Annotated in this window: 75 protein-coding genes and 1 tRNA gene; 53 read left to right on the top strand and 23 right to left on the bottom strand. The window is 50.1% G+C overall.

Annotated elements, in window-relative coordinates; genetic code table 11:
* The coding region (locus JSQ97_RS03420; RefSeq protein WP_239446908.1) for an Ig-like domain-containing domain at positions 1–750 on the top strand (750 nt) is incomplete at its 5' end.
* 187 nt (positions 751–937) lie between these two features.
* Complete coding sequence (locus JSQ97_RS03425; RefSeq protein WP_205074758.1) at positions 938–1,978, top strand: hypothetical protein; 1,041 nt, start codon at positions 938–940, stop codon at positions 1,976–1,978.
* Positions 1,979–2,209: 231 nt separating this feature from the next.
* Here the strand turns inward: JSQ97_RS03425 and JSQ97_RS03430 are convergent, their stop codons facing one another.
* The 3 genes from JSQ97_RS03430 to JSQ97_RS03440 all read right to left on the bottom strand — a co-directional run bounded on the left by JSQ97_RS03430 (position 2,210) and on the right by JSQ97_RS03440 (position 5,738).
* Positions 2,210–2,845, bottom strand: a complete 636-nt coding sequence (locus tag JSQ97_RS03430; RefSeq protein ID WP_205074759.1) for a site-2 protease family protein — start codon at positions 2,843–2,845, stop codon at positions 2,210–2,212.
* 83 nt (positions 2,846–2,928) lie between these two features.
* Positions 2,929–4,122: a TraB/GumN family protein gene (locus tag JSQ97_RS03435; RefSeq protein WP_370590023.1), complete on the bottom strand. Its 1,194-nt coding sequence runs from the start codon at positions 4,120–4,122 to the stop codon at positions 2,929–2,931.
* Positions 4,119–5,738 (bottom strand): tetratricopeptide repeat protein, encoded by a 1,620-nt coding sequence (locus JSQ97_RS03440; RefSeq protein WP_205074761.1) that lies wholly within the window; start codon positions 5,736–5,738, stop codon positions 4,119–4,121. The genes JSQ97_RS03435 and JSQ97_RS03440 overlap by 4 nt, the downstream gene beginning before the upstream one ends.
* A 97-nt stretch (positions 5,739–5,835) precedes the next feature.
* Between JSQ97_RS03440 and JSQ97_RS03445 the strand changes: the two genes are divergently transcribed.
* The 13 genes from JSQ97_RS03445 to JSQ97_RS03505 all read left to right on the top strand — a co-directional run bounded on the left by JSQ97_RS03445 (position 5,836) and on the right by JSQ97_RS03505 (position 22,086).
* A complete protein-coding gene (locus JSQ97_RS03445) occupies positions 5,836–7,698 on the top strand; it encodes a hypothetical protein (RefSeq protein ID WP_205074762.1) in 1,863 nt (620 codons plus the stop codon).
* A 306-nt stretch (positions 7,699–8,004) separates the two neighbouring features.
* Positions 8,005–9,312, top strand: a complete 1,308-nt coding sequence (locus tag JSQ97_RS03450; protein ID WP_205074763.1) for an ABC transporter substrate-binding protein — start codon at positions 8,005–8,007, stop codon at positions 9,310–9,312.
* A gap of 62 nt (positions 9,313–9,374) precedes the next feature.
* On the top strand, positions 9,375–10,256 hold the full coding sequence (locus JSQ97_RS03455) for a carbohydrate ABC transporter permease (protein WP_205074764.1): 882 nt from the start codon (positions 9,375–9,377) through the stop codon (positions 10,254–10,256).
* A gap of 1 nt (position 10,257) precedes the next feature.
* Positions 10,258–11,118, top strand: coding sequence for a carbohydrate ABC transporter permease (locus JSQ97_RS03460; protein WP_205074765.1), 861 nt, complete (start codon positions 10,258–10,260; stop codon positions 11,116–11,118).
* Between the two features lie 12 nt (positions 11,119–11,130).
* Entirely contained in the window at positions 11,131–12,102 is a 972-nt protein-coding gene (locus JSQ97_RS03465; protein WP_205074766.1) for a LacI family DNA-binding transcriptional regulator, read from the top strand.
* Between the two features lie 66 nt (positions 12,103–12,168).
* Positions 12,169–13,632: a sucrose phosphorylase gene (gene gtfA / locus JSQ97_RS03470; protein WP_205074767.1), complete on the top strand. Its 1,464-nt coding sequence runs from the start codon at positions 12,169–12,171 to the stop codon at positions 13,630–13,632.
* Positions 13,633–13,841: 209 nt separating this feature from the next.
* Positions 13,842–15,272 carry an MGH1-like glycoside hydrolase domain-containing protein gene (locus tag JSQ97_RS03475; RefSeq protein WP_205074768.1) on the top strand — a complete coding sequence of 477 codons (1,431 nt, stop codon included), beginning with the start codon at positions 13,842–13,844 and terminating at the stop codon, positions 15,270–15,272.
* A 30-nt stretch (positions 15,273–15,302) separates the two neighbouring features.
* Positions 15,303–15,743 (top strand): D-aminoacyl-tRNA deacylase, encoded by a 441-nt coding sequence (gene dtd / locus JSQ97_RS03480; RefSeq protein ID WP_205074769.1) that lies wholly within the window; start codon positions 15,303–15,305, stop codon positions 15,741–15,743.
* Positions 15,744–15,842: 99 nt separating this feature from the next.
* On the top strand, positions 15,843–16,361 hold the full coding sequence (locus JSQ97_RS03485; protein ID WP_205074770.1) for a PadR family transcriptional regulator: 519 nt from the start codon (positions 15,843–15,845) through the stop codon (positions 16,359–16,361).
* On the top strand, positions 16,358–17,332 hold the full coding sequence (locus JSQ97_RS03490) for a BtrH N-terminal domain-containing protein (protein WP_205074771.1): 975 nt from the start codon (positions 16,358–16,360) through the stop codon (positions 17,330–17,332). Before JSQ97_RS03485 ends, JSQ97_RS03490 begins: the two co-directional genes overlap by 4 nt.
* 228 nt (positions 17,333–17,560) lie before the next feature.
* A complete protein-coding gene (locus tag JSQ97_RS03495) occupies positions 17,561–20,287 on the top strand; it encodes an AAA and adenylate/guanylate cyclase domain-containing protein (RefSeq protein ID WP_205074772.1) in 2,727 nt (908 codons plus the stop codon).
* A gap of 4 nt (positions 20,288–20,291) precedes the next feature.
* Positions 20,292–21,224, top strand: coding sequence for a type I phosphomannose isomerase catalytic subunit (locus JSQ97_RS03500; protein WP_205074773.1), 933 nt, complete (start codon positions 20,292–20,294; stop codon positions 21,222–21,224).
* A gap of 55 nt (positions 21,225–21,279) precedes the next feature.
* The gene (locus tag JSQ97_RS03505; RefSeq protein WP_486389577.1) at positions 21,280–22,086 is read left to right on the top strand and encodes a tRNA threonylcarbamoyladenosine dehydratase; all 807 of its coding nucleotides are present in this window, start codon (positions 21,280–21,282) and stop codon (positions 22,084–22,086) included.
* Positions 22,087–22,365: 279 nt separating this feature from the next.
* Here JSQ97_RS03505 and JSQ97_RS03510 read toward each other — a convergent pair whose 3' ends face one another.
* Positions 22,366–23,448 carry a BMP family lipoprotein gene (locus JSQ97_RS03510; RefSeq protein ID WP_205074774.1) on the bottom strand — a complete coding sequence of 361 codons (1,083 nt, stop codon included), beginning with the start codon at positions 23,446–23,448 and terminating at the stop codon, positions 22,366–22,368.
* A gap of 263 nt (positions 23,449–23,711) precedes the next feature.
* Between JSQ97_RS03510 and JSQ97_RS03515 the strand changes: the two genes are divergently transcribed.
* Positions 23,712–24,299: a flavin reductase family protein gene (locus tag JSQ97_RS03515; protein ID WP_205074775.1), complete on the top strand. Its 588-nt coding sequence runs from the start codon at positions 23,712–23,714 to the stop codon at positions 24,297–24,299.
* Positions 24,300–24,396: 97 nt separating this feature from the next.
* Here the strand turns inward: JSQ97_RS03515 and JSQ97_RS03520 are convergent, their stop codons facing one another.
* The 4 genes from JSQ97_RS03520 to JSQ97_RS03535 are packed head-to-tail and all read right to left on the bottom strand — an operon-like array spanning position 24,397 to position 27,479.
* Positions 24,397–25,083 (bottom strand): MBL fold metallo-hydrolase, encoded by a 687-nt coding sequence (locus tag JSQ97_RS03520; RefSeq protein WP_205074776.1) that lies wholly within the window; start codon positions 25,081–25,083, stop codon positions 24,397–24,399.
* A gap of 30 nt (positions 25,084–25,113) precedes the next feature.
* Positions 25,114–25,917, bottom strand: coding sequence for a DbpA RNA binding domain-containing protein (locus tag JSQ97_RS03525; RefSeq protein WP_205074777.1), 804 nt, complete (start codon positions 25,915–25,917; stop codon positions 25,114–25,116).
* 29 nt (positions 25,918–25,946) lie between these two features.
* On the bottom strand, positions 25,947–26,852 hold the full coding sequence (locus JSQ97_RS03530) for a GNAT family N-acetyltransferase (RefSeq protein WP_205074778.1): 906 nt from the start codon (positions 26,850–26,852) through the stop codon (positions 25,947–25,949).
* A gap of 6 nt (positions 26,853–26,858) precedes the next feature.
* Entirely contained in the window at positions 26,859–27,479 is a 621-nt protein-coding gene (locus JSQ97_RS03535; RefSeq protein WP_205074826.1) for an ATP-dependent Clp protease proteolytic subunit, read from the bottom strand.
* Between the two features lie 628 nt (positions 27,480–28,107).
* Between JSQ97_RS03535 and mntR the strand changes: the two genes are divergently transcribed.
* Positions 28,108–28,524 carry a manganese-binding transcriptional regulator MntR gene (gene mntR / locus JSQ97_RS03540; RefSeq protein WP_205074779.1) on the top strand — a complete coding sequence of 139 codons (417 nt, stop codon included), beginning with the start codon at positions 28,108–28,110 and terminating at the stop codon, positions 28,522–28,524.
* Positions 28,525–28,709: 185 nt separating this feature from the next.
* Here mntR and JSQ97_RS03545 read toward each other — a convergent pair whose 3' ends face one another.
* Positions 28,710–28,895 carry a hypothetical protein gene (locus tag JSQ97_RS03545; protein ID WP_205074780.1) on the bottom strand — a complete coding sequence of 62 codons (186 nt, stop codon included), beginning with the start codon at positions 28,893–28,895 and terminating at the stop codon, positions 28,710–28,712.
* Positions 28,896–29,392: 497 nt separating this feature from the next.
* On the opposite strand from JSQ97_RS03545, the gene JSQ97_RS03550 reads away from it, so the two are divergent.
* The 8 genes from JSQ97_RS03550 to JSQ97_RS03585 all read left to right on the top strand — a co-directional run bounded on the left by JSQ97_RS03550 (position 29,393) and on the right by JSQ97_RS03585 (position 38,324).
* Positions 29,393–30,346 carry a metal ABC transporter substrate-binding protein gene (locus tag JSQ97_RS03550; RefSeq protein ID WP_205074781.1) on the top strand — a complete coding sequence of 318 codons (954 nt, stop codon included), beginning with the start codon at positions 29,393–29,395 and terminating at the stop codon, positions 30,344–30,346.
* A gap of 13 nt (positions 30,347–30,359) precedes the next feature.
* Entirely contained in the window at positions 30,360–31,250 is an 891-nt protein-coding gene (locus tag JSQ97_RS03555; protein WP_205074782.1) for a manganese/iron ABC transporter ATP-binding protein, read from the top strand.
* Positions 31,251–31,280: 30 nt separating this feature from the next.
* Positions 31,281–32,162 (top strand): metal ABC transporter permease, encoded by an 882-nt coding sequence (locus JSQ97_RS03560; protein ID WP_205074783.1) that lies wholly within the window; start codon positions 31,281–31,283, stop codon positions 32,160–32,162.
* A 185-nt stretch (positions 32,163–32,347) separates the two neighbouring features.
* Positions 32,348–33,202 (top strand): metal ABC transporter permease, encoded by an 855-nt coding sequence (locus tag JSQ97_RS03565; protein ID WP_205074784.1) that lies wholly within the window; start codon positions 32,348–32,350, stop codon positions 33,200–33,202.
* 123 nt (positions 33,203–33,325) lie between these two features.
* Positions 33,326–34,852, top strand: coding sequence for a glycerol kinase GlpK (gene glpK / locus JSQ97_RS03570; RefSeq protein WP_205074785.1), 1,527 nt, complete (start codon positions 33,326–33,328; stop codon positions 34,850–34,852).
* Positions 34,853–34,953: 101 nt separating this feature from the next.
* Positions 34,954–36,477, top strand: coding sequence for an NAD(P)/FAD-dependent oxidoreductase (locus JSQ97_RS03575; RefSeq protein ID WP_205074786.1), 1,524 nt, complete (start codon positions 34,954–34,956; stop codon positions 36,475–36,477).
* Positions 36,474–37,871: an NAD(P)/FAD-dependent oxidoreductase gene (locus JSQ97_RS03580; RefSeq protein ID WP_205074787.1), complete on the top strand. Its 1,398-nt coding sequence runs from the start codon at positions 36,474–36,476 to the stop codon at positions 37,869–37,871. Before JSQ97_RS03575 ends, JSQ97_RS03580 begins: the two co-directional genes overlap by 4 nt.
* 66 nt (positions 37,872–37,937) lie before the next feature.
* Positions 37,938–38,324, top strand: coding sequence for a DUF1667 domain-containing protein (locus JSQ97_RS03585; RefSeq protein ID WP_205074788.1), 387 nt, complete (start codon positions 37,938–37,940; stop codon positions 38,322–38,324).
* A gap of 279 nt (positions 38,325–38,603) precedes the next feature.
* On the opposite strand, the gene pheS is transcribed toward JSQ97_RS03585, so the two are convergent.
* From pheS to JSQ97_RS03605, 4 genes are all read right to left on the bottom strand, one after another.
* Positions 38,604–40,163 carry a phenylalanine--tRNA ligase subunit alpha gene (pheS, locus tag JSQ97_RS03590; RefSeq protein WP_187383436.1) on the bottom strand — a complete coding sequence of 520 codons (1,560 nt, stop codon included), beginning with the start codon at positions 40,161–40,163 and terminating at the stop codon, positions 38,604–38,606.
* A gap of 12 nt (positions 40,164–40,175) precedes the next feature.
* Complete coding sequence (locus JSQ97_RS03595; protein WP_205074789.1) at positions 40,176–40,583, bottom strand: hypothetical protein; 408 nt, start codon at positions 40,581–40,583, stop codon at positions 40,176–40,178.
* Positions 40,584–40,621: 38 nt separating this feature from the next.
* On the bottom strand, positions 40,622–41,389 hold the full coding sequence (locus tag JSQ97_RS03600) for a hypothetical protein (RefSeq protein WP_239446912.1): 768 nt from the start codon (positions 41,387–41,389) through the stop codon (positions 40,622–40,624).
* A gap of 141 nt (positions 41,390–41,530) precedes the next feature.
* Entirely contained in the window at positions 41,531–43,111 is a 1,581-nt protein-coding gene (locus JSQ97_RS03605; protein ID WP_205074790.1) for a DUF5312 family protein, read from the bottom strand.
* A 925-nt stretch (positions 43,112–44,036) separates the two neighbouring features.
* Between JSQ97_RS03605 and JSQ97_RS03610 the strand changes: the two genes are divergently transcribed.
* The 5 genes from JSQ97_RS03610 (at position 44,037) to dusB (ending at position 47,570) form a co-directional block, all read left to right on the top strand.
* The gene (locus JSQ97_RS03610) at positions 44,037–44,537 is read left to right on the top strand and encodes a hypothetical protein (RefSeq protein WP_205074791.1); all 501 of its coding nucleotides are present in this window, start codon (positions 44,037–44,039) and stop codon (positions 44,535–44,537) included.
* A gap of 117 nt (positions 44,538–44,654) precedes the next feature.
* Positions 44,655–45,263 carry a hypothetical protein gene (locus JSQ97_RS03615; protein ID WP_205074792.1) on the top strand — a complete coding sequence of 203 codons (609 nt, stop codon included), beginning with the start codon at positions 44,655–44,657 and terminating at the stop codon, positions 45,261–45,263.
* On the top strand, positions 45,250–45,567 hold the full coding sequence (locus JSQ97_RS03620) for a winged helix-turn-helix domain-containing protein (RefSeq protein ID WP_205074793.1): 318 nt from the start codon (positions 45,250–45,252) through the stop codon (positions 45,565–45,567). The genes JSQ97_RS03615 and JSQ97_RS03620 overlap by 14 nt, the downstream gene beginning before the upstream one ends.
* A 228-nt stretch (positions 45,568–45,795) precedes the next feature.
* Positions 45,796–46,578: a TatD family hydrolase gene (locus JSQ97_RS03625; protein WP_205074794.1), complete on the top strand. Its 783-nt coding sequence runs from the start codon at positions 45,796–45,798 to the stop codon at positions 46,576–46,578.
* Complete coding sequence (gene dusB / locus JSQ97_RS03630; protein WP_205074795.1) at positions 46,578–47,570, top strand: tRNA dihydrouridine synthase DusB; 993 nt, start codon at positions 46,578–46,580, stop codon at positions 47,568–47,570. The genes JSQ97_RS03625 and dusB overlap by 1 nt, the downstream gene beginning before the upstream one ends.
* 86 nt (positions 47,571–47,656) lie before the next feature.
* Here the strand turns inward: dusB and JSQ97_RS03635 are convergent, their stop codons facing one another.
* Positions 47,657–50,032: a formylglycine-generating enzyme family protein gene (locus JSQ97_RS03635; RefSeq protein ID WP_205074796.1), complete on the bottom strand. Its 2,376-nt coding sequence runs from the start codon at positions 50,030–50,032 to the stop codon at positions 47,657–47,659.
* A gap of 805 nt (positions 50,033–50,837) precedes the next feature.
* On the opposite strand from JSQ97_RS03635, the gene hisD reads away from it, so the two are divergent.
* The 7 genes from hisD to mnmE all read left to right on the top strand — a co-directional run bounded on the left by hisD (position 50,838) and on the right by mnmE (position 61,483).
* Positions 50,838–52,205, top strand: a complete 1,368-nt coding sequence (gene hisD, locus JSQ97_RS03640; RefSeq protein WP_205074797.1) for a histidinol dehydrogenase — start codon at positions 50,838–50,840, stop codon at positions 52,203–52,205.
* A 93-nt stretch (positions 52,206–52,298) separates the two neighbouring features.
* The gene (def, locus tag JSQ97_RS03645; protein ID WP_205074828.1) at positions 52,299–52,874 is read left to right on the top strand and encodes a peptide deformylase; all 576 of its coding nucleotides are present in this window, start codon (positions 52,299–52,301) and stop codon (positions 52,872–52,874) included.
* A 184-nt stretch (positions 52,875–53,058) separates the two neighbouring features.
* Complete coding sequence (fmt, locus tag JSQ97_RS03650) at positions 53,059–54,027, top strand: methionyl-tRNA formyltransferase (RefSeq protein WP_205074798.1); 969 nt, start codon at positions 53,059–53,061, stop codon at positions 54,025–54,027.
* A gap of 173 nt (positions 54,028–54,200) precedes the next feature.
* Complete coding sequence (locus JSQ97_RS03655) at positions 54,201–55,208, top strand: leucine-rich repeat protein (protein WP_205074799.1); 1,008 nt, start codon at positions 54,201–54,203, stop codon at positions 55,206–55,208.
* Positions 55,209–55,522: 314 nt separating this feature from the next.
* On the top strand, positions 55,523–57,613 hold the full coding sequence (locus tag JSQ97_RS03660) for a methyl-accepting chemotaxis protein (RefSeq protein ID WP_205074800.1): 2,091 nt from the start codon (positions 55,523–55,525) through the stop codon (positions 57,611–57,613).
* A 147-nt stretch (positions 57,614–57,760) separates the two neighbouring features.
* Positions 57,761–60,088, top strand: a complete 2,328-nt coding sequence (locus JSQ97_RS03665) for a putative glycoside hydrolase (protein ID WP_205074801.1) — start codon at positions 57,761–57,763, stop codon at positions 60,086–60,088.
* A 9-nt stretch (positions 60,089–60,097) separates the two neighbouring features.
* A complete protein-coding gene (mnmE, locus tag JSQ97_RS03670; RefSeq protein ID WP_205074802.1) occupies positions 60,098–61,483 on the top strand; it encodes a tRNA uridine-5-carboxymethylaminomethyl(34) synthesis GTPase MnmE in 1,386 nt (461 codons plus the stop codon).
* Positions 61,484–61,658: 175 nt separating this feature from the next.
* Here the strand turns inward: mnmE and JSQ97_RS03675 are convergent, their stop codons facing one another.
* On the bottom strand, positions 61,659–62,336 hold the full coding sequence (locus tag JSQ97_RS03675; protein ID WP_205074803.1) for a DUF2715 domain-containing protein: 678 nt from the start codon (positions 62,334–62,336) through the stop codon (positions 61,659–61,661).
* Between the two features lie 127 nt (positions 62,337–62,463).
* Entirely contained in the window at positions 62,464–63,228 is a 765-nt protein-coding gene (locus JSQ97_RS03680) for a transglycosylase SLT domain-containing protein (protein ID WP_205074804.1), read from the bottom strand.
* A gap of 285 nt (positions 63,229–63,513) precedes the next feature.
* On the opposite strand from JSQ97_RS03680, the gene JSQ97_RS03685 reads away from it, so the two are divergent.
* The 11 genes from JSQ97_RS03685 (at position 63,514) to JSQ97_RS03735 (ending at position 77,426) form a co-directional block, all read left to right on the top strand.
* The gene (locus JSQ97_RS03685) at positions 63,514–65,607 is read left to right on the top strand and encodes a methyl-accepting chemotaxis protein (RefSeq protein WP_239446914.1); all 2,094 of its coding nucleotides are present in this window, start codon (positions 63,514–63,516) and stop codon (positions 65,605–65,607) included.
* 186 nt (positions 65,608–65,793) lie between these two features.
* A complete protein-coding gene (locus tag JSQ97_RS03690) occupies positions 65,794–66,288 on the top strand; it encodes an Lrp/AsnC family transcriptional regulator (protein ID WP_205074805.1) in 495 nt (164 codons plus the stop codon).
* Positions 66,288–67,475 carry a pyridoxal phosphate-dependent aminotransferase gene (locus JSQ97_RS03695; protein ID WP_205074806.1) on the top strand — a complete coding sequence of 396 codons (1,188 nt, stop codon included), beginning with the start codon at positions 66,288–66,290 and terminating at the stop codon, positions 67,473–67,475. The genes JSQ97_RS03690 and JSQ97_RS03695 overlap by 1 nt, the downstream gene beginning before the upstream one ends.
* Positions 67,476–67,478: 3 nt before the next feature.
* Positions 67,479–68,831: a tetratricopeptide repeat protein gene (locus JSQ97_RS03700; RefSeq protein WP_205074807.1), complete on the top strand. Its 1,353-nt coding sequence runs from the start codon at positions 67,479–67,481 to the stop codon at positions 68,829–68,831.
* Positions 68,832–69,013: 182 nt separating this feature from the next.
* Positions 69,014–70,618: a citramalate synthase gene (gene cimA, locus JSQ97_RS03705; protein WP_205074808.1), complete on the top strand. Its 1,605-nt coding sequence runs from the start codon at positions 69,014–69,016 to the stop codon at positions 70,616–70,618.
* Between the two features lie 63 nt (positions 70,619–70,681).
* Positions 70,682–71,767, top strand: coding sequence for a 3-isopropylmalate dehydrogenase (leuB, locus tag JSQ97_RS03710; protein ID WP_205074809.1), 1,086 nt, complete (start codon positions 70,682–70,684; stop codon positions 71,765–71,767).
* 41 nt (positions 71,768–71,808) lie between these two features.
* A complete protein-coding gene (locus tag JSQ97_RS03715; protein WP_205074810.1) occupies positions 71,809–73,119 on the top strand; it encodes a sn-glycerol-1-phosphate dehydrogenase in 1,311 nt (436 codons plus the stop codon).
* 83 nt (positions 73,120–73,202) lie between these two features.
* The gene (locus JSQ97_RS03720) at positions 73,203–74,525 is read left to right on the top strand and encodes a sn-glycerol-1-phosphate dehydrogenase (RefSeq protein WP_205074811.1); all 1,323 of its coding nucleotides are present in this window, start codon (positions 73,203–73,205) and stop codon (positions 74,523–74,525) included.
* A gap of 130 nt (positions 74,526–74,655) precedes the next feature.
* Positions 74,656–74,727 (top strand) — tRNA-Cys (locus JSQ97_RS03725).
* 48 nt (positions 74,728–74,775) lie between these two features.
* Positions 74,776–75,717 (top strand): thioredoxin-disulfide reductase, encoded by a 942-nt coding sequence (gene trxB / locus JSQ97_RS03730; protein ID WP_205074812.1) that lies wholly within the window; start codon positions 74,776–74,778, stop codon positions 75,715–75,717.
* Positions 75,714–77,426, top strand: coding sequence for a glycoside hydrolase family 3 protein (locus JSQ97_RS03735; protein ID WP_205074813.1), 1,713 nt, complete (start codon positions 75,714–75,716; stop codon positions 77,424–77,426). The genes trxB and JSQ97_RS03735 overlap by 4 nt, the downstream gene beginning before the upstream one ends.
* Before the next feature lie 114 nt (positions 77,427–77,540).
* On the opposite strand, the gene JSQ97_RS03740 is transcribed toward JSQ97_RS03735, so the two are convergent.
* Together JSQ97_RS03740 and trxA are read right to left on the bottom strand one after the other, a co-directional pair.
* A complete protein-coding gene (locus JSQ97_RS03740) occupies positions 77,541–78,221 on the bottom strand; it encodes a tRNA-uridine aminocarboxypropyltransferase (protein WP_205074814.1) in 681 nt (226 codons plus the stop codon).
* The gene (trxA, locus tag JSQ97_RS03745) at positions 78,218–78,529 is read right to left on the bottom strand and encodes a thioredoxin (protein ID WP_021331264.1); all 312 of its coding nucleotides are present in this window, start codon (positions 78,527–78,529) and stop codon (positions 78,218–78,220) included. The genes JSQ97_RS03740 and trxA overlap by 4 nt, the downstream gene beginning before the upstream one ends.
* A gap of 156 nt (positions 78,530–78,685) precedes the next feature.
* Here trxA and JSQ97_RS03750 point away from each other — a divergent pair, with 156 nt between their 5' ends.
* The 5 genes from JSQ97_RS03750 to JSQ97_RS03770 all read left to right on the top strand — a co-directional run bounded on the left by JSQ97_RS03750 (position 78,686) and on the right by JSQ97_RS03770 (position 84,897).
* Positions 78,686–80,029 (top strand): MATE family efflux transporter, encoded by a 1,344-nt coding sequence (locus JSQ97_RS03750; protein WP_205074815.1) that lies wholly within the window; start codon positions 78,686–78,688, stop codon positions 80,027–80,029.
* 193 nt (positions 80,030–80,222) lie between these two features.
* Positions 80,223–81,521, top strand: coding sequence for a bifunctional phosphoribosyl-AMP cyclohydrolase/phosphoribosyl-ATP diphosphatase HisIE (hisIE, locus tag JSQ97_RS03755; protein WP_205074816.1), 1,299 nt, complete (start codon positions 80,223–80,225; stop codon positions 81,519–81,521).
* 607 nt (positions 81,522–82,128) lie between these two features.
* On the top strand, positions 82,129–83,064 hold the full coding sequence (locus tag JSQ97_RS03760; RefSeq protein WP_205074817.1) for an ABC transporter substrate-binding protein: 936 nt from the start codon (positions 82,129–82,131) through the stop codon (positions 83,062–83,064).
* 78 nt (positions 83,065–83,142) lie between these two features.
* Entirely contained in the window at positions 83,143–84,105 is a 963-nt protein-coding gene (locus JSQ97_RS03765) for an ABC transporter permease (RefSeq protein ID WP_205074818.1), read from the top strand.
* Positions 84,106–84,108: 3 nt separating this feature from the next.
* Positions 84,109–84,897 (top strand): ABC transporter ATP-binding protein, encoded by a 789-nt coding sequence (locus tag JSQ97_RS03770; protein WP_205074819.1) that lies wholly within the window; start codon positions 84,109–84,111, stop codon positions 84,895–84,897.
* A gap of 100 nt (positions 84,898–84,997) precedes the next feature.
* On the opposite strand, the gene JSQ97_RS03775 is transcribed toward JSQ97_RS03770, so the two are convergent.
* The 5 genes from JSQ97_RS03775 to JSQ97_RS03795 all read right to left on the bottom strand — a co-directional run.
* Complete coding sequence (locus JSQ97_RS03775; protein WP_205074820.1) at positions 84,998–86,080, bottom strand: ABC transporter ATP-binding protein; 1,083 nt, start codon at positions 86,078–86,080, stop codon at positions 84,998–85,000.
* A gap of 1 nt (position 86,081) precedes the next feature.
* Entirely contained in the window at positions 86,082–87,791 is a 1,710-nt protein-coding gene (locus JSQ97_RS03780; protein WP_205074821.1) for an ABC transporter permease, read from the bottom strand.
* A gap of 112 nt (positions 87,792–87,903) precedes the next feature.
* A complete protein-coding gene (locus JSQ97_RS03785; RefSeq protein WP_205074822.1) occupies positions 87,904–88,890 on the bottom strand; it encodes an ABC transporter substrate-binding protein in 987 nt (328 codons plus the stop codon).
* 311 nt (positions 88,891–89,201) lie between these two features.
* Positions 89,202–90,047 (bottom strand): carbohydrate ABC transporter permease, encoded by an 846-nt coding sequence (locus JSQ97_RS03790; protein WP_205074823.1) that lies wholly within the window; start codon positions 90,045–90,047, stop codon positions 89,202–89,204.
* Positions 90,048–90,049: 2 nt separating this feature from the next.
* On the bottom strand, positions 90,050–90,607 hold a 558-nt coding region (locus tag JSQ97_RS03795), incomplete at its 5' end, for a carbohydrate ABC transporter permease (protein WP_205074824.1).

Consider the following 90,607-nt stretch of genomic DNA (forward strand, 5'->3'; position numbering starts at 1 on the left):
ATACAATGGGATGAGCAGGACTGTTTTTCTACTTTTTGCATTATAAAAGATTTATATCGTGACCAAGATAATCTATGCGTAACTTGGGGGAAAGAATTAGATTTATTATCATTCTACATGGATGAGATCAACTATGAAAACGGATGTTTTTATATAAATGTTGTAAAAACATTCAACTGCAAAAAAAATGAAAATAAATCACCTTTTTCAAGTTGGCCGATACAGGAAGACGAATGTACGATAATTTTACGGTTTGACGGAGATTATCTTGAAGTTTATCTCAATAATTTAACTGACTATTATGATACCTTTTGCAAAGTGGATAATGAAACATTGAATCAATACAATAATCTAATCCAAACGAATAAATGCGACCTCTCCCGCGTCACTTGGCCCCGCCACGCCGACGGCTCTTGCGACTACGGCGGAAGTAAAAAAGCAGACACGACAACTAAGCCGGCAGCAATTTCATCTACTCAAACTACCAATGTCGCCCCAAACAAAACTATGATTGTCAAAGAAAACCTCAAACTTCGAAGCGGGGAAGCAACAACAACTTCCGTCCTCGCCGTGATGTTTACCGGTACAAAGGTAAAAATTCTAACACTTGGAAAGCAGGCAACCATCGACGGTATTACAAGCAACTGGGTACAAGTGGAAGTGCAGGCAGGCGCAAAAGACAGGGACGGAAAGCCTATTGTCGCAGGAACAACGGGCTGGTGTTTTGGAGGATATTTGACTGAGCGATAGAAGAGGGTGAAAATTATCTTGCCGTCGGAAACTATTTGAAAACACGGTATCAATTTTACCATGAGGGGTTAGCTCTGAGGGGAGACAAAGGAACAGCAATATACTATTAGACAATCAGCGGAATCAAATAATGGAAGATTGAAATATTTAAGAAATCCATTGAACTACAAAGGAGAAAAGGATAAAAATGTACGGATTTAAAATAAAACTTTTTTCATCTTTACTATTATTAATAAGTTTAACGGAGTTGTATGGTTTCGATATTTGGCAAAATTTAAATGGGAAAGCATGGGTGTTGGAAGAGTATTTTTCTGTAATACGTTTGCATGATCGAGACACTTTAATTGTAAAACTTCCTTTGATAGAAACTAATTATTATTGGATAGATGAGCATGCTGAAGATTTGATAGAATATTATTGGAGAGATTTATACTATATTGATTTTGAAATTAAGTTTTTTGAAGATAAAATATATGAAAACTACCAAGAAATTAAAAGAAGCAGATGTATCCACATTGGAGACCTTGCTCAAGGTTTTTTTACCATACAAAATCTTAAATCTTATGACAATATCATATTACTGGACGTGATTTGCGATGATATAGATGACTTGAATAGATTTATTATTAAGTTGCCGAAAATTGAGAAAAACAAAGATTATGTATTTATGTTAAAATTTGACGGGGATTATCTTGATTTTTATATCGATGACGTATTTATCCATACATTCTGCAGGATAAATGAAGCAACCCTTAAAGAATATGAAAACTTAATAAAAAATAATACTTGCGATCTTTCAAAAGTCACTTGGCCCCGCCACGCCGACGGCTCTTCGGATTACGATGACAAAATCATAATGCCGGAACCGTTAATTCTTACAGGAAATACGGATATCGATAAAGCAACCGCCGGTAAAGACAAGGTACAAGAGAATATCGGCGGGTCTGAAAAAATAAAAAAAGTTCAGGTAAAATCTAAAAATCAAATAATGGCTGTAAAAATTCCGGCCGTATTACGTGCCGATCCGTCGATGGAAAAAGGAACTCCGATGCTGAAAGCTGCTGCCGGCTCGCGTGTACAAATAATAAAAGTCGGTAAAAAGCAAACAATCGATAACATAGAAAGTAATTGGGTAAAAGTAAAGTTTTTAGACGGAGCTAAAAAAGTAACGGGAAAAGATATCAGCCCCGATACCGTCGGTTGGCTATTCGGGGGATATTTAGAGTAGGTGCCGAAAATACCGGTAGATCAAAGAAACTGTCCGAAAGCTGAAGTTTTTGGACGGTTTCTAACGCGCTGTCGTACCCGTTTATAGGCAAGCTAAAAGAAAACGTATCGCACGATGTACGTACAGGATAAAATGAAAAATAACACACTTGTATTATTACTGTGTTTTACAGGGCAAAATATCCGCGTTGCAGCGCAAAAGCGTTCCGTCGGATAGTTTGCAATATACGGCTCACAACACCAACGACACGACTTTATTGACAAAGGCGCCGATAGGAATAAAGTCGATGCCTGTCGCCCGCTCGGCTGCGATGAGGGCGAACAAAGCGAAAGTGCCCCATTGCATAAAGCGCGCTTCTTTTTCTTTGCTGAGGTTCATCCCCGAAAAAAATACGTGACTGCCGTCGAGCGGCGGGATGGGCAAAATATTGAAAATAAACAATCCGAGGTTGATCGTCGCCGTATACAGGATCACGTAAAAAACGGTTCGATACACGGCGAACAGCGGCAGCGATGAAAAACTTATGCCGGCGGCTCTGAACAATTTTACAATAAAAAGAGAGACGATGCCGAGTACGAGATTCGACAGCGGGCCTGCAAGCGCGATGACGACTCTGTCCCGTCTCGGATGCGCCAAATTCCGCGGGTCGAACGAAACGGGTTTTGCCCAGCCGAAGCCCGCGATGACGATAAACAAAAAACCGATCGGGTCGATGTGTTTGATCGGATCGAAGGTGAGCCTTCCGTCCGCTTTCGCCGTCCCGTCTCCGAGCTTGTACGCGGCGAGTGCGTGGCAGTATTCGTGCAGCGTAAGCCCGATGACGATCCCGGGCAGGGAATACAATGTATCGATGATGTCGAAATGCATACGAAGCATTGTATTGCATTTTTACGGCGCTGGCAATGTGCGCACAACGCGTATGTGCGCACAACGCGTATTTTCGTCGGCGCTCAGTGCGCGGCAAAAAACGCGCCGAACGATTTTACGATATCGGCTCCCGCGATAAAAGTGCCGGTCGAACTTCCGAGTGTCGAAAGCAAAAACACGAGGAGCACGCGGAGGAGGCGGTTTCGGTACCAACCTTTTATGCTTCCGGCATCGATTTGCAGGCTTTCCATATCGGACACTTTCGGTTTGCAAAAGTAGGTCTGCATGACGCCGGTGATGAGTCCGACGCCGATGACCGGCGTGAGAGACGTGATCGGAGCTCCTACGGCTGCAGCCGCAATCGTGATCGGGTGTCCTCCCGCCGCGAGTGCTCCGATCGCCGCAAGACAAGCGTTCCACAGTATCCAGCTCCCGAGCATTTCACTTCCGACGTGTTTTCCTCCGAGCGCAAAGCCGAGGGCGACGAGGGCGATTATCGCGATCGGGATTATCCATGGGGCGTATTTTGCAATCCCCCTTTTCGGCGGCACCCGGTCGATGTCGCTTGTATCGGTAGTCTCCTCTCCGACTGCAATTTTTTTAAGATGCGCTTCCACGCCGGGAAGGTGCCCCGCGCCGAGGACTGCGAGCACTTTGTCGCCGTCCGCTTCCCAAATGCGAGAAGCGAGATAGCGGTCGCGCTCGTTTATGAGTACTTCCTTTACCGCAGGTAAATACTCTGCAAGTTCGGTCATCATCGAATCCATTTCATTAGATTTTTTCAAAGCTTCGATCTGTTCGCTCGATATCTTTTCTTTGTCGAATGCGCTTGCGATGAGCGCGGAAATCAATTTGCTTTTTCCCCACAGCGAATTTTTTGCCCACGCACGGCGGAGCGTTACGGCGATCGGGCGGTCGACCATGACCGACGGAATGCCGAGTTCGGAAGCGGTGTTTATCGCGGCGAGCATTTCATCTCCGGGTTTTACACCGACGTTTTCACCGAGCCGCTTTTGAAAAGACGCGAGCACCAAATTCGCCAAAAGCAAAAATCCCTCTTTGCGCTTCAATACCGCAATGATGTCGAGTTTGCTGTAGCTTTCGGGATCGGTCATGGAACGGCGCCGCTTTTCGTCGAGTTCGATCGCGACGCAGTCGGGCTTTTGTTCTCTGATCGCGTCCGTCACTTCTTCGATGCTTTCGTTAGACACGTGCGCCGTTCCGAGCAGCGTGATCGTCCGTCCGTTCAGTGAAATCGTTTTTTGCGTGTTGCTCACTTTCCCAGGCTCCATTCGGCAAGCCGGTATTCGAAGAACATCGGTGCCTGCATTTTAATAATTTTCGAATAATATTCGTTTGCGAGCTTTGCCGAACCTTTGAGCTCGTAGAACAATCCCATGTAGTACCACATCTTACCGCGCTCGGACGGTTTGTCGATTTTATCGATTTTCAGCCTGAGCGAATTTTCCGCGTTGAATCCTCCCTGGTCGTGATAGAGGCGCATCATTTCGTAGGCGAGCGACGTGCGATCAAAGCCGCGCATCGCCTGTGCTAAAAATTTTTTGCAGTCGACGATGTTTTTTTCTTTAAGATACGCTGCCGCCGTCATGAGTACGTAGGAAAAATCGCTCTTGTTATACGAGTACGCTTTTTGAAACGCCGCTCGCGCGTTCGCCCAGTTTCCTTCGTGCCATTCGAGCAGCCCGATATCTTTGTATGCGTAAAAATAGTCGGGATTCGTTTCGGCAACTTTATTAAAATCGGCGAGCGCTTCTTTGTATTTTTTTTGTTCGTCGTAGAGTCCTGCGCGGTACACGTATGCGAGAAAGTACGACGGATCGAGCGCTATCGCTTTCGTCCACGCCGCTTCCGCTTTTTCGAATTTGCCGCGGTAGCGGAGGTAGGTTCCCAAGTCGAGATAAAAGTCGTAATTCGAATCGTCGGCTGCAATCGCCCTTTCTATATATTCCGATGCACGCAAATAATTACTGTCGTCCGCTTCGATTTTCCCCAAATACGAGAGGGCGAGCGCGTGAGAAGGATCCTTTGCGAGGATCGCTTCGAACGATTTTTTCGCTTCGTCTATGTCGCCGATATAAAACGCCGTTTGTCCGAAGCCGAAGAGCGCGTCGATGTTGCCGTTCTCTCTTTGCAGCGCTTTTTTATATGCGGCGTTTGCAAGTTTGAATCGATGTTTGAGCGCATATTGTTCGGCGAGCGCGATGTTCGCCGCCGCATTGTTCGGATCGAAAGCGAGAAGGCGTTTCATAAACACGTCCGCTTTTTTGTTGTCGCCGGAAGCAAGCGCCGTTTGCATATTGAGTTCGAGTACGTCGATATTGTCCGTGTCCCGTGCGAGCAGCGCTTCCCCGGCTCTTTTCGCTTCTTCGGTACGCCCTGCCGAAAGGAGGAGCGATGCGCGGAGAATTTCGATCTCCGTGTTTTCTTTGAGCGCATCGGGCAGATTTTCAAACGATGCGAGCGCTCCGGCCGTATCGTTTGCCGAAAGAAGCGCATGCAGTTCTCTGACGAATACGACGTCAGCCGGAACGGTCGGCGTTTCCTGTACCGTGTCGATCGGTTCCTCGCTCTGTACTGCGGGCGGTTCTTCTGCAGCCGACGGGGAGGACGGTTCCTTCGCTTCGGCTCTTTCCGCTTTGCTTTCCGTACCGCCCGTTTGCCCTCCTGCCGTATCGGACGACTTTTCTAACGGCTGTTCCGGCCTTTCGGCGGGAAGGGCAGGCGCACTTTGCGGGAAAGGAAGCGACTCTGTGCTTTCCTGCACGCGGTTTGCATTCTGCCCGCTTTTCGGCGTACTTGCGCACGATATGAACGATATGACGAGTACGGCTGCGAATACGCCGCTTATAGGGCGGCTGAGGGATTTTTTCATCGTATGTTCCTCATTGTTTCCTTGTAGTTATAATACATAAAAAGGCGCAAAATTACACCGGTTGCAATTCCTTGTACCATTGAGTACACTGTCGTCAATGTACACGAATATCGTCCGAAAGTTTCTGGGACTCCTTTTTGCATATATTGTTATAATTGTCGGCATTTTTATCCTGCAATTTAGAAGCGATTCCGTTATATCCGAAAAGATCGGAAATCTCCGAATATCGCTCGCCGAAACGCGCGGAGAGGACGGTACGACCGTTTTGCGGAATCGGATGATTGCGTCGTTTAACGGTATTACGTTTACGGCCGACGATACGCATCCTTTGACACTTGCCGTGCGCGGAGAGCGGACACCCCGAAATCTTGCGCTCGTATCGTGGAAAAAGCCGACCCCGCGTTCCTGCGAATTCGCGTTCGACGGCGGCGTTTCGCTTTCATTTGCGGTGAGCGGCAGCGGAGACGCGGAGCGTTTGACCGTACACGCGGCCATTCCTGAAAATGCCGACGACGTGCGGCTGCACTATGAAATCGTTCCGGGAGCGGCCGTCGTTTCGGAGACGGATACGCACGTACAGCTCGACATCAGAAACAGCCGATGGGAATTCGAAGCTGCCGAAATTTCGGACGGGGCGGTTGCGTTTACTTCCCATGCTTCCGTCGCGTCATATTCGTATTACGATGCGACGAAAAAATTCTCGTTTGAAAATACGGCACGTTTTGCGTCTGCCGAGCGGAGCGCGTATTCGGTTACGGTCGCCGCTTTTAAGCAGAATTTAATAACGGCTTTTGCCGGCCAGCAGGATATCACCGAGCAGGAAGCCGTTTCGTTCGTCGCCGCGATGTCCGAGCGCGGTCGCTACAACGAAGCGATCAACGCGGTGCCTTCCTCGTTCAGGCGCGGAGTGCAACGCACCTATTTTTCATCTCCGTATTTCGATTCACTTGCGACGATGAACCGTTCGCTCGAACAGCAGATCGCACGCTGCCGCGATATCGTTGCGCAGAACACGATCGATGCGTTTGCCATTTCCGACATCGTCGACTATATGTGTATGCATCCGAGATCTTCTGCTGTCAGAACGCTGCTCGCGACCGCGGCCGCCGTCAAGGAGAACTCGCTTACCGTTTCGCAGGCTGCATCGATCCTCGCGGCTTACGATTCGCTCCTTGCCAAAAACGGCGATTTGGCTGCAATAGTGCAGGATGCCGCCCAAGTCTGCATCGATAAAATTACCGAGTCCTGTTCCGTCGAAAACGAAAGGATTACGATTTCCGAAAACGGTGTTTTCGTATCGGTCGTTCAGGCCGCGGAAATCGGAGATGCCCTTGTGCGTTACGGGCGCGCATCGGGGAACGTTGCGCTCGAGCGGGGCGGCTACGTGATATTGAATTCGTATCTCGCCGAAAGCGCTTCGTTCGATCTCCGTACGCTCGCCGCTTTGTATCCGATCGTCGTACACGATAATCCGTACTATCCGCACTTCGCGCTCCTCGGTTTTGACAACGGGAATCCGGTGTGGGCGTGGACATGTGCGGCGAATATGACGTACCGAAACGACGGCAGCGGTACGGTTACGGTGACGATCGATTTTCCCCAGTCCTATACGCATTACGTTATCATAAACGGCATACAGCACTTCAAAACGATTTACATTTACGATATGGCATTCCGCACTGACCCGCGCTTCGAAACGTATAATTCGTCGGGCTATGTGTACCGCACGGATACGAATACGCTGCTTTTAAAGTCGCGCCACAAATCGCAGATAGAGACGATACGCTTTATCTATTCCGACGCGGCGAGAGAAGCGGCCGAACGCAGGACGATCACCGAAACTGATGCGGCCGGCAATGTCATAGCGCCTCCGCCCGAACCGCGCTCTCCTTCAAGCGCGCTTCCCGAAGGCAATATCCCGATGTCCACGGGCAATGCGTCTCCCGAATCCGCCGAATGACAAAACCGGCGGCGGACGCCGTGTTGCGTGCGCATTTTGAAAGGCCGCATATATGGCGGGGTTGCGAAGCAAATGCGATAGTGTATGCAGCGAACTGAGTTTTCACCTCCGCATTATTTTATTTGGTTTCAAATCTCGTCATTCAAATTGCTATTATTTTGAATAGTGGTTTGGTGTAAATTTGCGGAAAAAAGTCGGTTTATGTAAAATGTAAACGTTGACATTTCGAAAAACTGCCCTTACCATAACGATAAAGTGGATTCGTCCGTATGAAATGCGGTAAAGCAAAACTTTTAGGAGATCGCGATGAAAAAACTCGGTATCGCTTGTATGTCGATTTTGATGTGTGTTGCCCCTGCATTTATGCAGGCCGGTAAAAATTCTTCCGCCGCACAGGATGCCGTCGGAGCGCCGTTTGCAAAGCGAGTGACGATCAGCATCATGAATTCGAAGCCGGAAATCACGGAAGCGCTGGAAGCGGGCGCCGCCAAATTCGGACGCGAGTTCAATGTCAAAGTGCAGGTGTATGAAACGTCGTCTCCCGGCGACACGCTTGCGCAAAAATACGCGGCAGGTGATGCGCCGACGATCGGTATTATGGATATTGCGAACGTCCGCGATCTCTATGCCGAAAAGCTTTCCGATCTTTCCGATCAAAAATGGGTCGCAACCGGAGGCCGTGCGCTCGGTGCGGTCATGAACGGTAAAGTGTACGGTATGCCGCTGACGATCGAGGGCATGTGCCTTTTGTACAATAAAACTGCGATCGAAAAAATCATCAAGCGGAAATTCAATGCAGCCGATTATACGTCGCTGAAAAAATTTACGGCGCTCTTGAACGAACTCAAAGCCGGCGGTATGAAATATCCTGTGGTGCTGAACAAAGAAGACTGGTCTATCGGGCAAAAAGGCTACCAGTGGATATACGATTATCAGGACGGAACGGCGGCAGGAGCGGTCGCATTTTTAAAAGACGTCAATTCCGGAAAAACGTCATTCGGAAAAAATGCCGTTTTCCAAAAAGTATACGATGCGTTCGACCTGTTTATCGAAAACAATATCAATCGCGCAGATCCGCTTGCGGCCGACTACGATTTGAACGCAAGCTATGTCGCCGAAGGTGAAGCGGCGTTCTGGCTCAACGGAACGTGGGCATGGCCTGATTTTGCGCCCTATGCGGTCAAAGGCAGCGAATACGGCGTGTGTGCATTCCCGTTCGACGACGAGCCGAAGACACAGGGCAAAGTCGTCGTCGCCGCTACGAAGTTTATGACGGTCGATAAAGTCAACGCTTCCGCCGATCAGCAAAAAGCCGCGAAGATGTTTTTGAATTGGCTCGTCTTTACAAAAGACGGACAGGATTGTTTAATCAATAAGTGCGGTATCGTAACGGCGTTTACGAATATATCGCTTGCGCCGAATAATCCTTTTAATGTGAGTTTGAAAAAATTTATAGACGCGGGTCTTGTCGTGGACGGGGCGACCTATATGCCTTCCGATCACAGAAGCAAACTTGCGGCGAATATGCAGGCCTATCTCGCGGGAAAAATGACGCGGGCGCAGATCGCCGAAAAGCTTGACGCATATTGGCGCGAGCATTTGCCGAAACAATAAACACAAGAGAACCTCTAAAAACTCCGGTTTTAAGAGGTAACTTTAAAAACGCGGGGGTAAGCATGAAATTTGCGGATAAGAAAAAGAACGCTCGGCTGTATGCGTCGTTTGTCGGGCCGTCGGTGCTTTTTTTCATACTCGTTTTTATCGTCCCGCTCCTCTACGGATTTTATCTTACCCTTACCGATTGGGACGGCATCGCAAGCTCGATCGGTTTTACGGGATTTTCGAATTATGTCGAAGTCTTTACCGACCTCTCGTTCTGGCAATCGATGCGGCGGACTATCCTGTATTCGGCCGCTTCGGTTATCGCCATCAACGTCATCGCGTTTTTGCTTGCGTATCTGCTGACCGGCGGCGTAAAGGCCGAAAGTTTTTTACGCGCGGGATTTTTTACACCGAATTTGATAGGAGGACTCATTCTCGGCTATATATGGCAGTTCGTGTTCAGCAGGGTTTTTGTCAATATATATAAAATCATCCCCGTTGCGCTTTTCGAAAAGTCGTGGCTTTCTTCACCGGGTACCGCTATGGCTTCTCTCATCATCGTTGCGACGTGGCAGTATTCGGGGTATATGCTGCTCATCTATATCGCGGGCTTCGTCGGTATTCCGCACGATTTGATCGAAGCGGCGCGCATCGACGGGGCGGGCGAAGGGCTTATTACGCGGAAAATCCGTATACCGCTCATGGTACCGTCTATCGTCATCAGTTTGTTTTTATCAATAACGCGGACGTTCAAAGTGTACGACGTCAACTTATCGCTGACAGCCGGCGGTCCTTATGATTCGACGAAACTCGCCGCAATGCATATCTATTCGAAAGCGTTCGAAGAGCAGAGGTACGGCGTAGGGCAAGCCGAAGCGCTCGTTATGTTTGTCTGTATGGCGGCCATTGCACTGACGCAAACCTATATCGGGAAAAAACGGGAATTGGAGATGTAGTATGCAAAACAGTATAGAACTAAAACCCTCGTCGAAGGGTATCGCGCTGAGGACTGCGGCTGCCGTATTTCTTTTGTGTTTGTATTTCTTTCCGTTTTTTTTAGTTCTTATCAATTCTCTCAAACGCAAAGTGCAGATCGTAAAATATCCGCTGCGCCTCATCGATGAAAGCGGTCTGCAATGGGGCAATTATAAAGCAGCCGTCGTCAAGATGGATTTCGCCCGCTCGTTTTTTAACAGTCTTTCGATCACCGTTTTCAGCGTGTGTATATTGCTCGTCTTTTCTTCGATGGCGGCGTACTTTCTCGTGCGGCATTCGAATTGGAAATCTTCGAAAGTGACGTTTGCGCTTATGATGGCATCTATGGCGGTGCCGTTTCAAGTCGTCATGATACCGCTCATTTCCATTTACGGCGGCATGTTCCACATACTCAATTCGCGTACGGTACTCGTTTTGATGAACTTCGGTTTCGGAACGGCGATGTGCATCTTTATGTGTCACGGATTTATTAAATCGAATATCCCGATCGCATTGGAAGAAGCCGCCGTGATCGACGGCTGCAATCCCCACACGATTTTTTTCCTCATCGTCTTTCCGCTTTTAAAACCGATCCTTTCGACGATCGCGATCCTGGAGACGCTCGGTTTTTGGAACGATTATCTTTTGCCCTCTCTCGTACTCGGTAAAAAAGAACTGTATACGCTCCCGCTTGCGATCAGAACGTTTTACGGTACTTTTTCAAACGATTACGGCAATATCATGGCGGCTCTCGTGCTTTCGATGCTGCCTGTCATCGTTCTGTATATTTTCCTGCAAAAGTATATCGTCGGCGGTATCGTTTCCGGGGCGGTAAAATCATAAGCGGAGAAGACTGTGTCGACAATCATCGATGTTGCAAAAGAAGCGGGCGTGTCTACGGCGACGGTTTCCCGTGTTTTAAACGACAGCACGAAGCTGCGCGGAACTACGAAAAAAAACGTTCTCGATGCGATGAAGCGCCTCCATTACCGGCCGAATGCGGTTGCCCGCTCACTTGTGTGCGGCACGAACAGCTGTATCGGCATTATGCTGCCGGATTTGAATATGCCGTTTTGGGCGCAGACCGCGCACGAACTCGAGCGTGCGGCTTCATTTCACGGCTATTCGATCATGGTGACATCTTCTCCTCTCGAATGTGAAGATTATATAAAGGAATACCGCTCGCTCGGACGCAAGATGTCGAACGGCATTATAACGTCGTATATAAACGATACGGAAGATTTTATACGGCAGTCGCTCGTGCCGACGGTCGTCATTGCCAATGCGGACTGCGCTCCGTCCGTTTCGTCGGATGACAAGCAGGGAGGAACGCTCGCTGCCCGGCATTTGATTGCCAAAGGCTGCAAGCATATCATCCACATAAGCGGGGAGTTGAAATATCACCGCTCATCGAATGAGAGGACCTATGCGTTTATACGCGAGTGTGAAAAGAGCGGTACTGCGTACAAACTCTACGAAGCGCCCCTTGCTTTGCAAAAAGAAAACGATTATTCGGCAATCGTCGATACCGTTTTTCGGGAAAACGAGGATTTCGACGGGATTTTCGCAAGCAACGATATCATCGCAAGCGTCTGCATTTCAGCAGCTCTTTCGCGCGGCAGGCGGATCCCGAACGACATAAAGATTGTCGGATACGACGATACGAATATCAGTTCCATGATATTCCCTCCGTTGACAACGATCCGCCAAGACTATAGACTGCTTGCCGACACGGCGATTTCCACGCTCATCGATTTGATGGACGGACGCCGCGTTCCCGACAAACAGGTTTTTCCCGTAACGCTCATTGAACGAAAGACGACATAAGGCGCTCTGAAAACCCGCTTACATTTTTAGAGGTTCACATAATTATTTCGAATACGGAGGGCTCTTATGCCGCAGAAAATTACAAATAAAATCATGCTCATTACCTATGCCGACTGCATGGGAAACGACCTGAAAGATCTCGCTCATGTGCTCGACCGCTATTTGGACGGAGCCGTCGGAGGACTTCACATTCTGCCCTTTTTTCCGTCGTCGGCCGACCGCGGTTTTGCACCCTTGACATACAAAGAGGTCGATCCGCAATTCGGTACATGGGACGATATCGCTTTACTCGGGAAAAAATATTATCTCATGTACGATTACATGATAAATCATCTTTCGTCGGCGAGTGCCGTGTATAAAGATTTTTTAGCAAAAAAAGAGGCATCGCGCTACCGTGATTTTTTTATACGCTGGAAAGATTTTTGGACAAACGGAGAACCGACTGCCGAAGATTTCGACAAGCTGTATAAGCGAAAAAAGATTCCGTATATCGAAGCCGAATTTGCCGACGGTTCGAAAGAAAAACTGTGGACGACGTTCAGCGATCATCAAATCGATATAAATCAATATTCGGAAGAAGCGAAAAATTTTTTAAAAGACAATCTCACCTTTCTCTCCGAACACGGCGCTTCGATCGTGAGGCTCGATGCCGTAGCCTATGCGTCAAAGCGCGAAGGTACGAATTGCTTTTTCGTCGAACCCGAGATTTGGCAGCTGCTCGACGGATGTAATGAGATCCTTTTTCCGCGAGGCGTCGCCGTTCTTCCGGAAATTCACGAACAGTATTTTATGCAAAAAAAAGTTGAAGCGCACGGCTATTATACCTACGACTTTCAGCTTCCCATGCTCACGCTCAATGCGTTGTATTTCGGAAGCTCGCTGTATTTGAAAAATTGGCTCCTCGTCTGCCCGCGAAAACAGTTTACGACGCTCGATACGCACGACGGTATCGGTGTCATCGATGCGCGTTATTTGATGAGCGATGAAGATCTCCTTGCGACGCGGCGGAAATGTTTCGAAACGAATCCGGGAACGTATGAGCTCTATGAAAAATTCGGCGTGCACATGGATCTCGATCGTTTCGATACGTATCAAATCAACTGCACGTATTATTCGGCGTGCGGCAACGACGATAAAAAATATTTTATCGCACGTGCGTTGCAGTTTTTCGCACCCGGCATTCCGCAAGTGTACTACGTCGGCCTGTGGGGCGGCAAAAACGATTTCGAGCTTTGCAATAAAACCGGCGTGCATCGCGATATAAACCGTCATTATTATCCGCTCAGTGAAATCGATTCCGTTTCAGCTTCTCCGCTTGTGAAAAAAATTCTTGCGCTCATGAGATTCCGCAATACGCATCCCGCGTTCGACGGCGAATTTCATCTTTTGCCGTCGGATGAACACAGTTTGCGCATCTTGAGAAAAAACGGCGCCGAGTATGCATACCTTTTTGTCGATTTCACATCCTTTTCGTGCGCTATCGCATATTCGGAGGACGGCGGCGAACGGCATTTTCCGTGTTCATTCTGAAAGATCTCATACAGGCTCGACATACTGCGCATTTGGTCGACAAGAATCGCGTGCAGTTTTGATTTCCTCTTGCGGTTCCGCCTTGTAAAATCGCGGAACGATGCCGTGCGGTAAAAAAATCTCTATTTTTCTAAAAAATATTTTGCGTTTTTATAAAAATGTGGTATACTGATAAGGACTACTTTCGTACAGCAATTGCAGGAGCACAAGTGAATAAGCACGATTTTCCGAAAATTCATTTTTACGATCAGGATTTTGTAGACATCTATAATAAAACGTGGTCGATGCTTGCAGCTTTTTGGATCGATCCTGAGACGTCAAAGGAATCGCCTTCCGGCTGTTTTTTATATCCCGAAAGCGGAAAATGCGTCATCGATCAATTCGAATCGATTTTTTCTTCTTTCTTTCTTGTGTATTCGAACCGCAATTTCAATGCGAGTCAGAACATCGATTACTTTTACAACAAGCAGGAAAAAAACGGTGCGATCCGCTGGCGCTACGACGCGAAGACCGGAAAGCCCCTTCTGCCGAAAACGAATCCCGAAGGCGCGGGTATGCCGCTCTTTGCGTGGGCGGAATTCAATCTCTATCACAAATCCGCGAACAAGCGGCGCATCAAAGAGATCATGCCCAAGCTGCAAAAGTACATGACGTGGCTCGATGAAACATTTAAACAGGAAAACGGTTTGTATGCCGTTCCGTTTACCGCGACGACTATGTTCAATGCTCCTCGCGAAAAAAGTGTCTATCCCGTCGATTTCAATGCGGCTATGGCGATCAACGCGTCTCACATGTCGGCTCTCGGCGACATCCTCAACGATAAAGATTTGAGTTTTCAATACCGCCGCATGTACTTTTCGATCAAAACACGGATCAATTCGCTCATGTGGGACGACGCGACGCGTTTTTACCACGACCTCGACAAAGACGGAAACCGATTGAACGAAAAAACGATCGCGGGATTTTGGCCGCTGCTCGCCGAAATTCCGAATGCCGATAAAGCGGAGCTGCTCATCTCACACTTGAACAACCCCGAAACCTTCGGTACCGATCATCCGTTTCCGACGCTTTCGGCGGACAGTAAATCCTTTAAAAAAACGGGTGAAGGTTTTTGCGGCAGCGTGTTTCCCGCATTCAATTTTATGGTCGTCAAAGGACTCGAAAAATACCGTCACTACGAACTCGCGCGCGAGTGCTCCATACGTCACCTCTACTACATACTCGAAGGACTCATGCCGAACGATCCCAAAGAAAAGGGCGATGTGTACGAAGCGTATCTGCCGACAAAAGAAGGCAAAGCGTCCATGTCGAAAGACGCAAGTTTTCCGCGTCCGCACTATCTCATCACCGTCGGTCTTTCGACGATCGCGCTGATGATAGAAAACGTCATCGGTCTTTCGATAAGTCTTCCGCGCAAAACGGTCGACTGGATCATACCGAACCTCGAAATCATGGGTATCGAAAACCTGTCGCTCAAGCGCAACCTCATAACCATATTGAGCAATAAAAGCAGCCGCGGCTGGGAAATCCAAATGGAAAGCGAAAAGCTCTACTACTTTACGATCAATATCCTCGATCAAAAGAAAAAGACGCTGCCGATCCCGTCCGGCAAGTGCTCCATGCTTATAGATAAATTATAAGGCGGAATCGGCAAAGGGAATGATCTCACAATGAAAGCACTGATTCAACGCGTAAGCTCCGCATCGGTATCGGTTGACGGTGAATGCTGCGCTTCCGTTTCTCGCGGCTTTCTCGTCTTTTTAGGTGTGACGCACGGAGACACGGAAGCGGTTGCCGAAAAGTTGGCGGAAAAAATCCGTAAATTGCGCATCTTTGAAGACGAAAACGGAAAGACGAATTTATCGATCGAAGACGTTGCGGGCGAACTTTTGGTCGTGTCGCAGTTTACGCTGTATGCGGACTGCAGGGGCGGCAATCGTCCCGGTTTTGAAAACGCCGCGAAGGGCGATCATGCGGAGCGCATGTACGAGTATTTTTTGTCGTGCTGCAAAAGCCGATTCCGCTCTGTCGGTCACGGTATTTTCGGTGCCGATATGAAAGTTTCGCTCGTAAACGACGGTCCCTTTACGATCATGCTTGAAACCGTTTGAAACTATCCGACATATTGTTCCGACTCATCATTTTGATAATTTTATCGGATGTTTTATACGCGATTGACTTTTCTCTATTCCAGTACTAGAATACTAAGTATGGATATATCATTGACGGAGCTGCTGCTGCTCGGCATTTTAGCCGAAAAACCGCAGCACGGTTATCACATCGAACATCTCATCGAAGAGCGGGGCATGCGGAAGTGGACTGAAGTCGGCTTTTCTTCAATTTATTACGTTTTGGCTCGACTTGAAAAAAAAGGTTTGGCGGCCGGCGCTCATACGGCGGGCAAAGCGCAAAAGCGTTATTCCATAACCGATAAAGGTATGGCGATTCTGAAAGAAGAAACGAAAAACCGAATCGAAAAGCGGCGGCCTTCGAATATGCACTTTATGACGGGATTAGCCGGAAGCTGGCTGTTAGAATCTTCGGAACTCATCGACGCTTTTAAAAATCGGCGGAACGAAATAAAAAAAGATTTGCAAGCGTTGCAAAAAAAGATTACGGAAAATGAAAATGCGCCGCGCTCTGCACGCGAGCTGTTCTCTTTGAGCGAAACATTGTTGAAAACCGAAGCGGATTGGATAAGCGCGGAATTGAGGAGGATAAAAAAATGAACGTATCGGTAAAACCTTTTATCGGACAGCACTGCGAAACTACGGCGACGGGAACTTTGCTGCATCAGTTGGGGATCGAGCTTTCAGAACCGATGCTGTTCGGGATCGGCGAAGGTTTAAACTTTATTATATGGAACATGAAAACGATGGCGTTTCCGTTTATGGGCGGCCGCGTCAAGCCCGACGTGCTCACTGCGAATATCGCAAAAAATCTCGGATTGAAACTTACGGTACGGGAAACGAGTTCGCATAAAAAAGCGTGGGAAGGAGTTAAAGCGCTGTTGGATGCCGGCAAAGCGGTCGGCTTAAAGCTCGATTGCTATCACCTTGAATATTTTTCGCATCCGATACATTTTGCGGGACACTACGTCGCCATTATCGGTTATGACGATAAAAATGCGTTTTTAATCGATACGAAACAGCAGGGTACTTCTTTGGTGACGTCGCTGGAAAGTTTGGAAGCGGCTCGGAGCGAAAAAGGAGCGATGTCGTCGAAAAATCTGTATTATACGATCGAAAAAGAAAAATGCATTCCGCTCGAAAAAGCCGTCGTCAAAGCGATCCGCGGTAATGCGGCGGCGTATCTTTCTCCTCCGATTAAAAATCTTTCGTACAAGGGCATTGAAAAAGCGAGCGGCGAAATTATACGATGGTTCGACGGCGCCGGAGATGTTAAAACGGAATTCGCCGCGAGCGCGATGTTGATGGAAAAAGCGGGGACCGGCGGAGCGCTGTTTCGAAATCTTTACCGCGATTTTTTAGACGAAGCTTATCGCTTGACGAAACACGATGCGATCGAAAAAGCACACAAAGCGTTTACGGATATTGCGAAAGACTGGTCGCGCGTCATCGCGCTTTTTGAAAACGTCGGAAAAACCGGTGAAAGACGGTACGTGCTGCAAGCGTCGGAACTCCTGCGAAGTCTCGCCGAAAAGGAAAAAGGAGCGATGCAGCTGCTCGAAAATATCTGACAGTAAAAGGAGATGCCGTAAGCGGATGCGGGAAATTGTACTGCAGCTGATCGAAACCGTCCGGCCGATGAAAATCGTGCGATTAAAAATTGATTTCCGCAGCGAATGCAATACGGGCAATGCGTGCGAGTCCACACACCCTTGAAGTTACGCGCTAAATTCTATTATACTTATATATACTCGCAAAAAATACCGAAAGTTCACTTTTATTTTTGAGGTTTTTTGTTAATGAAAGAAAATTGCATCGACTGCATTTTACGCACGGATACCGACATAACGCCCGAACAGCTTTTTTTTATGACGCGTTATGTTCCGTATCGCGTCGTAAAAATGATGGGTGAATCCGCCTGTTGCTTTTTTGAAAGGACGATAGAAAAGTTTCAAGGCGTCATGGTGTACCTCGATATCATCGGTTTTACGAAAATCGTCGACGGCTATATGAAAACCGGGCGCGATGTTGCCGATTTGACGAATACGTTGTCCGATTACTATTCAGTCGTCATAGAAACCGTCCGCGGGTTCGGCGGCTCCGTATTCCAATTTGCAGGCGATTCGATCCTCATCTGCTTCGACAGATTAAAAGACGAAAGCGACGAAAACAATTTGCGCCGTGCGCTCGCGGCGATGATGCTCATCATCGATCTGAGTAACAACTACAATACGGTTTCCGAAGAATTTGTTAATTTTACGCTGAAGCCGAAAATCGGTATGGGGCAGGGGGAAATCTTTCAGATATTTCTCGGCGATACGGAATATTCGATGACGCCGGTGCTTACCGGAGCTGCCGTCATTCAAGCGATCAAAATGGAAGAAGCGTGCACGACGCAGGAGATCGTCGTGAGTATTCCCGTGTGGAATCTCGCATGTAAAATGGGACTCGAACGCTACTTTGCCGAGCAGGAAGGGTTTTATCACCTGACCGATATCCCCGAAGATTTCGCCTCGTCGGTCGAACGCCCCGAATACATCGACGTGGAAACGTGGTTCACAAATCCGCGTTTTTACAACCGCCTCTATTCGTTTATAAATCCGATCATCTTCAGTCAGATAAAAAACAACGTACAGGGCTTCGACGGCGAATACCGCAACGTAACGTGCTGCATGGTTCGCTTCGACGGCGTCTTTCAACAGGCTGTCAGCGAAGCGTCGATCGCGGAAGGTTATGCGAGTCTTAATAAAATTTATAAAGATCTGCAGGACATCGCAAGCCGTTTCAGCGGCTATTGCGGTAAGCCCGATTTAAGCGACAAGGGCATCGTGTTTCCCGTCTTTTTCGGTATGCCCGTTGCGATCGAATACAAAGAGCGCATGGCGATGCTGTTCGCCAATAAACTGATCGAAGAAGAACAAAAAGAGGGCGGTAAGATCATCGTCAACGTCGGCATTGCGACGGGCGTCGTCTACGCCGGAGAATTCGGCGCGAACATGCGCAAAGATTTTACGATCGTCGGCAACGCGATCAATTTTGCCGCACGCCTCATGATGAACGCGACGAACCACGGCGCTTTTACCGTCTTTATCGATGAAGCGACAAAGTCGAAAACCGCAGCGATAAGCGAAACGGAAACGATGCCCGGCATCATGCTCAAAGGTTTTTCCGAAATGCAAACCGTGTATCATCTTTTGATGATCAAAAAGGATACGGGAAAAGTAAACCATAAGACAGAGCTTCTCGGACGGAGCGGAGAACTTGCGGCGCTCGCATCGCTGTATGAAAAGAGCAGAAGGGGAGAGTTGTGTTTCGCTCCGATCATCGGCGATATCGGTATCGGAAAATCCTATCTCGTCGAACAATGTACATCGGACATTATGGCGAAATATGCCGACACCGTCGTCATGTACGGCAGGGCGTATTCGTATGAATCGGGCACTCCGTTTTTTTTGTGGCGCGATATCATAAAGCGCGTCGTCGGCATAACCGATTCGATGCAGGGCGAAATGCTTTTGCTGCACGTTCTGAACAAATTTGCGCGTGATCTTCCGTCCGATAAAAATTGGGTATCGTATTTTTTGACGACGCTCGGTTACAGCTTTGCGGAAAACCCTGTGACGGCGCGTCTCGATGCGGCGACAAAGCAGCAGCACTTTTTCAGCCTCGTGTATACGCTGCTCGTAAACTATGCGGAAAATCATCCGCTCGTCATCGTGCTTGAAAATCTGCAGTGGAGCGATAATCTTTCGCTGCACTTGCTTTCGTATTTGTTCCGCAAGCCGAAGACCGCGCCGATCCTCATCATACCCGTTTCGCGCGAATCGAAAACGATCAAACGCCTCTATTCTTTAAACAATATGAAAGTGCTGCGCCTTGCACATTTGCGCGATGCGACTGCCGCTCAGCTTGCGGCAAAATTGCTCGGTTTCGAAGCACCCGACAAATTGCTTATTGCGAAGATAGTCGCGGCGGCCGGCGGCAACCCGATGTACATCGAAGTTATCGTCGAAAGCCTCATATCGGGCAAAAAAATCGATAAAACCGAAGACGGGCATTATTACCTTGTCGGTCCCGTGAACGATATAAAGATCCCCTATACGATCGAAAATGTGATCCTCGTGCAGCTGAACGCACTGCCCTACGAAGCGCAGGTCATCTGCAAAAACGCTTCCGTTATCGGCAGGACGTTTTCACTCGATGTGCTGGAAGCCCTTGTCGGCGAAACGATTTCTCACAGCGTCGTCGAACATTCGCTTGCCGAACTCGAAGCGCACGGCTTTATACTCTGCAACAACGCGAAGCGCACGCTCTTTACGTTTAAGGACGCGACGATGCGCGACGTCATCTATAAGACGATCATCGAATCGACGCGGAAGAGTTTGAACACCGCGATCATGAATTATCTCGAAGAAAAATACAAAGACAATATTCGGCCGGCTGTCGGTAAGCTGCTCTACTATGCGAAGGAAGCGAAAGACGACGATGCGATCGCAAAATATACGAAACTTGCTGCGGAGAACTGACGCGATGCGTGAAATTATTTTATTAAATCCCGTTCTAAAAGAGACGGTGTGGGGCGGAAAGCGTCTTTCAGAATACGGTTATGAGCTTCCGAGCGATCGTGTCGGAGAAGCGTGGGCTATCGGCGCGCACCCGAACGGTGACTGTACGATTTCAGGCGGCGCTTTCGGCGGTATGCACCTTTCGGAGCTTTGGAAAAATCATCGCGAGCTTTTCGGCGGAGATGCAGGGGAGCGTTTTCCGCTTTTGACGAAGATCATCGATGCGGAGCGCGACTTGTCGATCCAAGTGCATCCCGACGATGCGTATGCGAAGCTGCATGAAAACGGTTCCCTCGGCAAAACGGAATGCTGGTATATCCTTGACGCCGCACCCGGCGCGAAGATCGTCATCGGGCACAATGCGAAAAACCGCGACGAAGTGCGGGAGATGATCGAACAAAAGCGCTGGAACGAATTTATCCGCGAAGTGCCGGTGCGTAAAGGCGATTTTTTCTTTATTGCGCCGGGAACGGTTCACGCGATAAAAGGCGGCACTCTTTTGCTCGAAACTCAGCAAAGCAGCGACGTTACCTACCGAGTCTACGATTACGATAGGCCGGGAAGCGACGGAAAGCCCCGCGCCCTTCACATCGCCGAGAGCATCGATGTCATAACGGCGCCCTTTGAAGAGCGGGAAGTGCAAAAAGATCCGCATAAAACGATCAATAAAAATCTCGACGAACTCGTGAGCTGTCCGTATTTTTCCGTATGGACGCTCGACGTGCACGGGAGGGCGGAGATCGCACAGGATCAAAAGTTTATGCTCGTCTCCGTCGTCGAAGGCGCAGGGACTGTTGACGGAAAAGCGATCCGGAAGGGGAGTCACTTTATCCTTCCGTACGAGTACGGGCGGGCGATCTTCGAAGGCGATATGCAGCTCGTCATATCCGCAGTGTAAACGCGGGGCGCATGGATTGACGGCGCACGATACGAAAAGTGCTGTAGAGGAGGCGGTGTCCGCGGCGGATGCCGCCGTCGGAACAGGGAGCACAGAAGGCGCTGCGGGAGAAGCGGCGGTCGGCACGGATGCTGCGCTTAACGTCGGGAAAACCGGAGATGCCGAATGCGCTCGATGCGAAGAGGATCGCTTTTCGCGCACGAGGATGCTCGTCGGGGAAGAGGGCATCGAAACGCTGAAAAAAAGCCGCGTCGCCGTGTTCGGTATCGGAGGAGTCGGAGGCTTTGTCGTCGAAGCGCTCGCCCGTGCGGGTATCGGTTCTCTCGATATCGTCGATAACGATACCGTTTCCCTTTCAAACATAAACCGGCAGATATTCGCGCTTTGCAGTACGGTCGGCGCGTATAAAGTCGATGTCGCCGCCGCACGCATCCGCGACATCAATCCCGAATGCGAAGTGACGGCTCATCGCTGTTTTTTTCTTCCCGACACGGCCGGCTTCTTTGACTTTTCCCGCTGGGATTACGTCGTCGATGCCGTCGATACTGTTGCGGCAAAGATCGAAATAATTAAAAGGGCCAAAGATGCGGGTACGCGCGTCATAAGCGCCATGGGTACCGGAAATAAATTCGACGCGTCGCGTTTTCGCATTGGGGACATAGCGGAGACGAGCGTGTGTCCGCTTGCGCGCGTCGTGCGGAGGGAATTGAAAAAGAGAGGCATAGAAAAAGTTCCGGTGCTGTATTCGACGGAGATGCCTGCCGTCCGGGAAAAACCGCCTGCGAGCATTTCATTCGTGCCCGCCGCTGCGGGGCTTTTGATTGCGCAAAAAGTCGTGTGCGATTTGCTTGAAAAAGCGTAAGTTCGCTGATGATATTAATAATCGGTTTGGGTGCGGAGCTTGGCGGGACTCGAAATTGAATCTAATAATTAATAAATTGTGAAAGAAATCCCAAGCCGACGAAAACGGCGACCGCCGCTGTTTTTAAACGTCTGCTTTCGACGATGCTTTTACACCGTCAACCTACGCCCGCGCGGAGCGGTGCCGAAGGCAGACGCCGGAGCGAGCGTAAGCGAGGGAAGCGGCCGAGCGTGAGCGAGCCGCGGAGGGCGGGTTCTTCCGACCGTTTCGTCCCGATTTTTATTTTATTAATCCTGCAGGATTATCCGCAACGATAACTTTTCCCGATTTGATAGCTTCGAATGCTTCGGTTGCGCGTTTTTGGGCTTCCGCCGAGAGGTTCGGGTTTTTGAGGGGGATGCCGACGCCGTCGTTATTCGCCGTGAACTCGAGTTCTTTGCCGCCGGGGAATTGGCCCGCGAGTTCGGCTTTGATCATGTCGTACGAAGCGCGGTCGAGGAATTTCATAGCTGATGTGAGTACGGCGCTCTTTTTGTTCGGCATCATGCCTTCGTTGTATTGATCGACATCGACGCCGACGACCCATACGTCTTTGCCGGTAGAGCGCCTCGTTTTCGCTTCGTTGATGACGCCGACGCCGACTCCGCCTGCGGCAGCGTGGATGACTTTGACTCCTTTGTCGAACATGGAAGCTGCGAGCTGCTGACCTGCCGCGATGTCGCTGAAGGTTCCCTGATAGATGACGTTTTCGGATTTGATCGTTATCTTCGTGCCGAAGTTCGCGTTTGCGTATTTGATGCCCTGCTGCCATCCCCAGTTGAATTTTTGAACGGCGGGGATTTCCATGCCGCCGATAAAGCCGAAGCTGCCTTCTTTGACCTGTACCGCCGCCGCGACGCCTGCGATAAAGGCCGACTGCTGTTCAAGCCACGAAATGGCCGCGACGTTCGACGCCGTTTTGAATACCGAATAATCGGCGTTGTGCGGTTTTCCGTCGAGGATGACGAATTTGACTTTCGGGTATTTGTCTTGCGCTGCGAAAACGGCGGTTTCGAATTTGAAGCCAGGGCAGATAATCATCTGATAGCCCGCATCCGCGAGGTTTCCGATTTCTTTGAGATAGTCGGCTTCCGTCGTTCCTGCAGGTTTCAGATATTTGCATTCGATGCCCATATCTTTTTTCGCGCGGAGGATGCCTTCCCATGTACCTTGATTGAATGATTTGTCGTCGATGGTTCCGGCATCGGTTACCATACCGACGCGGAGCGATTTTTTTCCGGATGCCGAAGAATCGGCGCCTCCTGTTGCGAAGACCGCACCCGCTGCGAGCAGCGCGCACAGAATGGCGATCGTTTTTTTCATAGTGTTCTCCTTGATCATGTGATTTTATTGAGGATAAGCAAGCATCGTGAAAATAGTATACCGACGATCGGTATTAGTCAAGCATTCGTTTGCTGTATGCTTTCACTTTGCTTCCTTATTTGTGCTTTTTTCCTCTTCGTTGACAAAGCCGCGCTTCGGTGCTAGGGTTTTTATGCGGTAAGATAGGGGGATCGGCGGAGTCGGAGAGGTTGCCGTCGTTTTATCAAAGCTTGCGATTTTTCGCAAAAATTACAGAGGTTGTTATGAAAAAAGATTTAGGCGTTCATCCCTATGTGTTTCCCATGCCGGTGCTGATGATTGCGACGTACAACGAAGACGACAGTGTCGACGTTATGAATATGGCATGGGGCGGAATCTGTGCGGAAAATATGATCGCGCTCAATCTCGACGAAACGCACAAGACGTCCGAAAATATTAAAAAGCGCAGCGCCTTTACGCTGAGCGTGGCGGATATAGACAATATCGAAGCGGCGGATTTTTTCGGCATTGCATCGAGCAATACGATGCCCGATAAATTCGAACGCACGGGGCTTCACGCGTATAAAAGCAGAAAAGTCGACGCTCCCGTTGTCGAAGAATTTCCGCTCACGCTCGAATGCAAAGTCGCGGCGATCGAACACGGCGCGTGCGGTTTCCGCGTCGTCGGAGAAATCGTCAATGTCATCGCGGATGAAAAAATCCTCGACGTAAAAGGCAAAATCGATCCCGAAAAAATCAACGCCTTCGTGTTCGACCAATTTCAAAACGGCTATTACCGCATCGGAGAAAAAGTCGGACAGGCGTGGAAGAGCGGCGCCGCGCTGATGGGTACCTCGAAAAATTCGCTTTGAGCAATTTTTTTCAAGCCACCATCTTTGGTGGTGGTAGTTGATTCGCTGTATTATTGCGAATTACAACATCGCATTTTCAAATTCGACATTCGACCTATTAATAATTTTCCCGAATCGGGAAACCGCAGTAGTCGTGTCCGGGGTATACGATCGTTTCAGGCGGAATTGCTTTTTTAATCGACGCGAGACTTGTAAGCATTGCGCCCTCATCTCCTCCGGGTAAATCGGTGCGCCCTGAGCTTCGGTAAAATATCGTGTCGCCCGAGATGAGTTCGTTGCGCGCGGCGCTGTAAAGGCAAACCGAACCCTGCGTATGACCCGGCGTGTGTATTATCTTCCACTGTGAAAGAGCAGTGCGTATGTCGTCTCCGCACGGAATGACATCTCCGAGCGTCTCTCCGCCTGAAAACGTTATGTCGGGAGGCGGCATATCGCGAAGGGCGGAGGCGACGGCTTCAAGTCCCATGAGACGGAGCGATTCGATCTGCGACGAAGGCGAGGAGCCGCCGAGACAGGATGCGTCGGCTTTGTGAATTGCGATAGGGCAGGCGGGATACGCGCGTTTTAGAACCCGAAGCCCCAAAATATGATCGAAGTGTCCGTGCGTTAAGATAATTGCGCGCGGCTCTTTTTTATGCTCTTTAAGCCATGCGGTGATTTCCGTTTCGTCACCGGTAAGGGCGCAGGCGGCGGGGTCGACGACGTATACCGCGTCGCCTGCGAGCGGTACGATATACGTGTTTACACCGAGCGGTCCCGTCCGTAAAATCGTTAATTTTTCCATACGGAAACGGTTTTTACGAAAGCGGCGCGCTCAGACGAGGTAGCCGCCGCTTCTTTCCGAAGCTTCGTTTTCGCTCTTGTACGAAGGAGACGTAAAAGGCTCTTTGTCGTAAGCCGCCTTTTCAGCCGCGGCATAGGCTTTTTCATCTTCAGCCGTTTGTGCCGTATCGTGCGCATCGGAGGCATAGGCGCTTGTGCCTTCGTCCGTATCGTCTTTTTGGCGGGAAAAGCTCACTGCGAGTTTTCGTCCGCGGTAATCGTAGCCGTTGAGCGCGGCGATCGCTTTGTCCGTATCGTCTTTGAACAGCTGCACGAACGAATAATTTGCGAGTACGCGGATATCGCCGATCCTGTCGCGGTCGAGACCGGCAACGCTTACGAGCAGACCGACGAGGTCGCGCGGATATACGCGCCTGTTCCGCCCGATGCTGATAAATATCGTTGCGGCAAGCGCTTCGTCGATCTGCACGCGCGGATGCGGAGTATGCGTTTCGTCGCGGAGTTCATCGAAGGATTCGGCGCTTCCTCTGCGTTCGTCATACGAGGATCTGCCGTAGGGGGCGTCTTTGAAATTTCTTCCGGAACGTCCCCCCGCACCGTGGAGCGAAGTACCGTTCCGTCTCGCGTTCGGGCTTCCGTGAAATCTTCCCTGCATTTCTTTTGTCAGATATGCGGCGACGTACATGCGTTTCGAAAACGGAATCGTCCGTTTGAATATTTTTTTCAAGTCGTTGAGCAGATCCGGATTTTCTTCGGTCATCACTTTGTTCAGCGCGTTTTTCAAAAAAGACGCTACGCGCTCTTTGTCGATTTCAATCTCCCGTTGGAATGCCATATCATTACCTCTTCAAATCAAAATAAAAATTACTGAATCTTCGCTGCAAAACCCGAGCCTGTTTTTCGGAAACCGTTGCGCTCGAACAGAGCGACGAGGCTGTCGGGTATGATCGTGTTTGCAGTCACTACATAACGCTTGCCCCGCTTTTGAAGATCGGCGAGGCAAAGTGAAAAAAGTTCGCTTCCGATGCCCAATCCGCGATAGCTTTCGGGCACGAAAAAACTTGTTAAGACGGCCGTCGTTTCCGTTCGGGACGAAAGGTCCGCCGCCGTAATGCATCCGGCAAAATCACCGTCCGGCGTGCGGCATATAAAACCCGTCTGCCGCACGGACTCTCCGAATGCAAAAAGATGCCGCCATAATTCGCCTGCGGCGTTTTCGATTTCATTACAATCCGTATCATCCGGCAAGGCGGAACAAAAACCGCACACGCATACCGAATGAAGGATGCAATCCGCGTCCCGTGCGGAATCGTATGCCTGAAATGTGAAGTCGTTTCGAAGCAAATCGTCGTATTCTTCGACGATATGATCGAGCTTTTCCAAACCCCATATTTCACGCAAATCGTTGTACCATCCGCCGATGTATTCACGGAGCTTTTTGTTTTTGAATCGATGCCACCGTTTTTCGACTTCAGGAAATCTTTTTAGAACAGTCTTGAAATTTCTGAACACCCCCCTTCCCGAATGCAAAACTTCGATCAGTTCGCTTTTGACAAGCGGCGCATACACGGAAGCAACGAACGCTTCCCGCAATTTAAAACCCGCCGCGGAATCCCATTCGGGCAATGCATAGTAGCGGACTTCGTCCGCTTCGACCGAAGCCGCATCCGAAAGCGCTTCTTTTTCAGCGTCCACAACGAAACGCCGTTCCTGATTTTCGAGCGCAGATGCGATCGCGTCCGCAAGCTCTTCGGTCAAAAGGAACGTCATATCGATTTATTTTGCACCCGAATCGCCTTTGACAATTTCCGCCCGCGTTTTGACGACGCGGCTGATAAGGCCGTATTGCTTTGCTTCGTCGGCGTCGAGCCAGTGATCGCGGTCGGTATCTTTTGCGACCTGTTCTTCACTCGTACCCGTTTCTTCGGCGATGATGCGGTTGAGTTTCGCATGCGTTTTTGCAAGCTCTTTCGCGTGGATCTCGATATCCGTCGCGACGCCTTTCATGCCGCTCATCGGCTGATGGATGAGATAGTGGCTGTTCGGAAGTCCCACGCGTCTGTCTTTCGGAACGGCAAGCAGCACGAGAGCGGCCGCGCTTGCGACCAGTCCCATACCGATGAGGACTACCGGAGATTTGATAAAGCGGATCATATCGAAAATCGCAAAACCCGCATCGACATCCCCTCCGGGTGAATCGATATACATATAAATCGTCTTTTCGTCGCCGGCCGCTTCGAGTACGAGCAGCTGCCGCACGACTTTGTCCGCCAACTCTTTATTGATTTCGCCCGACAGGATGATTTGCCGCGTCTTTAAGAATTTTTCCGTAAGCGGATCGGGCATCTCCGGCATCTTTTTCTTTTCATCGTCGTCTTCATCGCACCGAGGCGACATCGTCACATACTTATACACGATTGCTCCTAACAATTCCAACTTTCCGTCAGCGCATCAGCTGAAGGTCGAGTTTTGAAAATAAATAAAATCGTGCGGAGGCGAGATTCCGGCACACAGGCGAGTTTGCAGAGCAAACTCGGGAGTGAGGCAAAGCTGAACGAAGTTCTCGCCGAAAGCATATTTTATTATTATATACTTTCAAAACTCGATATTCAATTCGCTATAATAAGTTTAATTTCGAGTTTTTTAAACTCGAAATTTTCCATCCGTTTCGCTCACCGACTGAATGGCGAGTTTGGAAATCAAATCAAATTATGCTTACGGCGAGGTTCCGGCACACAGGCGAGTTTGCAGAGCAAACTCGGTAGTGAGGCAAAGCCGAACGAAGTTCTTGCCGTAAGCACAGCTTTATCGGTTAACATTTTCCAAACTTGCCATTCAATCTAATAATATACTGAAATAATGCGTTGTGAGCAAGGCGGGATTTTAGCGGCAGAGCAAGGGCTGCATCTACAGCGTCTGCAACCGGCCTTTTGAAAAAAAACGGTTTATAGTGTATAATGAAAAATCCTTTTTACGATGCAGTATGCCGTAAAATATTCGAACGATACCGGAGACGGAGCGTACAATGCCGGAAGAAAAAACGGAAGCATCACTTGCTTTTTTACGTACCCGCGCCGATCACGCGGCGGAAATACTCGAAGATTACACCGAAGTTATCGCAAAAATAATAAAAGAGGCCGGCGAGTGCCGCGTTATGGATCTCGCACGGTATTTCGGCGTGAGCCACGTATCCGTCATCCAAGTGTTGCAGCGTTTAAAAGCCAACGGTTTTATAGAAAACGAAGCTCGCAAACCGATACTTCTCACAGCTGACGGCTATGCGCTCGCGCGAAAATGTACGAAGCGTCACGGCATTGTCCGAAGCTTTTTATTGAAAATCGGTGTGAGCGAAAAAACCGCCGTCATCGATTCCGAGGGTTTGGAACATCACATCAGCGCCGAGACGCTCGAGTGTATGAAAAACTTTATAGCGGAACGGTAGGCGAAGTATCGGCGGTTTGCGGGGTACGTGATGAAAGCGTCGCACGGAAAAGCGGAGTCGAAACAGGAAGCGGAACTGCGCGCTATTCTATCATCAGTTTTATATTGGCGACAACCGCATCGACTTCAAACTTGGATGCCTTTTATCCCACTTCGTTTCCAAAGTATTTACAAAAACAAGAGTAATTATCCTACTCCGAGTAAAATACAACAAACACCGATTAGTAAGAGTATCCAACTCCCAATTGCCACTATTTTATTTAAGATTATCCATCCCATGGCTTTTGCTGTTGAATCTGTGATATGATGTACAGAAGCAAAAACCCTGCCTAAAATTCCAAGAATTACTAAGACGATACCTAATCCTAACATTTTATTTCCTCGTATATTGTTTTTGAAAATATGTTGGAAACTCTACACCCAGCTAAAGTATTATATAGTACTCCCCACATATCTTCATCCACTTTCTAATTATAATAATATATATTATAATTTTTTTCAATATGAATTTTGTAGGGTATAAACAAAAAAATCGATTTTCCCGTAAGGCGAATTGTATAGTGACGGTAGTATGCTGCAAAATTAAACTACTCCTTCGTTTTAGAAGCGTACGAATTTATATTTAAATATTGTAACTTTACTATTATTTTAAGCCCTGGATTATTTTTAAGTCTTTCATCAATTTTTTATTATCTTTTTTCTTTCCCCCTCTTGACAATATTAGGTAGTGTATACTACATTAGTATTGTCTATATGTAGTATATACTACTTTAAGACTGAAGGATATCCGCTCAACGAGAAAAAACGGTCCCTGCGATTTCGTATGTAGTTTATACTACATATAATTGTAAATATATTCAGGAGTTATTATGAAAAAAAACATAGGGTTTACCGCCGCTTCGATTGCCGCGGCGGCAGTGTTGTGCGCCGTCTGTATTACCGGATGCGCAAAGAAAAGCGCTGCGGCGTCTGCAGGCACGCAGGATTCGGCACGGCCGAAGCGCGTCGTAACGACTTTTACGATCTTGCAGGACATAGCGCAAAATATTGCGGGCGATAAGATTCTCGTCGAATCGATTACAAAGCCCGGTGCGGAAATTCACGAATACGAACCGACGCCGCTCGACGTCGTAAAGGCGCAGTCTGCGGATTTGGTTTTGCGCAACGGCTTCGGTCTTGAGCGCTGGTTCGAAAAATTTATGGGAAGCGTTAAAAACGTGCCGAGCGCAACGCTGAGCGACGGTATCGAACCGCTGGGTATCGGCGAAGGCCCGTACAACGGCATGCCCAATCCTCACTCGTGGATGTCACCGAAAAACGCCCTCGTCTATGTCGAAAATATCCGAAAAGCCTTTGTCGCCTTGGATCCCGCTAATGCCGAAACGTTCAACGCAAACGCGGCATCCTACAGCGAAAGCATTAAAAAAATCGACGGTTTTTTGGCCGACAAGCTTTCGGAAATCCCCGAAGAGCAGCGCTGGCTCGTAACCTGCGAAGGCGCCTTTTCATACCTTATCCGCGACTGCAATATGAAGGAATTGTACCTGTGGCCGGTAAACGCCGATGAAGAAGGCACACCGCAGCAAATTCAAAAAGTCGTGGACACGATACGGAAAAATCACATTCCCGTCGCGTTTTCCGAAAGTACGATCAGCAATAAGCCGCAGCTGCAAGTGTGCAAAGAAACCGGCGCGCGTTACGGCGGCGTTTTGTATGTCGACTCTTTAACCTATGAAGACGGGGATGCGCCGACCTATTTGAAAATGCTCGAATACAATGCGGATACGATTGTAAGGGGATTTCAAGACAGTTTGTCAAAATAATGCGAGGCAAAATATGAATACCGATAGGGAAGTTCCCGTTGAACTTGCGGTACAAAACGTAAGCGTCGCGTACAATAACGGCCACGTTGCGCTCTACGATGCGTCGTTCCGTTTGCAAAAAGGAACGATTACGGCGCTCGTCGGCGTAAACGGCAGCGGTAAGTCCACGCTTTTTAAAACGATAATGGGTTTTATTAAACCGATGAACGGTTCGGTAACGATTTGCGGCGAACCGGTGAGGCAGGCGCAAAAGCACCGGCTGCTTGCCTACGTGCCGCAGTCGGAAGAAGTTGACTGGTCGTTTCCGGTAAGCGTGTGGGATGTCGTTATGATGGGGCGCTACGGTTATATGAATTTTTTACGCATACCGAATAGGGAAGATAAAGAGATTGCCGAACGCAGCCTTGAGCGCGTGCAAATGCTCGAGTTTAAAGACCGGCAAATCGGAGAACTTTCCGGCGGGCAAAAAAAGCGGGTCTTCCTTGCGCGCGCTTTGGCGCAGCGGGGAAAAATCATCCTGCTCGACGAGCCCTTTACGGGAGTCGACGTTAAAACCGAAACGGCGATAATCGATCTTTTGCGCGAGCTTAAAAACGACGGACACTTGATTTTCGTGTCGACGCACGATTTGGGTTCGGTTCCCGAATTCTGCGATCACGTCGTGATTATCAACAAAACGGTGCTTGCCGCAGGCCCGACGGAAACGACTTTTACGGCCGACAATCTTATAAAAGCGTTCGGCGGCGCACTGCGCAGCATTAAACTCGATCACACCGACAATCCCGAAGACAGTACGCACGAGTTCAGAGTGTTTACCGACGATGAAGGCGCCCTGATTACAAAGCGGGAAGGCAAGCCCTATCGGCGCGGCATTAGAAATACCGAAGTCGTTTCGCCGAAATAATCGGCATAAGGGATTTACGGAGGAATACGAATGCTTTCGAATTTATTGATTCCGTTTCACTATGAATACATGGTAAAGGCGATCCTCGTCAGCGGCTTTATCGGCGGTGTGTGCGCGCTGCTTTCGTGCTTTGTCGTACTCAAAGGCTGGTCGCTGCTCGGCGATGCCTTATCGCATGCGGTAGTTCCGGGGGTTGCCGTTGCGTACATAATCGGCATACCGTTTTCGGTCGGCGCGTTTATAAGCGGTATGCTCGCCGCTCTTGCGATGGGCTTTATAAAAAAGCGCACGAGGATCCGCGAAGACGCCGTTATCGGAATCGTGTATACGACTTTTTTTGCGCTGGGCGTTTTGCTTATTTCGCTGTTTCCGAGCAACATAACGCTTTCGACGATCGTTATGGGAAACATTCTCGGTATTGCCGACCGCGACATCGTTCAAACGCTGATCATTGCCGGGAGCAGTCTTGCGATTATTTTGCTTAAGTGGAAGGACTTGCGCCTTTTTTCGTTCGACCCGGCGCAGGCGCGCGCGATAGGCCTCAACACGAATGTCTTGTACCTCTTGCTGCTTACGCTGCTCGCCGTTACGGCGATCGCCGCGCTGCAGACGGTCGGCAGTATTTTGGTCGTCGCAATGCTTGTAACGCCGGGAGCAGCCGCCTATTTGCTTACGGATACATTTTCTTCGATGATGCGCCTCGCGTCGATTATCGGCGTGCTGACGTCTTCCGCCGGCGCGTATATCAGTTATTTTTTGAACGGGTCGGCAGGCGGCTGCATTGTTGCGCTGCAGTTTTTGTTTTTTTTAGCCGTCCTCTTTTTTGCGCCGCGTCACGGAATACTTGCGGCAAAGCTGAATGCGGCAAAGGCTGTAAGGGATTTTTTTGCAAAAAGAGCGGCCGAAAGCTGAAAGCGTTTTTTGCGGCAGGGATTGGAGCACCGCCGGAGGCGTTCGCCGGATTGCAAAGCTGTGAACCGGCGAATGAAGCGAAAGCGGAAGTGCGGAAAGCCCGGCGGTTTTCGCAGGCGCGAAAACCGAGCCGCCCGAAAAAAATTAATAAAAATTAATAAGATGAGGGCAGTGGGGAGTAAGGTATGTTGTGGACAAAACTTATCGAACCGTTTATGTACGGCTTTATGGTAAAGGCGCTCGTGATTGCGGCTTTGGTCGGCTGCGTGTGCGCAGTCGTTTCGTGCTACCTTATTTTAAAGGGATGGTCGCTCATGGGAGATGCGATTTCACACGCCGTACTGCCGGGAATCGTCGTCGCTTACCTCGTTCATATTCCGCTGGGAGCCGGCGCCTTTGCGGCGGGCTTGCTCAACGCGGCCGCCACGGGCTGGATAAAAGCGCGGAGCCGCATCCGAGAAGATTCGGTTATGGGTGCGGTTTTTACCGGCATGATGGCGCTGGGTTTGATCCTCGTTACGAAGGTGAGTTCGAACATCCATTTTATGCACATTTTGTTCGGGAGCCTTTTGGGAATTGAAAAGCGCGATATGATACAGGCCCTCGTCTGTTCGTTGATAACGCTTGTGCTGGTCGTCGCCAAGCGCAAGGATATTCTTTTGTATTTGTTCGATCAAAATCATGCGAGAGCGATCGGACTCAACATAAGGTTTATACATTATCTTTTTCTTGCGCTTACGGCGCTGACGATCGTCGCTTCGCTGCAAGCGGTCGGGATTTTGCTTACGGTTGCAATGCTGATTATACCGGGCTGTATCGCCTATCTTTTAACGGACATACTTGACCGCATGCTTTGTATTTCCGCGCTGTCGGCCGCATCGAGCGCGCTCATCGGTACTTACGCAAGCTATTTTTTGAACGGAGCGACCGGCGCGTGCATTATTTTAACCGAAGCGCTGTTTTTCGTTTTGACGATGATGTTTGCGCCGAAGTACGGCATGATCGTGCGCTTTGTGCGGCAAGGGCAGAAGGTGCGGTGAAACCTTTTAGGAAAAACGGAGGAGAATTGCGGAACGCGAAGCAGCGGAACTGAAGCCTGTCTTTTAATGTACATTCTCTTTTTTTGTATTATTTTCTGGCTATGCGGCGGATTTCGTGGTATAATGACTGTTATATCGCGGAGGTGCGCTGTGTCCGAAAAAAAGTATATCGTTGCACTCGATCAGGGGACGACGTCGTCGCGGGCTGTCGTATTCGATCACGAAGCGAATAAGGTTGCAAGCGCGCAGCAGGAATTCAATCAATACTATCCGAAGCCCGGCTGGGTCGAGCACGACGCCGAAGAGCTGTTTTTGTGTCAGCTTTCGGTGCTCCAGGAAGTCGTGCGAAGTGTCCGCATCGAAGCGGCGGAAATCGCGGCGATCGGTATAACGAATCAGCGGGAAACGGTCGTGCTGTGGGATAAGGCGACGGGAAAGCCCGTGTACCGCGCGATCGTGTGGCAATGCCGCAGAACGGCGGAACTCGCCGACGAATTGGTGCTGTCGGGTCAGGGGGATGTGATCCGTGAAAAGACGGGGCTGCTTCCCGACGCGTATTTTTCCGGTACGAAAATCAAATGGATTTTGGATAACGTCGAAGGCGTGCGTGAACGTGCGCAAAACGGCGAGCTCCTGGCAGGTACGATCGACACGTGGCTCGTGTGGAAGCTGAGCGGCGGAAAATGCCACGTGACGGATTATACGAATGCTTCCCGCACGATGCTTTTCAATATTCACACACTGCAGTGGGACGACGATCTCTTACAGCTGCTCGGCATACCGCGCTGTATCCTTCCCGACGTGAAAGATTCTTCGTATGTGTATACGACGACCGACAAAAACGTGTGCGGTTTCGAAGTTCCGATCGCATCCGTCATTGGCGATCAGCAGGCGGCACTTTTCGGACAGGGTTGTTTCAATGCGGGCGAAACGAAATCGACGTACGGTACCGGCTGTTTTTTGCTCATGCACACGGGAACAAAGCCGGTCGCTTCTTCTCACAAACTGCTGACGACGATCGCGCTCGGCATAAACGGCTCCGTGACATACGCGCTCGAAGGCAGCGTGTTTATCGGCGGGGCGCTCATCAAATGGCTGCGCGACGAACTCGGTCTTATTGCGACGGCGCACGAATGCGATACGCTTGCCGAAACCGTTCCCGATTCGAATGATGTCATCATCGTGCCGGCTTTTACGGGACTTGGTGCGCCGTATTGGGATCCCTATGCGCGCGGTACGATCGCGGGGCTTACGCGCGGTGCGAATAAAGCGCATATCTGCCGCGCGGCGCTCGAAGCGATCGCGTTTCAGGTAAAGGACGAACTCGAGTGCATGAAGGAAGACGCCGGCTGCGCGATCCCGACGCTGAAAGCGGACGGAGGAGCCTGCGTGAGCAATCCGATGATGCAGTTCCAATCCGATATCCTCGACACGCCGGTGTACAGACCGAAAAACGTCGAAACGACGGTGACCGGTGCCGCCTTTCTTGCGGGGCTTGCCGTCGGCTTTTGGCATGACAAAGACGAATTGCTCGGCTTTTGGAAAATGGATAAAATCTTTGCGCCGGAGATGGAGAGTAAAAAGCGCGATGCGCTCTATGCGTCGTGGAAGCGTGCGGTCGAACGCGCAAAATGCTGGGCGGCTCATTAATAATTTTTCAACTCATTGATAATTTTTTCCCGGTTGCCTGAAAACTTCGGTTTTTAGAGGCGGCCGATAATCGATATGTAACTATGTTTGTTGGAGGCATCATGAATAGCAGGATTACGTATGACGTTGCGATAATCGGCGCGGGGATCACCGGCGCCTGCATCGCGCGGGAGCTCGCAAAAACTTCCGCAAAGATCGCGCTCATCGAAAAAGAAAACGATGTCGCGTGCGGCAGTTCGAAGGCGAACTCCGCGATCGTTCACGGAGGATTCGATCCCGTGCCGGGTACGCTTATGGCGCGCCTCAACGTGCGCGGAAGCGAACTGTATCCGGAACTTGCAAAAAAATTGAATTTCGATTACGAAAATAACGGTTCGCTCGTTATCGCCTTCGACGAGCAGGGTAGGGCGCTTCTAAATACGCTGCTCGACCGCGGCAGGAAAAACGGCGTAAAGGATTTGCGCATCGTCGAAAGCGAAGAACTGCACGATATGGAACCGAATCTCGGCGACAATTCGCTTGCGGCGCTGTATTCTCCGACTGCGGGGATCATGTGTCCGTACAAAGCGACGTGGGCGTTTGCCGAAAGCGCGGTCATAAACGGCGCGGAATTTTTCAGAAATACGGCGGTTCACGCGATCGAAAAAACGGACGGCGTCTTCGTGCTACGTACGGGGCACGGAGAGATCCGCGCGAAGTACGTCGTAAACGCCGCGGGCATCTTTGCAGATAAAGTGAGCGCGATGGCGGGCGCTCGAAAATTCGTCATCAAGCAGCGGCGCGGCGAATACTGTCTTCTCGACAACAACTGTAAATCCCTCGTCAATCATACGCTTTTTCAAACGCCGACCGCGCTCGGAAAAGGCGTACTCGTAACGCAGACCGTCGACGGCAATATTTTGATCGGGCCGAGCGCCGACGACCAAAGCGGCAATATGGACGGCTATACCGGTACGACCGCCGTATCGCAGGCGGACGTGCTTGCAAAAGCATCGCTGACGATCCCCGATATCCCCCGCGGCAATATTATCAATTCCTTTGCCGGTATCCGCGCGATCGCCTGTGAAACAGATGAAAACGGAAATGCGGGCGAAAGCATCGAAGATTTTATCATCGAAGAAGATGCGAACGTAAAAGGTTTTATCAATGTGAGCGGTATCTGTTCGCCCGGTCTTTCCGCCGCTCCGGCAACCGCCGGATACGTCGCGGAACTGCTTAAAAGCGCGGGTCTCGATGTAAAAAAGCGGGACGATTTTATCGAAGAGCGCAAGGGGATCACCGCCTTTCACACGGCGGATATTGCGATGCGCTTAAAACTTATTAAAGAAGATCCTCTGTACGGACAGATCATCTGCCGCTGCGAAACGGTAACGGAAGCGGAAATCGTGCAGGCGATCCGTTCTCCGCTCGGCGCACTCGATGTGGACGGCATCAAGCGGAGGACGAGGGCGGGCATGGGCAGGTGCCAAAGCGGTTTTTGCTCGCCGCGCGTTACGGAAATCCTTTCGCGCGAAGCGCATATTCCGATGACGTCGGTGACGAAAAAGGGCGGGGCGTCGTTCATGCTTGCAGGCAAAACGCGCGACTTTTCCGACGATGAATCGATGCAGGGGGCAAAACGATGAGCAATACGATATACGATGCGGTCATTGTCGGCGGCGGGCCGGCCGGTCTTGCCGCAGCCGTTTCGGCACGCGACAACGGTGCTGAAAAATTATTGATTTTGGAACGCGATTCGAAGCTCGGCGGAATTCTTTTGCAGTGCATTCATAACGGATTCGGTCTTCACTATTTCGGAGAGGAGCTGACGGGTCCCGAATACGCAGGCCGCTTTGTATCTCAGGTTCGCGAGCGGGGCATCGAATACAAAACGGATACGATGGTCATTTCGATCGACCGTGCGGAAGATTTTGAAGGCGCGGGACTGACCGAAACATCGTTCGATAAAACGAGCGGAGAGCACGTCGTCACGGCGATGAATGCAAAAGACGGACTTATGTTTTTGCACACGAAGACGGTTATTCTCGCGATGGGCTGCAGAGAGCGGACGCGGGGCGCCCTCGTCATTCCGGGGACGCGTCCGGCGGGTATCTTTACGGCCGGAAGCGCGCAGCGTTTCGTCAATATCGACGGGTATTTGCCCGGCAAAAAAATCGTTATTTTGGGAAGCGGCGACATCGGGCTTATCATGGCGAGGCGGCTCACGCTCGAAGGGTGCGACGTAAAAGTCGTATGCGAAGTGATGCCGTATTCGGCGGGCTTGAGCCGCAATATGACACAGTGTCTCGAAAACTTCAACATACCGCTGAAATTGAGTACGACGGTTATCGAAATCCACGGGAGAGAGCGCGTGACGGGCGTTACGATCGCTGCAGTCGATGCAAACCGCCGTCCGATAAAAGGTTCGGAAGAATACGTCGCGTGCGATACGCTTCTCCTTTCGGTCGGACTCATTCCCGAAAACGAAGTGAGTACGGGCGCGGGCGTTCACATGGATCCGGTGACGAAGGGGCCGTCGGTCAATCAGCTTATGGAAACGAGCGTACCCGGCATCTTTGCGTGCGGCAATACCGTACACGTTCACGACTTGGTCGATTTTGTGACGACCGAAAGCGTACTCGCCGGAAAGTGCGCGGCCGAATACGCGCGTCATGCGGAAAGTGCGAGACAAAATGCAGCGAATGCCGCTTTACATGCGCTTCCGATACGGCCGGGAAACCGCGTGCGCTACACCGTGCCGCAGCATATAGATCGGGACGACGCTTTTAAAGAAAGTGCCTCGCAGCAGTATGCGGATAAAAAAGACGAACCGAAAGTGCAGATCATGTTCCGCAGTACCGACGTGTACCGCGGCGTTACCGTCGCCGTCTACAGCGGCAACGAGCGGCTCTATTCGAAAAAAGCGCGGATCGTGCGTCCGGGCGAAATGCAGATCGCGGACGTGCCGGCTTCTTCGCTTGCAAAGGCTGAAGCGCCGCTCACCGTTTCGATCGAAACGCCGGAAGATACGATAGACTGACCGAGAGGCGCGGCATTGTGCAGACGCGATTTTAAAATTTTGTAAATTCGGAATACGAGGTTTCTTATGGAGATAAACGAAAAAAAGACGATGACGTGCATCATCTGTCCGATGGGCTGTCAGCTTGAAGTGACGAAACTGTCGGGAGCGGGGGAAGCACCTGCATATTCGGTTACAGGGAACGCGTGTAAGCGCGGCGAAGCGTACGCGTACAAAGAACTTACGAATCCCGAGCGGACGCTCACGTGTACGGTGCAGGTTTTAGGCGGCGCTTCGAGGCTCGTGCCTGCAAAGTCGAAAACGGAAGTGCCGCGCGATATGCAGCTCGAATGCATGGAAGTGATAAAGCGCCTGTGCGTTCCGGCTCCCGTTCGTGCGGGAGACGTACTCTGTGAAGACATCCTCAATACGGGTGCCGATATCGTCGCGTGCGACGACGTCGCGGCTGTGTGATTTTATGACCCCTGCGATTTGCCGTGCGGTCGATCGCAGTTTTCAGCGGCTCGTTTGAATCTGCGGTTTACAGATGCGGCGTTAGAGTATCCGATACGGTTCGCAACCTTGCGGGGTATAAGCGCAGAGGGGGTAGTGGAAAAGACCGGAGCGCCTGAGCGCGAGGACTTTGGAACGAGGGGGAGACTTCCCCCTTTGTCCCATGTTAATTAAAAAAAATGAATAGTAAATTTACTAATTATTCTGTTTGAGCGATAATTTATTAATTGTTAATTATTGTTAAAACTTCGCTTTTCTGAGGCGCACCTGTTCGATGTCATCGCTGAAGAGTTCGCGCAAATCGTTGAGTCCGAGCGCCATAAGCGCCATGCGGTCTATGCCGATACCCCACGCCAAAACGGGTACGTCGACGCCCATCGCTTTCGTCACTTCGGGGCGGAATATGCCCGAGCCGCCGAGTTCGAACCAGCCGAGCACCGGATGCTTTATGTGCACTTCGATCGACGGTTCGGTAAACGGAAAATAACCGGGTACGTATTTGACGTCGGTTGCGCCTGCGATTTCCGTCGCGAACATTTTTAAAAAGCCCAGCAGCGTTTTTAAGTTGACGTCGTTTCCGAGCACGATGCCTTCGGTTTGATAAAAATCGCTCAAGTGCGTCGCGTCGACTTTATCGTAGCGGAAGCAGCGTACGATGCCGAAATATTTTCCGGGCACTTCGGCTTTGTGGAGCCGGTGCGCGGAGAGGACGGTACCCTGACTTCGCAAAATGAGGCGCCGCGTAAACTCGGTGTCGAAGCGGTAATTCCATCCGCGACTTCCCGAATCTCCTCCGTTTTCGTGGATACGCTTGACGTTCGACAGGTAGGGCTCTTCGATCGATTTTGCGTGCGTCGGATTTTTGATGCGGTACACGTCGTGGATGTCGCGCGCCGCGTGAAACTGCGGCATAAAGAGCGCGTCTCCGTTCCAGAATTCGGTTTCGACGAGCGGGCCGTCGAACTCCTGAAAACCGAGCGACGAAAGTTTGTCTTTTACCGATTCGAGAAACTGCACGTAGGGATTCGTTCTGCCGGGGATGATGCGCGCGGGCGGAATCGCGATGTTGTACGCGCGGAAAGTTCCGCGTTTCCAGTCGCCCGAAGAGAGCAGCTGCGGCGTCACTTCTCCGATTTCGTTTCCGGTGATGCCGGCTTTTTTGAGCGCTTCGACGACTTTTTCGTATGCGTCGGTGAGTTTATACGTAACCGTTTCGCGTTCGATGATTTTGAACGGGCTGTCCGCAGCGCCTCGCTTTTTTGCGAGGCTCGCGATGACATCCTTTTCTTCGGCGGAAAGAGATTCTCTGTCGAGCTGTCCGTTTTCGGCAGCTGCGGCTTTTTTTAATAATTCTTTGACGATCGAAATGCGTTTCGGAAGGGGCTTATCGGTTATGACGACCTGCTTTTCGTCGTTCATTTTCAAAACGCCGTCTTTTGCAAGCTGACCGAATGCGCTTCCGATATCTTTGCTTTCGATGTTCAGCGCCGCGGCGATCTTCGGAAGTACTTGGGCGCCGTGTTCTTTTATAAAATTGATAAAGCGCTCTTCGATCGTGCTGCCGACTTTTACGATGGAACGGCCGAGCTCGGTGATTTCGTAATACGTGTGCGGCGTTCTGCCGGCTTCTTTGACGAGCTCTTTGCCGGAAAGCCACGAAAACGCCTGGTTCGCGTGACCTTCTTTATAGTCCAAATCTTTTTGCAGTTTTTCGGACGTTAAATCGTCTTTTTGCGAATAGCGCAAAAGCACTTTCGTTTCGAGGGGATGCAGATTTTTAATAATATTTGAAACGTCCATTTCGTGCCTGATTTACCGAGTGAATTTTACGTACGACATATACTGTGCGCAGCTGTAGCCGCGTTCGTTTTTAAAATATTTTTCTTTGTCGCGCGTGAGATATTTATAGTGATAATATTGATTAGCTTTCATAAAATCTTCGAGGCACGCGAGTACGGTGTTCATCGCCTGAGCTTTGTCGTAGGTGACGTACATGCACGTGTAGTAGATGCGCACTTCGTCATAGCGCGGCGTATATTCGATGCGAACTTCGGCCGTGTCGTCGGTCGTGTGCTGATTTTCCGGTATGATGATGCGCGTCGTCTTTTCGTCGTAGCCTCTGTTGTCGGCGGATGTTTCGGGCGTAAACGACCCCGATTTCTGCGCAAACATCATCGCTCCTGCAAAGAGCATGCAGCATGCGAGCAAATTTTTTTTCATAACGCGGTACCTCCATAGTGCCCTTCGTGTTTCGATTGTCAAAATTGAGTATACGGTAGTATTTTATCAGTTTCAAGAAAAAAATCAAGCTGGACTTTATAGCGCCCGGCATCGATGCCGATGAGCGGTTCCCGTCTGAGAAGAACTCTGCCGCGTATCTCTTTCGGTTTATTTTTGATTTTTGTCCGAAAGTAGGCGCGCACTGCGTCTTTGATCGCGTCGCGCACGGCGTCTCTTATGCCGTCGAAGCCGTCGGAAATTTTTCCGTAGCCTATACCGTGTACCGTATCGTTTGTGATCGACGCCCAAAGATAATAATTTCCGATCATCGAGGTACTCCGCGTAAATTCCGCCCAGCAGTATACTTTGCCGTTTTCAATCCACGGCTTTGCGTACGTGATGTTTTGCTCCGCTTCACCCAAATCCTGCACCGGAGAAAAATCGATGTACTCTTCGACGCCGCGCAATTTGTCTGACGGCGTATAGCTGAAATTCCAGCCGTGTACCATCCCTCCGATGATAAACGGTGCGAGCGTTTTCAGCCGGGCACTCGAATAATCGAATATGCCCGCGGAAGTATCCTGCGCTTCGGCGAGTCCCGGATATGCGTCGAGCTCCGCCCACAGCGGTATGCGGATATGTTCGATAACGTCGGGCGTTTGCGAAAACGCGGCTCCCGCTTTTGCATGCGGACATATGCACGCGGCGAAGAGAAAAAAAACCGTCAATACGAAACGCTCCGCGAATACAAGTGCATGCTTATAGGAGGGGATCATGTCGTGCATTATTATTAATATTTTTTTCATCTGTCAATTTTCACTTTATCATGTTTTACGCGCATTGCACGGGTTTCTTGCAGCTCCGCCGTTCCGTGCACCGGCGCGGTGCGGCTTATTTTCGGCGGGAGGGCGCGTATTTCCGAATAGATTCGTCGCAGCAAAGCAATCTTAATTTGCCTTTACATTTATTATCGTATAATTTTTCATAATCTCAAAAAAAATCGTCCAGTTCGGAAGTTGGCGTTCGAGGAGATCGACGTTGTCTCTGTTGCGCGACGACATTATCAATACTTTAAGATTTGAAATGATTTCGCTGTTCGCTTTTTTTGCATCGGCGAGCAATTCGTTTATTTGGATGTATACATTTTGCAGATGATATATTTCTTCCTGCAGCAGTTTTTGCGCATTTGTATTGGCGGTGGAGACCATCGTTTCAAGCTTCGTATAAAAATCGCTGTCTTTGTGACTGTCCACGATATAGCCTTCGAGAACGGCAGTGTCGAACATTTTGCCGCGCGAAAAAAGATTTTCGAAAGTTTTGATCCTGCCTGGGCATTCGCAGGATGCATACACATTGCTTGAAAATTCTGATTTGTACGTTTGATTATTAAAAAAACCTTCGATGATGATATTGTTCAAAAGCGCTTGTATCGGTTCGGTGAGGTATTGCTGTAAAAATGTTTTAAGGATCTGCATGGGCGTGATCCAAACAAATGCGAACGACGTATTCGCTTGCAGCTTTTCATTCGTGCTCGCATCGTATCCGCTAAGCGTCGCAAGCGGAGAACCGTTAAAGAGTTTTGAAAGTTCGCTCGAAAGCAATTCGTCTTTGAGTTCCGTTTTGATCCGCTGTTCATCTGCGAGATACTGCTGTTGAAACCGCTCTGCAAAATTCTTTCGCGCCGATTCGCGGTATTCGACTGCAGCGGGTTTGTATTCCGCGTTTTCTTTGTGTATGCGGATGAGTGCTTGTAAGCGCTGCGGCGTAAGTACATGAGTTATGATATATGCGATCCTTTTTACGTTCTCCGTATATGCTTCCGTCCGAGATGCGGAAAGGGAACCGTTGTTTTTCAGCTGTGCAAGCGCGATGACAGCCTGTACGACAGCCGTCGTGATCTGCAGCCCTTCGATTTGGAAATACATATCTTCGATCGCGTTTCCGAGCCGTTCAAGCGGTACTTCCTGATATACAGGCTTGTACGCCAGATCGACCGTCGTAAAATTCGCATCGAAAGGATGGATGATTGCGGCAAAATTGAAGCGGCACAGGTCGACGAGCTGATGGAGCGCGATCAATTCTCTGTCGATGTATTTAAATGAATCGCCGTTGAGCGCTTTTATTATTTTTTCGAGGGCATGCCGTTGACGCTCGAACTCGCGGTCTTGATCTGCTCCCGCTGCCACCGCGGCTTTTTTCCGGTTGGCGTACGAAAGCGATTTGACCGTTTCCTGATCTTCCGGTGTAAACCCCGTCAGCACGAGCTGGGCTTCAAAGCGCCGCCGCTTCGGAATGTCCGAGCCGCCGATCGTTCCTGCAAACAATTCATTGAGCGGATGCGTGTTTACGTACAGAATGCGTACGGCTTCGGCGAAGTTCGGCAAAATGCGTCCGTTGCGGTACAGGGCGGGCTGTGCGGAAAGGATTTCACTTTCGAGCTTTTTTTTCTGCAGGCGCTGCTGTACTCCGGGGGAAGCTTTGTTGAATATCGATTCGAAAAAAACGACGATCGCGTGGAATAAACTCATGTATACTATTGTAATTCATTTCGATGTTTTTGCAAGAGCTCGGCGATTGCGAGCAGTGCGGAGCAATCGCCGAGCGTCTCCGATAAAAGAAAAACGCGTCAAGCGTTTTTCAACTCACGACTTCCTCAGAGCGATTGCGAGCAGTGCGGGACTTGCAACGAGCGCGAAGCGCGAAGTTTCCCGCGCAGCAATCGCCGAGCGTCTCCGATAAAAGAAAAACGCGTCAAGCGTTTTTCAACTCACGACTTCCTCAGAGCGATTGCGAGCAGTGCGCAGCAATCCTGTGCGTCTCCGATAAAAGAAAAACGGCTTGACCGTTTTTCGACTCTCGACTTATAGAGTAATTCCAAGCAGTGTGCGACTTGCAACGAGCGCGGAGCGCGAAGTTCCCCGCGCAGCAATCGCGTGCGTCTCCGATCACAAAGCGCACCGTAAACACCGCGCTTTGTGTCCTCACAAGGAATCGCAGTCGCAGTCGAGAGAAACCGCGGTTCTGATAACGTCTTCAAAATCGCATCCTTCCAAAAACGCGGTCTCGCTTCGGGCACGGTCTTTCGACAGGATGCCTCGTAAACATATGAGGAGCGGATTTAGTCACACGTACATAGACTGTACATCTTAATAATTATTAATATTTTTATGAAGAAACTACGGCGTACCGAAATAGACCGGATAGTATGCCCTACTTTTCGATTGATCTTACGAATGCCGATTGTACCGAAGAGAAAGGTCGGCTGCAAAAGATTTTATACGCTTATCAATGATCGCATCCGCAAAATTCGATATAAAAAAAATAATTACAAAGTACTTTACAAAATAAAGTATATAAGATATACTATTACTGAAATCGAAAATACGGTATAAAAGACTGCAGCTTTGATCGCATTTTCGACAATATTTTTTTCAACCGAAGAGGAAGGTATTTATGAAAAAGATTTTATGCGGCGTATGCCTGTTGTGTGCGGTTTCGCTCTGCGCCTTTGCAAAAGAAAGCGGGGAAAAATCGGAAACCGGCATAGGATTCGATTTTGCGCTTGCCGGTCTCAAAAACGATTTCGCTTTATCGATCGCCGTCACGTCTCCGTGGTTTTTTTACAATTCGTTCGCGTTCCGAATAAACGGAGAATATTATTTCCCGGACAGCGAGCACACATACGGATATCCGGTCGTCGATTTTTCGATGATGAGCGGGCATCTGATGAAAACGGCAAATATCCGTTTGTACGGCGGCGGCGGTCCCATAGCGCTTTTTCCGCTGCAGACGGGAGAGCCTACGGTCAGTATAATGGGACAGGGATTTTTTGGTTTTGAATTTTTCATGACCGAACGGCCCTCCGGTTTCAGCTGCTTTACCGAAATCGGCGGCGGCGGATTCGGCTTTCACGCTAAAGCCGGCATGCGCTATACCGTCCCGATGTTACGCTGAAACGGATTCACACACCGTCGGTACCGGTCCATTCGAATCGATCGGTGCCGCTGTTTTTACAAGCATACTTCGGTGTAAAGCATCGGAGTATGTTGCTCTTACTAAGGTGGTTGCAGCATGAACGACGAAGATATAAAAGAACGACTGTCTTTAATCGGAGCATTGGCCGAAGACGCCGAAGCGGGTTTCGAATCGATGCTCGTACCGTTTTCTGTATACGGCATTGCAATTCCTTCGGGAACGGCGGCGACGTATTGTTTTCTATTTTTCGATTTGGGAAAATACGTGTGGCTCATTTGGCTTTTCGTCATAGGATTTTGCCAGAGCTTTTTGCCTTTGTATTTCCGCCGGAAACGCGAAGAAAAAATACAAAGAGCAAGCGACCGCATCTTTGCCGCTCTATGGGGCAGCATCGGCTTCGTCATCGTATTGAATTTCATACTGTCGTTTTTCGGCAAAATCGATTTTTCCGCCGCGTTTTTTATCATCGGCATATTGATAGCAGTCGGATGCGTTACGAGCGGCGCCATCGTACAAAAGAGAGCGAGGATCATCATGTACGCCGAAGGCGTTTTCTGGCTTTTGTCCGCCCTGCCCTGTCTCTTTGTCGGGCCGTACACGGCTCCGCTTATCATAAGCGCGGCAACTTTCGTTTTGCTCGCAATTCCCGCCCTTACCGCGCTCATCATTATGCGGAAAAAGAAGTCTGCCGATGATCGGTGCTGATTGCCAAGTCGATTTTTTCGACCACCGCCTGCTCGACGAACAACTCTCTTCCCGTCTGCGTCTTGCGGTTATGTCCGTATTGCTCGGCTGTGAAAAAATCGAATTTACCGTGCTGCGCGATACGGTACATGCGACCGACGGCAACCTCACCGCTCACTGCAAAAAATTGGAAAACGCCGGTTATCTGACGGTGGAAAAACGTTTCGTAAACCGAAAACCCGTAACGATGTACAGTGCGACGCCGCTCGGACGAAAAGCGGTAAAAAAATATGCCCGGCAGCTCGCCTCTCTCTTGGAAAAGTGAATCGGAAAACCGAAGCAATTTCCCGCGTAAACGGCGGATAAAAGGGAAAAACGTAAACGCGGCGCATTTGTCAGGCCGACCGGAAAAATCACACGTAAAAATCGTTTGACTTCACGCAAAAGCTGTGGTATCTTTATAGAAACAATAACATCGGTATATTTCCGATTCGCTGCGTGTACTTTCGAAAACATACGTCTTTCGAAAGTTTTTATTTATAGGAGAAATGCCATGCAATTTTTTGATACTCACGCCCACATCGGGCTGATCTATGATGACCCTATTGAGCAGCTCCGCGTCATTCAGCAGGCAAAACAGGCCGGCGTTGCCCGCATCATATCCATCAATAACAGTCTTCTCGATTTTACGCGCGTGTACAATACGCTGAAAGCGGTAAACGGCATCTACCATGCGGTCGGAGTCGCTCCGTCCGAAGTGACGAATCCGGGCAAAGACTATGCGAACACGATCGAAGAAAATCTCAAATTACCGAATGTCGTCGCCGTCGGCGAAACGGGGCTCGATTACTACAAGCAGTTCGGCGATAAGCGCTCGCAAATCGAGTTGTTTATCACGCAGCTCGAAATCGCACAAAAGCACAACCTGCCGGTCATCATCCATAACCGCGACGCGGGCAAAGACATATTCGACGTGCTTGCCGAACGCATTCCGCAGGCAGGGGCGATCTTTCACTGCTATTCGGAAGACGCCGATTACGCAAAGCGTTGCCTCGATGCGGGCATGAACGTGTGGTTTTCGTTCGCGGGAAATTTAACATACCGCAATGCACGCAACCTCCACGAAACGGCGCTCAACGTACCCGTCGACAGAATTCTCATCGAAACGGAAAGCCCCTTTATGATCCCGGCCGAATTCCGCGAAAAAAAGCGCACGATGCCAGCATACATCACATCGACGGCGCATTTCCTTTCCGACCTGCTCGAAACGGATATCGAACAGCTTGCCGATCAACTTTGGAAAAACAGCTGCAAAGCGTTTAACCTTCCTGAATAATGCCGTATCATCCCGTTGCGATCGGTTCTCTGACGCTCGGCGGAAACATATTCCTCGCGCCCGTCGCGGGATACAGCGACCGTTCGTTCCGTTCGATCTGCGTCGACTGCGGCGCTTCGTTCACGTATACCGAAATGGTATCCGCCGAAGCGCTCGTCCGCGACAACGATAAAACGGAACGTCTTTTGCGGAAAGCGGAAAACGAAACGGCGTATGCTGTACAAATCTTCGGCGGCAATCCTGACGTCATTGCAAAGGCGGCGGCCCTCGTCGTCGAAAAAACCGATTGTGCATGCATCGACATAAACTGCGGCTGCCCCGTTCCGAAAATCGTAAAGACCGGAGCCGGAGCCGCACTCACGAAAAATCCCGAAAAATTATACGCCGTCGTACAAGCGGCCGTTCGCGCACTCGAATATGCAAAAAGGCGCATCCCCGTCACCGTAAAGATCCGCTCCGGCTGGGACGATAAAACAATCACGTGGAAAGAAGCGGCGGACGCGGCTCTTTCGGCAGGCGTCGCCGCTATTACGATGCACCCGCGGACGAGGGCGCAGGGCTACGAAGGCAAAGCCGATTGGAATGCGCTCGCCGAGCTCGTTTCATTCGTGTCCGGCCGCGTTCCCGTCTTCGGTTCGGGAGACCTCTTTTCGCCGGAAGACGCACGGGCGATGTTCGAAACGACCGGCTGCGATGCGGTGATGTTTGCGCGCGGTGCGATGGGAAATCCGTTTATCTTTACAAAGACAAAGGCTCTCCTCACGACCGGAAGCTATAACGACGTGAGCATCGAAGCGCGCATCGATGCGGGTTTCCGCGAACTTAAACTCCTCATCGAAGACGCAGGAGAAGCGAACGCATGCAAAGAAATGCGAAAGCGTTTTTGCGCGTATACGAAAGGCATCCCCGGCGGCGCGGAGCTGAGAGCGAAACTCGTTCACGCGTCGAGCGAAGCCGACTACCGCGCGATGCTTGCGGGACTGCGAGGATAAGGCGATTGCAGTCGGCTTTAATATTCTTTGTTACGGTTCGGTGCGCCGCTTTGCACGATGCACCGAACAAAAGCGATGTCTGTCTGCTAGTCTTTCCATACTAAGCGGAAGCCTACGACATCGTAACTATTATGAGAACTATCGCTATCCCGTTTACCGGTCATGCAGCCGTAGACGGCATCATTCGTATTTTCAGACCAGTTGCCGCCGCGCAAAACACGGTAAGTGTCGGTAGGTAAGGGTGCAGAGGCTCCCGCAGGATTTGTTACAGTACCCGTACCGACATCTTCGGAATATATATCCCAGCACCATTCGGAAGCATTGCCGCTCATGTCGAAAAGCCCCAGTTTGTTCGGCTCTTTTTTTCCGACATCGGATAATCCGGTTACGGGTGGATCTTGAAACTCAAAAGCCGAGCCGTCGTAATATTTGTTAAAAACCGCAACTCGTGCCGTTTCTGCGCGTAAGGTTTCATAAGTTTCACCTGACGGCGGCATTTCCGTACTTTGAAAACCGATAGGCTTTGTCGCTCCGCTTGCAGAATTTAAATTTGTTAAATAGACGCTGCCGTAACTTTCCGCATTTGTGTCGTTGTCCTGATAGCGGGCGGCGTACTCCCATTCGGCTTCGGTCGGCAAACGGTAACCTTTTTTGGCTTGGTCAAAATAGGCATTATCGGCATCGTCTGTGTCTTTTAGAGCTTCTGCACCCGCAGCCGAACTTTCGCGGTATACACAATGTTCGGTGGTTCCGTATGTCAGTTCGGTATAGGCGTTGCACCACACGATGCAGTCCTGCCAGCTCACATTCGTTATAGGATGGTGTTCAGGATTTTCTCCATAGTTGTAGTCTTCGTCAAATTTAAAAGTATATCCGTTGTCTTTTGCCCACTCATATACGGCATTCCATGTTTCTACGGTAACTTCGTGCTTTCCTATGAAGTAGCTGTTTAAAGTAACAGTGCGTCCTGCAGGGAAAACACCATTCCATGAAGCATCGGCACCCGCAGGCAACGGACAAGACGGATTTTTGCCCGTGATAGTTACACCGTTTACTTTTACCCCTTCAGAAACGGGAGCGGGCGGCAATTCTTCGGTAAATGCATACACGACCGTATCTTCCTCAAAGGTTGTATCGTCGTATATACTGCTTCCATCAGCGTTGCTTATTTTCCAGCTTGAAAGTCTGCGGCGAGGATTATTATAACCGGTTATTTTATCTATTGCTCTTGCTTCTATCGTCTTCCACTCTGCACCGTCATCGGCAAAGAATTCATTATTCGGAGCAGGTGTAATCTGAACATGAGAGTCGCCCGTTACGGTTATCTTTACCTTATCGGGTTTGGAAAGGGCATATATCAACGTATCGTTTTTAAACCTGTATGAATCTCCCAGATCTGGTCCGTCGCTACCGTTGCGTTTCCAGCCTTTTAATTTAAAACCGCTTTGGTAACCGAGCAAAGCTTTAACTGCGGTTTCGTTGGCTCCTCCCCATTGTGAATCGTAGGCAACTGTATGCGTATCGGGATTCGGCACAATAATATTGGAATCGCCACGGATAGTCAGTATAACATGTGTCCGTTTTGAGATGGCATACACGGTAGTGTCGGCGGTAAATTTATGTGTAGGCTCTATTTCCGCACCGGTTCCGTCGCTATTCAGTTTCCATGCGGAAAAGGTATAATTTTCATCGTGCCCTAGTATCTGATTACCTGCCTCAGTCTTTATTTCCGACCATGTAACTCCGTAATCTCTTTTTAATTTGTTCACATCGCCTGCCGTCGCTATTCGGGTATGGCTGTCCCCTGCAATAGTGATCGTTATTGTTTTCTTTTTTGATACGGCGTATACGGTTGTATTGGTAGTAAACCGATAATCAGCAGCAATAACATCGCCGGAAGCATTGTTCAGTTTCCATGCAGCGTTTTCATAACCTGCCTTATAGTCAATTTTCCCTTCAGACTGCGATTGAAGCGCACTCCATGTATCACCATAATATGCGGTAAAGGTACGGTCGCCGGGTATTTTAAGGACAACATTTTCATCACCTGCAACGGTTATCGTTATCACTGTCTTTTTCGACACGGCATAGACGGTTGTGTTCGTTTCAAACTTATGATCGGATAAAATCTCCGCACCCGAAGCATCAGCTAATTTCCATGTATCGTTTTCATAGCCTTCGGCATATTCGATTGTGTCTGCTGCCAGTGATTTAACATGATTCCATGTTTCACCCTTGTTTACTTTAAACGTATGATCCGTCGATTTATGGGTAATGTGTGGATCGCCGTCAACGGTTATTATTACTTCAACATGAGGCGTTGTAATCCGTTGCGATTCGGCATAAACGGTTGTGTCCGCATTAAACTGATAGTCGTCAGGGATAACATTGCCTGAAGTATTGTTAAATCTCCACGTTTTATTTTCATAACCGGGAGTATAATTTATTTTACTGTTTGCCAAAAGTTTAATGCCATCCCACTTTGTACCGGGGTCTACCTTAAAGGTATGGTCGGCCTTGGGAACGGCATTCGAATCCCCCGCAACGGTTATCGTTATCTCAGAGGGGGTGGGGGGGGTACGGACGGTGTGTTCGGAGAGGATCCGGATTCGTCGGGGCCGCTGCATCCTGCGAGCATCATTGCGGCTGCAAGCGCTATAGCGAGCCGTATTTTTTTTGCAATAGACATAAGAGCATCCTCCGTGCATATTATTAAAAAATGATTTTTAATTAAATAATTTTAGGCATCGTTATATAGTATAACGTATATCGTATAATTTTTCTAACGGTCATACTCGATCCGCCGTTCGATACGCAAAATTATTCGTGCGGAGGATTTGATACCCCGATGCCGCTTGAAGCTTCGCTGCGAGGCTGCGTCGGGGGTTGTTGATTCGGCGCGCATCGTGCGAGCTGCAATTTCCGCGCATTACGTTTTGTTTTTCGCGCTCATGCCGCGTTCGGGGCGTTGCGGGGTGTCCCCGCAGAGGGGGCAGCGGACGACCGTATGAGCGGAGCAAAGGGCTGTCTCAAAAGTCGGTTACTTTTTCGACAGCCTGTCGAGTTTAAAATTAAGTCTTTATATCGCAATGACTTAATTTTAAACATCGCATATAAAATCAAGGAAGCTGTCCAAAAACTGAAGTTTTTGGACAGCCCCTTGCGGAGGGATGCAGGCGGGAGCGAGGGGGAGACTTTCCCCCTTTGAAAAAACCGAGCCTGAATGAGCGTGCATAATATCATTTTTTTTGCTATACTGATTTTGTCATGATCAGGATTCAATACGCATCGGAAGTCGAAAAAGAATTTTTTGCGCCGCGCAGTTTTTCCGGTTCGGCGGAAACGGTGAGGGCGGTTATCGACGATGTAAAAAAACAGGGCGATGCGGCGCTCCGCGATTACGCGAAAAAATTCGACGCGGCTTCTCCCGCATCTTTTTTATTGCCGGAAGACGAATTGCGTGCGGCGGCGGAAAAGCTCAAACGCGAACGAGTTGCCCTCTACGACGCGCTTTCGTATTCTTTCGATTCGGCGCTGCGCTTTGCGAAAAAGCAAAAGAAATCGTTTTCGGATTTCGAAACCGAACTTGAGCCGGGTGTGTTTACGGGGCAAAAGACGATCCCCGTAGAAAGCGCAGGCGCTTATATTCCGGCAGGAAGGTTTCCGCTCGTTTCGACGGTCGTTATGACGATTTCTCCCGCTCTTGCGGCGGGTGTAAAAAATCTTGTGATTTGCACACCGCCCCGCGTTCATCCGAACGATATGCGTGAAGCTGAACGCTCGGGTACGGGGCAGGCAGGGAAGCCTTTTGTCGGAGGGGCGCCTTATGCGGACGAGGGCATCATGGCGGCGGCTTTTATCTGCGGCGTAAAAACGGTGTTCGCATGCGGGGGCGCTCAAGCGGTCGCCGCGATGGCTTTCGGTACGGAATCGATTCCGGCAGTCGATGTCATCGTCGGCCCGGGCAATAAATTCGTCGCGGCTGCAAAAAAAGAAGTCTACGGTACGGTCGGCATCGATATGCTTGCAGGTCCTACGGAAGTGTTTATCATTGCCGACGGTTCGGCGGATCCCGCGTGGCTTGCGGCGGATTTGCTTGCGCAGGCGGAGCACGATCCGGTCGCGCAGCCCGTCCTCGCGACGCCCGACGAAAAGCTCGCCGAACGTGTCGCATCGGAAATCGAAGTGCAGCTTGCATCTCTTCCGACAAGGGCGACGGCCGAAGAAAGCATCTCCTCGTGCGGGAGGATCATCATCACCGGCTCGCTCGAAGAAGCGGCGGAACTTGCAAACCGGAAAGCGCCCGAACATTTGGAGCTTGCCGTTTCCGAAGGGAGCGAATGCGATAAGCTCGTCTCCCTCGTTCACAATTACGGTTCGCTTTTTATCGGGCACTATGCGGCCGAAGTGTTCGGCGATTATGCCGCCGGGCTGAATCACACGCTGCCGACGTCCGGCTCGGCGCGTTTTACCGGCGGTTTGAGCGTGCGCACTTTTTTAAAGACGGTGACGACATTGAGATGTGAAAAAGGAAAGGCGGGGGTAAAAAGGAGCGCCGAAGCTGCCGCCTGTTTGGGAGACGCGGAAGGGCTTGCCGCTCACGCGAGAGCCGCTCGTCTGCGTTTGAAAAATTAATAATTTGTCGAATGGTGAGTTCGGAAAGCGGCAGCGAATGATGCTGTGTTTACGGCGAGCTCGAAGATAAATCGATTTCCGGAGTGCGATGTGATACGGATTTGTAAGCTCGGAGAAGAAGTGCTGCGTGAAAAAGCGGTGCCGATCGAAAAAGTGACGGATGAGATAAGAACGCTCATCGAGGATATGTTTGAAACGATGGTCGATGCGAACGGCGTAGGTCTTGCCGCCCAGCAGGTCGGAAAAAAACTGCGCCTTTTTGTCGCCGTCGCGGATGACGAGGTAAAGCGCGTTTTTATAAATCCGCAGATCGTTTCGACGTCGGAAGAAGTCGGCGATTACGAAGAAGGCTGTCTTTCGATTCCCGGCGTATATGAAACGATTCGCCGTCCCGTGCGCGTTACAGTGCAGGCGCTCGACGAAAACGGAAAACCGTTTACGCTTGAAGCTGAGGGTCTGCTCGCGCGGATCATTCAGCACGAAACGGATCACTTGGACGGCATTTTGTTTATCGACAGAGGTGATCCCGAATTCGCGGAAAAGACAAAAGAGCAGTTTAAGCAGCGCGAAGAAAAGGCTGCAAAGCGCCGTGCGGACAAAGAAGCGAAAAAGAAGCGCATCGCGGCAAAGATCGCCGCAAAAGAAGCGAAAAAATCCGTACTTCATTGACGGTCGGCAGCTGTAAAACTCGCGAATGTACGTGTGCGCTCGTTTGAAACGTCGGAGCGAAGTTCCTCGTCGTGAGAAACGCGCACGGCTGCGGCATTTTCGAAAATTGACACTTTTTGCAATGCCGCAGTTCAAAGAAGTTTTTTCGATTTTATTAATTAATAATTTTTAAAAGGAACGAGCGATGATTCGAGTGCTGTATGCGGGAAGTCCCGAAGCGTCCGCAAAAACGCTTTCGCTGCTTTTTGACGGTGCGGGCGCTTATGAAATTGCAGGCGTTTTGTCAAATCCGCCGAGTGCGCAAGGAAGGCATAAAACGCCCGCGGCGACTGCGGTTGCGCGTTTTGCCGAAGAGCGCGGCATTCCGCTTTTTACGCCCGAACGTTTGAATGCCGCTTCGCGCGAAGAAATCGCAAGTATCCGCCCCGACATCCTCGTGTGCTTTGCCTACGGTCACATATTCGGTCCGAAATTTCTTTCGCTCTTTCCGCTCGGCGCCGTCAATCTGCATCCCTCTCTGCTTCCGAAATACCGGGGGCCTGCTCCCGTAAACGCAGCTATCCTGAACCGCGATACAAAAACGGCCGTCACCGTGCAGACGATTTCGCTTGCAATGGACGAAGGCGATATCCTTGCGCAGGAGATCGTAGCACTTGACGGCAGCGAAACGGCGGGTTCATTGCTCGATCACTGTGCAGTCCGTGGCGCTGAAATTATTAAAAAACTGCTCGGCGAATGCGCTTCGAACGGCAAGCTTTCCGAAGGAAAAAAGCAGGCGGGGGAAGCCTCGTACACGAAGATCATTACAAAGGACGATTGCCGTATCGATTGGATGAAAAGCGCGGCGGAAATCGATGCGAAGATACGCGCGTATTTTCCGGAACCCGGAGCGTGGACGGAAGAAAACGGCTCTCCGCTGAGAATTCTTTCCGCCCGCGCCGTCGAAGACGAAAAGCCGCCTATGACGAAAGCTGCCGTTTCGTCCGAAGTTCCGGGCACCGTGCTTTCCTTCGATAAAAAGCGGGGGATACTCGTTCAAACGGGAAGCGGCATCCTCGCCGTGACGGAACTGCAGCGGCAGGGGAAAAAAGCGCTCGGCGCTCAGTCCTTTATAAACGGCGCGCGGAATTTTGTCGGTACCGTGCTGCGATGATCTTTTGCAGGGCGGTTCATGTGCGCCGGGTATCGGGCGTACGGTGTATTCACGAGGGGCTGTGTGCCGACGGTAAAGATGCTGCGTCGACACTTTTACAGCAATAGACGAAATTTTGTATTTCATTCATAATGTAACAAATAGCCGCCTGCCGGCCGGTTCCGGGAGAAATTATGCGTAAATCGATTATCGCGCTTGCAGTGTTTTGCTCGGTGTTTTCAGCGTTCGCTCAAAAAACCTTTACGGTTTCCGAATTTAAATCCTATGTCGAAAATTATAAAATCACATCCGGTGACGAGAGCGAAACCGTTTCAATAAAAATAAAAGACGTGCTCTCTTCCGAAACGCAAAACAGTTTGGTGACGCTGACGTGGGAAACCAGAAATTCCAAAAACCTGTATTTCGATTTGGATCTGTCGGAATGCACGTATGCAGACGACGATTGCATACTCGAGCTTTTTCACATCAAAAATGTGCGCAGATGCGTGCTGCCGATGAGCACAAAACGTCTCCGTTATTTTGACTGTATGCAGCTTGAAGAGATAACGCTTCCCGACGGGCTTGAGGAAATTAACTATAACGCATTTTTTGACGTGCCTTCATTAAAGCGCATCGAAATTCCTGCGAGCGTGCGTTATGTCGGAGCTTGTGCTTTCGGCGATTGCCTTTCGCTCGAATACATACTGATCGATAAAAATGCGAATACGAAAGACTGGTCGCTCGCGTGGAACGCGTGGAACGACGCAAAAATCGTTTATTCGGACGAAAAAGATTTTTCCGATAAAGAGACCGATAAAAAAAACGATGAGCCGCCTGTAGGGGAAAGAAGTACCGTCGCTTTTGACCATGCCAATTATCACATGTGGGACGATATCGCTTATACGATAACGCTTGCCGAAAAGCCCGAGAAAACGCAAAAGGCGAACATATTCGTATACGATGTGCATAACGGAGGCGAGCTTATGGGTACGCTTCCTATCAAAATCAAAAAAAATAAAACGGTCTATACTTTTACGGGTGTTCCGACACAACACTTCGAACTTCCGGATACCGATTTGATTTATACGATATTGAAAGAATGTCATGAATATTGGGCAAAAATGAAATTCATCCTCGTATTAAAAAACGGCGACAGGATCGATTTGGCGGGTTCGGCAAGGTGTTATGTAACTCTGCCGTAAATATAAGCTGCCGCAGATTTTTTTAGCGATATTTTTTCCGGCGTTTCGGAAAGTTCCGTTTTGCGTCGAGTTTGTTTATTTGTCAAGTTAAAACAATTTTTTAATAAGCAGAATGATATTTTATCTTGCAAAATTTCATATCAAGATATATGATGCTTTGTGCGTTACGCTGAGAACGTAATTTTCAGTGTAACTTCTATTTAAGACTATCTAAAAAAAGGAGCGATCGGTATGTCGGAAAACAATACAATTACCCCCCCCCCCCCCGAAAAAATCATAGCGTTTCGACGGAGCAAATTGTCAATACGGAAAACGTGCAAAAACGTTTTTCCCTTCGCTATAAACTTATCCTTATTTTCGGATTATTAATCTTAACGGCTGTCGCGGCAGTGCAGATATTTGCAATCAGAACTGCACGAAAGGCGGTAATCGAAAAAGTCGAAAAGCATCTTACCGATAAAGCGACCGATGTTGCGGAAATTATCGACGGCAGAGTGACGGCTTTTTTTCAATTCATGGAAGGCATCGCACGTATGCCGCAGTTACAGGACACATCTCTTTCCGTTCGGGAAAAATTGCAATTCTTAAAAAACGAAGCGGCTTTTAATAAGCGTATCAACGATTTCGATTTTTGCGATACGCAGGGATATATGTATACCGCAAACGGCAATCTCTTTGTCGGAGACCGCGACTGGTATAAAGCTGCCGTATCCGGAAAAGATTTTATGTCGGAGCCGCTTATTTCGCGTGTGAGCGGCGAACTGATCATTGCATGTGCCGTTCCCGTTTACGATCGCGACAGAAATATTGTTAATATATTGCTGGCGGCAATAAGCGGGACCGAAATGTGTGATGACATTGACGACATTGTTGTAGGAGAGACAGGCAACTCCTATGTACTCGGTTTAACGGGGACGACGGTTGCGCATCCGGACAGAAACGTCGTAGAAAAAATGTATAATCTTATCGAAGATGCCAAACAGGATCCGTCGCTCGAATCGACTGCGGAATTTCTTCGTCATGCGCTCAAGATAGATGAAAGCGAAATAGGATATTATACGTACAAAGGCGAATCGTACATCGCTTCATACGCGACGATGAAAACATCAGGTTGGACGGTTATTATAAAAGCACCGGTCGAGGAATTTATGGGTTCTGTACGGTCACTCATCCGGAATCTGGTTGTCATCGGTTGCATTGCTTTGATCGTCGCTTTTATTGTCGTGTACTTTATTGCGTTGAAAATAATAGCGCCTATTCGAAACGCCGTTGGTGCACTGTATGACATTGCGCAGGGGGAAGGGGATCTCACTGTTCGACTGCCGGTAAACGGCAACGACGAAGTAACCGATATGGCGCTGTATTTTAATAAAACGATCGAAAAGATCGGTAACTCCGTAAAAGCGGTCGGAGAAAACAGCAGCGACATGGAAGCGATTGGTGGTGAGCTCGCCTCGAATATGACCGAAACGGCGAGTGCCGTTCACGAAATCAGCAGCAATATAGAAAGCGTAAAACAACAAGCGTTCACACAGGCTGCAAGCGTAACGGAAACCGCTTCCACAATCGAAGAAATCGTGCGTACGATCAAACAGCTGAACAACAGCATTGAAATGCAGGCTGCAAGCGTTGCGCAGTCTTCGGCATCGGTAGAAGAGATGGTTTCAAATATCGGATCGATTACGCAAACGCTTGAAAAAACGGACGACGTCATCAAAACGCTTGCGGATGCTACCGCCGATGGTAAAAGTACGGTCGTCAAGGCGAATACGGTAACACAACAGATCGCTGAAGAATCGGGAGGTCTGCTGGAAGCGTCAAGCGTCATTGAACATATCGCAAGTCAGACGAATCTTTTGGCGATGAATGCGGCTATCGAAGCCGCTCACGCGGGTGAAGCGGGTAAAGGCTTTGCCGTCGTCGCCGATGAAATTCGCAAACTTGCCGAAGATTCCGCGACGCAGGGGAAGACCATTACGTCGACATTGAAAACGCTCTCCGGTGAAATCGAAATACTTTCCGATTCCGCAAAAACCGCGGAAGCAAAATTCAATGCGATTTTTAATTTATCGGAACAGGTAAAATCGATGAGCGACCGTTTGACCGAAGCAATGCGCGAGCAGGAAAACGGCAGTAAAGAAGTGCTCACCGCGATTAAAAACATCAATTCGGTAACGATCGAAGTGAGTGAAGGTTCCGCAGAAATGTTGAAAGGCGGCGAAGGTGTTGCCGCAGAGATGCGTAAGCTCGACAATCTTACCCGTATTATTACGGACAGCATGAACGAAATGGCGGCGGGAGCGGTGCAGATAAACAACGCCGTACAGGAAGTGAACGAGATAACGCAAAAAAATAAGCGGAGTATCGAAAACTTGGCGGAAGAAGTCGGTAAGTTCAAAGTATAGACCGTCTCAAAAAAAATTGCCGTATAATGCGCGGATCGTACGCCGGCGACTGGCGGAACGCCGCGCCGTCCGCGGTCGTTCCTGTACACGGTATGCGTCTGTCCGTGTAATTTAAACATTTATCCACCCTCTGCCGATAATCGATATATGGCTCTCTTACTTTTTTTTATCGCATCGTTTTTTTTTATCGTTCCGGCAAAAGGTTTTGCTCAGGATGCCAAGCCGCTCTACGAACTGCCGTCTTCCGCAGACTCAGGACGGGAAGCGGCATTTCTTGCAGGTTCCGATAAAGGTTTATATAAAATTGCGTCGTCGAATACCGCGATCCCTTTGTGGACGGACGGAAAAGTCGAGCAGATCGTGCGCATTGAAGCGGGAGGAAATTTCGGCGAACGCTGGTATTTCCGCACATCGAAGGGAATCGTGTACAGCGAAAATCTTGTCGATTTCGAATTGCGCAACAAGGGCATCGCTCCGCTCATTATTAAAAAATACGACGGAAAAACCGTGACGCTTACGGAGCAGGTTCCGATCCTCAAAGACTTGGCTTTCGATCCGTTAAATCCGCTGAACATGGCGACGGCTACCGAAAACGATGTGTACATAACGAGCGACGGCGGGAGGGAGTGGAAGTCGATCGGCTCGACGAGCAGGATAACGCCGGGCATCAAAGCCGTTGCAATTGCGACGATGGAAGGAGGGGCGCTCGCCGTATTCGAATCGCACCCGATATTCGGACTTTCGTATATATTTCCGTATGCGAAAAACGCCGCGTGGCAGGATGTTCCCAAGGGTATAAAAATGCCGGCGTCGCTCACGTCGCCCGACGAGATTTCGGATATCTATCCTCTGGTCAGAACGAAAGATGACGGAACGAAATACGCTGAAATCTATTTTGCACAGTCGTATTTGCCGAACCTCTATCGATTCGATTGGAACTCAAAAACATCCGTGTGCATCTATGAGGGAACGGAACCCGCCGACAGCATCGAAAGCATTACGAGCGTCGGAGGTGTCCTCGTCTTTACGCGCATAGAATCGCTCGGTTCGATCGATGCCGCGTCTTTGCAAAGTCCCGGCATTCCTGCAAACTTTGAAAGCTGGAAGCGGAGTTTTTCATGCGTTCCGGGCATCGTCAACGCGGCGTGGGTGCCGAAAAGCAAAAGCGGTCTTGCCGAAGGTCTTTTGCTCGGAGAGTTGTGGATGCTCTACCCCGGCACGATCAACACGCCGTATGCTGAAAAAGCGAACTTGAAAAAGGGCGTATATATGCCGCCGAACCGCGGCAGCGAGCAGACGGGAATCGACAATTTCAGAAAATTAATAAATAATAATAATTTGAATGCGCTCGTCATCGATATGAAAGACGATTACGGTCTTTTGCGCTACAAGCCGCGCGATCCGCTCGTCGCGGAAAAAGGGCGCGTATCGCAGTACGCCGTCGACATCGATCACTTCGTCTCCGAGTTTAAAAAGGATAAGGTATATCTCATTGCGCGCATCGTCGTGTTTAAAGACCGGAACCTCGCCAAGTATTCTGGCGGCAAGTACGCCGTGTGGGATGTCGCGTCGAAAAGTCCGTGGGTCGGTATTAAGTCTTATGATGCCGGATCCGATTCGACTGCGGGAAAGACGGTGTCGTATTACGATGAAAACTGGGTCGATCCCTATTCCGAAGAAGTATGGGAATACAACGTCGCCGTCGCAAAAGAGCTTATCGCGCGGGGCTTCGATGAAATCCAATTCGATTACATCCGCTTTCCGACGGACGGCTTGAATTTGAAGAGCGCGTCGTACCGCCGGCAAAGCAAGGGCATGACGAAAGAGAGCGCGCTCATTTCATTCCTTTCGTATGCGCGCGAAAACATCGATGCGCCGATCGGGATCGATATATACGGCGCCAACGGATGGTACCGCAGCGGTACGCGCACGGGGCAGGATGCGGAGATGCTCGGAGAATACGTCGATGTCATTTCTCCGATGTTTTATCCCAATCACTTCGAACACGAGTTTATGAACCGCGCGCCCTATGCGGACAGGACGTATCGAATTTACTATTACGGAACGTTCCGCGCGTCGGTGATGACGAGAAACAGGACGATTATCCGCCCGTGGGTGCAGGCGTTCCGATTGAACGTGAGCTACGACCGGCAATATTACGGTACCGAATACATTCAAAAGGAAATTTTCGGCGTACGCGATTCCGTCGACCGCGGTTATCTGTATTGGAACAATCTCGGCGCCTACGATTATATCCTGCCCGATGTGACTGCCGAATCGAAGTATATCGGTACGGCACCCGAAGCGGATGAAAAATTCAGAAAGCCGGCGTTCGGAAGCGCGGTAAAGCCGCCCTTTGCCGATGAAACGGTTTCCGTACTCGACAGCGTACTCCATCAGGAGAGAACTCGAAAAAATCCCGAAGCGGCGGGCTATACGCCGTTTCTCTACATTCCGTTTATGCGCTTGCGCTGAGGAGCGTACATGTCGGGAACCTATACGCCGGATGAACCTATAGCCGCCATAGCGACGGCGCTCGCTCCGAGCGCGCTCGGCATCGTGCGCACTTCGGGAAAAGGCTGCATCGAACTCGTTGCCGAACTGTTTTCTCGTCCCGATGCATTGTTGAATGCCGGAGGCAACACGATCGTGTACGGCTGGATTCGGGACGGAGATAAAAAAATCGATGAAGTGCTCGTGTCGGTTTTCCGCGCTCCGAAAAGTTTTACCGGCGAAGATATGGCGGAAATCTCGTGCCACGGCGGACCTGCGGTCGTGAGCGCGATTAATAAATTGCTGCTTGCAAACGGATTTCGCGAAGCCGAGCGCGGAGAGTTTACGTTCCGCGCTTACGTCAACGGAAAAACCGATTTGACAAAAGCGGAAGCGGTGAGGGAAATCATCGAAAGCCGCACCGACGCATCGAGGGGCCGGGCTGCCGGAAGGCTTTCGGGTTCTCTCTTCGACGAAATCGATTCGATAAAAAAGCTGCTCGTCGATACGCTCGCCTCTATCGAAGTCGCCGTCGAATATCCCGAAGACGAAGAGACGATAGCGGATTCTTTCGACCGCACGGACATCGAGCAGGCGGCATTTTTTTTGCAGTCTCTCGTCGATTCGTGGCAAAGCGAAAAGCTCTATCAGGACGGAGCGCGCGTTGTTTTGTGCGGAAGGACGAACGCCGGCAAATCGAGTTTATTCAATACGCTTTTAAAAGAGGAACGCGCGATCGTTTCCGATATTGCAGGTACGACGCGCGACTGGCTTGAAAGCTGGGCGGATTTCGGCGGCATACCGGTGCGCCTCTTCGACACGGCGGGCTTGCGCGCGACGGCGGATATCGTCGAAAAGCAGGGCGTTGAATCGGCGCGTTCGCTCACAAAGGATGCGGACCTCGTACTCTACCTCGCCGACGGTACGGCGGGTTTTACTTCCGACGACGAAGCTTTTTTGAGAGAGTGTTCCGAACCCGTCGTGTTCGTATGGAACAAAAGCGATGTCGAAAGCGCGAAGCGGCTTTCCGATGAACAGAAAAAAATGATCGCGGATCTGCGCGCGGAAATGGTCGTAAGTGCAAAAAAGGGCGACGGGATCGGAAGCCTCGTCGAAGAAGTAAAGCGCGCTCTCGTTTCGGGGACGGATACGGATCGGAAGCAGGCGGGACTCGGATCGGCCAGACAAAAAAAATCGGTCGAAGAAGCGCTTTTAAGCGTGTGCCATGCGCTTGAGAGCGCCGACGAAGACTACGCGCTCGATGCCGTCGTTCAGGATTTGGAAGACGCGCTCGCCTCTCTCGGCGAAGTGACCGGAGAAGTGACGCCGGAAGACATACTCGAAAGCGTATTCGGCAATTTTTGCGTCGGAAAGTGAAACGCAAATGACAGGCGGCTTCGAGCGCGGTTTTCCGACTCCTCCGAGACCGCGGACTCCGCCGCATAAAAAAGCGCCGGCGGGCATCGCAGCTCTACCGGCGCTCATACTGTTTTCGGATACCCGAAAAAGGAAACTCTGAAAACCGACAGGGTTTCAGCGGCTGCCTATTTGCTTAGAATTTGAATATGGGTCCGATTTTTACGCTGAAGATATTGGAAAACCCGACTGAAGTCATTGTGTTTTCATAGATAGAGCCTATTGTATAACTGTATCTGCCGATTGCGAGACCGACCGTGTCCGACAACAGTAAATTGATTCCGATGTTTTTGGTAAAGAAATATTGCGCTCCGGCCTGTAACGGAATACCGACATTGAAGTGCCACATATCTGCCGGAAATGATATGTCATTAATAAACGGCGTTATTTTTCCGATGCCCCATGCAAGCCCTGAACCGATATTGATAAAGAGCTTTTGATCGAGCAATTTAAATGTAGCGCCTAAAATAAAGCTCTGCTGAAAAATGGTATTTTTATCGAGTTTGAGATCCAGTGAGTCGTCGCCGGATTTCATCGTACCCTTGCCGGCAACGGAAAAGTCGTTGTTTACCGTAAAGGTAAAACCTTTGTCGGTGATAAAGCCGAGCGTCAAACCGATAGGCATGTGATTGAAGGACATCGTGAAGGTATCGGTTGCTTCATTATAAACAGATCCGACTGTCGACGTTGTTTTCCATATTCCCGCAACGCCGGTGTTCGAAAAACCTATCGTGGGAGAGAGGATAAACTCCGCCGCAAACGAATGCGCGGAAATCGCCGCCGCTGCCCAAAAAACCAAAAACAGTTTTTTCATTTTGTTCCTCCATAAAAATTTAATTAATAATAAACCGCTTTTAACCGTACGTCAAGGCAGCGTTTGTTTTTTTGTCTTTTTAATATGTTTTTTCGTGCGAAGCGGAAAATTATCGGAACATATTCTCTTACCGTTTTCCGCCCATCGCGACCGACGCATTCGCATCGAGCGGATTGTTATAATCGATATATGCCATAACTTCTTCGGCAAAGCGTTTGTCGATCATCTGCTTGTGCGTCATGATATTTCCGATATAGTTGAGCGTCGACTGCGGCGTACTGTTTGCGCGCACGCGGTTCGCGCCCGCGTTGTACATCGCAAGCGCGGGGATGATATTTCCGGCGATATTGAGGCAAAAGCGCAAGTGCGCCATACCGTAGCGCGCGCTGACTGCGGGATCAAAAAAATCTTTTTCGCCGAGCTGGGGAAAAGAGCGGTCGTTGAGCTGGAAGAGGCCGCGGTCGATTGAGCTGTTCGTATTGTAATTGACCGCGCGTATATTGTAGCGGCTTTCCGTATATGCGAGCGAAAATGCGAGCGACAGCGGGATGTCGTTTTTGTCGGCGAATTCGAGGATGGCCAGCGTAATGTCGCGGTTGTTCGTTTCGCTGATATAAAAATCTTCGACGGCGAGCCGGTAATACGGCTGGCGGTACAGCGTGAGCCCTTCGTCTCCGTGCCGGACGACGGCGGGTTTGTCGGACAGCGGCGTATTGAATTCCGCCCGTATTTTCGGCCTTTCGTTTTTCGCTGCGGGGATGTCGAAGGGTACGACCTTTTGTTCGGGGAATATAAAAAATATCGACAGCGACAATGCGCCGAGCACGCTTATACAGATGAGAGCGCTTTTCCCTGTCTTTGCAAAATCTTTTCCGTTCGGTTTGTATTTCATTTTTGTTATACCGATAATTGCCGTGCGTTTTCCGAAAAACGGCAGGCATGAACAACTATACCGTAAAACTCGGACAATTGCTATCTTCCGTAAACCGCTTGTAGATCGCTGCGGATTTTACTTTTGCAGATTTTGTTTTCTTTTCAAACTTTGTGCTTAGTGATATAGTGTACCCGCAATGCTCGGATCGACGGGCGCGATAAAAGCGTTGTCCGGAATATCGGCGTTGCCTGAATCCGAATACAAAAAACGCAAACGCGTAGCATAAGGAATGGAGGCTCTATTTTGAAAAAGCGTTTTTCTCTTCGTTACAAACTTCTCGTTATCTTCGGGTGTATGGCTTTTCTGACGAGTTCAATCTTATCGCTCATAGCCGTACTTTCATCTCGCAAAGCGGTCATTGAAAAAGTGGAAACGCACCTTATCGACAAGGCAAACGATACGGCGGAAATCGTCGACGGGCGTATTGCAGTCTTTTTTCAACTTCTTGAGGATATTGCGCGGGAACCCGTTCTGAAAGATCCTGCAGTGTCATATCGGGAAAAGGCGGATTATCTGCAAAAAGCGGTTTCTTTGAATGAAAAAATCGAACAGCTTAATCTGTACGGACTTTCCGGCGTACGTACGACGAGCGACGGCACGATCATCGATGTGCATGACAGGGAATGGTTTAAGACCGTTTCTGCGGGTAATAAATTTATTTCGGAACCGCTTCTTTCCAGGTCGCTGAATAAATTTACGCTTATACTTGCATTACCGTTATATGATAACGATCGCAACATGCTCGGTGTATTGAACTGTGTTGTGGATGCAAAGCTTCTTTCAAATATTGTTTCCGATATCGTTGTCGGCGAAACGGGCAATTGCTATATAATGGGTAAGAGCGGTGTCATTATCGCGAATAAAGATACCGAGCTGGTTAGAAGTCAAGCCAATATCATCGAGCAGGCAAAAACGAATAAAGAGCTTGCTTCGTGCGCCGCTTTTTTGGAACACGTTTTGGATACCGACGAAAGTGAAATCGGTTACTACACATACCAAGATGAAGCCTATATCGCTTCTTTTGCAAAAATGAAAATGGCCGACTGGTCGGTCATCATCCGCGCTCCCGTAAATGAATTTATGGGCACGGTAAACACCCTGCGCCTTTCGCTCATTGGTCTCACCGTGATTATGGTGGTTATCGCAGTTATCGGTATCTATCTCATTGCGCGCGCCATAGTGAAACCGATCCAACGAGTCGTCGGTGCATTGCGGAATATTTCACAGGGCGAAGGTGACCTTACTGTCCGTCTTCCCGTCCACGGCAACGATGAGATCACCGATATGGCCGAATATTTCAACGAAACGATCGCGAAAATCGGTCGTTCCGTAAAAACCGTCGGAGAAAACTCTGGCACGATGGAAGCCATCGGCGAAGAGCTTGCGTCGAATATGACCCAAACGGCAAGCTCCGTACACGAAATCAGCGCGAATATCGACGGGGTAAAACAGCAGGCGCTGACACAGGCGGCAAGCGTGAGCGAAACGGCCGCGACGATCGAAGAGATCGTGCGTACGATCAAACAGCTTAACAACAGCATCGAAACGCAGGCGGCAAGTGTCGCCCAGTCGTCGGCATCGGTGGAAGAGATGGTCGCGAACATCGGCGCGGTCACGCAGACGCTCGAACAGACGGATGACGTTATCAAAACGCTTGCGGATGCGACGGCCGACGGAAAAGGCAGCGTCGTCAGCGCCAATGCGGTGACGCAACAGATCGCCGAAGAATCGGGGAGTTTGCTTGAAGCCTCGAGCGTCATACAGCACATCGCAAGTCAGACGAACTTGCTTGCGATGAATGCGGCGATCGAAGCGGCGCATGCGGGGGAGGCGGGCAAGGGTTTTGCGGTCGTTGCCGATGAGATCCGAAAGCTTGCCGAAGATTCTGCGATGCAGGGCAAGACGATAACGGAGACGCTGAAAACGCTCAGCGGAGAAATCGAAACGCTGTCGGCGTCGTCGAAAACGGCGGAAGAAAAGTTCAATACGATATTCAATTTGTCGGAGCAGGTAAAATCGATGAGCGATCGATTGACGGAAGCGATGCGCGAGCAGGAAAACGGGAGCAAAGAAGTGCTTGCGGCGATAAAGAGTATCAGCACGGTGACGATGGAAGTGCAGTCGGGATCGGAAGAGATGCTGAAGGGCGGGGAGAGCGTTGCCGGAGAGATGCGGAAGCTTGACGATCTGACGCGCATCATTACGGACAGCATGAATGAAATGGCGTCGGGAGCGGTGCAGATAAACAACGCGGTGCAGGAAGTGAACCGGATCACGCAGGAAAACAAAACGAGCATCAAAAAGCTGGCTGAGGAAGTGGGTAAGTTTAAAGTGTGATGCACTGCGCACAGGCTGCTTAAAATGCCCGGCCGTGCGCGTTCGATATATGTATCATTAAGTTTTTTTCAGACGGCTTCGTTCATGCGGAGCCGTTTTTTTATCTTCAGATAATGAGAACATACTCAATTGTAAGGCTCTTTCAAATATGATATAGTAATACGATATACTTTGAGGAGCCGTAGTATGGATATTGCCGAAGAGATTCTCGATTTGTTACGCGAAAATGCGCGCCTTTCCGTCGAAGACATTGCCGCGATGACGCGAAAAACCGAAGATGAAGTGCGTGCCGTCATTAAAAAACTCGAAGACGGCGGCATCATCATGAAGTACGCGGCTATCGTCAATCCGGAAAAAGACGGCGAACTGAAAGACCGCGTGCACGCCGAAATCGAAATACAGGTGACTCCCGAACGCGATAGGGGCTTCGATGCGATCGCCGACAGGATATGGCGCTTTCCGCAGGTAAAATCGCTCTACCTCATGAGCGGCGGCTACGATCTCAAAGTGATCATCGAAGGCGACACGCTCAAAGAAGTCGCGCTCTTCGTCGCGAGCAAACTTTCGACGATCGAAGGCGTGCGCTCTACGAAAACGCATTTTATTTTAAAGACATACAAAGAAAACGATATCGTTTACGTCGAACAGGATCGCGACGGCCGTGAAGGAGTGACCGCCTGATGAACACGCGCGACGATCGCTTTTCCAAAAAAATTCTCGCAACACCTCCGTCGGGCATTCGTAAATTTTTCGATTTGATAATCGGTCGCGACGATATCATTTCTCTCGGTGTCGGCGAGCCCGATTTTCCGACGCCGTGGCAGCTGCGCGAAGAAGCGTTTTATCATCTCGAAAAGGGGCAGACTTCGTATACGTCGAATTGGGGGCTTCTCGAACTGCGTGAAGAGATCGCTCGCTACCTTGCGCGTTACGGTATGTATTACAATCCGAAAAACGAAATTATCGCAACGATCGGCGGTTCGGAAGCGGTGGACGCGGTACTCCGTTCCGTCTTGAATCCCGGCGATGAGATCATCGTGTGTGAGCCGTGCTACGTTTCGTATCAGCCGCTTTCCGAACAGTGCGACGCAACCCTCGTTCATTTGGATACGAGCGAAACGGATTTTATCCCGACGGCGAAAAAAATCGAAGCTGTACTTACCGAACACACGAAAGCGCTCATGCTGTGCTCTCCGTCGAATCCCACGGGACGCATGATCCCGAGCGACGAGCTTGCAAAAATTGCGGAAGTGGTCAAAGCGCACAAGCTCTGGTGCATCAGCGATGAAATTTACGGCGAGCTCGTATATGACGGACGTAAGCACGTTTCGATCGGCAGTTTTCCGGGCATGAAAGATTACTCGGTCATCATCAACGGATTTTCGAAATCCTTTGCAATGACCGGATGGCGTATCGGCTATCTCGCGGCGAATGCGGAATTGACAAAACAGGTGTGCAAGCTGCACCAGTATTCCACGATCTGCGCTCCGATCATGAGCCAATACGCGGCGATCGAAGGCTTGAAAAACGGATGGAACGAAGTCGAGAGGATGCGGCGGAGTTACGAGCAGCGGCGGAACCTCATGTATAAAGCGTTTTGCGATATGGGACTTCCGTGTACGGAAGGAGAGGGGGCGTTTTATCTTTTTCCCGATATCCGTTCGACGGGTTTGACGAGCGAAGAATTTGCAACGCAGCTTATCGAAAATTATCAAGTAGCGGTCGTGCCGGGCACCTGTTTCGGAAAAGGCGGCGAAGGATTTATCAGATGCTGCTATGCGACCGATATCAACAAAATAAAGATTGCCGTTTCGCGTATCGCGGAACTGGTGACCGAGCTTCGGAAAAAGCGGGAGACGAATCGTTAACAGATGGATGCAGTGATACCGATTTTAATAGCCGTCGTTTTCGCGGCCGTTGTCGCATCTCTCATTTTGGCGCTTCGTTCCGCCGCAGCACGGGGCGAAAAAGGTGCCGGTGCGGGAGGCAAACAAAAGAGCAGACGCCTCGTTATCCGCGAGTGTTCGAAAAAGCTCGCGCGCGATCCGCGCAACGTAGAGGCGCTCTCGACGCTGGGCGAACTGTATTACGACGAGCAAAATTGGGATAAAGCGTTCCCGCTCTACAACCTCCTTTTCGATTTGATACCGACGCACGTCGAAATCAATGCGGGAAAGGCGGCTGCGCGGCAAGGCATTTCCGCGTTTCATCTCAATAAATTTGAAGACGCCGAACGCGGACTTTTGTCCGCATGCAAATTCGAGCCGGACAATTTCGATGCGAACTTTTATCTCGGACGGCTCATGTATCAAAAAAACGAATACGAAAAAGCAATCCTGTGTCTCAGGAAAGCGCGGTCGATCGATCCCGAATCGACGGAAACGGACGAACCGCTCGGTTTGGCGTATTTTAAATCGCAGCATTACCGTGAAAGTATTCCCTTCCTTCGCCGCGTGCTCGATCAGGATCCGACCGACAAAGACGCGCTTTTTGCGATCGCGACGGCGATGGATAAAACGGGCTACGGCGATAAAGCGCTTAAAGTGTTTATGCACTTGCGCCCGGATCCCCGGTACGGCGCTCAGTCCTGTCTTTCGGCGGGCTTGATCCACGAACACGCAAATCAGTATCAGCTTGCAGAGCAGGATTACGAAATCGGTTTAAAGCTCGAAGAGGTTCCACTTGATCTGCAGACGACGCTGCGCTATCGGCTCGCGAACGTGTATCTCGCGCAAAAAAATATCGGCAAAGCGCTCACCTATCTCAAAGAGATACAGGATACGGTGCCGGGCTATAAAGACGTGCCCGCTCTGATCCAGCGCTATCAGGAACTCAATACGAACGCGAACCTGCAAACCTACCTCATGTCGCCGACGGGCGATTTTGTAGCGCTCTGCCGCCGCTTTGTCGCTTCGTATTATTCCGATGCGACGGTAAAGATCGAAGACTCTACGGTGACGCAGGAGTTCGTCGAAATCCTCTGTACCGTCGATACGCCGCGCTGGGAAGATTCCGAGCTGTTCCGTTTTTACCGCAGCACCGGAGCGATCGGTGAATTGTACGTGCGCGAATTTCACGCAAAGCTCCGCGATATGAAATGCGACAAAGGCTTTTGCATCACGGCGGGTGCGTTTACCGAAGGCGCGCACAAATTCTCCGAAGGCCGTCCCATCGACTTGATCGAAAAAGGACGCCTCGTTTCGATGCTGAAAAAGCTTATGTAAGCGGAAAATCGGCTGTAGGACCGACAGCAGCTCCGCCCTTTGCGCGGGGAACTTCGTGCTCGTTGCAAGTCGCGCGGGGAACTTCGCGCTTCGCGCTCGTTGCAAGTGGCGCGTCTTTTCGCAATCGATATCGAAATTTTCCGTACTTCCCTTTATCCGCCGTTTCCATTATAACTATCAATATGCGTTCAAACACTACGGTCGATATCCTCGACTCGACACTGCGCGACGGCGTACAGGGCGAAGGGATCAGTCTTTCGGTTCAGGATAAAATTCACATCGTGCACGCGCTCGACGAACTCGGAGTTGCGTATATCGAAGCGGGGAACCCCGGCTCGAATCCGAAAGACATGGAATTCTTTCAGGAGATAAAAAAAACGCCGCTTGCAAATGCGAAACTCTGCGCTTTCGGCGCGACGCGCAGAAAAGATATTTCGTGTGCGGAAGACGTAAACGTGCAAAGCCTTTTGGCGGCGGAGACGGAAGACGTCGTCATATTCGGAAAGTCGTGGACATTCCACGTCGTCGATATTATTAAAACGACGCTCGAAGAAAACCTTTCGATGATCCGCGATACGTGCGCGTTTTTAACGAAAAACAAGCGCCGCGTCATCTACGACGCCGAACATTTTTTTACCGGCTACCGGTACGATAGAGACTATGCGCTGAAAACGCTCAAAGCTGCGATCGAAGGGGGAGCCGGTGTACTCACGCTTTGCGAAACGACGGGCGGCTGCCTCATCGACGAATGCAAAAAAGCGGTCGCCGATGTGTACGCTCATTTCGGACGCGAAGCCCTTATCGGTATCCACACGCACGACGATTCGGGGCTTGCCGTTGCGAACTCGCTCGTCGCGGTCGAAGCGGGAGCCCGTCACGTACAGGGAACGCTTCTCGGTTTCGGTGAGCGCACGGGAAACGCGAACCTTGCGACTATCATCGCCGACTTGCAGTTGAAGATGGGCTATACCTGCCTTCCGGACGAAAAGCTGAAATCGCTTACACCGATCGCGCGGCGAGTAGCCGAAATCGCGAATATCGCCCTGAATCCGCAGCTGCCCTACGTCGGCGCGAACGCGTTTGCGCACAAAGCGGGCATGCACATCGATGCGGTTATCAAAAATCCCGATGCGTACGAACACATCGCTCCCGAAAGCGTCGGAAACTCCCGCGTGTTCCTCATGAGCGAAGTTGCCGGCCGCAGCATGATCATCGAAAAGATCAAGAAATTCGATCCGGCGATTCAAAAAGACGATCCGGTCGTTTTGGGAATTATTAAAAAAATGAAAGAGCTCGAATTCGAAGGCTACCAGTTTGAAGGAGCCGACGGAAGTTTCGAACTGCTCGTGCGCAAAACGATCGGAAAATACCAGCCGTTTTTTACGCTGCATTATTATCAGACGAGCGGCATCAATCCGAGGCCCGAAAAGGGAGTCAACGCATGTGCTCAAATCAAAGTGGAAGTCGACGGCCAGATCGCGGTGACCGCAGGCGAAGGCGACGGCCCCGTCAACGCGCTCGATATCGCGCTCCGCCGTGCGCTCGAAAAATTTTATCCGGCAGTAAAAAAGATCCGGCTCACCGATTTTAAAGTCCGCGTCATCGACGGAAAGTCCGCGACCGCAGCCCGCGTCAGAGTCCTCATCGAAAGCACCGACGGAAACGATTCGTGGACGACGGTCGGCGTTTCGGCGGATATCATGGAAGCCTCGTGGCTCGCCCTCGTCGATTCGTTCGAATATAAATTGATAAAAGATATCGAAAAACATTTTCGAAAAATGATATGAGCACGCATGTCGGATTTTAATAATTAATAAAATTCGATTGTATGTGCGCTAAGTGAGGTTGATATGAAAAAAACGATTGCGCTTATTCCCGGCGACGGGATCGGACCGGACGTCGTAGCGGAAGCGGTGCGCGTGCTTGACGCCGTCGCAAAAAAATACGGGCACGAATTTGTATACAAAAATGTCGTTGCGGGAGGGGCTGCGATCGACAGCCGGCAAAATCCGCTTCCGAAAGACCAGCTCGATATCTGCCTCGCATCCGATGCGGTGCTGCTCGGAGCCGTCGGCGGACCGAAGTGGGACAACGTCGCGCCTGAAATGCGCCCCGAAAAAGCGCTCCTCGGTTTACGGGGCGGCATGAAAGTGTACGCGAACCTCCGTCCCGCCGTCATGTTCAAACAGCTCAAAGAAGCCTGTCCGCTCAAAGATTCCGGCGACGGCATCGATATCCTCATCGTGCGCGAATTGACCGGCGGCATCTATTTCGGCGAGCGGGGTACGTCGGAGGACGGAAAGAGCGCATGGGATACGGAAACGTATTCGTGGCATGAAATAGAGCGCATCGTGCGGCTCGGCTTTGAAGCGGCGCAAAAGCGGCGGAAAGTGCTCACGGTCGTCGACAAAGCGAATATCCTCAACACGAGCCGACTGTGGCGCAAAGTTACGGAAAGCGTCAAAGGCGATTATCCCGACGTTTCGCTCGGCTATATGTATATCGACAACGCGGCGATGCAGCTCGTGCGAAACCCGAAGCAGTTCGACGTCATCGCGACGAGCAATATGTTCGGCGATATTTTAAGCGACGAAGCGAGTCAAATCACCGGTTCCATCGGCATGCTCGCATCCGCGTCTCTCGGCGACGGAAGCGGGCCGGGACTCTACGAACCGATTCACGGATCCGCGCCCGACATTGCGGGTAAAGATGCGGCGAACCCGCTTGCGACGATTTTGTCCGCAGCGATGCTTTTGCGCTACAGCTTTCACGCGGAAACCGAAGCGCGCGCGATCGAGACTGCCGTCGAAAGCGTGCTCGACGAAGGCTGGCGCACCGGAGACATTGCGGGAGATATTGCGGCGGTAAAAGCTGCGGGAAAACTTGCCGGCACGAAAAAGATGGGCGAGCTCGTCGCCGAGCGTATTGCGGGATAGGACACGGGCGGGAAAAACGGCTGAAATATTTTGAGGTATATATGATACGCAGCGAACTGCTGATGAAAAGCGGCGCGGTGAAAGAAGTTGCCGAAGCGTTCCATAAAAAATTTCCAGGTAAAAAACCCTTAATCATAGAAGATACGAATACGCAAGCCCTTGCCGAAGATATCATCGTTTCCCGGTTTGACGAATGCAGCAGTCATTGTTTCGATGCAAAAACGATATATGCGGACGATGAGCACGTTTCGGCTGTGCAGAGGGCGCTCGAAGAAAAGCCCGACGCCATCGCCGTTGCGCTCGGAAGCGGCACGATCAACGATCTGTGCAAGCGGGCATCCTATGTTGCAGGGGAGCGGCCGTATATGTGCATCGCAACCGCACCGTCGGTAGACGGCTTTACGAGCAACGGTGCGGCCATTACCGACCGCGGATTAAAGACGACGCTTCCGTGTCCCGCTCCCGTTCTCGTTGTCGCAGATACGGATATTTTGTCGAACGCGCCGATCGATATGATCGCAGCAGGTTACGGCGATTTGGCGGCGAAAGTTCCTGCGGGCGCGGATTGGCTTATTGCAGATGCGCTCGGTATCGAAAAAATCGTTGAAAGCGTGTGGGATATGGTACAGCCCTCGCTTAAAGCCGCGATTTCCGAGCCTGCAAAACTTCGCGCTCGGGATCCCCAAACCGCAGCGGCCGTTTTTACAGGGCTCATTCAAACCGGTTTTGCAATGCAGGAGTATTTCGATTCCCGCCCGGCAAGCGGCGCCGAGCATCTTATGAGCCACGTATGGGAAATGCACGGTTGCTGCACCGTCGGCGGTAAAGAAGCTTCTCACGGTTTTAAAGTTGCGATCGGTACGCTGACGACTACCGCGATTATGGAAGAATTATTAAAATTATCGAAAAGCGATGTGGAAAAAGCGGCCGCATCGTATACACCCGAAACGTGGGAAGAGCGGCAAAAATCGATCGCGCATTTTGTCCGAGAGCCGTCGGTGCGGGACAGACAAATCGAAATATGCCGGAAAAAGTTTTTGGAAGGGGATGCGCTTGCCGCGCGGCAATCTGCGATTGCCGACAAGTGGGACGAGATGCGGCAAAAAATCGAAGGGCAGATCATCCCGTTTGCAAAGCTGAAAGAGATGTTTCAAACGGCCGGTTGTCCGACCGAACCGAGTGATATTTGTCTGTCGATCGAAGATCATCGGTACGGTATGCGCGTTGCTCAGATGATGCGGAACCGATATACTGTTGTCGATTTGCTGTACGAAACGGGACTGCTTGATGCGATGATCGAACGCATTATCGATCCTGCAGGCACCTATTTCAGCGCATGGGACAAAGCCTAATATACTGCCGCAGTGTGCTGTTTTTAAGATGAGCTTGCCGTCCGGCACAGCGTCCCTATATTTTTTGTAAAGGAGGCGGCGATATGGAATTAAATAACGGCGGATCGTGCGGCTGCGGAAAAAAACACGTATGCGACGTAAAAAAATTAATAATCGAAAAAGGTGCGCTTGTATCGCTTCCGTCATTGCTTTGTGAAGCCGGCGCCGAAAAACCGTTTCTTATAATGGACGAAAATACGAAAAAAGCGGCGGGCGATACGGTTTCGGATATTTTGAAAAATGCCGGCATACCGTTTTCATCCTATGTATATGAAACGATCGAGCCGCTTGCGCCGACGGAGGAAACGTTCGGGCGCGTTATGATGTTTTGGGATCCGTCCTGCGATTATATCGTTGCGGTCGGGAGCGGAGTCATCAACGACGTTTCAAAGCTCGTATCGCGCGTGAGCGGACGTCCGTATATCCTCGTTTTGACGGCGCCGAGTATGGACGGCATGGTTTCTCCGACTTCATCGATGGACGTGCAGTCGCTCAAAGTATCGCTTCCGTCCGCTACGGTGCACTCCGTCGTTGCGGATATCGACGTTTTGGCACACGCTCCTCGGCGCATGATTTTGGCGGGATTCGGCGATATGCTTGCCAAATATGTGAGCGTAACGGAATGGAAGATTTCGCACATCATCACCGGCGAATACTATTGCGAAAAGATTGCATCTCTTCTGCAAAGCGCGCTGCAACAGGTATTCGATGCCGCCCCTCGTTTATTGTCGGGGGACGAAGAGGCGGTACGGACATTGACCGACGGACTCCTGCTTGCCGGCTGCGCGATGGCGTATGCGGGCGTTACGAGGCCTGCGAGCGGCATGGAACACTATATTTCACACATCATCGATATGCGGCATCTCGTCTTCGGAACCCCTGCGGATTTGCACGGTATTCAAGCGGGCATCGGGACGCTGTATACGCTGAAATTGTATGAGGAAATCGAAAAGATCGATGCGATAGATATTGCAAAAGCCGAGCGGTATGTCGCCTCCTTCGATTACGATGAATGGAGCAAAACGCTGCGCGCCTTTGTCGGAAAATCCGCCGAGTCGATGATCACACTCGAAGCGAAAGAGCGCAAATACGATAAAGCCTCGCACAAAGCACGCATAAAAAAGATTGCCGAAAAGTGGCCCGAATTGCGCAGTGTGATGAAAGAGATGCTTCCGCCTTCGCAGAAAATCGAAGATACTATGAAAGCGCTCGGCATGCCCCTGCGTCTTACGGAACTCGGTGTCGCCCCGCGCGATATTCCGACGCTTGTAAAATGCACGAAAGATATCCGCGATAAATATGTGGGAACGCGCCTGCTTTGGGATATCGGCGAACTTGACGAAACAGTAAACAGGGTCGCTCTTTAAATCAGTCGATTGCACCTGTCCCGCGGCTTCGCGTTTCATTTGTGTATCGGGGTTATTGTCATTTGTGCATACATTTTATTGCCCTGTATGCCTCTAGACATACTGCCGTTTTTTTTGTTATAGTACGAACGGCGTCGTACCCAAGTGGTAAGGGACGGGTCTGCAAAACCCTTATGCAGCGGTTCAATTCCGCTCGACGCCTTGGGCCGGAATATCGCATGATGTTCCGGTTTTTTTATCGGGGCGGCGTATGGAAACCATTTCGTGCGATTACATCATTGTCGGAGCAGGCAGCGCGGGACTCGCGTCGGCGCAATATGCCGCGCGTGCGGGTTTGCGTACGGTCGTTTTCGATCCGTTCGGTCCGGGCGGACAGGTGCTGCAGATCGTCGAGCTTGAAAATTATCCCGGCGTCTTTCCCGCCGTTACAGGAATCGATTTTATCGACACGATGAAAAAGCAGGCGGAATTTTTCGGCGCGCGGATCGTGCAGGAAAAAATCGCTTCGATCGATAAAATCAAAAATACGTTTTACGTTCGTGCGGAAGGCGGCGTCTATACCGCTTCCGCGCTCCTTATTGCGACGGGTGCCGAACACCGTATGCTCGGCGTTCCCGGTGAAAAAGAATTGACCGGCAGGGGCGTTTCATATTGCGCGACCTGCGACGGTCCTTTTTTCCGAGATAAAGCGATCGTCGTCGTCGGAGGCGGAGATTCCGCGTGTACCGAAGCGCTCTACCTTGCAACGCTTTCTCCGAATGTTACGCTCGTCCATCGCAAAGCGCAATTCCGCGCGGAGTACGCCGTCGTCGAAAGAGTGAAAAACGAAAAAAACATAAACGTCAAATACAATACGCTCGTAAAAGAAATCCGCGGAAACGGACGGGTACAATCCGTATTGCTCGAAGATACGGAGACGAGCGTGCAGACGGAACTGCCTGCCGCCGCCGTCTTCATCTTTGTCGGCATGAAAGCACGCACGGCTCTCTTCGATACGCTGCCGAAAGATAAGTCGGGCTATATCGTGACGAACGAAAAGATGGAGACGATCATGCCGGGCTTGTACTGTGCGGGCGATGTGCGTGCAAAGCCGTTCCGCCAAATCATTACGGCCGTTTCCGACGGTGCGATTGCCGCGCACGAAGCCGCCGAATACATAAAGCGCATTTCACCGCCCGGAGACGGAACATGAAACGCTTTGCAAAATCGATATTATTAATTATTAATATACTGATCGCCGCTTTGCCGCGCGTTTTTGCACAGAGCGAAACGAGCGCCGAACCGCTTCGAGAGCTTCCCCGTGATGTCACGTTTTGGAGCGATTATCCGGCGGAGACGCTTGCACGCACGATCGTCGAGCGCATGAGCGATGCGGAATGCCTTTCGCAGATTTTTATGTTCGGCTGGGCGGGTGCGGAGCCCGAACAGCTTTTGTACGATTGGGTTTCCCGCGGGCTCGGCAGCGTAAAAGTGTTCGGATGGAACACCGACGATATCCGTCTCGTCGCAGAGTCGATTTTTTCGCTGCAGCGGAGCGCGGCGCAGACGAGATTTAAAATACCTCTGTTCGTCGCGACAGATCAGGAAGGCGGCTGGATCCGCCATGTCAAAGGGGAAACGTCGATCACGCCGGGCAATATGGCGATCGGAGCTGCGGGCTATCCCGTCGACGCGTGGTACAGCGCGTATTATATTTCGCGCGAAATCAAAGCGCTCGGCATCAATATGAATTTTGCGCCGTCGGTCGACCTCTTTACCGACCGCGCTTCTTCGATCATCGGGCCGCGCTCCTTCGGCGACGACCCCGAACGTGCGGGTATCCTCGGCGCGGCTTTTTCCGCCGGCAGTATCGCGGCGGGCGTCATCCCTACGGCAAAACATTTTCCGGGACACGGAGACACCGACGGCGATTCGCATGTAAAGCTCCCCGAAATCGATATCGACGAAAAGACGTTTACGCATCGCGAACTCGTTCCGTTCGAATACCTCGTCAGGCAAAAAATCCCCGCGATCATGTCGGGACATTTGAGTTTTCCGAAAATCGATGCAAGCGGTGCGCCCGCATCCCTTTCAAAATATTTTCTCACCGATTTGCTGCGCGGAAAGCTCGGTTTTGACGGATTGATCATCACGGACGATATGATGATGAACGGAGATACGCTCTATGCGGGTTCTTTGACGAACGCGTTTTACCTCGCGATAGCGGCAGGCAACGATATCCTCATCTCTTCTACGACGGCGCGTTTAAACGAACCGCTGTGGGCGGTAAATCTTGACCGAATGAAAACAGACGGCGCATTTCGTGAGCGCGTAAAAGATGCGGCATACCGTGTCCTAAAAGCGAAACTCGACTATTTTAAAAGCGGAAACGCAGCTCCTCTTTATCCCGACGCGGCTGCGATTCGACGGCATATCCCCGATAAAGAAGGCGAAAAGTTTTTTCTCGAACAGGCGTGCCGATCGATTACATTGTACAAAAAAGGTACCCTGCCGCTTTCGAGCAAAGATGCCGGCCGCGTGCTCTTTGTCGGCTCGCTTTCAAGATTTTTCAGTGAAGGAAAGCGACGCTATGTGTCTTCCGGCGATTACCGTTTTTCTTCGGAGCCGGGACCGAACGAAACGCAGTATATGTGCGACCGCATCCTTGAAAGCGCCGCTTCTTACGACACGGTCGTCTGCTGCGTTTCCAATGCGCAGTCTGCACGTATCGCGCGCATGCTCAAAGGAAGCGGAAAGAGAGTCGTGATCTTTTCGATCATGTCGCCGGAATATGCGCTCGATTTCGGCTGGACGGATTCCGTTGTCATGGGATACAGCTGGTCGGCATATACCTTCGATGCTATGTTCGGCGCACTTGCAGGCGAATACGAAGCTCAAGGAACGCTGCCGTTTAAACCGTAAAGCGCTTGCACCGATACGGTTGAGCGCATTTTCAATCAACGTGCTTTACGAATGCCGTTTACGCGCTTTAACCCGCTCTCCGCTGTCGCCTTTTTTGAGCCGCTGAAAAAATTATTAATCTTTCGGGATCGCAACTTTTTTTGTGTACTTCCAGTTGTAGCTGTGCGTGTCGGGAAGCTTGCCGTCGATGCGGTCGTTTTGCGCCTGCAGCTGATCGCGTATGAGCTTTCGAAAGGCCGTCATAAGCGGTTCGGGATTCGCATTTTCGTTTGCAAGATGTACGGACTGCAGCTCTTTTATGAGATAATAACAGGATTCGATCGTGGAGATGTAATCGGGAGAAGGCTCACGCTTAAACGTAAACTCGGAGCGGTAGCTGCCTGCAAAAGAGAGACGCGGAAGATCAAGCAAAAAAGCGCTGTGCTCGATCACTTTGCGCGAACAAAACCACGTCGCGTCGATGACGAGAACGAGAAGCGTTTTGTCCCCGATGAGATCGGCAAATCCTTCGGTGCGTACCGTGTTCACATCTTTTCCCGGGTAGAGCAGCATGGGAAAGTAGCGCTCATCGGAAAGCAGTTCGTGCAGGCGCTCGTTTTTTGAAAAATCGAGCCCGATGAGGATTTCCGAATCGACGAGCGACACGTGCGCGATGCGGCCTGTTCCCGTACGCTCGCGCTTGGCTTCTTTGGGATGCATGAGCAGCACGAATTTGACACCCGCGTCTACCGGCTCCGCGTATTTGCAGAGACAGCAGTGCACGGGCCGAAAGCAGCGCCAGCAGCGATCGCTCATACGCCGAGCGATTTTAATAAATCGGCTTTGCTCATCGCACCCGTTTGCTGAGCGGCGGCTTTGCCGTTCTTAAACAAAATAAACGTCGGAATGCTCATGACGCGGAATTGCGCGGCAAGGCTTTCCTGTTCGTCCACGTTGACTTTGCCGACTTTCAGTACGCCTTTTTTTTCTTCGGCGATTTCCGAAACGACCGGCCCCATCATGCGGCACGGACCGCACCACGACGCCCAAAAATCGACGAGTACGGGAAGATCCGATTCGAGCACTTCGCTGTTAAAATTCTCCGCAGTAAGCGTGAGTTCCATAATTACCTCCGGTATATTATTTATTATAAAATTGTATTTATTTAAATATAGTCTTTTCTTATTGTAAAAGCAAATGAAATTCGCTACAGTGATAATCGCAAATTCGTCGGCTTTCACAACACGGCCGACTTTTTGCATATCTTTACGGGTGGTGCTATGACAAAAGATTTGACACAGGGAAAACCGTTTCCGCTCATCCTCGAATTTTCGATCCCGGTGCTGCTCGGCTATCTCTTCCAGCAGTTTTACAACCTCACCGATACGGTCATCGTCGGAAAATCTCTCGGCATTCAAGCGCTCGCGGCCGTCGGTTCGACCGGCGCCGTGAATTTTTTAATAATCGGATTCGTCATGGGCGTATGCAACGGTTTTACGATCCCCGTATCGCAGCGTTTCGGTGCAAAAGATTTTTCGCTCATGCGGAAGTACGTCGCGAATATCGTATACCTGTGCGTCGCGTTTTCCGCCGTCATGGCTGTCGGCACGGTTATCTTTTGCGATCCGCTCATGCTTGCTATGGAAACGCCGGAAGACATCCTTTCTCGTGCGGGCGACTATATCAGGATAATCTTCGCAGGCATTCCGCTTACGTTTTTATACAATATAACGTCAGGTTTGATCCGAGCGCTCGGCGACAGTAAAACGCCGGTATTTTTTCTCGTGCTTTCGTCGGTGCTCAATATCGCACTCGATTTGATTTTTATCCTCGTGTTTCACTGGGACGTGCAGGGAGCGGCGCTCGCGACGGTTATCTCGCAGGGAGTCGCCGGCATCGCCTGTCTTTTGTATATGATCAAAAAGTTCGACATCATCAAACCGAAAGGCGACGAGCGAAAATTTAATAAAAATTATTGCAGCGTGCTGTGCGGCGTCGGCGTGCCGATGGGGCTGCAGTATTCCATAACGGCGATCGGAAGCGTTATCCTGCAAGCATCGGTGAACGGACTCGGTTCCGCCGCCGTCGCCGCAGTTACAGCCGCGACCCGCGTGGGGCAGTTTTTCTGTACGGTATTCGATGCGCTCGGCACGACGATGGCAACCTACGGCGGACAAAATACGGGTGCCGGCAAAATCGACAGACTCGGTGCGGGCGTGCGCGACAGTATGATTATCGCCTCTGCGTATTCGATGATTGCACTCATCATATATTTTATCTTCGGCGATTATCTTGTCATGCTCTTTATGAACGGAGAGCAGACGGAAATTATTAAAAATGCAAAACTGTTTTTGCTGCAAAACGGTTCCGCATACGTTCTTTTGTCGGTCGTAAATATTTTCCGATTTATGATTCAAGGCATGGGATTTTCGCGCTTTGCGATTTTTTCCGGCGTGTTCGAAATGATCGCGCGTATGCTCATGGGCGTCTTTATGGTACCGCATTTCGGTTTTGTGAGCGCGGGTTTCGCTTCTCCGTTCGCATGGCTTTTGGCAGACTGCTTTTTGATACCCGCGTTTATCCGCTGCAAGCGTACGCTTGCAAAACAATTTAACAAGCGATAGTTTTCGACGTGCTCGGTATCACGTCATATCGATAAGGCAGGCGGGGAAACGACACCGACGGTTTCTTTTCCCCGCGCCCTTATTCTTCCCTCCTGCGTATGTCCGCATTTTCGTGCAAATCGACGGATCCGATTTCTTTTCTTAATAATTTTTTTATGTTGCCAGTCCGTCCGCTTTTTGCTACACTGCGCCTATGGTCATATCTTCCATTGATTTAAAAGACGGACGCGTCGTGCAGCTGAAAAACGGTGCGCAGCCGGTGCTTGCGCGGGATGATGCGGAATCGCTCATCGAAGAATTCGACAGGTACGGCGAAGTCGCCGTCATCGATTTGGATGCGGCGCTCGGAAACGTCGATGTGCGCGGCGACACGAAAAATACGCCGCTTTTAAAGAAGCTTTTGCGCAAAGGCAACGTGCGCACGGGCGGCGGCATACGCAGCGTGGAACGCGCAAAAGAACTCGTGTCACTCGGTGCGGAAAAAGTGATCATCGGTTCTGCGGCCTGGAAAAAAAATCCGAAAGCGGGAGAGTGCCCGCTCGATGTCGAATTTCTCGAAGCTCTTGTCCGGGCGATCGGCCGCGAGCGCGTTATCATCGCCGTCGATGCGAAAGACGGAAAAGTTGCAGTGCACGGATGGACGGAAACGACGGACGTGCCCTTCATAGAAGGAGCCGTGCTTGCGGAAAAATACTGCAGCGAAATTTTATTTACCTGCGTCGAAAAAGAAGGCTGTATGCAGGGCGCCGATACGGATGCGGTCAAAAAACTGCGCGAAGCGGTGCAGTGCCGCATCGTCGCCGCAGGCGGCGTTTCGTCGGCGGAAGAAATCGTGCAGCTTGAAAAGCTCGGATGCGACGTGCAGCTCGGTATGGCGCTCTACACCGGAAAGGTTTCGCTCGGCGATGCGTTTATCGGCTGTTTGAATTGGGATAAAGTCGAGCTCATTCCGGTGATCGCGCAGAGCGTAAACGGAGACGTGCTTATGCTCGGTTATGCGAACCGCGCAGCGTTTGAAAAAACCTTTGAAACGAACAAGCTGACTTTTTTCAGCCGTACGCGGGGAGTGCTGTGGACGAAGGGCGAGCACAGCGGACACTATCTTGGGGTGAAAAAACTTCGCGCCGACTGCGATCGGGATACCGTGCTTGCGACGGTCGTCCCCCACGGGGGCGTGTGCCATACGGGAAGCTTTACCTGCTTTACGGGCGAAGCGGACGAAACGTCGTCCGCCGGAAGATTGTACGACATCATCGCGGACAGGTTTGCGCACCCGAAGCCCGGTTCTTATACTGCGACGCTCGACGGAAAGCGCGTTCGTGAAAAGATTTTGGAAGAAGCCGACGAGTTGTGCAACGAAGCGGAGACGAAGCAGGATGTCGTGTGGGAAGCCGCGGATCTGTTTTATTTTATGAACGTGCTCATGTACCGCGAAGGCGTCACCTGGCACGACGTTTATGCAGAGCTCGACAGACGACATAAGAGCACATAAATCCGAGCAGTGCGGAGGATTTATGTGCGTCTCCTATAAAAAGAAAAACGGCTCTGCCGTTTTTCAACTCTCGACTTCAAGAATGCTTCCGAGCAGTGTTCGTTCGCGGTACATCCGTGTACCGCTCACTACCGCATTTTTGCTTTGCAAAAATGCGCAGTTGTTTTGCAAAAGTGCGACACGGCATCCGTGCCGTGCATTGAATAAAACAAAGATTCCCGTGCAACTTGCAACGAGCGCGAAGTTCTCTGCGCTTTGTGTCCTCATAAGGAATTGCAGTCGGCTTTCATACCTTTTTCATGCTGTAGACGGGGCGTTGCGGGGTGTCCCCGCTGGAAGGGGTAGCGAACGGCCGTATGAACGGAGCAAGGGGAAAACGACAGTTTTACGCTTGCGGAGTGAAAAGGACGGGAGCGAGGGGGAGGCTTCCCCCTTTGTCAAGGATAGTAACAAGAGTATTGACTAAATGCCGACTCGGGGGTACGATTTCGCATCGCCTAAAATCCAAACGGTTTTCTACGATAATATTATTTTTACGATATTGTTAATGCAAAAAGACAGCGGAGCGCCGTGCACGGACTGTGCCGTATTTCCGCGGGGAGCGATTATGAAACGATTGATCGGCATACTTGCAGCGCTGTGCGTTTTGGCCGGCTGCAAGGAAACGAAAAAGACGATTAAAATCGGCATCGTACAGCTTGTCGAACATCCGGCACTCGATGACGCATATAAAGGATTCGTCGACGCTCTTTCCGAAGCGGGCTATGTCGACGGAACGAATATTTCGATCGATTACGAAAATGCGCAGGGCGAACAGGCGAACTGCGTTACGATCGCACAAAAGCTCGTAAACGACCGAAGCGATTTGATCCTCGCGATCGCAACGCCCGCGGCGCAGGCTGTGGCGAATCTTACGAAAGACATCCCGATCCTCGTTACGGCCGTCACCGACCCCGAAAGCGCAAAGCTTGTCAAATCGAACGATGTGCCGGGTACGAATGTTTCGGGTACGTCCGACTTGACGCCGTGTACCGCGCAGATCGATTTATTGAAGCGTCTCGTGCCGAATGCGAAAACCGTCGGTATGCTCTATTGTTCGAGCGAACAGAACAGCGTCTTTCAAATCGGTCTTGCAAAAGCGCAGTGCGATAAACTCGGACTTGCATATATCGACGCGACGGTATCGAGCACGAACGAAGTGCAGCAGGTGACGCAGAGCCTTGTCGGTAAAGTGGACGCGATCTACGTGCCGACGGACAATATGGTTTCATCGAGTATCGTGACGGTCGCGCAGGTTGCGAACGAAAACAGGATCCCGACGATCGTCGGAGAAGAAGGCATGGTGGAGCGGGGTGCGCTTGCGACGTACGGCATCGATTATTATGCGCTCGGAAAACAGACGGCTTCTATGGCACTCGATATTATTAAAAACGGAAAAAAGCCCGCCGATATGCCGATCCAATATCTCGAACACTGTACGCTTGCCGTCAACCGCGATACGGCGGCGAAGATCGGCATGACTATTCCCGACGATTTGAAATAAAGGGGAGCGTTCGAAAAATTCGCTTTTCGGATACGATCGATAATCGGCAGGGCAGCCGCCGGCGGAGTTTAAGCAAAGATGGGATTGTTGTTTGCAGTGCACGGCGCTCTCGCCGTGGGTATTTTATGGAGCGTGATGACGCTCGGCGTATACATTACGTTTCGAATTCTCGACATAGCCGATCTCACCGTCGACGGAAGTTTTGCGACGGGAGGAGCGGTTTCCGGTGTGCTCATTGCGCACGGCGTACATCCGCTCCTTTCGCTTTTGGCAGCTTTTGCGGCGGGTATGCTTGCAGGCCTTGCGACCGGTCTTTTGCACACGAAAATAAAAATACACGTGCTGCTTGCGAGCATCCTCACGATGATCGCTTTGTATTCCGTCAATATCCGCATTATGGGAAAGGCGAACACGCCGCTGCTCGGCGTCAATACGGTGTTGACTTTTTTTACCGATAAGTGCGGTTTTACCGCGGCGAACGCTTCGCTTGCCGTCGGCGCCGTTTTTGTCGCGTGTATCGTCGCTCTCATGTATTGGTTTTTCGGAACGGAAATCGGCAGCGCTATGCGCGCGACGGGAAACAACGAGCGGATGGTGAGAGCGCTCGGCGTCAACACGGACACGATGAAAATGCTCGGTCTCATGCTTGCAAACGGTTTCGTTGCGCTGTCGGGCGGGCTCGTCGCGCAGAGTCAGGGATACGCGGACGTCGGTATGGGAACGGGCGTCATCGTTATAGGACTCGCGTCGATCATCATCGGGGAAGTCGTATTCGGAAAGCGTTTTGCGTTTTGGTATACGCTGCTTTCGGTCGTCTTCGGTTCGGTCATCTATCGGATCGTCATCGCGATCGTGTTGCAGCTCGGATTGAAATCGACCGATTTGAAATTGTTTACGGCGATCATCGTCGCGTCTTCCCTTTCCGTTCCCGTCGTCAAAGGAAGCGTCGCGCACCGCCGCCGTTCGGCCATCCCCGGTACAAAAGCTTCGGATGCGGAAGTTCCGCACGATACGGACGTAACCGACACGGCAGGGACATAAGCGATGTTAAAATTATTCAACGTATCGAAAACATTCAATCCCGGAACGATCACCGAAAAGATCGCGCTCAAAAATATCAACCTCGAAATCGACGACGGGGATTTTATCACGGTTATCGGCGGTAACGGCGCGGGGAAATCGACGCTGCTCAATCTTATCGCGGGCATTCACTTTACCGACACGGGCTCTCTTTTTCTCGACGGCATGGATTTGACCGGTATGCCCGAATACGCGCGCGCGAAATACTTGGGCCGTGTGTTTCAGGATCCGATGATGGGGACGGCGGCGAATATGCAGATCGAAGAAAACCTCGCGCTTGCGATGAGGAGAGGCAAACGGAGAACGCTTTCGTGGGGCGTGCAGCCTGCCGAACGCGCGCTCTACCGCGAAAAGCTTGCGCTCCTCGGCTTGGGGCTTGAAAAACGCATGACGAGCAAAGTCGGTCTTCTTTCCGGCGGCCAGCGTCAAGCGCTCACGCTGCTCATGGCGACGCTGCAAAAACCGAAATTGCTTTTGCTCGACGAACACACTGCCGCCCTCGATCCGAAAACCGCAAAAAAAGTGCTCGATTTGACGGAAACCTTTGTCGCCGACGGCGGACTTACGACCTTTATGGTGACGCACAATATGAAAGATGCGATACGCTGCGGCAACCGCCTCATCATGATGAGCGAAGGGCGTATCATTTACGACGTGAAAGGCGACGAAAAGAAAAACCTGCGCGTCGAAGATTTGTTAAAACGTTTCGATGCCGCAGGCGGAGAAGCGAACGATCGTCTCCTGCTTTCGTGAAAAGGCCGCGCATAGAGGCGCGGTAAATAAAAAGTGCCGTGTGCGTTCGCGCAAAGCTGCAATCGCGGAATCAAACGCACAGATACACACGGCACAGATTTTACTGATGTTCAAGTATGTGGATCGATTTTTCTTTTATGCCGAATTCGATTTCGGAACCTTCTTTGTATATCGTTTTTGCCGACGGGTTGTAATCGGAAAACTCGAGTTCCTTGCCTTGGAAGCTTACCCAATAATCCTGACAGATGCCCATGTACACGCTTTTTACGACGCGCGCTTTGAAATCGGGTTTGCCGACTTCGACCGCTTCCGGCCGCACGACCATAGTGATGGTATCGCCGACGTTCCACTTCGTCGGTTTGGGAATCGTATACGATGCGCTTTCGATATCGACTTGCGTCGTCGTATCGGTTTTCGATTTGATCGTGCCTTTGATAAAATTCGCTTTGCCGATAAAGTTCGCGACGAATTCGTTTGCGGGCACTTGGTATACTTCTTCGGGCGTACCGACTTGCTGTATGATACCGTCTTTTAAGATGACGATTTTATCGCTCATCGCCATAGCTTCGCTTTGGTCGTGCGTAACATATACGGAAGTGATACCCGTCTCTTTTTGGATCCGCCGTATTTCATCGCGCATGTGGAGGCGCAGTTTCGCATCGAGGTTTGAAAGCGGTTCGTCGAAAAGCAAAACTCCGGGTCGCAAAACCAAAGCGCGCACGAGTGCGATGCGTTGCTGCTGTCCACCGCTCATCTGTGCAGGAACGCGCTGGGAAAAATCGTCCATTTTGACGACTTTCAATCCTTCCAAAACGCGTTGTTCCATGTCCGTTTTTTCGCATTTTTGCAGCTTTAAACCGTAGGCGATATTGTCGAAAACGTTGAGGTGCGGGAAAAGCGCATAGTTTTGGAATACCATACCCAGCCCGCGCTTGTCCGGTGTTTTGGAGATGACGTCTTCGCCGTCGATGAGGATTTTGCCGCCGGTCGGTTTTTCAAACCCCGCGATCATCCTCAGTATCGTCGTTTTGCCGCATCCCGACGGTCCCAAAAGCGTTACGAATTCGCCGGGGTTGATCGTTAAATTGACTTGCTGAACGGCTTTTACCGTACCGCGCGTACTTGTCGTAAAAGTTTTTGTTAAGTTTTCCAGTTTTACTTCTTTTGCGTTTGTTGTATTCATTTTAATATCCTTCATCGAGATTGATTCCCATCTTTTTCATAAAGAGGTACATGATCGACATAAAGAGCGCTACGATTGCGATGAGCACGAGGCAGTACGCATTTGCGGCTCCGTACAGACCCTGGTCGACTTGATTCATGATCGCGACCGTAAGCATCTGCCACTTCGCCGAAACCAAAAATATGATCGTACTTACCAGCGTCATACCGCGTATAAACGCGTATACGAGCGAGCTGAAAAATACCGGACGTATGAGCGGTATGGTGATCGATGAAAAAACTTTTTTCATGCCGGCGCCGCTGATACATGCCGCTTCTTCGATCGACGGATCGATCTGTTTTAAAGCCGCGATCCCGGCTCTCGTTCCGATAGGCATACTGCGGATGACGAGGGCGACGACTAAAATAAAACTGGTACCCGTTAAGATGATCGGCGGCGTGTTGTAGGTGAGTACGTAGCCGAGACCCAAAACGGTTCCGGGCAGCGCGATCGCGATGAGGATAAACCATTCGAGCGTGCGTTTGCCGGGAAAGTTTTTTCTGACGATGAGGAAAGCGGATACCATCGCCAAAATCGAAGAGACGGGCGTGGCGATCAAGGCCAAGACGGAAGTGTCTCTGATATAGCGGCCGCCGTATGAAAATACGTATTGTATCCATTTGAACGAAAAAGAAAAATCGGCTCCCCACATTTTTACGAAAGCGCCGATCGGAACCATCGCGTATAAGCTGAGAACGAACAGCGACAGCAGCAGACAGACGAGATAGACAGGTACGGTAACTTTTTTACTGTCGATGAGGATGCGCTGCTTGGACGCTTTGCCCGTAACGGTGACGTAGGATTTTTTCCCTATGACGCTGTTTTGCAGATAAAACGCCAGTACCGAAATGAGCAGCAGGATGACGGCCATTGCGGTAGCTCCGGTCATATCGTAGCTGCCGATACCCTGTTGATAGATTTGTACGGCCATCGTCGTAAAGTTGCCTCCGATAACGATCGCGTTGCCGAAGTCCGCCAAACTTTGAATGAAGAGCAGCAGGACGACATTTGCCAAGCCGGGAGCCATCAGCGGCAGGGTTATGGTTCGGAATACCCTGTTTTGATTGGAGCCGAGTGCTTGTGCGGCTTCTTCGATCGACGGATCGATGTTTTGCAGCATCGCGGTGAGCATGAGATAGCCGGTCGGAAAAAACGACAGCACTTGCGTAAAGGCCAATCCCCAAAAGCCGTAGATGTCCGGGCGTATTCCTAACAATTTATACGTAATGAGACCGCTTCGTCCGAAGAGGAGAATGAACGCCAGAGAAATGACGAAAGGCGGCGATACCATCGGAAGGATCGAAAAGATTTTAAAAATCCGCTTGTGCGGTATGGCGAGGTACGTGGTCGCATACGCAAAGATAAACGCAACAACCGTTCCGAGCAGCGCAACGACGATACCCAAAATCAATGTATTGGAGATGATGCCTAAATCGTACGCATTTTTAAAAATACTTGTATAGGCTTGCAGCGAAAATTTTTTGCCGCTAAAAACGCTTTCTTTCAGTATCGTAAAAAGAGGGATGATGATAAACATGATGACGACAACGCTGACGCTTATGACCGCCGTCAATTGCGCCGGATCCCTCATCGAAAATTTTAAATCGTCAAAACGTGCCGATAAGATATTTTTTCTTTTATCGGCCGAATCGGAAGTATTGTTTTTTGACATTGAAGTCTCCGTAAAAAGGAAAGGGAGCGAACCGGACGATCTTCGCCGCCCCCGTTGTGAGGAACGAATCCTATGCCCGCTCGGCTTTCGGATCCGTTCCGTAGTGAAACCGTTATTTTTTCGGTGGTGTCGTTTTTGTAAGTGTATTGAATTTATTGAGGAATTCCGAACGGTGCGCTCCCGACCATGCGTCGTCCTGTACGATCAGTTTTGCGTTTTTGATCGATTCGACTTCTTTCGGCGGACGCGCTTTGGGATTGGTCAAAAACTGCAGTGCGTTGACAGTCTGACCGATTTCCTGACATTCGGGAGTGAGAACGAAGTCGACGAATTTTTTCGCAGCGTCCATTTCTTTTGCACCTTTGATGATGGCGACGGCTCCGATTTCATAGCCGGTACCTTCGGACGGCGTGGACATGACGATGTGCTGGTATCCTTCGCGCTTGAACGCGACCGCGTCGTGAAGATAACCGATCGTCAGCGCCGTTTCGTGCAGCTGCACCATTCTGCCGCCTGCCGAGCCGCTTTTCGTGTATTGACGCACGTTTTCGTTGAATTTCTGAATATATTTCCATCCTGCATCTTCGCCCATAACCTGCAAAATCGTCGTGAGCATATTGTATGCCGTCGAAGAGGAACCGGGATGCGCCATGACGATTTCACCCTTTAATCTGGGGTCGAGCAAATCCTGCCATGACTTCGGAATGCTCATCTGATGCGCGTCGAACCACTCTTTATCGCCGTAAAAGCCGAGATAGCCCGAATAAATTCCCGTCCATGCGCCGTTCGGATCTTTGAACTGAGCCGGGATAGCCTTCGCTTCCGGGCTGATATAGTGCTCGAGCAAACCTTCGTTGTCCGCTTCGATAAAGGTGAGAGAACCGCCGCCGTACCATACGCTCGCCTGCGGGTTTTCTTTTTCGGCTTTGATCCTGGCAAAGATTTCACCGCCACTCATGCGCACATAATTGGTTTTGATACCGGTTTTAGCCTGGAAGGCTTTGCAAACGGCTGCGGCGTGCTCTTCAAGCAAACCGGCGTATACCGTCAGCGTTTGTTCTTTTTCACTGCTCCCGTTCGAAAAAACGGGTATGCTCATGAGAGCGGCAGTAAGAGCAGCGATAAACAGTGTTTTTTTTCATTATTCCTCTTTCAAGGAATTTATGTATTTATAAAGTGTAAGGGCAGTTTTGCTATTTGTTAAGTTTTTTTAATTGTTGTTTATTTGAAGATCAAAATTTTGTAGATGAAATTCAATAAAATATTCTCATAAATAATAAAAACAAATTTTTTTAATTAGGAAATAATCTTACCTTCTGTAAGTATGAAACTGTTTTTACGATTTACCACCTTGATTCCACATATTTTTATTTATAATGCGGAATCCCGGATAAGCATACTCTTCTTATTCTAACTTTTCACTGAACCCGCAGTCATTCCATCAAGAAAGTATCTTTGAGCAAACAAATACATAAGTAAAACAGGCAGACATCCCAATAAACTCATAGCCATCATTTCGTTCCATTCGTATGCGTGTTGTCCCATCAACTGCTGTATTCCGATAGGAACCGTCCTCATTTCGTTGGTTTTTGTCAGCGTCAAAGCAAATAGAAATTCATTCCACGAAAGTAAAAAAGTGTATACTCCGGTAGCTATAATTCCGGGTATTGAAACAGGCACTAAAACTTTCCATAACGCAAGAAAACAAGAACCTCCGTCAACAAGAACAGCTTCGTCCAATTCTTTCGGCAATGTATTGAAGTATCCTGTCATCATTAAAACGGCATAGGGCAGGGTAAAAACCATATAGGTAAAAATCAGTGCAAAATATGTATTATATAAACGAAAAGAAACGAGCATTCCAAAATAAGGAATGAGTAATGTGATAGGCGGAATTGTTTGTGTTGTTATAATAAATATATTTAAAAACTTTTTCCCTATAAACGAAAATCTACTGAAAGCATATCCCGCAAGAATTCCTATAATCAATGTCAAAAATGTCACCGATAGCGCAACAAAATAACTATTAAAAAAATATCTGAGTTTGATAGAATTTGAAAAAATAGCTTTGTATGCACTTAAGGTAAACACTTTCGGCAATAATTTAGGAGGAAGTGAGAAGATTTCCGTATTCGATTTTAGCGAACAAAAAAACATCCAGAAAACAGGAAACGAGGCGTATACCAATCCGGCAAGTAATGCGATACAGACTAAAACCGAAGCTAACGAATTATTTCTTTTTATAGACTTACCCATCTTTATCCTCGTATTTTTTGTTTCTTTACATAAAAGAACGCCATAAAGAGAGACAATATAAGAATAATAACAGCACTTGTTGCAGCCAATGAAAACTTATAATTACTAAAAGCGAGTTTATAGGTAAAAGTGCTTAGCATTTCCGTAGCATGTATGGGACCTCCGCCCGTTGCCATCCAAACAAGAGGAAACACTTGCATTGTCCAAATAAAATCAAGCATAGCGATGCTCAATATTATCGGAATGAGATGCGGAATTGTAATAACGGCAAATTGCTGAACGATATTTGCACCATCGATAACAGCTGCTTCATAGTAGTCTTTGGGAATACTTTGCAAGCCGGCTAAAATACTTACCATATAAAAAGGGTATCCTGCCCAAATATTTACAAAGGTTAATGCATGGAGCGCCCATTTTGAGGAAGAAAACCATTCTATATTTGATTTTGATATGTGTAAATACGAAATAACATAATTTATTACCCCATTTGGATTCAATAGCAATCTCCATATAACTGCTATAATCGTTGCTGTAAATATCCAAGGTAATATATAGAATAT

This window comes from Treponema sp. Marseille-Q4523, assembly GCF_016901105.1.
Taxonomy (GTDB): Bacteria; Spirochaetota; Spirochaetia; order Treponematales; family Treponemataceae; genus Treponema_D.

What these genes read in the sequence shown, in the direction of transcription:
- JSQ97_RS03485 (WP_205074770.1), top strand. Translation starts at nt 15,843, where the DNA reads ATGGATATATCATTGACGGAGCTGCTGCTGCTCGGCATTTTAGCCGAA.
- hisIE (WP_205074816.1), top strand. Translation starts at nt 80,223, where the DNA reads ATGGTCATATCTTCCATTGATTTAAAAGACGGACGCGTCGTGCAGCTG.
- JSQ97_RS03665 (WP_205074801.1), top strand. Translation starts at nt 57,761, where the DNA reads ATGGCTCTCTTACTTTTTTTTATCGCATCGTTTTTTTTTATCGTTCCG.
- JSQ97_RS03555 (WP_205074782.1), top strand. Translation starts at nt 30,360, where the DNA reads ATGAATACCGATAGGGAAGTTCCCGTTGAACTTGCGGTACAAAACGTA.
- fmt (WP_205074798.1), top strand. Translation starts at nt 53,059, where the DNA reads ATGATTCGAGTGCTGTATGCGGGAAGTCCCGAAGCGTCCGCAAAAACG.
- hisD (WP_205074797.1), top strand. Translation starts at nt 50,838, where the DNA reads ATGATCAGGATTCAATACGCATCGGAAGTCGAAAAAGAATTTTTTGCG.
- JSQ97_RS03530 (WP_205074778.1), bottom strand. Translation starts at nt 26,852, where the DNA reads ATGACGTTCCTTTTGACCGAAGAGCTTGCGGACGCGATCGCATCTGCG.
- JSQ97_RS03750 (WP_205074815.1), top strand. Translation starts at nt 78,686, where the DNA reads ATGACAAAAGATTTGACACAGGGAAAACCGTTTCCGCTCATCCTCGAA.
- JSQ97_RS03695 (WP_205074806.1), top strand. Translation starts at nt 66,288, where the DNA reads ATGAACACGCGCGACGATCGCTTTTCCAAAAAAATTCTCGCAACACCT.
- JSQ97_RS03515 (WP_205074775.1), top strand. Translation starts at nt 23,712, where the DNA reads ATGAAAAAAGATTTAGGCGTTCATCCCTATGTGTTTCCCATGCCGGTG.
- JSQ97_RS03595 (WP_205074789.1), bottom strand. Translation starts at nt 40,583, where the DNA reads ATGAAAAAAAATTTGCTCGCATGCTGCATGCTCTTTGCAGGAGCGATG.
- JSQ97_RS03580 (WP_205074787.1), top strand. Translation starts at nt 36,474, where the DNA reads ATGAGCAATACGATATACGATGCGGTCATTGTCGGCGGCGGGCCGGCC.
- JSQ97_RS03550 (WP_205074781.1), top strand. Translation starts at nt 29,393, where the DNA reads ATGAAAAAAAACATAGGGTTTACCGCCGCTTCGATTGCCGCGGCGGCA.
- JSQ97_RS03680 (WP_205074804.1), bottom strand. Translation starts at nt 63,228, where the DNA reads ATGAAATACAAACCGAACGGAAAAGATTTTGCAAAGACAGGGAAAAGC.
- JSQ97_RS03615 (WP_205074792.1), top strand. Translation starts at nt 44,655, where the DNA reads ATGAACGACGAAGATATAAAAGAACGACTGTCTTTAATCGGAGCATTG.
- JSQ97_RS03575 (WP_205074786.1), top strand. Translation starts at nt 34,954, where the DNA reads ATGAATAGCAGGATTACGTATGACGTTGCGATAATCGGCGCGGGGATC.
- JSQ97_RS03735 (WP_205074813.1), top strand. Translation starts at nt 75,714, where the DNA reads ATGAAACGCTTTGCAAAATCGATATTATTAATTATTAATATACTGATC.
- JSQ97_RS03455 (WP_205074764.1), top strand. Translation starts at nt 9,375, where the DNA reads ATGAAATTTGCGGATAAGAAAAAGAACGCTCGGCTGTATGCGTCGTTT.
- JSQ97_RS03610 (WP_205074791.1), top strand. Translation starts at nt 44,037, where the DNA reads ATGAAAAAGATTTTATGCGGCGTATGCCTGTTGTGTGCGGTTTCGCTC.
- JSQ97_RS03785 (WP_205074822.1), bottom strand. Translation starts at nt 88,890, where the DNA reads ATGAGCATACCCGTTTTTTCGAACGGGAGCAGTGAAAAAGAACAAACG.
- JSQ97_RS03535 (WP_205074826.1), bottom strand. Translation starts at nt 27,479, where the DNA reads ATGTCGCCTCGGTGCGATGAAGACGACGATGAAAAGAAAAAGATGCCG.
- JSQ97_RS03495 (WP_205074772.1), top strand. Translation starts at nt 17,561, where the DNA reads ATGAAAGAAAATTGCATCGACTGCATTTTACGCACGGATACCGACATA.
- JSQ97_RS03425 (WP_205074758.1), top strand. Translation starts at nt 938, where the DNA reads ATGTACGGATTTAAAATAAAACTTTTTTCATCTTTACTATTATTAATA.
- JSQ97_RS03625 (WP_205074794.1), top strand. Translation starts at nt 45,796, where the DNA reads ATGCAATTTTTTGATACTCACGCCCACATCGGGCTGATCTATGATGAC.
- cimA (WP_205074808.1), top strand. Translation starts at nt 69,014, where the DNA reads ATGCGTTCAAACACTACGGTCGATATCCTCGACTCGACACTGCGCGAC.
- JSQ97_RS03700 (WP_205074807.1), top strand. Translation starts at nt 67,479, where the DNA reads ATGGATGCAGTGATACCGATTTTAATAGCCGTCGTTTTCGCGGCCGTT.
- JSQ97_RS03445 (WP_205074762.1), top strand. Translation starts at nt 5,836, where the DNA reads ATGTACACGAATATCGTCCGAAAGTTTCTGGGACTCCTTTTTGCATAT.
- JSQ97_RS03775 (WP_205074820.1), bottom strand. Translation starts at nt 86,080, where the DNA reads ATGAATACAACAAACGCAAAAGAAGTAAAACTGGAAAACTTAACAAAA.
- JSQ97_RS03545 (WP_205074780.1), bottom strand. Translation starts at nt 28,895, where the DNA reads ATGTTAGGATTAGGTATCGTCTTAGTAATTCTTGGAATTTTAGGCAGG.
- mntR (WP_205074779.1), top strand. Translation starts at nt 28,108, where the DNA reads ATGCCGGAAGAAAAAACGGAAGCATCACTTGCTTTTTTACGTACCCGC.
- JSQ97_RS03500 (WP_205074773.1), top strand. Translation starts at nt 20,292, where the DNA reads ATGCGTGAAATTATTTTATTAAATCCCGTTCTAAAAGAGACGGTGTGG.
- mnmE (WP_205074802.1), top strand. Translation starts at nt 60,098, where the DNA reads ATGTCGGGAACCTATACGCCGGATGAACCTATAGCCGCCATAGCGACG.
- JSQ97_RS03720 (WP_205074811.1), top strand. Translation starts at nt 73,203, where the DNA reads ATGGAATTAAATAACGGCGGATCGTGCGGCTGCGGAAAAAAACACGTA.
- trxB (WP_205074812.1), top strand. Translation starts at nt 74,776, where the DNA reads ATGGAAACCATTTCGTGCGATTACATCATTGTCGGAGCAGGCAGCGCG.
- gtfA (WP_205074767.1), top strand. Translation starts at nt 12,169, where the DNA reads ATGCCGCAGAAAATTACAAATAAAATCATGCTCATTACCTATGCCGAC.
- JSQ97_RS03675 (WP_205074803.1), bottom strand. Translation starts at nt 62,336, where the DNA reads ATGAAAAAACTGTTTTTGGTTTTTTGGGCAGCGGCGGCGATTTCCGCG.
- JSQ97_RS03565 (WP_205074784.1), top strand. Translation starts at nt 32,348, where the DNA reads ATGTTGTGGACAAAACTTATCGAACCGTTTATGTACGGCTTTATGGTA.
- JSQ97_RS03600 (WP_239446912.1), bottom strand. Translation starts at nt 41,389, where the DNA reads ATGAAAAAAATATTAATAATAATGCACGACATGATCCCCTCCTATAAG.
- JSQ97_RS03760 (WP_205074817.1), top strand. Translation starts at nt 82,129, where the DNA reads ATGAAACGATTGATCGGCATACTTGCAGCGCTGTGCGTTTTGGCCGGC.
- JSQ97_RS03790 (WP_205074823.1), bottom strand. Translation starts at nt 90,047, where the DNA reads ATGGGTAAGTCTATAAAAAGAAATAATTCGTTAGCTTCGGTTTTAGTC.
- trxA (WP_021331264.1), bottom strand. Translation starts at nt 78,529, where the DNA reads ATGGAACTCACGCTTACTGCGGAGAATTTTAACAGCGAAGTGCTCGAA.
- JSQ97_RS03770 (WP_205074819.1), top strand. Translation starts at nt 84,109, where the DNA reads ATGTTAAAATTATTCAACGTATCGAAAACATTCAATCCCGGAACGATC.
- JSQ97_RS03430 (WP_205074759.1), bottom strand. Translation starts at nt 2,845, where the DNA reads ATGCATTTCGACATCATCGATACATTGTATTCCCTGCCCGGGATCGTC.
- JSQ97_RS03450 (WP_205074763.1), top strand. Translation starts at nt 8,005, where the DNA reads ATGAAAAAACTCGGTATCGCTTGTATGTCGATTTTGATGTGTGTTGCC.
- JSQ97_RS03440 (WP_205074761.1), bottom strand. Translation starts at nt 5,738, where the DNA reads ATGAAAAAATCCCTCAGCCGCCCTATAAGCGGCGTATTCGCAGCCGTA.
- dtd (WP_205074769.1), top strand. Translation starts at nt 15,303, where the DNA reads ATGAAAGCACTGATTCAACGCGTAAGCTCCGCATCGGTATCGGTTGAC.
- JSQ97_RS03585 (WP_205074788.1), top strand. Translation starts at nt 37,938, where the DNA reads ATGGAGATAAACGAAAAAAAGACGATGACGTGCATCATCTGTCCGATG.
- dusB (WP_205074795.1), top strand. Translation starts at nt 46,578, where the DNA reads ATGCCGTATCATCCCGTTGCGATCGGTTCTCTGACGCTCGGCGGAAAC.
- glpK (WP_205074785.1), top strand. Translation starts at nt 33,326, where the DNA reads ATGACTGTTATATCGCGGAGGTGCGCTGTGTCCGAAAAAAAGTATATC.
- JSQ97_RS03765 (WP_205074818.1), top strand. Translation starts at nt 83,143, where the DNA reads ATGGGATTGTTGTTTGCAGTGCACGGCGCTCTCGCCGTGGGTATTTTA.
- JSQ97_RS03520 (WP_205074776.1), bottom strand. Translation starts at nt 25,083, where the DNA reads ATGGAAAAATTAACGATTTTACGGACGGGACCGCTCGGTGTAAACACG.
- JSQ97_RS03780 (WP_205074821.1), bottom strand. Translation starts at nt 87,791, where the DNA reads ATGTCAAAAAACAATACTTCCGATTCGGCCGATAAAAGAAAAAATATC.
- pheS (WP_187383436.1), bottom strand. Translation starts at nt 40,163, where the DNA reads ATGGACGTTTCAAATATTATTAAAAATCTGCATCCCCTCGAAACGAAA.
- JSQ97_RS03690 (WP_205074805.1), top strand. Translation starts at nt 65,794, where the DNA reads ATGGATATTGCCGAAGAGATTCTCGATTTGTTACGCGAAAATGCGCGC.
- JSQ97_RS03655 (WP_205074799.1), top strand. Translation starts at nt 54,201, where the DNA reads ATGCGTAAATCGATTATCGCGCTTGCAGTGTTTTGCTCGGTGTTTTCA.
- JSQ97_RS03490 (WP_205074771.1), top strand. Translation starts at nt 16,358, where the DNA reads ATGAACGTATCGGTAAAACCTTTTATCGGACAGCACTGCGAAACTACG.
- JSQ97_RS03525 (WP_205074777.1), bottom strand. Translation starts at nt 25,917, where the DNA reads ATGGCATTCCAACGGGAGATTGAAATCGACAAAGAGCGCGTAGCGTCT.
- leuB (WP_205074809.1), top strand. Translation starts at nt 70,682, where the DNA reads ATGAAAAAAACGATTGCGCTTATTCCCGGCGACGGGATCGGACCGGAC.
- JSQ97_RS03740 (WP_205074814.1), bottom strand. Translation starts at nt 78,221, where the DNA reads ATGAGCGATCGCTGCTGGCGCTGCTTTCGGCCCGTGCACTGCTGTCTC.
- JSQ97_RS03460 (WP_205074765.1), top strand. Translation starts at nt 10,258, where the DNA reads ATGCAAAACAGTATAGAACTAAAACCCTCGTCGAAGGGTATCGCGCTG.
- JSQ97_RS03620 (WP_205074793.1), top strand. Translation starts at nt 45,250, where the DNA reads ATGATCGGTGCTGATTGCCAAGTCGATTTTTTCGACCACCGCCTGCTC.
- JSQ97_RS03715 (WP_205074810.1), top strand. Translation starts at nt 71,809, where the DNA reads ATGATACGCAGCGAACTGCTGATGAAAAGCGGCGCGGTGAAAGAAGTT.
- JSQ97_RS03510 (WP_205074774.1), bottom strand. Translation starts at nt 23,448, where the DNA reads ATGAAAAAAACGATCGCCATTCTGTGCGCGCTGCTCGCAGCGGGTGCG.
- JSQ97_RS03560 (WP_205074783.1), top strand. Translation starts at nt 31,281, where the DNA reads ATGCTTTCGAATTTATTGATTCCGTTTCACTATGAATACATGGTAAAG.
- JSQ97_RS03605 (WP_205074790.1), bottom strand. Translation starts at nt 43,111, where the DNA reads ATGAGTTTATTCCACGCGATCGTCGTTTTTTTCGAATCGATATTCAAC.